The sequence below is a fragment of the Rufibacter sp. LB8 genome, assembly GCF_014876185.1.
Lineage (GTDB): Bacteria > Bacteroidota > Bacteroidia > Cytophagales > Hymenobacteraceae > Nibribacter.
Genome location: NZ_JADALJ010000001.1, coordinates 230686 through 346028, shown reverse-complemented (window position 1 = coordinate 346028; position 115343 = coordinate 230686). Strand labels below are relative to the sequence as shown.

The window sequence follows — 115343 nt, the reverse complement described above, 5'->3', positions numbered from 1 at the left end:
GGTGAACGGCGAGGTCATGGGCGCGCAGACCATCTCCAAAGACATCACGCAGGTGGTGGAGTCTTACCAGACCATTGAGCAGCAGGCGCAGAAACTCAACACCATCTTTGAGAGTATGACAGACGCGTTCATGACCCTGGACCGCAACTGGCTCATTACCTATGTCAACTCAGAGGCCGAACGGATGGTAGGGCTGGACAAAGCGACGCACCTGGGCAAAAGCATCTGGGAGATTTTCCCGGAAGAGAAAAGCGGCGAGTTTTTCCAGCACTACACCCAAGCCATAACTACGGGTGCGCCAGTCCATTTCACCCCTTTTTTCAAAGAAATGGGTATGTGGTTAAGTGTAAAAGCGTACCCTTCGGCAGATGGGCTATCTGTTTACTTTGAGGATATAACAGAGCAGGTGACCTCCCGGCAAGAACTGGAAAAGCTTTCGCTGGTAGCCAGCCGCACCAACAACAGCGTGGTGCTGGCAGACAAGAACTGGCACATTGAATGGGTGAACGAAGGATTTGAGCGCTTGTACGGGTACACGTTGGAAGAAGCCAGGGGCCAACGCCCGTCAGAGTTCCTGCACAGCGCCAAAACCGACAAATCTGCCTATGAAAAAGTATGGCCCAAATTGCTGGGCGGCGAATTGATTACGTTTGAAATCCTGAACGTGAAGAAAAACGGCGAAGAAGTGTGGCTCTCCGTGGACATCACCCCCATTCTGAACGACGAGGGCGAGATTACCCAATTCATTGCGGTGCAGACAGATGTCACCAACCTGAAAAACTCAGAATTGGAGCTCTCCCAACTGGCCAAAGACCTATACCGCCAAAAAAGAGACCTGCAGGAATTCACCTACATCATCTCGCATAACCTAAGGGGGCCGGTGGCCAATTTGCTGGGCCTCACCAACCTGCTGAAGAGCACCAACAGAAACTCAGACGCTTTTGCAAAAGGCATGGACTACCTGAGCCAGAGCGTGTCTAAACTAGATGAAGTGCTGCTGGACCTGAACACCCTGCTGGGCATACGCGACAGCGACGGCTACCTTGAACTGGAACCTGTTTGCATAGAAGAAGCCCTGGAACGGGTATTGCCCACCTTTCAGGGGCCGTTGGCACAAATAGGCGGCCTGGTGCAACAGGAAATACCAGAGGGATTGCTGGTCAAAGCCAACAAAGCCTATCTGCACAGCATTTTTTACAACCTTCTGTCTAACGCCATAAAATACAAGGCAGAAGAACGGCCGCTGCACATTTCCATTTCTTGTTCCCTGAACCTGCTCAAAAATGAAATTGAGCTAACCTTTACCGACAACGGCTCTGGCTTTGATGTGGAGCGGGCCCGGGGCAACTTATTTAAGCTGTACAAAAGGTTCCATGTTGGGTTAGAGGGCCGGGGCATTGGCTTGTTCCTTGTTAAAAGTCACCTAGACGCCATGGGCGGCCACGTGCACGTCACCAGCCAGGTAGGCCAGGGCACCACCTTCATGCTTACCTTGCCCACCTGGCCCTAACCCTTTAGTAAAAGCCCAGAAAGTGACACAAATCTGCGGACGACTTACCTTTTACGTGTGGAAATAGCAGGCTACTTGGCTGCTTTGCTGATTGGCCTTTCATTGGGCTTGATTGGCGGGGGCGGGTCTGTTCTATCCGTGCCGGTGCTGGTGTATCATTTGAAAATTTTTACAAAAACGTACTTTTGCAGGGAAGTCCATCTTTACGAACACTTATGGTAGTAGAACAGATCTATACCGGTTGCCTGGCGCAGGGTGCCTATTACATTGAAAGCAATGGCGAGGCCGCCATTATTGATCCTTTGCGGGAAGTACAACCTTACTTGGACAGGGCCACGAAAAACGGTGCCCAAATCAAATACGTGCTGGAAACCCATTTTCACGCCGACTTTGTGAGCGGACATGTGGACCTGGCCAAGGAAAGCGGCGCTACCATTGTATTCGGGCCTAACGCCCAAACCACCTATGCCGCGCACATTGCCCAAGACGGGGAAGAACTCAAGGTTGGATCTTTAACCCTGCAAGTGCTGCACACGCCGGGCCATACCCTTGAATCTACCTGTTACCTGCTGAAAGATGAAACCGGCAAGCCCTGCGCCCTTTTCTCCGGGGACACGCTGTTCATTGGAGATGTGGGTCGGCCAGATTTGGCCGCTAAATCTGACCTCACGCAGGAGCAACTGGCAGGGCTTCTATTTGACTCAATCCGGTCCAAAATTATGCCCTTGTCTGATGACGTGCTGGTGTACCCCGCGCACGGGGCCGGTTCTGCCTGCGGGAAACACATGAGCAAAGAAACCGTTGACACGCTGGGCAATCAGAAAAAGACCAACTACGCCCTTCGGACAGACATGACGAAGGATGAATTTGTGCGCGAGGTGCTGCACGGCCTGGCCCCGCCGCCCAGCTATTTCCCGCTTAATGTGCAGCTAAACAAATTAGGCTACGCTCCCATCAACCAGGTCATGGCGCAGGGCTTACAACCTCTTGCCCCAGCAGCTTTTGAGGCGGCTGCCAATGAAACCGGTGCCTTGGTGCTGGATACCAGAAAACCCGAGGTCTTCGCCAAAGGCTTCATTCCCAACGCCATTAACATTGGCATAGACGGCGGCTTTGCGCCTTGGGTGGGCACCCTTATTCCAGATATACAGCAACCTATTTTACTGGTCACAGAACCAGGCCGCGAGGAAGAAGTCATCACCCGCCTGGCCCGCGTGGGCTATGACCACACCATAGGTTATTTGCAAGGCGGTTTTGCCAGTTGGCATGCAGCCGGAAAAGAAACAGATACCATCAAGTCTATTTCGCCCGATGCATTTGCGCAGCGCTTTTCCCAAACCAATGACCTGTCTCTTTTTGACGTGCGTAAGCCTTCAGAATTCAATGCAGAACACGTGGCCACCGCGGTAAACACACCCCTGGATTTCATCAACCAACACCTGTCAGAATTCCCGAAAAACCAGGAAGTGTACCTGTACTGTGCGGGCGGTTACCGGTCTATGATTGCGGCCTCTATCTTGAAAGCGCGCGGGTTTGACCAGCTCATCAATGTGCAGGAAGGCTTTAAAGGCATCGCCGCCGCCGGGGTGGCCGTGGTGAAAGAGCCAGTCCTTTCAACTCACTTGTAAAGAATTATAGGCAGCTAGGTAGAATTCCCGTTTTCGGGCTCATTTCTGGAAATGAGCCCGAAAACGGGAATTTTTTATGTACCAATGAATTACAGGAAACCCTTTAATTTCTTGTAGAAAGCCTCGCTGTACGTGTCACTGATGGGAATGATTTGGTCAGCGATTTGGATGCGGTTTTTCTCAATGTGGTCTATTTTGTCAATGGCCACCAGGTAAGAACGGTGCACACGCGCGAAATCCTGGGCGGGCAAGAGCCCCTCCAATTTCGCGAAGCTCAGCAGCGTCATGATTTTTTCCTTTAACAGGTGCAGCCGCAGGTAATCTTTCATGCCTTCCACAAAAAGAATGTCACGTATGGCAATTTTCTGGATGCGGTGGCCCACTTTCAGGAAAAGATACGCTTGCTCAGGTTTTGGCATCGTTTTCACTTCCTCTTTAATCGATAGCGACCTGGGGCTTTGTTCCTGATACAGCCTTAAAACACCTTTGTAAAACCGCTCAAACGGGAAAGGTTTCACCAGGTAATCCTTCACTTCCAGGTCAAACGCTTTGAGGGCGTATTGGTCATAGGCGGTGGTGAGGATAATCAGGGGCCTGGGGTTGAGCATGGGAATAAAGCTGAGCCCGTCCAGGTCTGGCATGTTGATGTCCAGGAAAAGCAGGTCGGGTTTGTCTTTCTCCAGGTGCGGGGCAGCCTCCAGCGGACTAAAAAAAGTACCTTTCAGTTCCAGGAACGGGACTTTGCCGATGTACGCTTCCAGAATTTCCTGGGCCAGGTGCTCGTCATCAATGATATAGCAGGTGAGCTTTTCCTTCATGAACCTGTGCGTGAAGACCGTGAATTTGCAACGTGATGGTGAAGACTTCGCCCGCGCTGGAAACCTCCAGGCGGTGTTGGTCTGGGTACAGCAAAGCTAACCTTTTCCTGACATTCGGAAGCCCTATGCCACCCGGTTCTTCCAGCCTGTTGCCGGGGTTTTTAGTAATCGGGTTCTGGATGGTGAAACGGAGCGAGTCTACTTCCCGCACAATGCTGACCTTGATGGCTCCCGGCTCCAGCCGCGCGGGGCTGTGCTTGTAGGCGTTTTCCAGCAAATGAATGAACAGCAGCGGGGCAATCTGGCAAGATTCCAGGTCGCCTAGGGTTTGTAAATCCACCACCGGGCTGTTTTTGTACCGAAGCTGCTGCAACCCAATATAATCCTGCAGATACGTCATTTCCCTAGAGAGCGGCACCACCGTGGAGTTGGATTCATAAATCATGTAGCGCATCAAAGACGCCAGACGCATCACCGCCTCCGGCGCGGCCGGTGCCTGCTTGTACACCAGCGTGTGAATGTTGTTGAGCGTGTTGAACAGAAAATGTGGGTTGATCTGTGACTTGAGATAATGCAGTTCTGCCTCTACGGCCTGTTTTTCCAATTGCTCCTTTTTGATGGTGTTGATGACCAGATTCTCGGTGACCCGGGCCAGCCAACTGAGAAAGAGAAACGCGGGTACGCTGGTGAAAAAGGTGATGCTATAATGCTCAATGAAAGGGTCCCAGGTGTCTAGTTTCCGGTAATGAAAAATTAAGAAAGGGATAGGCCCGGTGACCATGATGACGGCCAACTTTCCGAAATAGGCTTTCTTTTGGTTCTTGCCCAGGTAGCGGGTGAGCAGAATGAAATGGCTGTAAAAAACATACAGGCAGGTTAAGAGAAACCCAAGGGTCATGGTGCGCCAATGCCCGTTCTCCTGGCTGAGCTGCAAGGCCAACAACAGGCCGAACAGCGTCCAGAGCCCCAGGTGAATCAGCGTGAATACCCTTTTAATGCGGTTCATACAACAAAGGTATAATTTCTGCCTACTCGCGCACCACTTGCTCGACGAGCCCTCTCTCCCAATCTACCAAAGCCCAGCCAAAGCCTGCCAACGCATTCACGGGTGCAAAACCGCCTTTGGCAGATTACTTTCCCGCGGTAGCATATTGGTTTTGGTGCGCGGCCTGGCAGCAGGTTCTTTTACAGAACGGTGGAGGGAATTCCTGTTTTCGGCTTCATTTCCAGAAACGAGCCCGAAAACGCACTTGTCCACCGCGCGCAACACCCAAGCCTGAACCCATGGAAAACAAACCACTGACCTTAAAGATTAACAACGTCTCCAAGACCTACGCCAACGGCGTGCAGGCCTTAAGCAATATCAACTTAGAAATTCCGGTGGGCATGTACGGGTTGTTGGGCCCTAACGGCGCCGGAAAATCAACGCTTATGCGCACGTTGGCCACCCTGCAGGAACCCGATGAAGGACAGATTTTTTTAGGCGAACTAGATGTGCTGCGCCAGAAAGAAGAGGTTCGCCAAACATTGGGGTATCTGCCGCAGGAATTTGGGGTGTACCCTAAAGCAACCGCACAGGAAATGCTGGACTACTTTGCTGTGCTCAAGGGCATTACGCAACGCGCTGCCCGCCATGAAGTCACCAAAGGCTTGCTCCAACATACCAACCTCTGGGACAAGCGCAAACAGAAACTGGGCGGCTTCTCAGGGGGCATGAAACAGCGGTTTGGGGTGGCGGTGGCGCTGCTGGGCAATCCTAAACTCTTAATTGTAGACGAACCCACCGCTGGCCTGGACCCCGCGGAGCGTGTGCGTTTCCTGAATTTGTTAAGCGAAGTGGGTGAGAACAGCGTGGTTCTCCTTTCAACTCATATTGTGGAAGATGTGTCTGAGCTCTGCACCAATATGGCCATCATCAACAAAGGGCAGATTCTCCTACAAGCCAACACCCAACAAGCGGTAGCCAATCTGAACGGCAAAATCTGGCGCAAACTAACCGACAAAAATGCACTGTCAGCATTGGAGCAGGAACATCAAGTCATCTCGGCCAAACTCTTGAGCGGGCGCACCATGGTGCATGTCTACAGTGAGGGAAACCCCGGCGATGGCTTTGAGCAAGCAGAACCAGATTTGGAGGACGTGTACTTCGCCACCATGACGGGCAATTATGGACAGCCGCAGCCAGTGAAGGAGGTGGTGCAGCTATGAAGTTCTGGAAGATTTTTGGCTTAGAATTCAGCTATGGCCTACGAAGTGTCACTACCTGGCTTTATTTTCTGGTACAGTTGGTGCTGGCTTTTCTCTGGATCATAGGCAATTACATTCATGATGCGCGCGATGGGTATTTCATGGTCAATTCACCCATCGTGCTTGGCGCGGTGACCGTTTTGTGCATGGTGGTGTGGCTGTTGGTAGGCGCGTCTGTGGCAGGTGATGCGGCGGCCCGTGATGTGGAGACGCGCATGTTCTCCCTCACCTACACCGCCCCCACCCCAAAAGTAGAGTATTTGGGCGGCAGGTTGCTGGCCGCTTTTCTGCTGAATGCCATTGTTCTGCTGGGCATTCCATTGGGATTATTAATTGCTATTTACGGCACGGGCGTGGAACCTGAGATTTTGGGACCGTTCCGGTTATCGGCTTACCTGACCACTATTTTCTACCTTATTCTGCCCAACACTTTTATTGTAACGGCCCTTCAGTTCTCGCTGGCGGCGCTTACCAAACGATCCATGGCCAGCTATCTGGTGGGGGCTATATTATTTGTAGCGGCGTTCATTCTGGGCCAGGTGTTGCAAAACAAAGGAATCTGGGGCGATTTAATTGACCCCGTCGGGTTTACGCCCATTCAAAGTCAGTTGTCCAATGAATGGAGCCCGCTGGAAAAAAACACGCGTCTGCTGGTTTTGGAAGGCCCCTTGCTTTTAAACCGAATACTTTGGCTGGTCATAGCGGTGGGTATGCTTCTATTTACGTATGTCCAGTTTAGCTTCCATTTGCCAAACAGAGCCCAAAAACGGAAACAAGTCCTGCAGCCGGAAACCTCCCATACAAGTCTGACCTGGGGAAGCGCCGGTCTGGAGAAAACATTGCCGCAAATCATGGGAATTTTCGGGTGGCCCACACATCTGCGCCAGCTGCGCCTCCTCACCTGGAAAGGCTTTTTACAAATTGGCAGAAGTTTCACCGGGCTTCCGCTGCTGGCGGCGCTGGCGTTGTGTGCGGCCCTGGCTTTGGAAGGAAACCTCAAAGCCAAAGGCGTTCCGCTGCTCCCCAGAACCGATTATCTGCTACACATCTTGACGGCTTCTCTCACGGAGATTGACTTCTTATACATTGTCATCGCGCTACTCACCATTTTCTACGCCGGGGAGTTGGTGTGGCGGGAGCGGGAAACGGGCCTGAGCGAAATTTCGCATGCCGCGCCTGTGCCCGAATGGGTGCTGTTTCTGAGTAAGTTTTTGGCGCTTGGTTTCATGATGGTGTGCTGGCTGGCCTTTTTAATGACCGCCGCCGTATTGGCGCAATTAGCCAGAGGCGGAAGTCCGGATATAGTGCTTTACCTGCAAGGCTTTTTCGGGTTACAGTTAGTGGACTGTCTTTTGTTTGTGGTGCTGGCGCTTTTGGTGCACGTGTTGGTTAACCAGAAATTTGTGGCGCATTTGGTGGCATTGCTGGTTTATGGGTTCCTTTTGCTGGCGCCTAACCTGGGCCTTGAGCACAAACTCCTGGTCTACAGCGCCAGCCCTAATTGGTCTTACACCAACATGGTGGGCTTTGGTGTTTCTTTGGCGCCGTGGGTGTGGTTTAAAGTGTATTGGGTAGCCTGGGCGGCCCTGCTGGCCGTGGCCGCTAAACTGTTCTGGGTCCGTAGCCGCCAAGGCAGCTTCTCCTTAAGAATACAACTGGCGCGGCAGCGGTTCACCCGTTCCACGGCATTGGTGACTATGGTGGCGGCAGGGCTTGTCCTCAGCTTGGGAAGTTTCATTTTCTATAACACCCACGTGCTGAATGACTACATATCTTCCCAAGAAAGCATGCAGGAACGCGCTGATTATGAAAAGCATTACCGGCGCTACAAAGACAGCCCGCAACCTGTCCTGACCAAGGCCAAATTGCACGTAGAGATTTATCCTGAACAACAAGAAGTTGACATTCAGGCCACGTATTTCCTGGTAAACCGCACCAACGTAGCCATTGACTCTATCCATCTGAACACCACGCCGGGCGTTCAAACCACGAACATTGCCTTTGACCAGCCAGCAAAAATTCTTTTAACCCATGAAAAATTAAGACACCGCATCTACGCCCTGCAAACCCCGCTCCAACCCGGCGACTCCTTGCAACTCAGCTTTGCCGTGCATTCCAAAGCTACAGGTTTTACAAATACCGGTGTAGATGCCTCCGTCATGGCCCACAGCACCAACTTCCGGAATTACGAATATTTGCCCTCCATTGGCTATCAAGAGTATCGGGAAGTAGATGCTGCCGGTGCCAGAAAAGAGTTTGGCCTTGCCCCACGGCCTGTTACCGCTTCCCTCTATGATGAAAAGGCGCGCCTTACCTCCCCGTTTGCGGAGCGTGTGTTGGTAGATGCGGTGGTGGGTACCCAGGCCGGCCAAACCGTGGTGGGACCAGGGGCCTTGCGCCGCACCTGGACCAAAGGCCGCCGCAACTACTTCCACTACGTGACAGATACGCCCATCCGGAACGAATACAACTTTTTCTCGGCGAACTACGCGGTGCATGAAAAACAGTGGAGAGATGTGGTGATCCAGATTTACTATGACCCCAGCCAAACCTTAAATGTAGACCGCATGGCGCAGAGCGCGCAGGCTTCTTTGGAGTATTACACGCAGCGGTTCGGCCCGTACCCGCACCGGCAGTTACGGTTTGTGTCCTTTCCCGGGCATGGCTTTGGGAACCACGCAGCGCCCATCAATATTACCGCGCAGGAAGGCTTTTTCCTCTTGAACACCCAGCAGGACGAACGCGAATTTGACCTGGTCACCGCCGTTGTGGCCCATGAAATAGCGCACCAATGGTGGGGCAATCAGGTAGACCCGGCCTTGGTGGAAGGCGCAGGCATCCTTTCTGAAGGTCTGGCCTGGTACTCCGCTTTGGGCATGCTGGAGGAAAAGTACAGTCCCGCCCATCTAGAGAAACTGCTGCGCTTTTTGCGGGAGGAATACGAGGTCCCGAAAACCAAAGCATCGGTCCCACTGCTCCAAGCCACCGATTTTTACCACAACTACCGTAAAGGCCCCATGGTCTTGTATGCTTTGAGCCGCTACATGGGCAAGGACCGCGTAGATGGTGCCCTTCGGAGTTTGCTGAAAAAGCACGCTTCAGGAAAGCCTCCCTACCCTACCTCCTTAGACCTGTTCCACGAATTGCAGGTGGCCACGCCAGATAGCCTGAAACCCCTGCTGCATGATTTTTTCGAGAAGAACACGTTCTGGGATCTTAAAACAGACCAAGCCACCGCAAAGCCAACCAACAAGGGTACCTGGCAAGTGACGCTCACCGTGCAAGCGAGAAAATTTGCCGTGGACAGCATAGGCGTGGAAACCAAATTGCCCATGGCAGACTGGGTGGAAATTGGGGTGTACGGTGATGACAACAAAAAAGGAGAAACGCAGAAACCACTTTACCTACAAAAGCACCGTATAAAAACAGGGGTACAAACCATAACGGTACAAGTACCAATACAACCTGCCAAAGCAGGCATTGACCCGAACAACTTGTTAATTGACTGGGAAATGAAAGACAATATGAAGGCCGTGCAGGTAACCACGAAGGCCCGCACTAAAAAATAACGTACCTTCTCCATACCTCAAAACAAAAAAGCCCTTCAGCAGAAACTGAAGGGCTTTTTTTAGTAGTCCGTAGGGGAATCGAACCCCTGTTACCAGAATGAAAATCTGGTGTCCTAACCCCTAGACGAACGGACCGTTTTGGTGTTGGTGGTGCAAATATAGAAGGCTCTTTTTTATTTGCCAAACATCCAGAGAAAATATTTCAGTTATTCTTGTGCTGCCTGCTGCCCGTCGGTCCGTTTTCGGGCTCATTTCCAGAAATGAGCCCGAAAACGGAAATCAGTTCACGGTAAATCCCTGCAAGGTGTACATCACGCCCAGGCCAAGAGATTGGCTGTACTGCACATCGCCGTCTTGGTCCCGGTCATAGAGGGCATTGCCCATAAGGCTCACGTTGATGTACTTATTCACTTTGGCCGTGAGCGACAGGTTAAGCCGATGGTCCACATTCTTAAACGCAAAACGTTTGTAGTTGAGGAAAGCCATGTAGTTGAGTTTAAGGCGCATGTTGGTGGCTATCTCTTTGTCATAGTCAGCTTGTACCATGGCGGCCAGCAGTTCGGTGCGCACCACATCACCTTCGGGCACCCCGTACCGCTCGTTCTGGGCCACCTTGTCATCAATCAGAAAGGTTAGGCGCGGCGCCAAGGGGCTTAACCGCAAGGAGAAATTGGGCGTGGGTTTGTATTCGGCCCCTACTGCCAAGGTCAGGAAACCCGGTGAGAGAAAACTGGAGATCAGACGGTCGCCGCCGTTTTCTTTGGCATCGTACTCAAACCCCTGCGCCAGCTGAGACAAGAAATTTAGGGACGCGAAGATGTTCCAGTCAGTAGAGAAACTTCGGCCATATTTGGAGTCAAAGTACAGGCGGTCCTGACTTTTGCGCATGCCTTCGCCTTTGTTTTTGAGCAGGCCGTACTGCAGCTGAAAATCATTGTCCCAGGAATGAGGCCCTTTTTTGTACTGCGCCCGCGCGTTCAGAAACGTGTTCAGGGCAATAGAACTCACCCCGCCGGCTTTCCAATTATCACTGAAAGCGGCTTGGTTCACATTGAGCCCCGACGAGAACGAACGGCGCCAGGTAGTGTCTGCGGGCACGGCTGCTTCCTGGGCCAGAACAACAGGCGAAACCAACAATAGAAAAGCAAAAAGCAGTAAGAAGTGTTTCATGGCCGAGGGAGGAATGGTTAGACAATAATACAATACTTTCCCAAAAAGTCCCGTCTGCGCCGCCGTTTTCCTGCGCCCACGCACCGCTGCATTTGCAAAAGAATCCCGACCTTTGCCCTACCATGACAAACCCTGCCGCCCTCCCCTTTCCTTTGCCAGATTTACCGGTCACGGAGGCTATTCCTGACTTGCTCGCCGCGCTGGAAACCAATTCCCGGGCCGTGTTGGAAGCGCCTCCCGGGGCCGGAAAAACCACGCTGGTGCCCTTGGCGCTGCTGCAGGCCAGCTGGCGCGGGACCGGAAAAATCCTGATGCTGGAGCCCCGCCGTTTGGCCGCCCGCGCCGCTGCCCAGCGCATGTCAGATCTGTTGCAGGAAGAAGTGGGCCAGACCGTGGGCTACTGGATCAGAATGGAGCACGTGGCGTCCCACAAAACCCAGATTGAAGTAGTCACCGAAGGCATTCTCACGCGCCTGCTGCAGTCTGACCCCGCCTTAGAAAACATAGCCGCCATCATCTTTGACGAATTCCATGAACGCAGCCTGCAAGCCGACATGGGACTTGCCCTGGCCCTGGATGCCCAGGCGGTGCTGCGGCCCGACTTACGGCTGTTGGTCATGAGTGCCACTTTAGACGCCGCCGCCGTAGGACAATGGCTGGAGGCTCCTGTTATTAGAAGTCTGGGCCGGCAGTACCCCGTAGAAACGAAGTATTTGTCTGCAGCAGACATGGCCGGTGCCGGCAACAGGCCCGCAGAGCGATTGACCAATCTGGTGCCCAAAGCCATCAGAAAAGCTTTGCAGGAAGAACCAGCCGGCGATGCTTTGGTGTTTTTACCGGGCATGGGTGAGATGCGCCGCGTGGCCCAGAAACTAGAAGACATGCTCCCCGCGCACCTAGACTTGCACCTGCTCCACGGCGACCTCAACCTGTCACAGCAATTGGCGGCCATTAAACCCGCCCCAGCCGGCCGCAGGAAAGTAGTGTTGGCCACCAGTATTGCCGAAACCAGTTTAACCATTGAGGGCGTGAAGATTGTGATTGACGGCGGGTTTGCGCGGGTTCCTAAATTCGTGCCGCGCACCGGGCTCACCACCCTGGAAACCATTCCGGTCTCAGTGGCCGCCGCTGACCAACGCCGGGGCCGGGCCGGGCGCCTGGGGCCGGGTGTCTGTTACCGTTTGTGGTCACAGGCAGATCATTTGCAACTGCCTGACCGGCAAACCGCTGAAATCTGCGAGGCGGATTTAACCGGCTTGGCCCTTGAGCTGGCTATTTGGGGCGTGAAAGACATTGCATCGCTCAAGTGGTTAGACGTGCCGCCCGCCCCTGCCGTTGCCCTGGCCCGTGATCTGCTTTTAAAACTGGAAGCGCTTGACGCCAACCTGAACCCCACCGCCCACGGAAAAACCCTGGCGCAATTGGGGTTATCGCCCAGGCTGGGGCATTTGGTCATGCGCGGGCAAGAACTGGGCGCCTCTGCTACCGCCTGCGCTTTGGCCGCCATTTTGTCTGACCGCGATGTCTTGAAACCCATCCAGATTTCCTGGGCCGATCCCTTGCCTGATTTAGCACTTCGGTTGGAATTGTTGGCAAGCAAACGTCCGCCCACGCCCGGGTTCACGGTAGATGAAAACACCTTGCGCCGGGTGAAAGAACAGGCCCAGAATCTCAGGCAACGGGTTCGCGGCAGCGGTCAGGTGTCTGCCGAGGTGGTGGGCGTTTTGACGGCTTTAGCCTACCCAGACCGGTTGGCGCAGCGCGAGGCATCAGGCCGGGTGCGGCTGGTTTCGGGCCAACGGGCCAAACTCCCCACGGAGTTGTTCAGTGAAGCCGAGTTCTACGCCGTGGCGCACATTGAGATTGGGCACCAGCCGCGCGTGTTGCTGGCCGCTGAAATCTCCAAAGAAGAAATCCTCACCCATTTTAAACACCAGCTGGAAAATCTACAGGAAGTACGCTGGGATGCTGCCGCAGAACGAATTGTGGCCCGGCAGATCACGCGCTTGGGCGCCCTTACGTTAGAGGAAAATTCCTTGGCTTCACCAGACCCGGAACAGATGGCGCGGGTGCTGTTGGATGTCTTGCAGGAACGCGGCGTGGAGCGGTTGCCTTGGTCTGCCGAAGCCCTTAGAACCCGCCAGCGGCTGGCTTTTCTGCACCTCCATGCACCCGACCAATGGCCCGATGTCTCCGAAGAACACTTGACAGAAACCTTGGAAGATTGGCTCTTGCCGCATTTGCTGGGCTTGCGCACCCTGGACCAAGTGGCCCGCCTGGATTTCAATGAGATTCTGTTGGCGAATTTGAGTTGGGAGCAGCGGCAGGAAATGGACCGGTTGGCACCTTCGCATCTGGAAGTCCCCAGCGGTTCCCGCATTGCCCTGGATTACGCAGACCCCACCACGCCAATATTGGCGGTTAGGCTGCAGGAAGTGTTCGGGTTGTTAGACACGCCGCGCGTGTACAAAGGCCAGGTGCCGCTGCTGGTACATTTGTTGTCGCCGGCCTCCCGGCCAGTGCAGGTCACGCGGGACTTGCGCAGCTTCTGGACCACCGGGTATTTTGACGTAAGAAAAGATCTACGCGGGCGCTATCCCAAGCACCACTGGCCCGAAGACCCGCTTTCGGCGCAGCCCATTAGGGGCACCAAGAAACGGCCGCAGGGGTGGTGAGGATTTCCGTTTTCGGGCTCATTTCTGAAAACGGGCCCGAAAACGGAAATCTCAGCTTACTTAAAATAAGATACGGCTTCAGTGTTGCCTTGCTGGTGGGCTAAATCCAGGGCAGAAAGTCCGCGCTGGTCTCTGATGCTGGGGTCTGCGCCGCTTTCAATTAAGAGTTTCACCAGGTTGTTTCGGCCAAACAACGTCGCGAACATGAGGGCCGTGCCGCCGTTTCCGTTCTGCAGGTTCAGGTCGGCGCCGTTGTCAATGAGCAATTTGGCTACCGCTTCATGGCCTTTGAAGGAGACGCCCATGAGCGCCGTGTTTCCGCCGAAATCTGCCAGGTTGACGTCTGCCTTCGCGGTTATCAAGGTTTGGGCGGCTTCAAAATGATCATCGTAACAAGCCAGAATAAGAGCCGTGGAGCCGCGGGCATCTTGCTGATTCAGGTCAATGCCTTCGGCGATTAATTGGGAAAGATACGCTGAGTCGCCTTTGCGGGCGGCGTCAAACAACAAGGCGTCTTTAGAGGTTGAGGTAAAATCCATAGAATCAGAGTTAAGTGAAGCGCTGGCGTTGGTACAACCTTGGCCTGCACGTTCAATGCGGGGCAATCTTACGCATTAACTGAACCTGAAAGAAATTGTTTTTCTCTATCACGGCATAGAGATTGGGGGAACATTCGCTTCTTGTTGCAAATTTTTCCGTTTTCGGCCCCGTTTCTGGAAATGAGCCCGAAAACGGAAAATCCAGCTTCGTCCTTCAGAAAAATTCAGTTTTCCAACTCTTACTTTTTAGCGCATAAAACCTCTGATTGCCTTATCTTTGCAGGGTGAGGGAGCTGTTGATTGCGTCGTTGAATTCGGGAAGTAACGGGAACTGCTATTACGTGGGGAGCCCGCAGGAAGCCATTCTGGTAGATGCCGGTCTGTCTTGCCATGAAACCGAGGCCCGTATGGCGCGGCTGGGCCTGTCCATGCGCCACGTGAAGGCAATTTTCATTTCGCATGAGCATTCTGACCACATCAAAGGGTTGGAGGTGTTGGCCAAGAAATACCAGTTGCCGGTTTATATCACGCTGCCTACGCTCCGCAACTCCCGCCTGCAGCTAGACGCAGAATTGGTGTTCCCGTTTCAGGCCGATGTGCCCGTGCAGATTGGCGATCTGGAAATCACGGGTTTCCCCAAGTACCATGACGCCGCAGATGCGCACAGCTTTGTGATTGCACGGAACGGCACCACCGTGGGCGTCTTCACCGACATTGGCGTGCCCTGCCAGCGGCTCATCCATTACTTTAAGCAATGCCACGCGGCGTTTCTGGAGGCGAACTATGACCTGGAGATGCTGGACAATGGCTATTATCCTTTCCATTTAAAACGAAGAATCAAAGGCGGCCGCGGCCACTTGTCTAATGCCCAGGCACTGGAGTTGTTTCTGGAGCACAGGCCGGCGTTCATGACGCATTTACTGCTGGCGCATTTGTCCAAACAGAACAATTGCCCGCAGCTGGTGCATGAATTGTTTTCGGCGCAGGCCCAGGAAACGCACGTGGAAGTGGCCTCTAGGTACCAGGAATCGCCGCTGTTCTCGGTTATTGCCAACACCCCGGCCCAGAAAGTACCACCGCCGGTTTTCCCGGCGAAAGCGGTCAAAAAAAAGACCGCCAAACGCGCGGTGGCACCCCCCAAATACATCCAGACCGAACTGCTTTTCTAGGAAGTATTTACTTTTTATTTGGTGCGAAACGGAAAATCCCGTTTTCGGGCTCATTTCTGAAAATGAGCCCGAAAACGGGATTTGCTGAAGTTAGCCTTTATGAAAGAACCAGTTCTACTTCTGAAGGAATGGATTTTTCTGAGACCGGAGGACCCTCCACCAACGGCAGGCTGATAGTAAACGTGCTTCCCTTTCCTTCGTGGCTGGCCACCGAAATACTGCCTGCCATGCTTTCCATCAATTCTTTGCAGAGCATGAGGCCCAGGCCCGTGCCGGCTTCCTGAGCGGTGCCCAAGGTGGTGAACCGGGCTCCCGAAAAAATCTTGGCAAGGTGTTTCTCAGAAATTCCCTTGCCTTGGTCCTGTACGCTTAGCAGCACCTGCCCCATTTCTTTTTTGGCGAAGACTTGAATCTGGCCTCCTTCAAACGAGAACTTGAGCGCGTTCATCAACAGGTTGCGCAGCACAAAAGACAAACGTTCTTTATCGGCCTGCACCAGCAAAGATGTTTCTATGGTGGAGGTCAAAGACACGCCTTTTTTAGCGGCCAGAATAGCCATTAAATCCAGGGTAGCATCTGTGGCGGTGCTGAGTTCCAAGGTCTGGACTTGCAGCGTGGTGCCTTCCATCTGAGACCGGGACCAAATCAAGAGGTTGTCCATCATGGCCATTACCACTTCCACGTCTTTGCTCAATACTCCAAAAATTCGCTTAATGTCCTGGTCTGAGAGCGGGTGCCCCTGGGCCAGATCCAGCGCGCCTTTAATGGTAGTGAACGGAGACCTGAGGTCATGTGCCACAATAGAGAAAATCTTGTTTTTGGCGTTGTTGTGGCGTTCCAGCTGCAGGTTCTGAGTTTTAAGAATAGCTGACTGCTTTGAAATCTCCTCTTTCTGGGTAGAAATTTCCAGGTTTTGCGCCTGCATCTGCTGGTGGGCTTCGCGCAACTGCAAATAAGCGCGGCGCAGCTGCCGGCGGCTCAGGAAAGACACGCCCAGCAACACAAACATGAGCAGAATAAGGCCGCCCTCCAGCCACATGGTATCTTTCTGCAACTGCAGCGCAATGGCCTGGCGTTCCTGTTCGGCTTTCAGTTTTTGGTTTTCAAGTTCGTGTTTTTCGGCTTCAAAACGAGCCACAATTTTAGAGGAAGCCACGCTCTGGTTTTCCAGGTCCAGCCGGTCTTCATGGTCTTTCACAATGCCCTGGTACACGTACGCCTGCTGATAGTTTTTTTGCACTTCGTGTAACTCCTGGAGCACCTTGGCCGCGGCAATGATCTTCTTGCTGGACTTGGTTTCATGCGCCACGGCATACCCTTGTTCAGCGTAAACAAGCGCCTTAGGAAGGTTCTGGAGGGCGCGGTAGGCTTTGGCCAGGTGCACCAGCGTGACGGTCTGGTTCATCTTGTTGCCAATGGCTTGGTCCACTTCCAGGGCTTTGTACAGAAAAGGCAGGCCTTTCTGGGGCTGCTGCATGAGCGTGTACACGTTGCCAAGATTGAGCAGACTGATGGCCCATGATTTTTTGTCTGGCGTGGCCCGTTGTATTGCCTCAGACTTTTTGAAATATGCCAGCGCCTTTTGGTAATTACCCTTGGTTTCAAAGATGTTGCCCAGGTTGTTGTACACTTTGCTTTGGTTGAGCCGGTTGTTGCTTTTAAGGGCCAGGTCAAAGGCCGATTGGTAGTGCAGCAAAGCCCGAGTTTCATCTTTGGTTTTATAGGACAGCACACCCAGGCCGTTGTAGGTGGCAAACAAGGTCAGCGTGTCTTTGGTCTGTTGCCCAATTTTTAACGCCTGGTAGTACTTGGCCAACGCCTGGTCAAATTCGCCGCGTACCAGAAGGTTGTTGGCAAACAAGTTGAGCGCGCGGGCCTGACCACTGAGGAATTTATTTTTTATAGACAGTTTTTCGGCGGCGGCGGCATGCTGGTCAGACGCCTGCAGGTCAGTCTGGACCAGGTGGCGGCCCAACTCACAGTGCAGCCTGATGCGGGCCGTGTCTGTGGTAGCGTTGGCAAGCGCCAGCTGCAGACTGTCGGCTATGGGGTTTTGGGCCAGCCCCAGCCCAGGAAGAAAGAAAAGAATGAGGAAACGTATTCTCATGTATTTCAACGTCAGGTAGATAACCAGGCAATAAACGCGCCTTGGCTCACAAATCCATTTTCAAATAGACAACGGCTTCGCACAAAACATTCCTTGGAACGCATAATATTTATAATCTGATAATTATATATATTTTTTGTGGACCACTATAGTGTGGATGGGGGATTTCCACGGTGGGGGCAAGCCTATGGTTATATGTCGATGCCTGGGTTAGAAATCTTACAGACACCTTGGCAGAATGTTGTTTCCGTCAGCCGCCGTTTTCGGGCTTATTTCCGGAAATGAGCCCGAAAAGGGAAACCGTCTGGCCATGGTTTCTCTGCCGGTACTTGCTCCTATTCCAAAGATAATCTTATAAGCAACATAACCAGAAAAAGAAATCTGTACTGGGCTTATGGAATATGCCTGACCCAGGCATCTTGTACTATATTGCCCAAAACACCCATTTAAATGCCGTAAGCTGCCAATTTATCTGTTTCTTTATAGACGCTTTTTCTGACCCGCGCCATGTTCCTCAAACTGTTTTCCCGCTCCCCACAGCCGCCCACAGACCAGGAACTGGTGCTGGCATACCAACAGGCCGGCGACTTAGCGGTGGTGGGCCAACTGTTTGAGCGGCACACAGAGATGGTGTACTTGGTTTGTCTCAAGTATTTAAAAGACGAAGACGAAAGCAAAGACGCCACCATGCAGGTGTTTGAGAACCTCATTGGCTTGCTCAAGAAACACGAAGTAGCCAATTTCAAAAGCTGGCTGCACTCCATTGCCAAAAACCACTGCCTCATGCTCCTGCGCAGCCGCAGCCGGGCCGCCACCAACAGCCTGGAAGAAACGCCGCCCACGCTCCTGCACCACGCCACCGAACCAGATTTCTCTGAACCCAACGGGCAGGAACTGGAGTTGCAGGCCCTGCAAAACGGACTTTCACAATTGGGCCCAGAACAGCGCCTTTGCGTGGAATTATTTTACTTGCAGCAGAAAAGCTACAAAGACATTGCCGCGCTCACCGGGTTTGACATCAACAAAGTGAAAAGCCACATCCAGAACGGCAAGCGCAACCTCACCATTTATATGAAAAAGAACCATGAGCAGGAATAACCATCTCCTTGACTGGGATACAGAGGGGCACCCTCGGTTGGAACTGCTGCGGGCCTACCAAACCAACACGCTCCCGCCCAAAACCCGCCAACGCGTGCAAGCGCACCTCTTGACCTGTGAACTCTGCGCCGATGTGGCCGAAGGCATGTCCCTCTCCCACCCCGCCCACGTGCGCGCCGCCGTGCGTGAAACCCGCGGTCACCTCAAACAACTGCTCAGCCAGAAGAAACGCAAACGCCGAAACTTCCAATTACCCATCTGGCAGACGGTGGCTGTTATTTTTGTCTTGCTTTTCGCGCTGGCCTTTGTTCTATTTCAACAGTTTTCCATCCCTAAAAAAAAGAAACCTCAGCCTAAGCCGCCTGTCACTGCGCCCGCTCTGGAGAAGGCGGTTGATTTGGGAGAAAATACGGTGGCGGTTTGGAAGTGGAAAGGCTAGGTGATGTTATGAAAAGGACCCAGAAGAGGAAAAATCTTATTTATTTACCTGGCTTCCTAAGCTTGCTATTCTTCCTTCCTGTAGGGTTTTTCATCTTGGATTCAATCGGGGCCTTTAAACAATATGGTGTGATTGAAGTCAATGCTATGCCTTTAAGAATTGCTAAAAAAGTATTGACTGATCCATCAAGCTTTGATTTTGGCTTAGCCCAGCACAAGAACTTAGGAAGAGTTTACAAAACTTATGTTTTAACTGGAGAAGAAAAAAGAGACATTCAAACACTAAAGGTGGCTCAAACCGAAATCAGGAAATTGAAAGGCCAGAACAACGGCACATCAGAAAACACCCAATTTGGAATCCATTTCCATTTTTCAGAAAAATCAGAATATTGGGCTTTTGTAGCTGCTTTGGAAATTCTATATAAAGAAGAAGTTCACTATTTTACACCTATAGGGAATGAAATATGGGTATTTGATATTCCTCAGGTTTCCTTTGAGGATTTAATGGCAAAATCTCCAAAGTACATCAATTGTGGAAATTCATATTCAAGACTGATCTCCAATGAAGAAAATACATCTAAAGGAGGAGCCGATTTTAAATTAATATTAGAATACTGGCTACCATTATCTCTATTAATCCTGATAATGTTTCTGAATTTTAGTAGAAGCAATAAGTTGAACTTGAACAACTAAGCACTAACCACATTCCCTAAAAAAGCCATTGCAATACATCACTTATTATCAACCTCCTATTTGTCATCCTGAAAGGATCATTAGTGGCAATCGGCAATAATGTTTAGTAAAGGCTTCCCTAGCTTGCCCACAAGATCTTTCCAAGATGACAGAAGTAAAATGAAATCGGCGAAGGTGAATTGGCTCGACAGACTTTCAAACCATCTCTCTGTTTTCGGGCTCATTTCCAGAAATGAAGCCGAAAACGCCTTTCTTCCCCCAATTAATTTCAAATCAAATTCCCACAACGTCCCCCTTCTGCCGTACTTTTAAGCCAGTGTAAACAGACGTCCATGAATTCTAAACCGATGCAAAAAGTACGCTGGGGCATTATTGGCTGCGGTGATGTGACCGAGGTGAAAAGCGGCCCCGCCTTCAAGAAAATTGCCAACTCAGAACTGGTGGCCGTCATGCGCCGGGATGCCGCCAAAGCTCAGGATTACGCGCAGCGGCACGGCGTAAAGAAGTGGTATGCCTCAGCGCAGGACTTAATCAATGACCCCGAGGTTGATGCCGTGTACATTGCCACACCGCCAGATTCGCACGCAGACTACACGGTGCAAGCAGCGGCGGCCGGCAAGCCCGTGTACGTGGAGAAACCCATGGCTCTGAACTATACCCAATGCCAGGAAATGATTGCCGCCTGTGACAAACACCAAGTACCGCTCTTTGTGGCCTATTACAGAAGGTGCCTGCCCTCGTTTTTAAAAGTGAAAGAACTGGTGGACTCTGGGGCCATTGGCGAGGTCCGGCTGGTTAACCTCAGACTATACCACGCACCGCAGAAAGACATGAACCCAGACCAATTGCCTTGGCGCGTGCAACCCGAAATAGCCGGTGGCGGCCTTTTTTTTGATTTAGCGCCACACCAACTGGATTACCTTGACTTCCTCTTCGGCCCCATTGCTGCTGTCACCGGGCAAACTACCAACCAGGCGGGCTTGTACCCCGCAGAGGATTTGGTGACGGCGCAATTCACCTTCCAAAACGGTGTGCTGGGCACCGGTACCTGGTGCTTCACGGTGGCGCCGGAGCAAATCACTGATGTCATGGAGATAGTAGGCAGCCAGGGGCGCATCACGTTCCCCTGCTTCGGGCAGGCGCCGGTGCGGCTGGAGAACGCAGCCGGTGCGCAGGAATTCCATTTGCCGCCACCCGCCCATGTGCAGCAACCCTTCATTCAGACCATTGTAGACGAACTCACCGGCAAAGGCACCTGCCCCAGCACCGGGACCTCGGCGGCGCGCACCGCCTGGGTCATGGACCAGATTGTGAGCAGATAATATGGTCCCCTTTTAACTTAGAAAACTTCCGTTTTCGGGCTCATTTCTGGAAACGGGCCCGAAAACGTATTTGCACAGCGTATTTTCCATAATTAGGTTGAAAAGCCAATTTCCGCTGTCACAAAGCAACAGCCCAGTCCTTCTTTCTTTTGCAAAATGGAAAAGCTTGGCTGCCAGCCACCTGGCGCTTTCCTAATCTCACATTTTTTTCAAGATTTGTTTTCTTTTTTTTCAATCTTTCTTTAATCTTCCTATATTGCGCAATCGATTGCACATTCTAGCTGTTTTATAGAAGATGTTACACAGACTATTAAAGATTCATCCGAACGACAACGTGCTGGTGGCACTCACGGATTTGAAAAGAGGCGAGGCCGTTACCTATGACGGCTACCAGATTGTTTTGGTAGACGACGTGCAGGCCAAGCATAAATTCGCGCAGCAACCTATTGCCGCCGGACAGGAGATTTTGATGTACGGCTCCCTGGTGGGCAAGGCGGTCTATGACATTCCGCAGGGCGGCGTCTTGACCACGTCTAACGTGAAACACCAAGTTAACGGCTTTACGGGCAAAACGAAAACCATTGGCTGGCAGGCCCCAGACGTGTCTAAGTGGGTGAACCGCACCTTCATGGGCTACCACCGTGCCGATGGCCAAGTGGGCACTGGCAATTACTGGTTGGTGATTCCGTTGGTGTTCTGCGAAAACCGCAACGTTGACATTATCAAGCAGGCGTTCTTAGATGAACTGGGCTTCGGGCAGCGGGACGTGTACAAGAGTTACGTGCAGCAGATGGTAGATTTGTACCAAGCAGGTAACACCGAAGCCATCGCCACGCTGGCTTTGCAAAAAACGTCTGCGCCCGCGCAGCGCCGCGTGTTTGAAAACATTGACGGTATTAAATTCTTAACCCATGAAGGCGGTTGCGGCGGCACCAGACAAGATTCTGACATGCTTTGCGCCCTGCTGGCTGATTATATACATCACCCGAACGTGGCCGGTGCCACCGTGTTGAGCCTGGGTTGCCAGAACGCGCAGGTGAGCATTCTGGAAGACAGAATTAAAGCCCTTGACCCTAATTTCTCTAAGCCGCTTATTGTATTAGAGCAGCAGAAAGAAGGCACGGAGGAAGAAATGATGTCCAAAGCCATCAAACAGACCTTCCTGGCCCTGATTGAAGCCGACAAGCAAACCCGCCAACCGGCGCCTTTGAGCAAATTGTCTATTGGTCTGGAGTGCGGCGGTTCAGATGGTTTTTCCGGAATTTCGGCGAACCCTGCCATTGGCCATACGTCTGATATTCTGGTGGCCCTGGGCGGCATGACTGTTCTTTCTGAGTTCCCGGAACTCTGCGGGGTGGAGCAGGAATTGATTAACCGCTGTGAAACCGAGGAAGCAGCCGAACGCTTCGCGACCTTGATGCGCGCCTATGCGGCTTCTGCCGAGGCGGTGGGCTCCGGTTTTGACATGAACCCCAGCCCGGGCAACATCAGAGACGGTTTGATTACCGATGCCATTAAATCTGCGGGCGCGGCCAAGAAAGGCGGCACTTCCCCTATTGTAGATGTGCTGGATTACCCAGAATACGTGCGCAAGCCTGGTTTGAACCTATTGTGTACACCTGGCAATGATGTGGAATGCACCACTGCCCTGGTAGGAGCTGGTACCAACATTGTGCTGTTCACCACAGGTTTGGGCACGCCAACAGGCAACCCCATCGCGCCGGTGATTAAGATTTCGTCTAATACCAAGTTGGCGCAGCGCATGCCAGACATCATTGACATTGACACCGGCCCGGTCATCTCTGGCGAGAAAACCATTGAGGAAATGGGCGAAGACGTGCTGAACTTCATTATTGAAGTGGCCAGCGGCACCATTCAGACCAAGGAGAAAATCTTGCAGCAGGATGATTTCATTCCCTGGAAACGCGGCGTGTCTCTGTAATTAACACTTGCATTTCGCCTGAAAATATACTTTAAACTGAAGGGCCCTGTTTCTGCCGGCTCTGCGCTTACCCAGCCAGATGACCCAAGAAACAGGGCCTTTTCATTTCATTTTACTAAAAAACGGTACCTTTCGCCCATGAATGACGCTTTAGCTTTGCCGGTTGGCACCACCTTAGATAGATTTATAAAACGAAAGCAGGACGAATTCTCCTTCGCGACGGGTGAACTGTCCCAGTTGCTACGGGACATTGCACTGGCGGCCAAAATTGTGAGCCAGGAACTGACCCGCGTAGATTTACAGGGCTCGGGCGGCACTGCCAATATTCAAGGCGAAGAGCAGCAGAACTTAGACGTGATTGCCAACATTAGGTTCATACGCGCGTTGCGCAACGGTGGCGAGGTCTGTTCCATTGTGTCTGAGGAAGAAGACGAAATCATTCATACCGGCAACCAGAACGCCAAATACATTGTGGCCATGGACCCCCTGGACGGCTCCTCCAACATTGACGTGAACATTCCGGTGGGCACCATCTTCGCTATTTACCGGCGCTTGTCTGAGGCAGGTTCTGATGGCACCCTGGAAGACTGTCTGCAGCAAGGTACCAAGCAGGTGGCGGCGGGCTATATTCTGTACGGCGCGGCCACCATGTTGGTCTACACCACCGGCCACGGCGTGAATGGCTTTACGTATGAACCCACGCTGGGCGAATTCTTCCTCTCCCACCCCAACCTCAAAATCCCGAATGGCGGCAAACTGTATTCCTGTAATGAGGCTAACGTGAGCAATTTCCCGCTGGGCATGCAGAATTACCTGGCCTTCTGCAAAGAGCAGAAATACTCGTCTCGCTACATTGGGTCTCTGGTAGCCGATTTCCACCGGAGTTTACTGAAAGGCGGCGTCTATTTCTACCCGGGCTCTTCTAAAAATCCCGCTGGCAAACTGCGCCTGCTCTACGAATGCAATCCCCTCGCCTTCATTGCCGAACAAGCCGGCGGGCAGGCCACCGACGGCGTGGAGCGCGTGCTGGACAAAGTCCCCACTGCTCTGCATGAACGTTGCGCCTTGGTGATTGGATCTTCAGAAATGGTAGACAAAGTACGAAAGTACATGTTGGTGTAAGGCAAAGTATAGGAGTTACAAAGCGCCTGTCATTTCTTGATTAAAAGAAACGACAGGCGCTTTTCCGTTTTCGGGCTCATTTCCAGAATTGAGCCCGAAAACGGAAGTTGGAAATGGAATTATACAAGGCACACATTCCTGTTAGTAGGGACAGGGCTTGACCTGTCCAAAACGGTGGCCAACCCAATAAGTTCACCATGCAACAAATAGGAGAACCTCCTCGGGAATGCATGAATCGGGAATACGTGTGGACAGGTCGCGACCTGTCCGTACTTAATCTCCAATAATTAGTTTTTGCTATTCCACCTTCTTCCTAAACGTGACGCGCCGGATAGCCCCGTTAAACCAGGAGCGCTTGTCCATGCGGGTGCCCAGGGAGACGCTGGCGGTGGCGGGAATGGGCAGGTAGTCCATTTCGGCTTGGGTTTCTAAAATGCCGTTCACGTAACCTTTGAGTTGGCGGTCTTTGTAGGTGAGTTTCATGGTGGCCCATTCGCCCACGGGATGCGTTTTGGTGGAGTCTATCAAGACCTTGGAGCCGTTTTCGTGACGAAGGAAAAAATCAGCATACCATTGGTTTCGGTTGTTCAACCTGAGTTCCAGCAACACGCGGCGTTTGCCTTCGGTTAAATCTTCAATGTGCAGAAACCGCTGTTCTTTGTTGGCGGGCCAGGCCGCGGTGGGCTTGAACTCCACCTCAATGCTAAACTCCTGCGCCCCCGCAATGGGATTGCCCTGCACCAGCAAGCCATCGTCCGCGCCGTCAAATTGTACGGCAGGTTTTCCATTTTCAGTTTGAATAATGGTAGGCGAACCAATCACGTCGGTAACATAGCCGCCCAAACCCGACAAGGCATTGACCGGCCAGGTCACCGCCTTCATGGTGGAACAGCCCAGCGCCAACGTGCCCAGGGTCAGGAATAAAAAAAGCTGGTTTCTGGTTTTCAATCTGTACAGGTTAGAATTTCCGTTTTGGGGCTTATTTTCAGAAATGAGCCCCAAAACGGAAAAGTGATAGAGGTTATTTCGCTTCGCGTTTGATGATGCGTTGGGCCAGTTCCAGGTTTAAGGCTTTGATTTCGGCCAAAACCAGTTGGGCTACCAGGCGGGCGCCGAGTTCATTGAAATGGGTGCCGTCTTCTTTGCCGTCTGGGTAATTGGGATGTTGGCCGGGCTTGAGTTGAAGGAACAGCAGCTTTGAGTTTTCTGGACCAAATTCCTGGTACAGCGCGCGGCTCTTGGTGTCCAGGTCAATGAGTGGCACGTTCAGTTCCTGCGCCACAGCCTTCACCTCTTTGGAGTACAGCGCGTGCGTTTCCTGGGCCTGGCCTTCTTTGTTGAACTTACGCCGTGACACGGGGGTGACCAGAACAGGAAGCGCTTTTTTGGCTCTGGTTTCGGTCACGAACTTGATCAGGTTTTGGCGATAATCTGCCGGCGACGTGTAGCGCTCCGGCTTCTCCACTGAGGCGTCATTGTGCCCGAACTGGATGAACACGTAATCGCCGGACTGCAGGCTGTCTTGAATGGGTTTCCAACGGTTTTCCTCCAGGAAAGTGCGGGTGCTTCGGCCGTTGCGGGCGTGGTTGGCGATGGTCACGGTCTCGTCAAAAAACGCCGTGAAGGGCATGCCCCAGCCAGTTTCCGGGTACGCTTTTTTCTCTTTGATGGAAATGGTGGAATCCCCGATGAGGTAAACGGTGATTTTCTTCTGTTGCTGACGGGGCACAAACGCCATGCCCACGGCCAGGACAAAAAGAACGGAACAAGCAATTAGAATTCGATTCATGAGCTTTTGAGTAAGGAAAATGACGCTACTTTTTGGGCGCGGGCACCACAATTCGGCGGGCTAAATCCAATTTAAGATTTCTGATTTCGGCCAGGACTAATTGCGCCATCTCACGCGCGCCTAGTTCATTGAAATGCGTGTCATCTACCTTGCCTGCCGGGTAGTTGGGGTGTTCATTGGGCTGCAGGTGCACAAAAAGAAGCTTAGACGTTTCTGGTCCCCAGGCTTGCAGGAGTTCCTGGCTTTTGCGGTCAAGGTCAATGAGGCAGACTTTCTCTTTTTTGGCGAGTTTCCGGACCAGTTCTGAGTAAATAGCGTGGGTGTCTTCCAGTTTGCCGGCGGCGTCAAACTTACGCCGGGCCACGGGCGTGATAAGAATGGGGTTGGCTTTTTTCTTGCGGGTTTCCTTCACAAAACGGGTGAGGTTCTGCACGTATTCCTCCTCGGTGGCGTAGCTCTGCTTGGTCTTCACTTCGTCATTATGTCCGAATTGAATGAATACGTAATCGCCTTTCTTGAGATTTTGCGCCACGGGCTGCCAACGGTTTTCGCTCAGGAAAGTCTTGGTGCTTCGGCCGTTCATGGCGCGGTTGTCTATGGTCACGGTCTCGTCAAAAAACGCCGTAAACGGCATTCCCCAGCCCGTTTCTGGGTAGGCCTTGGGTTCTTTCACAGACATGGTGGAATCACCGATTAAAAATACCGTGATGGGCTCTTTAGTATCAGCTGTAAATGATACCAAGGCCAAGGCAAGCAGCAGCAGAGAAGAAAACTGAAAAGTCAATTTCATAGGAATTCACGTGGTCAAATTGGAGACAGCAGGTTCCGTTTTCGGCTTCATTTCTGGAAATGAGCCCGAAAACGGGAATTTTACTTTTTGGTCAACATGGGTGTGCCGCGCTTGCACAATTGCAGGGCCAGTCCCCAGGGATCACGCAGCATAATCAAATGCGATCCGTCTTCCAGGTGCTGGTCGCTCACCAGGCTGGCACCGGCGGCGCACAACCGTTCCTGGTCTACAGTGGGATTTTCTGACACAAAAGCCAGGTGCACCAGCAGTGGGTTCATGGTGCGGTAAGGCGGCACTTCATGCGCGGGGTTCAGGTAAATCTCTACCATAATCTGTCCGCTGTCATCGGCTAGAAACGTAGTAAAAGGCGCTTCTTTCATCTGGCGGACGGCCTCCATTCCCAAGTGTTTTATGTACCAGGCCGCCATGGCCACCGGGTCTTCTACGTTGAGGGCAAAATGTTCTAATTTCATAGTTCTTTCTGGATTAAGCGCTGGCCGCATTTCTGGGCCAGGTCTGGCAAGTCATAATACTGCAGAATTCCCTGTACCACGTGAGTGTACATGTCTTTCTGCAGCGGGTTGGTCAAAAACGGTTCGTACGAAGTCAGGTGCTTGGAGATGGTAGCCTGCGCGATGCGGTTGTCTAAAAAGGTGGCATGCGTGACCACGGGGCCGTACATACCGCTGGCTTCCACATGTACCGGCACGGCCGCCCAGGTTGTTTGGCTTTTGAGGTAATCTAAAAGGGTGACCACATCTTGTACGCGCTGGCCCAGCAAAGGCCTTCTCAAGTGCAGGCTCAACACGGCGTTGCGGTATTCATGGCTCCAGTATTTGGCGTCGTTGAGTTTGGGGTCGTCCTGGGTTTCGCCCATGCCGCGCAGGTCTGCCAGCACTAAAACTCCACCTGCGGCGATCGTTCTTTGAATCAGGCTGTCGGTTTTGGCTTGCGTCTCTTTGCCCTTTTCCTGGTCAAACAACATTACCTGAATCTTGGCGGGCGTTGCTTTGCCTACCGGCGAATAAAGTTTCACCGGAATCGGCAGTTCGCCTTTTCGCATCAGGACGCGTTTTTCCATTCGGTAAGTTTTGGTCTGGCTTTCACCGGTCACTTCGGTAAATACTGGATGCTGATTCAATTGTAACCCGATGACCTCTTTTACCTTTTCCTGCAGCACTGCCTCCGGCTGATTCAGGAAAGCCTTCCGCTGCGGTGCGAAATCCAGGAACCGTTGATGGTTCATGGCCTGCACCGTCACTTCACTGGCAAAAGCAGTGTTGGCCTGACCGGTAGCTGTGACCATTAACTCTTTTTCAGATAAAACGCCAATAGCTCCTTCTTTCACAGGCCTTTTATCTTGGTAAAACCATTGCCTAAACCAGGTGACGGCGGCTTCGCGCTTGGGCTGGGAAATGCCGTGGCCGTCTGGCCAGACAAACAGTTTCACTTTCTCGGGTTGGCCTAAGGTGGAGTAAACTTTCTTTAATTCGTCAAAGCCCAGCAAGGTGCCGCGATGGTCCACAAAATCGTTTTCAGCAGCTAGAATTAAGGTAGGTTTGGGCGCACTGGCAATGATAAAGTCCGCCATTTCCAGACTTCCTTCGCCGGGCATGTACTGGCAACCATCTTGTGAACCGGCCATTTCAATGTAACGCGCACGTTGTGTGAAATAACTGCAGGGCGCGGCCACTTTCACGCGGTCATCAAACGCCGAGAGGTAAATAGTCTGGGTTCCTCCGCCGGAATTGCCGATGGCGCCCATTTTGGTTTTGTCCACCTCGGGCCTGGTTTCCAGGTAATCCAGGGCGCGCACGTTGTCCCAGAGCATGTAGGCGGCCACGCTGGTGCCCACCAGGTTGGCCCCGGCGTTGAGCAACGTGTGCTCAGTGGTAGAACCGCGGGTTAAGGTTTTGCCGGTTTTGTCTGTGAGCTGTACGCGTTCGCCCTGTGAGAAAGGATCTAACGATAACACTACAAATCCATTCAAGGCGAACAAGCGGGCCGTTTTTTGGTAAGATTCTGTGGCTTTGGCAGTCATTTCATGGCCGTTCATCAGGAGCACCGCCGGGAACGGACCTTTGCCTTGGGGCACGTACAAGTTGCCGGTGACGTGGTGGTTGGGTCTGCTTTCATAGACCAGGTTCTCTACTCTAAAACCGTTTTGCTGGATCTGTTTGGTGATTTTTGCGTTTATCGGCTCCTTTTTGGAAATGGGGCCTAAAACGCGCAGGAATTCTTTTTTGACCTGGGCCTGGTACGCTTTCATAGACGCAGGAGAAGCCAACGCCTTGCTCAGTTTTTCCTGGCGAAGGTCATATGTGGTGTGCAGTTCCCGTACTAAATAGGCGTTGAATACCGTCTGCGCTTTGAAAGGCAACACCTGGTTCGCACTTTGGCCCAGGGCATTAAACCCCACCGTCGCCAACAACGCCCACAGCAACGCCATGCCTTTCATCTTTCGCCAAAAAACGTGTGATTTCATATACTCCTGTAACGCAGAAAACCAGCCGGTACTATAAAGGAAAAAGACAAAAGCCAAGGGCAATTGTCTTTTTATCCTTTTACATGAAAGTACTTAATCTCCTTTATTTAATCATTAATTTTTCTCCAGTACTACCAGTCTAAAACTGCCCTTGAACTTGGCACAGGCCTGTTTGCTTTCCTAGAAAAAAGAAAGGGAACCCAGGACGTTCGCCTGGGCTCCTCTTCTCTTGCAGGCACGGAATATTCAAGCCTTAGTTTTGTAATTGTTTAGTTTTTGATGATTCTGGAGGTTACTCTTTCTGTGCCGTCTGAGTAAACCACGGTGTAAATGCCGTTGGGTAATGAAGAAGCGTCAAAGTCAGATTGATTATTTCCTTTCTCGGCGGCAAAAGAAACCACTTTCACGCCAGACACAGAATACACCTCCACTGATGCGTTGGCCCGTGACGAAGGGTGCGTAATGGAGAATCTGCCTTTTGATGGATTTGGATACACAGACAAACCGTTTTTCTTCACTACTTCGCCTTTAGAAGAAAGTACCAATAAGCTGGTAGGCAATGCTTTTTGTGAAGGAGAAAATGCGCCAGATGGATCCCAAACTATATAATCTAATTCCATGGCCACGGTCACGTTGCTGGAACCATCACCAATTCTGTAATAATTACTGGTAGAAGTTGAGGCTGATACACCAGTGGCGAAAGGAGTATTGCTTTCGTCAATGTACATTTTCACCGTATTGCCTTCTTTTGTAAAACGATACACGTGCCAATCTAAAGGATTTATGTTTAAAGGGGCATTGTTCAACGTTGAACCTTGCTCAGGAGCAGCGGCAGTGTTGTTGCGGGCAACATTAAAGGTAAAGGTACCCGTGGTGTTCGGTTGCCCTGTTGTGGCGTTGGTGGTTGGGTTAATAATATAGACGGTCTCCCGGAAACCGGCAAAATCTAAATCTAATTCAAATGCTCTGTCAGCGCCAGGCAATCCTTTGGCTCTTACTACCACAGTAGCAGCTGTTGGCTTAGTAGTGGCATTGAAATCCTGACGGAACAAATAGGCTTGATTAGCGGAAGTTGGCGTGGTGGCAGAAGGCACAGGGCTAATAGAGCTGCTTACCCCTAAAACTTGAAAACGCATTAAATTATTACCGGCTTTTGCCGGATCTGCAATAATTTCAAATTGTGGGCTTACCACTGGCTGCGTGGAGGCAGCTGTATAGGTGGCAGCATTATCACTTGCCACTTTAAAAGGACTTTCAGTGAAAGCGAGAGGCAAAACATTGGCTTCATACACCACCCACTGGGCCGATGCTGAAAAGTTAACGCCCAACCCTACCACCGCGGTGGCGGCCATGGTCTTGGCAAAACGGCTGAATCTTGAATTTGTGTGGAGTAAAGTTTTTTTCATAAAAATGTAGTTTGGGTAAGAGGTAATGAAAAGTTTAGTCAAGTACGCTCCTGCTCACTGCGTAGGATAGACTGCCTCAATAGGACAGTACAATCGATTGCACAAAGCCTGAAGAAAAAAAGCATCGCAAAAATGGTCCTTGGCATTTCTACAGGTGCTTTCCTTGTTTAGTAAAAGTGATTACAAAATCTGTAATATGCAAGCGTATCGCCTGTCTTTTTTTGTAATTCTTCTAAAGATTTTCTCGTTTACAGAATATTCTTCCATAACCATTTCCCTTAAATTCAGAAAGGATTGAACTAGGCTATTGTTTTCCTATCGCTTTCATGCCTTCAAACACTAAACGGGCCACCGCTTCTGCCCCGGCTGGCTGAAAATGAGTATTGTCTTTTTGGCCCTCGGGGTAATTTTTGAATTTTCCGGCGGGCAGGTTCATAAAGTAGTTTTCCGTGACAAACTGCTGCCCCTTAGCTGAAAAATCATCTATGGACCGCTGCTGTAAATCTATCATAAGCACGTTTAATTCTTTGGCCACGTCTTTCACTGCCTGCGGATAGTCACCGTGCACATTCCTAAGGCGGCCGTCTTTCCAGGGATAATTGCGCGCTACCGGGGTTAGCAAGATGGGAACGGCACCTTTCTCGCGGGTTTGGTTCACGTACAGCCGCAGGAATTCTTTATAGCCCTGCACGGTCACGTACCGCTCAGTTTTCTCCACAGACGCGTCATTGTGCCCGAACTGGATCATAACCACATCGTTTTTCTGCAATGCCTTATGTACTTGCGCCCAGCGCCCTTCCTCAAAGAACGTGCGCGTGCTTCTTCCGCCGCGGGCTTTGTCTAAGAGAAGAACGCTATCGGCTTTTATTACATGCTTGACTTGCTTGAGGCTGTCACGCACCAGAAACGGTTTAAAGACCTGGCCCCAGCCCATAACGGGGTAGCGCTTGTTCATGTAGTCTTCGCCGTCGTAGTCTGAATAATCTGCCACGGTGGAGTCGCCAATGAGATACACGCGCACTACTTTCTTTTTAAAAGGAAGAAAGGCCATAACCGTAGTGCAAAGTGCCAGAAGCAAAAGGGCGGAACGTACTTTTTTCATGAGGAAGCTTTTGAGAGTTTCGCTAACCTGTTTTAGGCAAACAGTTGCGCTTGAATTTTCTGTTTTCGGGCTCATTTCTGGAAATGAGCCCGAAAACAGAAAGCCTTACTAATTAATGTAGACCGGTTTAGTAAAAGATGTCCCTGGACCTGCGCCATTTACTAATCAGGTGCAATAGATTGCTTGTAACTAAGCTACCCACCCTGACACTCTAAACAGGTTCAATGGCATAAGTACATGAAAGGAAATAATAGCGGGAAAAACTTTCGCTCTTCCCGCTTCTTAAATTACTGAATGGTTACTGCGCTGCTGCCCAGGTCTTTGCTCTTAGACACTTGGTTGGCCGCGTTCTGGAAGTCTTTGCCCGCCAGTTTCACGTTCTGCGTTTTAGCCCCCACTACGCGTACGGCAGGTCCAGAAGGTGTTTTGAAGGTCAACCCTTCCACGTTTACGTTTTTGCTGTTGAAGATGGTCAAGGCCGGGCCTTTCTCGGTGATTACGTGCACGTTCTTGAGGTTTATACCTGTTGCGTCAACCGCCGAGATTCCTTTGGTGGCCTTTAAATAGGCGTTCTCAATGTTCACGTTCTGCAGGTTCATTTCGGGCAAGCCTTGCAAAGCCACCGCCTCATCTGCGCCAGAAACGGTGATGTTGCGCATCCAGATGTTCTTGAACGACGGCGTTTTCTCGTCTACGGGAACCAGTTTCTCCTCCTTCGCCGCACCTCCGTCTTTCTCGTCCTGGTCCATGGTGGGCGAATTGCCGCCGTAGAACAGGTTAAAGCTGATGGCCTGGGTGGGAATGTTGATCATGTCAATGTTAGAGATCCAGATGTTCTCCACCAGACCTCCCCTGCCGCGGGTACTCTTGAATCTTAGCCCAATATCAGTGCCCATGAACGTGCAGTTTGACACGTGGATGTTGCGCACGCCGCCGCTCATTTCAGAGCCTACCACAAACCCGCCGTGGCCGTGGTACACCACGTTGTTTTTTACAATCACGTTCTCGGTAGGCATGCCGCGGTCACGGCCGTCTTTGTCTTTGCCAGATTTAAAGCAGATAGCGTCATCGCCTACGTCAAAAGTATTATTATAGACCAGCGCGTTTTTGCAGCTTTCCAGGTCCAGACCATCGCCGTTCTGCGAGTACCAGGGATTGCGCACGTTCAGGTTTTTGATGATGATGTCTTCGCACATGAGCGGGTGAATGTTCCAGGCCGGGGAATTCTGGAACGTGGGGCCGTCCAGCAACACGCGCTTGCAGCTCACAAAGCTCAACAGCACCGGGCGCAGGTAATCTTTCACCGCCTCAAATTCTTCCTTGGTCTTAAAATTGGGCACGTTGAAGTTGTCTTTGCTGTCGCCTTTTTTGCTGTTGGCGGTGGGGTACCAGGTTTTTCCGTCATCACTCAACACGCCGGTTTTGGTCAGGTTTTTCCACTGGCCCTCAGTCATTTTGCTTTTCTTCACGGGGCGCCAGGCGTCTCCGTTTCCGTCAAAGGTGCCCTCGCCGGTAATGGCAATGTTCTCCAGGTTATTTCCCGAGATGGGCGATTGGTTACGATACGTATTCAGCCCTTCAAAACTGGTTTTAATCAACGGATAATCATCAAAATCACGGCTGAAGATGACCATGGAACCCGCCTCAGCGTGCAGGTTGATGTTGCTTTTCATCACAATGGGTCCCGTAAGCCATAAACCGCGCGGAATCACCACGCGTCCGCCACCCTTAGCCGCTACATCGGCAATGGCGCGCTCAAAAGCCTGCGTATTTTTGGTGATGCCGTCGGGCACCGCTCCGTATTTGGTGATGGGCACGCTGTAGTTGGGGAATTTGGTTTCCTTCACCTTGGGCATGTCAAACTCAATGCCGTCATAGATGGTCTTCTCCACCTCGGCGCGGGACATGTTGCGGCCTGCGTTGCCTGTAGACACAGAATTGGTGCTGGAAGTAGTGGCGACTGCGTTCCCGGAGGGCTGCCGCTGGCAGGCTACCTGAAACAGGCTGGCCATACCCAAGGCCAGCGCCCATCTGCTTTTCTTTAGATTCTTCATATGGTTTCTCTTGGCTGATGTTCCTGGTTAGTTACTGGTTGTTAGTTTTCCGTTTTCGGGCTCATTTCTGAAAACGAGGCCGAAAACGCATTTCTTCTATTTGGTGATTCTGAACCAGTCATAGTCAGCATAGCCGGCGTCATTGGTTTTGCCGTCACGCGTGGCGAACAAGCCCACCTTCGCGCCAATCCAGCGGCCGGGCACGGCGGTGAACACCTCGCCCACGTTGGTGAACGTCTGCCCGTCTTGGCTATAGCTGAACTGGCATTTGGCGTCTTTGCCCACCTTCACCCGGAACTGAATTTCATTGCCGGTTAGCTTCGTAAGAATCTGCTCTTTCTCCGGATTTCCCTTATCGGCTTTCAGCGCCGAGGCATAGGCCAGGTACAAACCGTCTTTTTTGCTCACCACTGAAAGGTGTGCGTAATCGGCGCCCATGACCAACAGGCCGGTGCGTTCGTTTTCCAATTTGGGGTTGGGCGTGAATTTGAGTTTGGTGGTGAGGGTGAAGGTTTCTGCCGGGAATTTCTGGAGCAGCAGGTTGGGTACATCCCAGAGGTTTTTGCCGCCGTCTGGTATCTGGTCTGTGAACAGGCGCAGGCTGCCTTTGTTAGAGGCGAACGCCCAGGTTCCTTTGGGGTTGGCGTGCCACTGCCATTGAAGCCCCAACTGCTGGCTGTTGAATTCGTCTGACTCAGCGGGCGTGGCAATGGGGTAAGTTTTTCCTACGTTCGGTTTCTTGTAGGTCAAGACAGGCTGGCCTTTGCCGTCGCCGTCCGGGTCCTCGCCTATCACAGGCCAGTCATTCAACCACTTCATGGGTTGCAGGTGCACCACGCGGCCATAGGCTTCTTTGTCCTGGAAATGCAGAAACCAGTCTTCGCCGGTTTTAGTGTCTACCCACGCGCCCTGGTGCGGACCGTTGATAGGTGTTTTGCCCTGGTCCAGCACAATTTTCTCTTCATAAGGCCCGTACACATTTTTAGACCGAAGAATCAATTGCCAGCCCGTGGCCACGCCGCCCGCCGGCGCGAAAATGTAATAGTAACCGTTGCGCTTGTAGAATTTAGGCCCTTCCACGGTGGGGTGCGCCTCATGGCCGTCAAAGACCAGCACGCCTTCATCTAACACCTTGGTACCCTCGGGGTTCATGCGGTTGATGGTCAACACGCTCTTGATACCGGCGCGGCTCCCGGCCCACCCATGCACCAGATACGCCTTCCCGTCTTCGTCCCAGAACGGGCAGGAATCAATGAGCCCTTTGCCTTCTTTCACCAGCACCGGGGCTTCCCAACGGCCCGCCGGGTCCTTGGTTTTCACCATGTAAATCCCGAAGTCCGGGTCGCCCCAATAGATATAGAATTCGCCTTTGTGGTACCTGATGGAAGGCGCCCATACGCCGTTGCCGTGCTGCGGTTTGGCGAAATGCGCGAATGGCGGCAGCCGGTCAATGGCATAACCCACCAGTTTCCAGTTCACCAAATCTTTGGAATGCAAAATCTGCAAGCCCGGAATGGAGCTGAAACTAGACGAAGTCATGTAGTAATCATCACCTACGCGCACGGCATCTGGGTCAGAATAATCAGCATCTAAAACTGGGTTTTTATACATGCCGTTGCCCAAATCAGACACCCAAACATTTGAAACCGGACCAGCCGGAGCGGGTAATGTGGCGGAGGAACCGGTAGTGCTTTTCTCTGCCTGGCACGCCATGAGCAAGAGCAAGCCCGCTGTGTAATACCTGTTTTTCATGCGTTGTAGTTTGTTTGTCTAGTAGATCTCAGGAAGTAGAAGCGCCGCCTGCGACAAGGAAGATGGAAGGTTTTTAGTATTTCCGTTTTCGGGCTCATTTTCAGAAATGAGCCCGAAAACAGAAATACTGGATTTTTATTCGCGCAGCAAGGCTACTCTTTTCACTACCTGGTCTTGGCCTACCTGCAATCTGTAAAAATACAGACCGGCGGGCAAGGTAGCGCCCTGGTCGTTGGTACCGTTCCAGAGAACCTGGTGGCTGCCGGGAGTTGTTATTTCGTTTTTAAGGACGGCAATCTCTTTTCCGGTTACATCTGAGATGGTGAGTTTTACCAGGCTTTTATGGTTTACGGTGAACGCAATGGTGGTGCTGCCCGCAAATGGGTTAGGATACACCGTATTCAAAATGGCTTCCTGCTCTTCTTTGGCGCTGGTAAGCGTACCGGCCACCAGGCTGTTGAGGTACAGTTCTAAGTTGGTATAGCCGTCTGGACTGGTGTTCAGGTTTCGGTCTGTGGCCAAGTTGGGATTCAAACCTTGCTGGTTTTCCCAGGCATCTGGCATGCCGTCTTTGTCAGTGTCTGTGGGCGCGGGCAGCGAATTGAGCGTAGGCCAGCCGCCCACCGAAGTTTGCGTGTCAATAATTCCTCTGTTCGCACCAAATGCCCCGCCATACGTAGCAGTGCCCGTTCTCACTTCATTGATTATTCTGGTGTCTACGGCATCCCGTTTCAGGCTGGCGCCGCCCTGGGCCAATACGGCTTCATAGGCTTGCACCGCGGTGTGGTCAGTGGCCATGTGGTACTCAATAGGTGCCTGCAACCGTACGTTAGGGCGTTGCGCAGAGGGCAGGCTGGAATCATACTGCACGCCACCGGCCCAATTGTCTGCCGTGACAGCCGCGTTGTTGTGTACATAGTTGCCCGCCACATAAAATTTCCCGTAGCCCGGCCCCCAGGTTTGCAAAGATTCATAAGACACCTGCACAATGCGTGACCGTACGCCAGAAGACGTAGCCGGGCCGAACTTGTAGTAGTTGTTGACCATGTTGTAGTTGCCGTTCTCGCCGCCATAAGCGCTGTTGCCACCCCAGTTGTAAATCACGTTGTTCCGGAAATCCACGTGCTCATTGGGGTACGTGCCGCCGTTGATGCCCGACCGACCACCGCCGTTGAAGCGCGGGTTGCGGCTGGTGTGGTGCGCCAGCAGATTGTGGTGGAATGATGCTTTGTCGCCGCCCCAGATACCGCCGTACCCGTGATCGCCTTTGTCATGCACGCTCCGGAACAGGCTTTCGCTGAGAATACACCATTGCATGGTGAAGTTGCGGTTCAGGTAAAAACTGGCAATCTCATCTACAGACCAACTCATAGAACAGTGGTCTAAGATGATATTTTGCCTATTACGGCCCCAGATAGCGTCATTGTCTACCTGTGCTTCATCGCCTAATCTGAACCGCATGTACCGGATGATCACGTTGTCAGCGTCAACGGTCACGGTTTGGTTGCTGATGCAGATGCCATCACCGGGAGCGGTTTGGCCGGCAATGGTCAGGTTGCCGTTTCTAATGCTCAGCGCCGACAGTAATTTAATGGTGCCACTCACCCGAAACACAATGGTTCTGGCGCCCGTGGCCAGGACTGCCGCCCTGAAACTGCCCGTACCGGAGTCATTGAGGTTGGTGACTTCTATGACCGCTCCGCCCCTGCCGCCGGTGGTAAACCTGCCAAAGCCCTCTGCGCCGGGGAACGCTAGTGTTTGTGCCTGACTGAAATTCAGACCTACCAGCAAGAAACCGGCTATCAAAAAAATCAACTGCTGTCCTATTCTTTTCATACTCTTACTGCTTACGCACGCTTTACTTTTCCCCAGGCAGAATTTCTGCCGGGGTTTCCGTTTTCGGGCTCATTTCTGAAAATGAAGCCGAAAACGGAAATGCTATGGTTACTTGCCGGCGGCGGGCGCTGGCTTTACCGCCAACGGTTCCCAATCCCCGAAGATGCTTTTCAAGGTATAGGCTTTCGCTTCCTGTTCGGTGAGTTGCTTTGCCCAGGATACCCTTTTTTTGTTGTTAGCGCCCTGCCCGGTGGAGTTATATTCGGCGTACAGCACTTGCTTTTCGGCCTCTCGTTTGTTCCAGTTGTGCCAGCCTTCGGGTTTGATGTGCTTGCCCATCTGGGTGTTGAGGAAAACGGTTTTGGCGAAAGGCCGCCATGGTCTTCCTAAGTAGACAGAGTTCTCCGGCGCATCACCGGTGAGTTTGCAATTCAAAAAGACAAAACCATGCGGCTGGCCTTCAATGGTAGAAGCCGCCGTAATGAAATTGCCGCCTTTCTTGGAGAAGATTTCGCAGTTCTCAAACACCGCGGTTGACCACCCGAAGATGAAGTCAGTAGTGCCCTCAATGTAACAGTTCTTATAGTATTGTCGGCTTTTCTCGCCATGCGGATAAAGCGTGTCCTGGAAACCCAGAAACCGACAATTCAGAAACGTGACTTTATCGCCGTCAATGCGCACGGCCACGGCCTGCCCCACCGGGCCAGACGAATTCTCAAACGTGATGTTTTCCGCCGTAAAATCATCCCCAAACACAAAGAAGCTGGTAGAACCGGTAGTGCCCATTTCCTCTCCAAAGCGATTTTTCTTGGCTGCGTAATCATCAAAGGTGAGAATGGTTTTCTGCACGTTCTCGCCTACCAGGCGCACCATAGTTTTAGACGCAGGCAAGGTCAGTTTCTCTTTGTAGACGCCGTTTCTGATGAAGATAGTAGTCACGTTTTTCCGGAAATCCGGCACGGCGTTGATGGCTTCCTGCACGGTTTTGAAAGTACCGCTGCCGTCTTTCGCCACCGTGAAATCATAGGTTTGTGCCAACGATGGCAAAACCCAAATAAACAGTAACAACCCCAATAAAAAACCTTTTACACGCATGGTTCCTCCTTATTTTTTGGCGGCTGCCTTGTCTAATTCCTCTATCTCCAATGACGCCATGATGAACGGCGACACCGCTTTTGGGTCATTGTCGCGCTTCTCCTCGTTGATATAATATTCGTAAGAACCGTCACGGTACGGCGTTCCGCCCAAGCCGGCCACAGCGCACACGCTGGTAATGCTGATGGTACCGTCTGGGTTTTCCTTGATTAGGTTTTGCAATAAACCATTGTAGCCTTTGCGCGCGTTGGTCCTATATTTCTGGTCAATGTAGCCTTTCTTGGTGGCCTTAAGCAGGAAATACGTGAACATGCTGGAGGCCGAACCTTCCAGGTAATTGCCTTCTCTATTGCCTTGGTCCACCACTTGGTACCAAAGTCCGGTTTTGGGTTCCTGGTACTGGGCTATGGCCTGGGCCATTTTATTAGTAATGCGCAACATCTCTCCGCGCTGCGGATGGTTCTGCGGAATGTAATCCAGCGCATCTACCAAAGCCATCGATAACCAGCCCATGGCCCGTCCCCAAACATTGGGCGACAAACCAGTTTTGGGATCAGCCCACTTCTGTTCACGTTTTTCGTCCCAGCCGTGGTAAAACAGGCCTTTCTTGGCATCCCAGGTGTATTTGTCCACCAAAACGAATTGCTTGATGACATCATCATGAATGGAGGGCTCGTTATACGTCACGCCATACTGCGCCAGAAACGGCGCGGCCATGTACAGACCGTCCAGCCACATTTGGTGCGGATAGATTTTCTTGTGCCAGAAACCGCCCTCAGACGTTCTGGGGTGCGTGCGCATCTGGTCACGCAGTTCATCCAAAGCAATTTTATACTTTTGCTGACCGGTTTTCTGGTGCAACTCAATCAGGAATTTACCAGGGTTCACGCGGTCAATGTTGTAGTCTGACTTCTTGTAAGTTTTAATCACGCCCTGCTCAGTAATCATGGTATCTGCGAAGGCCTTGATGTAGGTCAGGTACTTTGGGTCATTAGTCTTCTTATACACCCTATCCAGCGCACTCGCGAACAAACCTTGCGTGTAATCCCATTTGGGCACCGGCCGGAAATCAATCATCCAGCCTTGCGGGCTACGCTTCATCTCAGAATCAGCCATCCAGACGGAGTACGGTTTACCGGTTGGTGAAGCAGACGTTGTAGCGCGGGTAGTGCTTTGGCTGGTGCGGCAGGCCCCAGCAATCATTAGTATAAAGGCGAGGGCGATTAGGTTCAGGTTTTTCATGTTGCTCTTTTAAAATCTGCGCTGGGCAGGATTACTCAACTTCCGTTTTCGGCTCCATTTCCAGAATTGAGCCCGAAAACGGAATGTCACTTATTTCTCTGGTTTCCAATTGTCCTGGCCGGCCAGCACTTTCTCTGGTTTGTAGCGTTTGGCTTCTTTTTTACTGAGTTGTTTGGACCAGGCCACGCGTTCGTCTTTTGCGGCGCCGGGGCCTTTTGATTTGTATTCGGCGTAAAAAGCGGTTTTCTCTGCGTCTGGTTTGTTCCAGTTGTGCCAGCCTTCCGGCCGAATAAACACACCTAATTCTGTGTTCAAAAAAACCGTCTGCGCGAAGGGTCGCCACGGTCTGCCCAGATAGACTTTGGTGGCCGCCTCAGACGCAGTAATCTTGCAGTTCAGAAACACAAACCCAAAGGGCTGGTTCTGCGGCGTGGAGGCGGCCGTGATGTAAGAGTTCTTCTTGCAATGGATGGTGCAGTTCTCAAACACCGCCGTGGCCGGCCCGAAGATAAAATCTGTGGTGCCCTCAATGTAGCAGTTCAGATAATACTGGCGGCTGTTGTCTGCCCCGGCGTAAATGGTGTCCTGGTCGCCAATGATGCGGCAGTTTTTGAAGACGCAGCGGTCGGCTTCCACGTGCAGGGCCACCGCCTGGCCCACCGGACCGGCATCGTTCTGGAAAGTGAGATTCTCGGCCCTGAACTCGTTGCCCTGCACCAGCACCGTGTATGACGTGAACGTGTTGATGTTCCCTTTCCCGGAATAATCATTGAACACGATGATGGTTTTCTCCCGGTCTTCGCCAATGAAAGAAAGCTTGGTTTTCCAGGAAGGAATGACCAGTTTCTCACGGTAGGTGCCGTTCTTGATATGGATTTCCACGCGCTCCGTGGGGAACGCTGGAATGGCCTCAATGGCTGCCGCTATGGTTTTATGGTCGCCGGAGCCGTCCTGTGCCACCACCAGCTTTCGCTGCTGGGCGTGGCCCAGGAAACTCAGGAATACCAGACTTAAACCAAGGAGAAACTTCATGCGGGTTGCTTTTCTATTTTACTAAACTGTTCAAATACACTTCTATGTTGGTGTAATGTTTGTGCAGGGTTTTGGCGGCGGCGTCAGAGGCATCGGCTGGGTTCAGTTTCTGAGCTTTCTCCCAGGCATCGGCCATGCCGTCCTGGTCTTTGTCCTCCGGTGCCGGCGCCGACTTCAGCTCGGGCCAGCCGCCCACATCTTGCTGCGAATCAATAATGCCGTTGGCTTTTTTGCCGTTGGTAGATTTTCCGGCTCTCACTTCGGCCACCACGCGTGCGTCTGCGGCGTCTCTTTTCAGGCTGGCTCCGGCGTGTTGTAATACGGCCTCAAACGCGGCTTGCGGCTCCTGCACGTTGATGGAAGTCACGGCAAACGGCTTGGCCATTTTCAAGGTGTTCAACGAATCTTTGTTGTCTGGCTGCACGCCGCCTGCCCAGTTATCTTTGGAGATTTCAGGGTAACCGTCAACATAATTGCCCGCCAAAAAAAACTTCCCGAAGGGTGCCGAGGGATTCACGATGCGGTTTTTCTTGGAAGACGTGGTGGCCGCGCCCGCCTTGTAGTAATTGTTCACCAGGTTGTAACGGCCTTTCTCACCGCCGTACACGTTGTTCTGGCCCCAGTTGTAAATCACGTTGTTGGTGAAATCTACCAGTTCATCTGGCGGGTTGGGCGTAGTGGAAGAACCGCTGAAACGCGGCGTTCTACTGTTGTGGTTAGCGATTAAATTGTGGTGGAAAGACGCGCCGCGACCGCCCCAGATACCGCCGTAACCGTGTTCGCCTTTGGCGTGTACAGACGAGTTCAAACTCTCAGAGATGATGCTCCACTGCAGCGTAAAGTTCTGGTTGCGATAAAACGAAGCGTTTTCATCGGTGGCCCACCCCATGGAGCAATGGTCAATAATGATATTGCTCACGCCTTTGTTTCCGCTAACGGCATCGGCTTGTTGATTGGCCTTGTCCCCTAGCCTGAAGCGCATGTAGCGTACAATCACGTTGTCGGCCTTAATGCTCACGGGGTAGTTCTGAATGCAGATGCCATCACCGGGCGCAGATTGACCGGCAATGGTGACATCACCATTATTAATATCCAGCGGCGCTTCCAGGGCAATGTTCCCAGACACCGAAAACACTATAATTCTAGGGCCCTTCTTTCGGATGGCTTCACGCAAACTGCCCGGGCCGTTGTCGTTCAGGTTGGAGACAATCAGCACCTGTCCGCCCCTGCCGCCGGTGGTGTTCTTCCCGAAACCTTCGGCCCCCGGGAATGCCACATTTTCCTCCACTACCACCGTGGCAGTGCTGGATGTTTGGCTAGCCTTCTGGGCACAGCTGCTGAGACTGGTAACCTGTAGGGCGAGGCCCAAAAATATCAACTTATGATTGGTGGCCATGGTTTGTATTTTGTCTTTTCCGTTTTTGGCTTCATTTCCAGAAACGGAGCCAAAAACGGAAATGGAAAGTTTTGGAGGTCTGCGTTCTGTTCCATTTGAAACTCAGCGCCCAATTAAAAATTATCTAGTCACGTTCACCTGCACCGGGTTGGCAAGTTCCTCTGCGGTTCTGGCAAGGTAGTCTTTGAACTCCTGCTCGGTCTTGATGCCAATGCCCTCTTTTTCCCAAGCTGCCAGGAAGTAATAGTGGGCGCGCCCGTTCTTCGGCTTTAATTGCACCACGTGGCTCAAGGGATCCTGGTCAGAGAAAGCAATGAAATCTGCCGGGTCAAATAAAACGGCTATGCCGATGTTGTCAGGCGGTGTGTTCAGGCTCTGTGCGCCGTACGTAGCCAGGTAGCCGAAGCGTTTGCCTGCTTCGCCTTTATCTGACACCATGTTGGCGTTTTTATCTTTGGTGAGGCCGGTGGCAATGTTCTGCGGCGTACCGTCCGTGATTCTCAGTTGGTGGTGGGTCAGGCGCGTGCCGGCATGAATGCTCAACTGCGACTGCACATTCAGTTTCAAACCAGCTAATTGCCAGCCGTAATAATCTGTTTGGATAGAAGAATACACCGGTCCGTTCTGCGGAATTTTGCTGTAGGTACTGTCCGTTTTCTCTACCCGTACGGCTTTGCCCTGGTCAAAGATGGCCAAACTGCCCACGCCCAATGCCTTTCCTACTTTGAGCACATCCATGCCCCAGTCTTGTTGTTTATGGTAAGAGTCATAGCCGTCCAGCCCAACTTTCTGCAGCACCATTTCCGGCGTCGTCTTACCGAAGGCATCTACTGCATTGCGCCAGTCCAGGTAAAAGCGATAGCCCACTTTGTCAGATTCCCAGCCCGGCCCTTCATAGCGCAGGTAATACGAATGGTCTGTCAACTCAGAAGGAACGCGCAAGGAATCAATGTTCTGGAAATCGCCGCCAATGTATTTGCGGTTTTCCCAGCGGCCGCCTACTTTTTTAGACAGTTCCGCTTGCGTACGTTTGGGGTAGTTGTTGGCAATAGCACCCGATGAATTGTACCGGATGGTCAGGGTTTTGGTCTCCCCGGCCGCCATCTGGTCCAGCACCAGCGCTATGCCTGTGTTCTCGGCATCTTTGCCGTTGTACTGGCTCGGGATTTCAGTAGCGCCGTCAAACACCGCGAAGGCTTGGGCATTGAAGGCGTTTTGGTTTCTACGCAGTTCACTTTCCGGCACCAACACAAACACGGCTTCGCGCGCTCTGTTCAAGGGGTTTTTCACCTGTACCTGAAACGCCTTCTCAAAAGAGCCGGTCATTTCTTTAGATGGCGCGCAGGCAACTATGAAAAGCATTAGCAGCAAAAAGGCACAAAGTGAATTGCAAGTATATTTTTTCATCTTTTAATCTTCTTCAACTAAGTTCTTAGCGGCTTAAAACCACTACGTTCTTTCAGGTTCGTTTTTGGCTTCATTTCCAGAAATGAAGCCAAAAACAGACTTTCAACTAAAAAACATCAATCGCCCACCTTATTTCTGACCTTGGGTAATGTGTTTCACCAGACTGTTGATGTACACTTCCACGTTGTCATAGCCAGTGCTCAGGTGCTTGCCGTTGGGCTGGGCCACTTTGGGGTCAAGCTTTTGAGCGACTTCCCATTCATCTGGCATGCCGTCATTGTCGGTGTCTACCGGTGCCGGTAAAGAGGCTAATTCTGGCCACCCGCCCACGTCTTGCTGCGAGTCAATAATGCCGTTTGTGCTACCTTTTGAACCTGGCGCCGTGAACGATTTCTGTTGCACGTTTCCAATTACCCTGGTATCAACGGCATCACGTTTCAAAGAAGCACCTGCCCACGCCAGCACCTGGGTATAAGCGTCTTGCGCCGAATGTGTGGTAACAAAGTTGTTAGGATCTCCCTTGGTATGGGGGCTGGCTAATCTCATATTGGCTTTGTCTGCTGCAGACACCGTGCCATAGCTGCCATGGAACTGGTTTAAAACGCCATACGTCCAATTGTCAGAAGTGGGATTTGTGCGTCCATCTACAATGTTGCCTGCAATGTAAAACTTGCCCCACATGTCATACACTTCCGTGCCAACGTTCTTGTTTTTGTCTGGAGAGAAAATCCGGTCAGGTTTAATGGAGGCAGGCCCTGGCTTGTAATAATTGTTGATGATGTTGATGTTCATGGCTTCGCCGCCATAGGTGCTGTTGTTGCCCCAGTTGTAGATAACGTTGTTGCGCATGTCTACCAAATCTGTCAAGGCATAGGCTTTGCCGGCCTCTTCTCCGAAGCGTGGGTTTCGGCTGTCATGGTGCGCCATCAGGTTATGATGGAAAGACGCGAATTTCCCACCCCAGATGCCGCCATAGCCATGGGCTTCTTTGGCATGCACAGAATTCCGAAGGCTTTCAGAAATGATGCTCCACTGCAAAGTGAAATTCTCATTGGCGTAAAAAGACACGCATTCATCTGTGGACCAACTCATGGAGCAATGGTCCACAATGATGTTTTTTCGGAATCTCCCGCCCAGGGCATCTCCTTCCTGCGCCGCTCCGTCTCCCATCCTGAATCTAAGAAACCGAATGATAACGTTATCTGCGTTTACTGACACAGGGTAATTCTTGAGGGTGATGCCGTCACCGGGAGCCGTTTGCCCCGCAATGGTTACATTCCCATTATTGATTTTAAGCTCAGAATTCAAACCGATGGTACCTGACACTTTAAATAAGATAATGCGCGCACCGGTTCTGTTAATGGCTTCGCGCAGGCTTCCGGCCCCGCTGTCATTCAGGTTAGTCACGTAGACTACGGCTCCTCCCCTTCCTCCGGTAGCATCCTTTCCAAACCCTTCCGCCCCCGGAAAAGCCACGGCCGTTTCTGACACTGCCGTGGGCGTTTCTGGTTTCTGCTCAGGGTTAGGTTCGTCACTTGATCCTTTGCATTTGGTAAATAAAGACAAAGACACCAATGCAGTGAGAAAGGAAATAGAACGGAATTTTTTCATGCGGGGGATGATTACTTTAAAAAGAACAGGTACCGCCATGGCTGGCGGCACCTTTCTTATACATCAACTACTTATCTCCATCTAGGGTCTCCAGCCGTGGCCTTGCCCGGGAAGCTGGCGTCTTTAAACCGGAAGTTTCCGTTTTTAGGATCTTGCCATAATTCCAAGGAGGTTTTGGGGTATGCAATTAAGCCTGGTATGGCAAAACCGCTGGTGGGAGTCAATACATAATCTGACGTACTGTAGCTGTTTACCGCTTCCACCAAAGTAGAGGTATTAGCCCTAACTCCTTTTATAGCCAGACTGCCACCCTTTCCAATTCCCAGAATGGTATTTCTGATCTTGATACCATTCGTCACATTGTTGGTGCCCGCGGTAGAGTAGTCTACTAGGTACTGGGTTGCTATGGGAGACTCATTCACAGTCACATTTTCAATTAAGACAGAAGTAGAGTTATTGCGGCTAGATATCACCTTCTCTGCCTTGTAAATGGTAGTGTTTGAGATGACAATATTTTCTACTTTACTGGTCACTACATCTACGTTAATCACGCCGTAGCTACCCAAACTGTCCAGAATACTGTTGGTTATAGTAAAATCTGTGATGGTGGTAGGCTGTGACTGCAATCTTACAATGCCTCTGAACATGCTTGCCCGTACGTTGTCAAACGTCATGGTGTTGATAGTAGAAGCCGCGTTGATGTTAAAGACATACCTTCCGGTAGCATCATTGCTATACATGTTCACATCTTTAAAAACAAGATAGTCAATATTTGAACCAGCCACTGTGTTGAAGTTACTGGTAAAGTAAATAGTTGCCAGACTCTGCTCTGTTAGATCAGAACCACTTATAATGGTCACAGACTTATCTAAGAGAATAGTTGATGAGACATTGTAAGTAAGTCCGCGTTTCAACACCACTGTACTTCCGTTGGGAATATCTGGCAACGTGTCTTTTAAGATTTCTGGGTTATTGGTAATTCCCCGCAAATCAATGATGATACCCAACAGCGGTTCTTTGGTTCTAAAGGAAGTATTGCCGCGCCCTCTGGTGCCTGCAAAAATCTCTGCCTGGTAGTTTAAGCCAGAAACCAAGTTATCTACCAATACAAAGCCCGCTGCTTTGTCTGCGTCTGTCAGGAGAACTTCAATGGCCGCACCGCTGGTAGGCGTCAAAACAACTTTGGTTAACTCTGCTCTGCCTATAAACCGCAACCGAACGCCTCTGTCTGTGATGTCTTCCACTTTTACCGGATTGTCAATAAATAATTGCGCCCCTCTTATGCTGAACCGGTTGCTGGTTAACCATTTTGACTCGCCGCCAGAAGCGTCTGAGCCATTGGTTTTTATTCGCGCAAAATAGGTTTCCTTCACTGTGATCTGATCATCAGTGATCACAATAGAAGTGGTGTCTGTGGTACCGGTGAAAACCACCGGTGTTTGAAAGAGTGTGTCTTTGGCCACTTCCACAGTATAAGTCACATTACCGGCAACTGTGTTGGCCGGTGTCTTCCAGCTAAGGCGTACAGAAGACTCCCCACTGGAAGCTGAGATGGCTCCTCCTGGCTGGAACATGCGCATGGGCGCTAAATCTTCTTCATCTTCCTTACAAGAAGATGCCAGACCAAACACCATCAAGACAAGTGCCGGATAGAATACCTTGAAAAACTTAGATTGTATTGTTTTCATGTCTTTATCTGATTAATAGCGTCAACCCCAGTCTTAATGTCCGTAGTCTTGTTTAAGTCTGAAATTTGAGTTCAACGCCGCCGTAGGAATTGGGAAAACCTCTGATTTATTTGGCACATACTGGCTGGCGAACGCTCTTAGAGCACCATTGACCGCCGAAGGATCATAATGTGCCTCTGTAATGACCTGTGCCCAGTTCACTCTGGTGAAACCTGTGACATCTGCGGTAGTGGGTGAAGGCTCATACATGACTTTGTTCACATTCCCAATGATGGGTTCACCAGTACCAGAAATTTCATCTAGCAAGGCAAAGTCCAGGGCCTCCTGCTGGGCAGTTGCACCGCGCCCTAACAAGACGTTCGGTCTGAAATACACATACTGTGGCACATTCGCATACCGACCAGTGCGCCCCATCATATCCTTCATTTTAGCTCTGGTTTCAGTAATCATGGATCCAATTTTATTCCACCGGTACAAATCATACTTTCTAATCCCTTCACCCCCAAACTCTAACAAACGTTCTTTTACAATAGCGTTAAAGAAGCCTAGTTTATCGGTTGGCGTCACTGGTATTCTGCTTTCATGCTGATCATAGAACGCTCTCTTTTTCACAGCTTCCAAAGCTGAGATGGCATCTGCTGATGCGCCTGACAATTCATTTTCAGCTTCAGCAAACATTAATAGAATATCTGCATACCTAAGAAGCGGCCAGTTAATACCCAAAGTCTGGTTAGTACCTGCAATGGTGGTCCAGTACTTTCTGAACTTTCCTTCGCGCATAACCATGGCTGTGGTCAGTGTTTTGTTGTTATTTGTTTCAACAGACAGATATGCTAGCGTAACATCTCTCCTAGAATCCCCAATTGAGTCAAATTCATAGAAGTAGGTGGGTACTGCCTCAATCAATCCATTGGCTTGCCCATAGGTTTGGTTGGCTTGGGTAATTCTTGGGCCGTTGGCATAGCCTAATTTAGTATCTGTGCGGGCAGTACCACCAAAAGCACCTACTTCCCAAATTAATTCATTGGTTGGATCTTGTCTAGAGACACCATGTAAACTGCGGAATACATTCTCGTAGCTGGGGTTCAATCCGTTTTCAGCCCTTTGAATAATGTCTCTTGTCTCTTTGCGGGCAATTTCATAATAGGTTAAGTAATCGGCGGTGCGTTTCATCTGTCCCATTACTTGGCCTGGTTCTCTGCGCAAAGCATAACCGCCTCTTGCCAAAGCAATGCGGGCCCGAAGACCTTTCACCGCTGCTTTGGTCACACGCGTAGTAGGATCACCTGACTCTGTTCTCCAAGGAACCAGTTCAGAAGCGATGGCTAAATCTGCCAACAGGCGGTCATAGATTTCATCTTGATTTGTTTTAGAAATAAACAAATCTGGGATATCTGAGGAAGGTTGGAACTGAGCAGGAACATCTCCCCAGTTACGCACAAGTTCATAATAGAATTGGGCTCTCAAGGTTAGGGCTTCACCTAAATACTTCCTCATAGTGGCTTGGTCAGCCGCAGAACCGCTGGTGTATACCGCTGATAACGGAATGTTCTTTATAGCAATATTGGCTCTTTCAATACCTCTGTATAATTGGTTGAAAGGCTCTACCAATTCTTGGTTGCCCGGTGCTACTCCATAGTGGGCAATGCCTTGGCGGCCTGTGGCACTGTGGTCACCGCTAATTCTGAAGTCATCAGCGGCATTGGGATACAGCGTAGAAATACGGCTTCCATAACCGTTGTCACCCGGAAGTTGGTTATAGACCCCCGTTAAGGCAGAGTTAGTATAAGACAAACTAGAAAACACCGCATCTTGCGATAGCACGGAGTCGTTTTCTACAGTTAGGAAATCTTCACAAGCTGTGAAGGTCATGACCCCTGCCAAAGCAGTTGTCATCACAATAAACTTTTTATATTTAGTATTCATCGCTAAATAAATTTCAGATTAGAAAGTAACATTTACACCACCCAATACATACCGGCTTCTAGGATAGGCTGCATAATCAACCCCAGGTGTGAGGGCATTGCGTCTGGTGCTTGCCTCTGGGTCATACCCAGTGTAACCAGTAATGGTGGCCAAATTGTTAACAGTAGCATACACTCTAAATTTAGAAATCACGCGGGTCTTCTTCAAGAATGCCTCTGGCAAGGAATAACCAATGGTCAGGTTAGAGATGCGCAGGAAAGAACCATCTTCAATGGCGAAGGAATGCAAGAAAGACTGCCCTCTTGGAGGTGTCCAGTACTTGGTGTTCTGGTTCATGGCCGCCAATTGGGTAGGGTCTGTCACTAACAAACCGTTATCATCATACCATTTCCAGCGGTCATTCATTAAGGTGAGCATGTTGTTGTCTTTTTGCTCATACAGGGTGGTGAACTCAATCTTATTGGCATTGTACACTTTTGCCCCGTAAGAGAAGTTCAGGAACAAGCTCATGTCAAAGCCCTTATAAGTAAACTGCTGGTTGAACCCACCAAAGAATTTAGGTTGATTATTGCCCAGCACTGTCCGGTCTTCTAAGCCAATCACATTTGACCCGTTGTCTGGGGTGAGGTCTTTCAATTTCAAGTCACCTGGTTGCGGCGCTCTGTTACCCAAGGCAATGGCTTGGCTGTTGGCAATTCCTTCTTTCAATACGTAGGTCCAGGCGTTGGTAGTAGCGTTGAAGGTGGCATTGAAATCCTCCAACCTATAATACCCATCAGTGACATAGCCATAATACTGACCTACCGGAGAGCCTACTTCTACCAAGAAATCTTGGTAAGTACCAGTGATCCAACCTGAAGAAACAGTATAAGATTTCAACGGCTGGTTCTGGGTGTCAAAGCCAAGGCTAACAATCTTGTTCTGCTGGGTGGTAATGTTAAAGTTGGCATTCCAAGTGAAGTCGCCTTTGTCCATTATCACTCCATCCAATTGCAATTCAACCCCTCTGTTTCTGGTTTCCCCAATGTTTTGCAACTGGGTAGTATACCCGCTGGTCTGCGGGATTTGGGCATTTAATAGCAAGTCGCTGGTGTTGTTCTCGTAAAAGTCAATGCTACCATTCAAACGGCTGTTCAAAATGGTGAAGTCAAGGGCTAGGTTTTTAGAAATCGTGGTTTCCCATTTTAGTCTTCTGTTAGCCAAGGCAAGCGGATAAAAGCCGGGGGTCACCGCTTCTGTATAAGCATATCCTTCTTCTGATCTTGCTCCAAACACAGATCTCCATTGGTCAGCTTCAATGCGGTTATTCCCTACTGCTCCAAATCCGAAGCGCACCTTCAAGTCATTCAGCCAATCTTTGGTTCCTTCCATGAAAGGCTCATCTGCAATGTGCCACGCCAAGGACATGGTTGGAAAGTAACCTACCCGCTCTTCAGGGGCAAACAACGAAGAAGCATCACGTCTAATGGCAAAATTGGCGCGGTATTTCTCTTTGTAGTTATAGCCAACGGTACCAAACAAGGAAAACAAGGTTTCACCGTATTCACTGGTGGTGGCGGGGCTCTGAATCAAACCTGCTGGCGGGGTGGCCTTTTGAATACCAGCGAACGCTTGATCTGGTGTAATGTCAGCTGGCAACCAACGCACTTGCATTCCTTCGGTTTGGTTATCGCGCATCCAGATTTCCTGACCTATCAAGGCGTTGACGCTGTGATCTTCCCCAAATTTAGTTTTGTAGCTGAGCGTATTTGAATTGGTAATGGTGTATTGCTGACCGCTGTTCAACGTTACCACTGGCTGGGCATTGTTCTGGCGGGCAATACTGGTTACCACCCCTGCAAATTCCTGCCGGTTACGGTCTGTCGCATTGATACCAAAAACTGTTTTAAAGCTAAGGTTCTTGATAGGATCAATGCTTGCATAACCGTTAAAAATGATATCATTCCGTCTGTCAAACCGCACTTCCTGGTTAGCTAGTAAAACGGGACTGGTCAGGTTGGTCAATTCAAAATAAGCAGGGTCAAATTCATCTACTTGGTCTTCAAAACCAGGCGCCACAAAAGGGCGGAACCTAACGGAGTTGCGTAGACGGTTATTCCCGCTGGTACCAGTATTGGAAGTACCAACCCCTTCAATAACCTGGCGGCTGTACCGTGAAGTGAAACCCACTTTTAACACATCATTTACTTTATGGTCAAATTTGAGGGAAGCCAAGGTGCGCACATTCCCTGAATTGATCATAATGCCTTCTTCATCGGCGTGGTTCAAGGTAAAGTTGAAGGAAGTAGCTTTCGTTCCGCCTGTTACCGCCACCACGTGTGTCTGGCTGAACGCTGCCCGCCCAAACACCTCGTCTTGCCAGTTAGTGGTAGGCATGTTCCTATAAATATCAAGGTCTTCATAACGACCGTAACGGTCTCTAAAGCTGTTCCGAACCTCTTCATTCTGGTTGTAGTTATACACTTGGTACTGGTATTGCACAAAGTCATACGGGTTCATCACATCCAGCTTATTTACAATCTGGCGCACACCGGCAAAACCATTGTAGGTTACCTGCGTGGGCATCTCTTTCCCACCTTTGGTAGTAATTACAATCACCCCGTTAGAACCTCTGGCACCATAAATTGCAGTAGAGGCTGCGTCTTTCAACACATCTATGGTTTGTATCTCCTGGGGCGAAAGAAACGACAAGGCATTCTCCACCTGAATTCCGTCTACTATATAAAGCGGCTCGTTGCTTTGGGTAATGGAGTTACCACCCCGTACTCTAATAGTAATCTCCGCACCCGGCTGGCCTTCTGAGGTATTTACCTGCACCCCGGCCAGTCTACCGGCCAGCGCTTCTGCGGCCGTACTCACCGGAATATCCTGCAGTTGCTTGGCGTTCACAGAGGAAACAGAGCTGGTCAATTCTTTTCTGGTCACCGTCTGGTAACCAACCACCACTACTTCATCTATCAGCTTGGCATCACTGGCCAAGGTGACGTTGATGGTGGTTCTACCGTTTACAGGAACATCCTGCGACACAAAGCCAATGTAAGAGAACACCAAAGTACCGGTGCCGTTGGGAAGGGTAAGAGAATAATTGCCATCCACGTCGGTGGCGTTGGCCGTGGTGGTGCCTTTTAACAGGACGGTCACCCCTGGCAATCCTTCTTTTTTCCCGTCGGTCACCTTACCGGTTACCGTCACAGCCTGGGCGTAGGCCCCCAGCACCGAAGCGAAGAAAAAAGCAAGCACCAGCAAACATCGGCTCTTATTAAGTATTACTTGTCGCATAAGTAAAATTTTGTTTTTGATAATTTGGTGAGTCGTAGGGCAAGAACAGCGATTGCGGTATAATCTGCGCAACCGATTGCATATTTACTACTATTTGGTTTCTTTCGCAAAATAAATCGGCAGATTTTTAACGATTTTCTAAATAACGCGCCTCAAATAGGTTTCTATTAACAAATTTTAATTAAGTTAGCAGTATCAAACCAAAGCGCTAAGTGGGGTTAGTCTATTTTTTTATACCTCTTAGTACGCGAATGGATTGATAAATTTGTAATTTGCGCAAACGATTACACCCAAAACATTACCTTTATGCCTGTTCATTCTACCACGCGGCACGCCGTTCACCCCTTAGATTTTAAAGGGTATGACACCGCCAAACTGCGGGAGCATTTTCTGATAGAGAATCTGTTTGTGCCCGGCACGGTACAAGCAACCTATACCTTATATGACCGCCTGATTGTAGGTGGTGTTAACCCGGTAGGTGGCCCGGTTCAACTGGAGACTTTCCCAACCCTGCGGTCTGAGAACTTTTTGGACCGCCGCGAACTGGGCATCATCAACGTAGGGCATGAGGCTAGCGTAACCGTAGAAGGCGAGACATTTACTCTGGCAACCAAAGAAGCTCTTTATGTGGGCAAAGGCGTGAAAGAGGTAATTTTTCACCCGGCCAAAAACGGCGAAGCCAAATTCTATTTCAATTCGGCCCCGGCCCACCACGCCTACCCTACCAAAAAAGTCACACTGGCTGAAGCCGAAACCGTGGAACTGGGCTCCCTGGAAAACTCCAACCACCGCACCATCCGGAAAGTACTCATCAACTCCGTGGTGGAGACGTGCCAGCTGCAGATGGGCGTGACCGAACTGAAAGCCGGCAGCGTCTGGAATACCATGCCCGCCCACGTGCATGACCGCCGCATGGAGGCGTATTTCTACTTTGAATTACCCGAAGACCAGGTAGTGAGCCATTTCTTAGGCGAACCGCAGGAGACACGCCACATCTGGGTGAAGAACAATGAAGCGGTCCTGTCGCCACCCTGGTCAATCCATTCAGGTGCGGGCACGTCTAGCTACACCTTTATCTGGGGCATGGCCGGCGAAAACCTGGACTACAATGACATGGACAAATTCCCCATCACGGACCTTAAGTAAGAACGCATGCTGAACTTATTTGACTTATCAGGGAAAGTAGCCTTAGTCACCGGTGCCACGCACGGTCTGGGCATGGCCATGGCCACGGCGTTGGGCAAAGCAGGCGCCACGGTGGTGGTGAATGGCAATACGCCCGCCAAAATGGAAAAAGCCCTGGCCCAGTATGCGGTTGAAGGCCTGAAGGTGAAGGGCTATCTGTTTGACGTGACCGACGAGGAAGCAGCCATAGAAAACGTGCAGCGCATTGAAAACGAAGTGGGCCCCATTGCCATCTTAATCAACAACGCCGGCATGATACAACGCACGCCCGCGCTGGAAATGGCCGTGGCCGATTTCAGGAAAGTCCTGGACGTGGATTTGACCGGACCTTTCATCATGGCCAAAACCGTGGGCAAATTCATGGTGGCGCGCAAAGCGGGCAAAATCATCAATATCTGCTCCATGATGTCTGAACTGGGCCGCGACACGGTTTCTGCCTACGCCGCCGCCAAAGGAGGTCTCAAAATGCTGACCAAGAACCTGGCCACTGAATGGGCGAAGCACAACGTGCAGGTCAACGGCATTGGCCCTGGCTATTTCGCCACGGACCAGACGGCTCCCATCAGGGTAGACGGTCATCCGTTCAATGAGTTCATCATCAGCCGTACGCCGGCCGGGCGCTGGGGAAACCCCGAAGATCTGGGCGGCACCACGGTATTTTTAGCAAGTAAGGCCAGCGACTTCGTGAATGGCCAGATTATATATGTAGACGGTGGAATTTTGGCTACTATTGGGAAACCTAGTAACGAATAATACTCCCAATTAAAAGAAAAACACCTTGACTCTGCTCCTATGGCAACCAAACCGAAGGTAACTATTCATGATATAGCTGAAAAGCTCAACATTACCGCTTCCACGGTTTCCCGGGCGTTAAATGACAACCCCAGAATCAGTGAAGTAACCAAAAAACTGGTCTTGAAAGCGGCCAAGCAGCTGAACTACCAGCCCAACAACATTGCCGCAGCCCTCCGGAACGGAAAAAGCTATATCATAGGGATCATTGTGCCTACCGCCGACCGGGCGTTTTTCGCGTCGGTGGTGCGGGGTATTGAGGAAATCGCCAACAAACTCAACTATAAAGTGATCATCTGCCAGTCGTATGACAACTATGAAAAAGAGGTGCAGACGGTAGACGCCCTGTTGAGCGCCCGCGTGGACGGCATCATCGCCTCCATTGGCAAGAACACCGAGAACTTTGACCACTTCAAGCGTCCGCAAGAGAAAGGCATTCCGTTGGTGTTGTTTGACAGAACCACTGATGCGTTGGAAGTGAGCCAGGTCATGATTGACGATTATTTGGGTGCTTACAAAGTGGTGGAGCATCTCATTGGGCAAGGTTGCCGCCGCATTGCGCATTTCACCAGCCCCAAAAAAGTAAGCGTTTTCAAGGAACGTCTGCGGGGGTACATGGATGCCCTGCGCGACTATGAAATCCCTTTTGACGAAGCCCTGGTTATCAAAAGTAACCTGCAGCTGGAAGACGGCCGCAGCAGCATGGAACAATTGTTGGAGCTGAAAAATATCCCAGATGCCGTGTTCTCAGCCAGTGATTACGGCGCCATGGGAGCCTTGCAGGTGCTCAAAGAACGCCACATCAAAGTACCGCAGGAGATTGCCCTGGCCGGCTTCGGGAATGAACCGTTCACCTCGTTTTCTGACCCCGCCCTCACCACCGTGGACCAATTCAGTTTGACCATGGGCCGGATTACCGCCGAACTTTTCTTCGAGAATTTCAAAAGCGGGCCCGACAAGAAACTGGTTCCCCAGAAAACGGTCCTCAAACCGGAGCTTATTATCAGAGGCTCCTCGCTCAAAGCAGGTAAAGCCCTTGTCAAAGAACCAGCGCAACATTCACAGATAGATTTCTAATTCCTGTTTTCGGGCTCATTTTCAGAAATGAGCCCGAAAACAGGAATACAGCCCATTAACATCACCTCAGAAAAAACACCCACTCGCATATGCAGCCATTGAATAGAACCACCGCCGGAATCACCACAGAGCGCCCCATCAAAGTACTTCAGTTTGGGGAAGGCAACTTTCTGCGGGGCTTTGTAGACTGGATCATTGACATCCTGAACGAGAAAACCGATTTCAACGGCAACGTGGAGATTGTGCAGCCCCTTGACAAAGGCATTTACCATTTGGTGAACCAGCAAGACGGCCTGTACCATGTGCAACTGGAAGGCATTCAGGGCGGGCAGGCTACTCAGGAAACACGCCTGATCACCTGCGTGGCGCATGCCCATTCGCCTTACGCTGACTATGAATTTTACCTGCGCCAGGGCGAAAACCCAGACCTGGAATTCATCATCTCCAACACCACCGAGGCTGGCATCTGCTTTGAACCCGCTGACGCTAGCTTAGATACCACGCCCGGTAGCTTTCCGGGTAAACTAACCGCCTTGCTGTACCGCCGGTTCCAGACGTTCAACGGCGCCAAAGACAAAGCCCTGACCATTATTCCGTGTGAACTGATTGAGAAAAACGGCGAAAACCTAAGAACCACAGTATTGCAATTCGCAAAACACTGGAACCTGCCGCAGGAATTCACCACCTGGATTGAACAGGACACCATTTTCTGCAACACGCTGGTAGACCGCATTGTGCCGGGCTTCCCCAAAGACACCATCGCTGAGATTCAGGGGAAAATTGGTTTTGAAGATAACCTGGTGGTTAAGGCAGAGCCGTTCCATTTATGGGTGATTGAAGCGCCTGCCTCAGTGGCCGCCGCGTTCCCCACAGACCAGGCAGATCTGCAGGTGAAATTTGTGGATGATTTAACGCCGTACCGCACCCGCAAAGTAAGAATCCTGAACGGCGCGCACACCGCGTTGGTACCGGTGGCCTACTTGCAGGGCCTGCGCACCGTGCGTGACGCCGTGGAAGATGAAATTGCCGGCACGTTCATCAAGGAAGCCATTTTTGAGGAAATCATTCCCACCCTTGATTTATCTGCGGAAGAACTAAACCAGTTCGCGAATGATGTGATAGAGCGTTTCCAGAACCCGTTCATTAAGCATGAATTGATTTCCATTGCCTTGAACTCGGTGTCTAAATACAAAGTGCGCGTGCTGCCGTCTGTGCTGGAATACCAGAAAAGAAAAGACCAGTTGCCGCAGCGCTTGCTTACCTCTCTGGCCGCAATGATTCTGTTCTACAAAGGCGAAACCAACGGCGAGCAGATTGCCCTCAATGACACCCCCGAAGTGTTGGAGTTCTTCAAAAACGCCTGGCAGAAAAACTCAGCCGCCGATACCGTGAAGGCCGTGTTGACCAACCAGGACTTCTGGGACATGGACTTAACCCAGGTGCCCGGCCTGGAACAAACCGTGGCTGCAGAACTGGAGAAATTACAGCAGCAGGAACTAGCCCGCATTGCTTAAGCACGAACTAAAAACCCGTTTTCGGGCTCATTTCCAGAAATGAGCCCGAAAACGGAAAATTGACTGGCAGCCCTTCCAAAGCCGCTTTCTATAAAACACACGCACATGTCCTTTTTAGACGAGAACTTTCTTTTAGAGACCAGAACAGCCAAAACGCTGTACCATGAGCATGCCAAGCACATGCCCATCATAGACTACCATTGCCACCTCAACGCGCAGGACATAGCCAATGACCGCAAGTTTGAGAACCTAACCCAAATCTGGCTGGAGGGTGACCATTATAAGTGGCGGGCCATGCGCACAAACGGCATACCAGAACGCTTCTGCACCGGTGATGCACCAGATTTTGAGAAGTTTGAGAAGTGGGCCCAGACCGTGCCCTACACCATGCGCAACCCGCTTTACCACTGGACGCACATGGAACTCAAACGTCCCTTCGGGATTGAGACCATTTTGAAACCTGAGACCGCGACCGAGATTTATGACACGGCCACGTCCATGCTTCAGACAGATGCCTTCAGTGTGCGCGGTATTCTGAAACAAATGAACGTGGAAGTCATCTGCACCACAGATGATCCCATTGACACGCTGGAACACCACCAGAAAATAGCCGAAGATAACTTTGGACTGAAGGTGTTGCCTACGTTCCGGGCAGACAAAGCCATGGCCATTGAAGATGCCAACTTCCTGACGTATCTGGAGAAATTAGGAGCCACTTCTGGTATCACCATCGCTTCTTTCCAGGATTTGCAGGATGCCCTCAAGCAGCGCCACGACTTCTTCCATGAAAACGGTTGCCGTCTGTCTGACCATGGCCTTGAAACCATTTATGCCGAAGACTTTACCGGGGAGGAGATCAACGGAATCTTCCGGAAAGCGCTGCACGGCCAAGAGTTGACCAAGGCAGATGTGCTGAAATTCAAATCGGCTATGTTGGTGTTTCTAGCCCTGCTGGACCACAGCAAAGACTGGACGCAGCAGTTCCACCTGGGTGCTTTGCGCAACAACAACACCCGCATGATGCGTGAGTTGGGCGCAGATACGGGTTTTGACTCCATCGGTGATTTTGACGTGGCCCGTCCGCTGTCACGGTTCATGGACAAGCTGGACAACTCAGACCAACTGGCCAAGACCATTCTCTACAACCTCAACCCCAGCCAGAACGAACTCTACGCCACCATGATTGGCAACTTCAATGATGGCAGTACTCCGGGCAAGATCCAGTATGGCTCCGCTTGGTGGTTCCTGGACCAGAAGGAAGGCATGGAACGCCAGATGAACGCCTTGTCAAACATGGGCCTGTTGAGCCGTTTTGTGGGCATGCTCACTGACAGCCGCAGCTTCTTGTCCTACCCACGCCATGAGTACTTCAGAAGAATTCTTTGCAACATGCTGGGCAATGACGTGGAAGGCGGCCAGTTACCGGCTTCTGAGATGAAATGGCTGGGCCAAATGGTGGAGAACATCTGCTACCACAACGCAAAATCCTTCTTCAACTTCTAAGCAGGCACTATGGGCAAAGTTTTGTCTTTTGGCGAGTTGTTGCTTCGCATCAGTCCAGATGGGCAGGGCCAGTGGCTGCAGGAAAACAAGCTGGCCTTCTATGTGGGGGGCGCGGAATTGAACGTGGCGACCGCCTTGGCTTTGTGGGGCGTCCCATCGGCGTATTTGACTGCCTTGCCAGAGAATTTTTTATCAGAGGAACTCCTCTCCTATCTGAATGCCAAAGGCATTGATACCAAACCGGTGGTCATGCAAGGCGACCGCGTGGGCATTTACTACCTGCCCAAAGGCAAAGACGTGAAGAACGCCGGCGTGATTTATGACCGGGCTGGTTCTGCCTTCGCTGATTTAAAAGTGGGCAATATTGACTGGGAGGCCGTTTTTGCAGGTGTGAGCTGGTTTCATTTCAGTGCCATTTGCCCGGCCATTAACCAAAACGTAGCCGATGTCTGCGCCGAAGCCCTAGCAATGGCTAAAGCCAAAGGCATACAAATATCATTGGATTTGAACTACCGCGCCAAACTCTGGAAATACGGAAAAGAACCGGTAGATATCATGCCTGCCCTGGCCGCTTCCTGTGACCTGATCATGGGCAACGTGTGGGCCGCCAACAAAATGCTGGGCATGCCGCTGCAAGAAGAATTGGTGCAAGACATTGCCAAAGACAAACTGGTGCAGCACGCACAGTTGACCTCAAAAGCCATTATAAACCAATTCCCGAAGTGCCACACGGTCGCCAACACCTTCCGGTTTGACCATGGCCAGGGAATCAGGTATTTCACCACGCTGTACACCCGGAATCAGCTGCATATCTCCCAAGAGTATGTGTCTGAGCAGATTCTGGACAAAGTGGGCAGCGGCGACTGCTTCATGGCGGGCCTTATTTATGGGTTCCAGCACCAGCATTCGCCGGAGAAAACCCTGGAATTTGCCACTGCTGCCGCCTTCAATAAATTGTTCAGCCTCAGTGACGCCACCACCAGCACCGTGGCTGACATTGAAGAAACCATGAAAACGTATGCAAACTAAAGAGAAAGCCTTGCAAGGCATTCTGGACCAAGGGCTGTTGCCGCTGTTCTTTTATGAAGACCCGCAGGTGAGCCTGGAGATAGTAAAAACGCTCTACAAAGCGGGCATCAGAACCCTGGAATACACCAACCGCGGCCCGGCAGCGCTAGAGAACTTCCGGTTTCTGAAGCAGGAACTGAAAGAGCACCAGGACCTGCATTTGGGTATTGGCACCATCAAAACGGTAGCGGAGGCCGAGGCTTTTTTAGAGGCAGGCGCTGATTACATCGTGGCGCCCATTGTGTCTCCGGAAGTTGGCCAACGGGTGAAAGAAGCGGGCATGCTCTGGATTCCGGGTTGCTTTACCCCTACTGAGATTCACACTGCGCAGCAGAACGGGGCAGCTTTGATCAAGGTATTTCCGGCCAATATTGTAGGCCCGGCGTTTATTTCATCCATCAAAGAGTTGTTCCCAGGCCAGTTGTTCATGCCCACCGGCGGCGTGGAAATGGAGGAAAGTAATTTGAAAGGCTGGTTTAAGGCCGGCGTCTGTGCCGTGGGCATGGGCAGCAAGCTCATCAGCAAAGATGTGCTGGCTAACCGCCAGTATGACCACCTCCTGCAACAGACCCAGCAAGCCATACAACTGGTGCAAGCCGCCAGAACCTAACCCGAAACCTACCACCAAACCAACAAACAAACGCATGTCAACACTTAGACAACCGGCTTCCACGGTTACCCTAAAGGAGAAAATAGGCGGCTACAGATGGACCATCTGCGGGCTCCTGTTCTTCGCCACCACCATCAATTACCTGGACCGCCAGGTGCTCAGCCTCCTGCAGCCTTTGCTAGCCGATGAATTTGGTTGGTCTAACACAGACTACGCCAACATTGCGGCGGTGTTCCAGTTCACCTATGCCATTTCCATGCTGTTTGCCGGCCGTATCATTGACCGGTTGGGCACTAAATGGGGCTTTGCCTGGGCATTGATCATCTGGTCTTTGGCCGCCATTTTGCACGCGTTTGCTGAACCGATGGGCCGGGCCGTGAGTCCGATGCTCACCGCCATGGGATTTGCGGCGGTGCCGGTGTCTGTGTTCGGGTTTATGATTGCCCGCGCGGCGCTGGGTTTTGGCGAGTCTGGTAACTTCCCGGCGGCCATCAAGGCCACTGCGGAGTATTTCCCTAAGAAAGAGCGGTCGTTGGCCACGGGTATTTTCAATTCGGGCTCTAACGTGGGTGCCATTCTGGCGCCGCTCACCGTTCCCTGGATTGCCTCGCACCTGGGCTGGGAATACACCTTCTTCATCATTGGTGCCATTGGGTTTATCTGGCTGATTTTCTGGTTCTACTACTATGAAATCCCGAGCAAGCAAACCAAACTGACAGCCCCAGAGCTTGCCTATATCAGCAGTGATTCTGAGCCGGTGCTGGAAAATGACTCTACGGCCGCGGCCGAAAAAATTTCATGGGTGCAGTTGCTGGGCTTTAAGCAAACCTGGGCTTTCGCGTTTGGCAAGTTCATGACCGACGGCGTGTGGTGGTTCTTCTTGTTCTGGCTACCAGCGTATTTGAAAGCGCAATACGGTCTGACCGGAACCCAGGTGATGCTACCATTGAGCGTGCTCTACAGCATGACCATGTTTGGTAGTATTGGCGGCGGCGCGTTCCCTATGTATTTCATCAACAGAGGCTACAACCCCTATGAAGGCCGCATGCGCGCCATGCTGGTGATTGCCTTGTTCCCGCTGGTAGTGTTGGCGGCGCAACCGTTGGGCGATATCTCTTTCTGGTTCCCGGTAATCTTAATCGGTATTGGCGCTTCGGCGCACCAGGCCTGGTCAGCGAACATTTTCACCACCGTGTCTGACATGTTCCCGAAAAACTCCGTGGCTTCGGTGACCGGTATTGGCGGCATGGCGGGCGGTATTGGCGGTGTGGTGGTGACAAAAGTAGGCGGTTACTTATTTGACTACTATGACAAACTCGGCCACATTGAAACCGGCTACACCATCATGTTCACCTTCTGCGCCGTGGCGTATTTAATTGCGTGGTCAGTGATGAAAACCTTGGTACCGAAGATGAAACCGGTGGCCTTGTAAGCCCTTGAAAATTTAAGACAACAGCAAAGGCAGAAGTTCACGCTTCTGCCTTTGCTGTTTTTATAGAACTCAGGATTTTCCGTTTTTGGCTCCGTTTCCAGAATTGAGCCCCAAAACGGAAATCTGTCTTATGCTCCAGCTTTGGCCTGCGCTGGCGCGAGTCTCCAGACTTGTGACAAGAGATGAAGCGAATCTCCAATCTCGCCGGTAATCACATATAGAACTGCAAGGAATCCGTTTCCTGTTTCCTCGGTCTGTCCCCTTACAGACCGAGGAGGGAGAAAAATCCGAGGAAACTGGAAGCAACCAAGAAGGAGGAAACAACCAAGGAGCAGATGCGTTAGGAGACTCGGCCTAGCAAGACAAATAGTTGAGGAGGTAGTGCGTTTTCGGGCTCGTTTTCAGAAATGAGGGCAAAAACAGGAATTCGCCTGAAAAATTGGAATTCATTCAGTCAGCTTTTGAATGATTTTGGCAAACCAACTTAAATTTCTATATCGATTTTAAAACCATGTACACATTTAGTTACAAAACTCCTTCCTAATACATAGAAATTACAATATATTTAGCAATTACCCAACACATCGGCGCGAAATCGCTCGGCTTCGTAAGAAGAGGAGATTCCGCGAACACTATAAACAGCTTCTTTTGCCCCATGGACGGTTCTTCCAACAGCAGTGCCTTGCAGATTTTCAACAAACACGTAGGCCTTAAATTCCAACTATACAACAGCCTGTTCACCTCGCTCCCGTTTCATAGGGTGGAGAAAACGGGCGTGCTGCTGTCCATTTTCCTGATTCACTGCGAGGAAGGCTTCCAGAAAAACCAGAGCCCCAGCCAGATCATCTCTTCTTTTCTGGAGCAGTACACCACCTACCGCACTGAGCAGGAACAGACCGACCTTTTGTTCCGGTTTATCCAGTACGCAGAGCGGCAGGTGGTTTTATTTGACGCCCTGGAAGACGCGGCGTTCAAGGAAATCCATGACATGAGCGGCACCGGCACGCTGCGCCACCTGCAGGCCGAAGTGGTGCAAACCCAGACCCAACCCCAGTTAAAGGAAAAGCTGAAGGATTTTGCCGTGCGCCTGGTGCTCACCGCCCACCCCACGCAGTTTTACCCCAGCGAGGTCTTGGGCATCATCAATGATTTGTCGCAGGCGCTGCTGCAGGACAATACCAGCCAGGTGAACAGCTATTTGCAGCAACTGGGCAAGACGCCTTTTTTCAAAAACGAGAAACCCAGTCCGTTTGATGAGGCCGTGAGTTTGGTTTGGTACCTGGAAAATGTGTTTTACCAGGCGGCGGGGCAGATTCTGAGTTATCTGAAAAACCAGTTCCCTGAGGCGGTTTCTGAGGAGCAGCCCTTGATCAGGCTTGGCTTCTGGCCCGGAGGCGACCGCGACGGCAATCCGTTTGTCACGGCAGCCATTACGCTGCAGGTGGCCGAGGCGCTCCGCACCAGCATCATCAAATCATATTACCGTGACGTGCGCGAGCTCAAGCGCCGACTCACCTTTAAAGGCGTGCTCAATGAACTGGTGGCGCTGGAGGAAAAACTCTACAACAACCTGTTCCTGCCCGGTCACCAAGCCGATATCACCAAAGACGAAATTTTACAGACGCTGCAGCGTGTGAAGCAGACCCTGGTGCAGGAACACAACGGCCTTTTCCTGGACCTGGCGGAGAATCTGTTGCGCAAAGTGGAGTTGTTCGGGCTGTTTTTTACTTCCCTGGACATCAGGCAAGACAGTTCGGCGCATACGGAACTGCTTGAATTTCTGGCCGAAAACACGGAGGCGCTGCCCCAAAATTACACGCAATTACCAGACCAGGAGAAAATCTCGGTGCTATTGAACATCACAAAATCCATTGACGCTAATGTAGTTACAGATGACCTGCTCCGCGACACGCTGGAATCCATGGCGGCCATCAAAACCATTCAGCAGATCAACGGCCCCGAAGGCTGCCACCGCTACATCATCAGCCACAGCACCAGCGCCCTGGACATTATGCAAGTCTATGGTTTGTTTCTGCTTTCCGGCTGGCGCCCCGAAGAATTGACCGTTGACATTGTGCCCTTGTTTGAGACCATTGATGACCTGAACAACGCGGGCCAGGTGATGGAACAACTGTACCAGACGGCAACGTACCGCCAGCATTTGCAGCGCCGAGGCAACATACAGACCATTATGCTGGGCTTCTCAGACGGCACCAAAGACGGCGGTTATCTAATGGCCAACTGGAGCATTTACAAAGCCAAGGAAACCCTGAGCCAACTGGCCCAACAGTATGACGTACAGGTGGTCTTCTTTGACGGCCGAGGCGGTCCACCGGCGCGCGGCGGCGGAAGAACGCACCAATTCTACGCGGCGCACGGCAGCAATATATCGCGCAAGGAAATCCAGCTTACCATTCAGGGCCAGACCATCAGTTCCAACTTCGGGACTATCAATTCAGCGCGCTATAACATGGAGCAGTTGCTGCACGCGGGCATCCGGAACGGCTTGTTCGGGACCAATGCGCCTACGTTGCTCCCGCAGGAAGAAGTAGTGCTGCAACGCCTGGCCCAGGAAAGTTACACCGCCTACAACGCGCTCAAAACCCACCCAGATTTTCTGGAATACCTGAATTATGCCAGCCCCTTACGCTATTATGCTGAAGCCAACATCGGCAGCCGCCCATCTAAACGCAAACCCGGCAAACTGAACCTGAATGATTTGCGCGCCGTGCCGTACGTGGGGTCCTGGAGCCAACTCAAGCAGAACCTGCCCGGCTATTACGGCGTGGGCACGGCCCTAGCCAAACTGGAAGCCGACGGTGCCTGGCCCGCCATTCAGGAATTATACAAACGCTCGCTGTTTTTCAAGACGCTCCTGGGGAACTGTGAGATGGCCATGACCAAGTGCTTTTTCCCGCTCACGGCGTTTCTGGCCCAGCACCCCAAATACGGCCCGGTCTGGCGCCTAATCCATGACGAATTCAAACTCACCCGAGATTTTGTGCTCCGGCTCACCGGTGCCGAGCATTTGATGGAGGCCAATCCGCAGAACCTGGTGTCTATTCAGATGCGCCAGCGCATTGAGTTGCCGCTGCTCACCATTCAGCAGTTCGCGCTCACGCACATCAGGGAAATGGAGGAACAGCAGACTGAGACGGCCATGAAGAAAACCTACGAGAAACTGGTCATGCGCTGCTCCTTCGGTATTATCAACGCCGAACGGAATTCAGCCTAAGGCTTTTCCGTTTTTGGCTCCGTTTCTGGAAATGAGCCCGAAAACGGCAACTGACATAAACTTAGGCATTATAAGAATTCTCAAATCCACAGAGTAGAGCCTTTACACTTACAGATTCTCCCCTTGAGGGGAGCGCAGAGGGGTGTTTACACAAGCTTATTCACGCTTAAATAACTTGCTTCTTTTATTTTATCTTTCGAGAAAGTATTTGAAACAAAACCTAGTATTAGTGCTCTCCAATGTAAACACCCCTCTACGCTCCCCTCAAGGGGAGAATCTGCGTTTATTAGGCAGTTATTTTTCAATTATTAAATGCTATCGCCAATTCCTAAGTAGCAATAGCATATAGCCTACAAAAAACCTTACCGCCAGTGCTGCACCATTTGGTAAATGAGGGAGGCGGCCAGGCGGGCGGTGCGGTTGTCTTGGTCCACGGTGGGGTTGAGTTCCACTACCTCCGCAGAGAAAAGCTTGCCAGAGGTAACAATGGTCTGCAACAGCGGTTGCGCCAGGTAAGGCGTTATTCCCATGGCATTGGGCGCGCTCACGCCCGGCGCGAAGGCCGCGGCAAACACATCTAAATCAATGGTCAGGAACACATGATCTACGGTGGCAAGAAAATCTTGTAGTTTGGTTTGGGCAGAAGAGGACGCGGGATCCATCATTTCCTGCGCCGTCACAAACGTCGTTCCTAGTTCATTGGCCGTCTGGAACAGCTTGCGCGTGTTGCCATATTCCTGAATGCCAAGGCACAGGTAATGGAACGACTGCTCTGTTTTCTGGAGCTCATGGGCTATCTGCAGAAATGGCGTGCCAGAACTAGACTGCTGGGCATAACTCCTTAGGTCAAAATGGGCATCGAAATTTATAATTCCCAGGGTTTTACCGGGTGGCAAACTCTTCTGGATTCCCAGAAAATGCCCATACGCGGTCTCGTGGCCTCCGCCCAGCACCACCGGTTTGTAGCCGCGGCTGAGCAATTGGTGGATTTTTCGGCCTAGTTGGGCCTGGGCTTCCTCTAGTTTTTGGTTGGGGCAGAAGACATCGCCGCAGCCGTAGAGTTCAGTGCCTTCGGGCAGATGGTCGGCAAAGGAGCCCATGATCTGCCTTAGGGCAGCGGGCGCGGCAGAAGCTCCTACTCTGCCCTGGTTTCGGCGCACACCCTCGTCACAGCAGAAGCCCAGAATTGCCACGCCGCCCTCGCCTTCCGGAATGTCACGCGACAGGTCCAGCAGATGAATGACTTGGTGCCAGCGCATCCCCATCTCACCGTCCTGCACATCAGTGCGTCCTTTCCAGGCGGCTTTCTCTGCAGGTTTGTACATAACGGTGGCTTTTTTGGTGGATGTATAAGTTTTGGAGCGCGCTATTTGACTTTTCTTAGAAAGCAGTCCATTTCTGGCTACCCTGGTAAAATACTCACAAAATCAGAAGGAACCTATTCTATACCGTTTAAAGGAGGCCGAAAAAGCTTGCCAACTAGCTAGCAAATGTTTTTATCCATGCACCAAGTTACCTTTTTTCCAGATTTTGGTGGGTTTGAGCTTGCCCTGCACATACAGAATCTCCTGGTAATGATCTGTGGGAAAGGCGATAAAATCGGCGAGTTGACCGGTTGCCAGTGTACCTCTGTCTTGCAAACCCAAGGCCAGCGCGGCCCGGTAGGTGATGCCCGCCAGCGTCTCTGCCATGGTCAATTTCTGACTGGCGCCCAAGAGCGCGGCCTGCAGCAATAAATCTCCCATGGGCGCGGAGCCGGGGTTCCAGTCAGTGGCGATGGCTACGCAGAGGCCCTGGTCCAGCATTTGGCGCGCAGGCGCGTAGTGCATGCCCAAGCCTAATGAGGCACCAGGCAGAACAGTAGCTACTACCTTGGCCTGTTTCATCATTTCCAATTCGTGCGTTCCGCTGGCTTCCAGATGATCGGCGCTGATGGCCTGTACCTGGGCGGCAACGTGGCTTCCGCCGGTGCTGAACTGATCTGCATGCACCGTTACCTCAAACCCTAGTTCCTTGGCTTTCTGCAAATATTCCAAGGCCAGCTCCTCTGAAAAAGCCGTGTCTTCAATGAAAATATCTACGCGTTTGGCCAGGTTTTTCGCCTTTACTATTGGCAGAAGTTCCCGGACCACCATCTCTAAATACTCCTTAGGGCTGGTGAATTCTGGCGGGCACATGTGCGCGGCTAAGCAGGTTGGTACCAACTCCAAGGCCTGCTGCTGATTAGCGGTTTGAATGGCTTCCAACATCTTGAGTTCGTCGGCCACCGTTAAACCGTAGCCGCTTTTCACCTCACAGGTGGTCACGCCCTCGGCCAGGTGACGGGCGCAGCGCTGGAGCAAGGTTTTCACCAATTCTTCCTGGCTGGCCGCCCTCGTTTTACGGACGGTATCTAAAATCCCGCCGCCGCTGCGGGCAATGTCAAGGTAGGTTTTTCCAGCCACTCGGAGGGCATAATCCTTGGCCCTGGAGCCGGCATAACATAGGTGTGTGTGCGCGTCAATAAAGCCTGGCAACAGCACCATGGGCTCGGTGATTTCCTGAAGCTCTGCACCTGTGTTTTTTATTTTTTCGCGAAGCGCGGAATAGGAGGCTATTTCAAGGATTTTCTCGCCCTGCATCAATACGCCTGCTTGTTCCAATACTTCCAACTGGTCATCAACTATGGGTCCGCCGTTTGGCAGATTAGCCATGGTCAAAACTTGAGCGAAGGGGCCTAATAGCGTTACGTTTTCAGTAGTGGAAGTCATTGTTTAGCGTGAGTAGAGAAAATGGGAATACATATAATCAACTTAAAAGAATCTAGTTAGCCAGCTGTAAAGCCTGATAATTACAAGCTTTTCTAGTTTGCCCACAAGATCCTTTCAGGATGACAAAGTAGTAGAAGGTTGCCTTTACTTGAATCGTGTTCTGACGCTTACACGATTATCAATTGCTCACCCTACCTTGTAGTGGTATGAGGACTTACAAATGTCTCTGCATATTTCTGTTTTCGGGCTCAATTCTGGAAATGAGCCCGAAAACGGAAACCAAGACTTATACTTCCAACCCGAATTCTTTGGCGGTTTGCTGGGCGGTGTCATAACCGGCATCTGCGTGGCGGAAAATGCCGAGGGCGGGGTCATTGTGGAGCACGCGGCGCAGGCAGCGTTCGGCGCGGTCTGTGCCGTCTGCCAGAATCACCATGCCGGCGTGCTGCGAATAGCCAATGCCCACGCCCCCGCCGTGGTGGAAGGAAATCCAGGTGGCGCCGCCGCTGGCGTTGGCCATAAGGTTGAGCAATGGCCAGTCTGAGACCGCGTCAGAACCGTCCAGCATGCCTTCGGTCTCACGGTAGGGCGAGGCCACGGAACCGCAGTCTAAGTGATCCCTGCCGATGACAATAGGTGCTTTCACTTTTCCGTCACGCACCAGTTGGTTAAACAGCAGGCCGGCTTTTTCGCGTTCGCCCATGCCCAGCCAGCAGATACGGCATGGCAAGCCCTGGAATGCGACTTTCTCGCGGGCCTGGTCTAGCCAGTTGATCATGTGCGTATTTTCGGGGAAGAGTTCTTTCAGGGCTTCATCGGTAACTCTGATATCCTCGGGGTCACCAGACAAAGCGGCCCACCGGAACGGGCCTTTGCCTTCGCAGAACAGCGGGCGCATGTACTCCGGCACGAAACCTTGAATATCAAACGCGTTCGGCTCGCCGCCCTGCTGCGCGAATTCTCTTATGTTGTTGCCATAGTCAAAGGTCTTGCTGCCGCGGCGCTGCAATTCCAGCATAAAGCCCACGTGCCGGGCCATGCTTTTGATGGACAGTTGCCGGTATTGCTCGGGGTTCGTTTCGCGGAGTTCGTTGGCCTGCGGGAGCGTTAAGGTGTTGGGCACGTAGCCGTTGATAGGGTCATGTGCCGAGGTCTGGTCGGTGAGAATGTCTGGCGTAATGTTGTCCTGGATCAGTTTTTCCAGCACATCGCCAATATCGCCCACCAGGCCTACGGAAAGGGCTTCACCTTTGGCTTGGGCGGCCAGCACCAGGCGCATGGCTTCCTGGTAGTCATAGGTCATTTTGTCCAGGTAGCGGGTTTCCAAGCGTTTTTTGATGCGTTCTGGGTCAATATCTACACCCAGAAAGGTGGCACCCGCCATGGTGGCTGCCAAGGGTTGCGCGCCACCCATGCCGCCCAGTCCGCCGGTGACCAACAATTTATGCCGAAGGTCGCCGTTGAAATGGATTCTTCCGCAGGCGGCAAAGGTTTCATACGTGCCTTGCAAGATACCCTGTGTGCCGATGTAAATCCAGGAACCGGCGGTCATCTGGCCGTACATCATGAGGCCGCGCTCACGCAGGTTGTTGAAATGTTCCCAAGTGGCCCAGTGCGGTACCAGATTGCTATTGGCGATCAACACGCGCGGCGCTTCTGGGTGAGAACGCACTTTTCCCACGGGTTTACCGGATTGCACCAGCAGACTTTCGTCCTCTTCCAGGGTCAATAATAGTTCTACAATTTTGCGGGCGTCTTGCGGCGTGCGCGCGGCCTGGCCAATACCACCGTACACCACCAGACGTTCCGGGTCCTCGGCCACTTCGGCAGACAAATTGTTCAGGAACATGCGCAAGGCGGCTTCAGAAGGCCAGTTTTTGGCGTTCAGTTGCGTGCCGGTGGGCGGAATGTACACCGGGTGATTGGCGTATTTCTGAATGAACTCTGCTACTGTAAGGCGGGCGGCCGTGGCCTGGGGTTGGAGGGTTTCCATAGAGAAGAAAGTCTTGGCGTATGGTTCTGGACTCTGAAAGTAAGGATTTCTGGCCGAATTGCTAACAACCATTCGCCAAAAATAGCCATCATGGGCACATCTCTCCCTTCTGGAACGTTCTTACTCTTGCCGTTTTTGGCTTCGTTTCTGGAAATGAGCCCGAAAACGGAATGCCCATTTTACCAGAGGCACCGGTGCCTTGTACCAATTGCGGCCTAAGCACGTAAAACTCAAGGCAAAACCGTACCTTTGCCCATTCATTTATGGAAGAACAGAAGAACAACCCGCTGCACGGCCAAACCCTGGAAAAAATTCTGGAGTTTTTAGTGGACCGTTACGGTTGGGAGGAACTGGGTGAACGCATCAAGATCAACAGTTTCACCCATGACCCCAGCATCAAGTCAAGCCTCACGTTTCTGCGAAAGACGCCGTGGGCCCGCCAAAAGGTGGAAGACCTGTACGTGCGCACCGTAACCCGCGCCAACGCCAAAAAATAACCTTTCTTGCTGGCTTTCCGCCGCCATTTTACGCACAACCATATGTCAACAGATACCACCACGCGCCTCAATAAATTCATCAGCGACTCGGGCTTCTGCTCGCGCCGTGAGGCGGACCAATACATTGAGGAAAACCGCGTCACCATTAACGGCAAAGACGCCAAAAAAGGCGCTACCGTGAAGGCCGGCGACAAAGTTGCCGTAGATGGCGAACCCATCAAAACCAAGAAACCGTCTGACCGGGGTGTTTACATCGCGTTTAACAAACCTACCGGCATTACCACCACCACAGACAGCAAAGACAAGAAAAACATCATTGACTTCATTGGGTTCCCCAAGCGGATTTTCCCCATCGGGCGTCTGGACAATGCTTCTGAGGGCCTGATTTTTTTGACCAACGATGGCGACATTGTGAACAAGATTCTGCGCGCCGACAACAACCACGAAAAAGAGTACGTGGTGATGGTGGACAAGCCCATTACCGACGATTTTGTGAAGCAGATGAGCAACGGTGTACGCTTATTTGAAGGCATCACCAAGCCCTGCGAGGTTAAACAGCAAGGCCACAAAGTCTTTAAAATTGTGCTTACCCAAGGCCTCAACCGCCAAATCAGGCGCATGTGCGAAGCCCTCAACTACAAAGTGACGGCTCTTAAACGCGTGCGCATCATGACTGTCACGCTCGGCGATTTACCCGTGGGGCACTGGCGTCACCTCACCCTGGAGGAGATGAAATCTATCAACCAACTGGTGGCATCTTCTTCTAAAACCCAGGAAGCCTCTACCAAGGTGAAGAAAACCGTAAAAGAACCCAAACCCAGCGCCGAGGAAGAATACGAAGCCTTGCTGTCTGAGGAAGAATTTGGCGTAAAGGTGCACCAGGTGAAAAAACCAAAGCCCGAACCCGTTTTCGCGGGGCCGAGGTCTGGCAAAGCGCCGTTTAACCCCAAAGCCAAAACAGCTCGCAAACCTGCCGCCGCCGCTGCTTCAGAAACGTCTGCCACCAGCACGCCTGAGCGCAAGCGCAAACCGGCCGGTGTCAAAAACATGACCAGTAAAAAAGAGCACGTGTCGGGCAAAACCGAGCGGTCGCCCAAAGGGTCATTGGCCGCCAGAAACCCCAAGGCCAAAGCCGCCCGCAAACCGAAACCAGCCACAGCCCCCGCCAAAAGAGGAACGCGTGGCGGTGGCCGGAAGTAATCTTTTTTCAATGATGCAAACACCTCCCTGTTTTGGGGCTCATTTTCAGAAATGAGCCCCAAAATAGGGAGGTTTCTGTTTAAAAGTGTTTGTGGTTAGAAGCAATTCTACAAGTACTTTAAGGTACACAGACATCCTTTGGCTGGCTTACTTCTTTTTATATAGAATTTTCAGTATTCTTATGATACTATTCTGGCGCTGGAACAGACCCCTTATGCCAGAGAAATCTGGGATTAGAACCTGCTAGTAAGGAGATTGCAACCAATTACTGAATTACCCAGAAATTTATTCCACAACATTCTCATTTACAGTTTATCAATAACATTTTGGCTGCTGCACAATAACATCTGCCGGTAGTCCATAGTAACAACCGCTTCTAACATACACGTTTTTCTACCTGGTGGCTTGATGGAAATTCTATCAAGGCAAAAGAACCCTACCCTTGTGCGCTTTTCCCTCATGAAATTTACTCCATCACCTACGCCCTGTTTATTCAATAAGATCTTTTCCTGCTTGTTACTCCTGGGGTTTTTCATGACCCAGGAAAGTAGCTTGGCGCAAGGGACCTCGGAATGGAGAACGGTGGGGTTGCCCGGTTTTTCAGAGGGTCAGGCCCATTTAACCCAGATAAAAGTGAGTGCGCAGGGCATTCCATATGTAGCCTACAAAGACGCCAGCAAGTCTGACAAAATCACAGTCTCCCGCTTAGTGGAAGCAAACTGGGAAGCCGTAGGCTCCGCCGGATTTTCTGATGCCCCCGTGGTGGACGTTTCCTTAGAAATCAGCAAGGAAGGTGTACCCATGGTGGCTTACTTGGAGTTTGGGACAAGCGAACCTAAGGTGAAAAAATTCAATGGAACCGGTTGGGAAGCTGTAGGAGATGTTTCCCCAACCAACGCCGGGGCCACAGAATTAACCTTGGCCCTGTCACCGAACGGCACTCCTTACCTGGCCTATGCAGACGGTGCCAACCTGTACTTAGGAACGGTTAAGCGTTTCAACGGCAGCGCCTGGGAAACCGTGGGCCAGAGCACCATTTCCACTGCCTGGGGCTATAACTACTCCCTTGCGTTTGATTCCTGGGGCACACCCTACCTTGCCTTCAAAGACATGGCGTTTGACTTTAAAGCGGTTGTCAAAAAATTCAACGGCACCAGTTGGGAGCCCTTGGGCATGCAAGGGTTTACCACCGGGCGGGCAGATGAAATTTCCCTGGCCATTAATTCAACCGGCATCCCGTTTATGGCTTTTCAAGACGGAGCCAAAGAAGGGAAAGCCAGCGTTATGTTTTACAATGGCGGTGTCTGGTCTTATATGGGAAGTTCTGGTTTTTCTACAAGCCAGGCCGTGAACATTACCCTGGCCATTGGGGCCACCAATAAACTATATGTAGCCTTCAAAGATGCGGGGGCTGGCTACAAAGCCACGGTCATGACCCTAAATGTTGCTAAATGGGAGTCGCTAGGCATGGCAGGGTTTTCAGCGGGGGTAGTTAATGAAATATCAATGACCTTAGATGCGGCAGGGAATCCGCACGTAGCATACAGAGATGACAGCCGGGGCCACAAAGCCACTGTCATGCAATTCTCTTCCAGGCAACCGCCCCTCCTGGTATCGCAGCCGGTAAGTCAAACCATTGAAGCTACAGGAACGGCCCGTTTTACAGTCACTGCCACCGCCGCCAATGACCTTTCTTACCAATGGCAGGTGAGCACAGACAATGGTTCTACCTATAAGAATCTTGAGAATGGCGTCGTGTACACTGGGGTATCTTCCAATACCTTAACAATAGCCAACGCACCCATCTCCCTTTCCAAAAACCGCTACCGTGTTTTACTCAGCAACCAACTGATCACCTTTTCTGAACCAGCCGTGCTAACCGTCAATCTGCCGGTGTTTGCAACCGGTAATCAATGGAATCAGGCAGGACCTCCGGGTTTTTCTTCCGGGGCCGCTGAACATGTTTCTATGGTTATGGGGGCAGATGGAAAACCCATAGTGGCTTATAGTGACCTTGCAAGAGAAGGAAAAGTAACGGTCATGCGCTTTACTGGGGTTTCCTGGGCAGGGGTAGGTTCTGCGGGTTTTTCTGCGGCCGGAGCCGGATTTATCTCCCTGGCGCTTGATGCTTCAGGTACTACCTATGTGGCCTATCAAGACAAATCCATCAATGGAAAAGCCACCGTCCTGAAATTCAATGGCTCTGCATGGGTAGCGGTAGGAACAGCCGGGTTTTCCAGAGGAAACGCCACCAATCTATCCTTACAGATCAATCCTAAGACCCAACTCCCCAGTGTTGCTTTTGTAGACAGGTTCAACAATGGCATTGCCGCAACGGCCATGGGATTTAACGGAACCCAATGGACCATATTAGGGTCTTCTGGCTTCTCAGAGTCTAGCCAAAACGGATTGGCGAACATTCCATCGCTAGCTTTTGACCTTTATGGGAACCTGTTTGCAGCATACACAGATGACCAGGAACAGGTCTCCGTTAAAAAACTAATGAAAGACTCCTGGCAGCTGGTAGGTAGGGAGGCTTTCTCTGATGGAAGGGCCCAACAAGTTTCCATTAAAGCAGACGCGGCTGGCACTCTCTATGTGGTTTATTCTGAAAAGAATTTTGAGAACCGGGCCACCGTTAGGCGGTTCAATGGCACCAGCTGGAATTATGTAGGGTCAAACGCCTTCACTGATCCAGGGGCCACCCAACCGTCATTAGCCCTGGACAAAGCCGGGGTTCCCTATGTGGCCTATGCCAATGATTACTTTGAGGCACGCGCCTCCGTGGTTCGGTTTAATGGAGTTGACTGGCAAGAGGTAGGGTTGGCTGGGTTTTCGGCAGGGCCAATTGCCTATATTAATTTGGCGGTCAACCAGGAAGGCGTTCCTTTTATATCTTTTTCAGATGGCGGATACAACCAGAAGGTGACCACCATGCAGTTTTCTCCCCCACCACCCCATTCCATCACCACCCAGCCCCTACCCGTCAGCACCTTTAGCGGGGAAAATGCCACCTTCTCTGTTAGCCCTACTGGTACGCAAACCTTGCAGTACCAGTGGCAGGTGAGCCAGGACAAAGGCCAAACCTACTCCAACATCTTTAACAACCTCCAGTATTCCGGGGCTAATAGTCCCGCGTTGCTAATCAAGAATGTATCCTTACCCATGAACGGGTTTCTGTACAAAGTGCAGGTACAGAGCATAGGCGTTTCCAGCACGGCCGCCGCCTTGCTAACCGTGCGTCCTCCCTTCTTTGACCATGACCGTGTGTGGCACCCGCTGGGCGAAATTACCGGGCGTAGTTCTCCGGTTACCGCGGTAGACAAACAGGGTATTCCATACATTGTGTATGCGGAAGAGAACAATGCCAACGAGGTTCAAGGAAAGATAAGCGTCAAGAAGTTCAATGGCACTACCTGGGAAAATGTGGGGCAGCCAGGCTTCTCCTCTCATTTTGCCAGAAAATATAAAATGGCCTTTGACGCGAGCAATACGCCCTATGTAGTATTTGTGAACGGCGATGATAAACGGCATGTCATCATCATGAAGTTCACCGGAGGCCAATGGATGGAAGTAGGCAGAAGGAACATGAACCTTAAACCCGGATACGCCTCCACAGAAGCGCACCATGTCACGTTTACAGTGAGTGCGGAGGGCATTCCTTATATTGGCTACCAGGAGTATGAAAATGGCAACCTTACCGTCTGGCGCTTGCAAGGAACTACCTGGGAGAATTTAGGCAATAAAATTTTCTACCCCGAAAACAACGCCCACCTTGCCCTTGACAAAAACAGCATTCCGTATATAGCCTACCAAGACAGAAGTCAATTTTATGGACCTCTGTACCATAAACCACTAGTTCAAAAATTCAACGGTCTCACGTGGGACGTGGTTGGCGGGGTTCCTCTCTCTGACAAAGTAGGTTATGTAGAAAGTTTAGAGGTGGACCCAAGTGGCGTGCCCTATGTGTTGTTTGAGGAAAGACATTTAATCAACGACAACTACACGTATACATCTGTTATTAAGCGGTTTAACGGCGCTAAGTGGGAAGAATTCAATCCGGAGATTCCGGTGAATGAGACGTTCCTGGCGCATGACCTGGCACTTGATGCCAAGGGAACCCCATTTGTCCTTTATAAAAACGGGGGCTCAGACAATAAGCCGTCTGTTGTAAGGTATAATGGCTTGGTTTGGGAACAGGTGGGAACCAAAGACTTCTCAGATTTTGCGAATGGCTACCTGCAGCTAGACGTTTCGCCTGCAGGCATTCCGTTTGTGACCATTAGTAGCGAGCGCTATGCGGTTCTGAGATTTGGGAAAAAGCCTTCGTTTCTTTCTCACCCGGTGGCGGCGTCCATCATGGCTGGTGCCCCTGTTAGTTTTACCGCGCACGCCGCGTCAGACTGGGTTACGGTTAGGTATGCCTGGCACGCAAGCGCAGACAATGGCGCCACGTACCAGCCCCTCGCTTCGTATGACATTTATGAAGGAATTGATTCGCCAACGTTAACCTTCAAAAAAACACCCATCTCCTTGAATGGCCTTCTCTACCGATTGCAAGCTTCCAATGGGTATGGTTTTGCATCTGAAAGTGCCCAACTCACGGTGCATACTCCTCCGCCGCTCAGCTATACCAAATGGGAACAAATGGGCAAGACCAACGCCACCACACTCAGAACCCGACCCGTATCCTTTGCCATCAGCCCCACTGGCACGCCTTATGTAGCTTTCCAGGATGGTTTTGGGGGCAAAGCGTCTGCCATTACCTACACCGGGACTGAATGGAAACCCTTGGGCCAGCCCGGCCTCTCAGAAGGAAAAATTACCAACAATTATTTGGCTGTCACCTCTGAAGGAACTCCCTATTTCTTTTACAATGATCCTGCCCTCATGAATACCACAAACCCCAACCGGTTTGCCAGATTTACCCCCGAAGGCGCATGGGAGTTTCAGGAAAATGGCATGTTGAATACCACCATGGCCCGGTCTTCCTCCTTAAGAATGGATAAGAATGATATCTTTTATATCACCCTGCAGGAGAGCGGCGGCTTAACCACGTACCATTTTCTTAATGACCTCTGGTACCCGTTTGGCTCTACCAGTACTTTCAAGCCTGCCTTCAACCAGTATGCCCTGGGAGTCTCTGACGAAGGTGGGGTGTCTATCTTTCTCTCAGATGCTGCCCAGGGCAACAAGGCCACGGTGATTAGAATGAATTTCCATACCTATGAATGGGAAACGTATGGTCCGGCCGGTTTTACAGACGGGGCAGTCACTGCGGTGAATATGGCTGTTGACGTCCGCCACGTGCCCTACATTGCGTTTGTGGAAGGCGAAGATGTGAAAGTGATGTACTTCACCGGCTCTTACTGGAAACAGGTAGGCAATACCATCTCCAACAGCGGCCCTTCTCACCTTTCCTTACTACTTGATGAATTGGGGGTTCCCATTGTGACTTATATTGACAAAAACGATGGCGAAAAAGTGAAGGTGAAAAAATTCAACGGCACTGACTGGACTACCATGGGCACATCAGAAGTGCCAGGCAACTCCCAGAACAACGCGGTGTTGCTGTTTGACCCCATGACCGGTGCGCCTCTGGTGGCCTATGCCGCAAAATCTGTGTTTGAAAGCGAATTAGTGGTCATGAAACTCACCAATGCCGTTACGAGCAGCGCAGAAGAAAAACACAACCTCCTCCAGATTTACCCCAACCCCACCAACCATACCTTCACTGTCAAAACGAAGGAACCCATCATTCATCTTGAGCTTTTCAATAATCTTGGCGTGAAAATTTTAAATAAACCTGGTGCCGGGAATGAGAGTCAGCTAAATGTTGATGTGTCTGCCCTTTCCTCTGGGCTTTATTTTATAAACGTGCACACCAAAGGTAAAAAATACACCAGCCGGGTAGTGGTGGCTAAATAAGGAATAGCGCCTACACCGCTACTTAAAAATTTCCGTTTTTGGCCCCGTTTCTGGAAATGAGGCCAAAAACGGAGAATGGAAAGCAGTTAGTTTTTCGTCTAAGTTGCCACCTTGAACCTATGGTTTATAGACCGAACGAAAAGCGTGAATTACCTCACCGTTATTTTACTTGTCACATTATTTTTCCGCTAGATCTGCCCATGTCTCACACCCCGTATGAAGAAACCGTTTTGCAGGAACTGCGGGTCTGGCAACAGGAGATGCAGCGTTCCCCTTCGTTTCTGAACAACTTAAGCCGAAGGGCACAGACCAAGCTCAACAGTTACATTCCGGAGAAAGTACACCAGGCCATTACGGCCACCATCAAGCAAATGATCAAAGCCGTGCTCTTCGGGGCGAAACACACCACGGCCAAACCCTTGGACCATGCCACACTGGAACTGAAAGAAGCGGTGGTGCTGGAGCGCATTGACTTCTACAAGAAAACGGCCGCCGCCGAAGGAGGACTTACCGGCGCCGGTGGCTTTCTGCTGGGCCTGGCAGATTTCCCGCTGCTGTTGGGCATCAAACTCAAAATGCTGTTTGACCTGGCCGCCCTGTACGGTCATTCTGTGGACGACTACCGTGAGCGCGTGTTTCTGCTGCACATTTTCCAGCTGGCGTTTAGTGGGCAGGAGCGCCGGCAAGACGTGTACCAGCAAATGGTGAACTGGGACCAGAAAAAAGAAGAACTGCCCCTGGACATCAATGCGTTTGACTGGCGCACCTTTCAGCAGGAATACCGTGATTACATTGACCTGGCCAAGCTGGCGCAACTCATTCCCATTATTGGCGCGCCCGTGGGGTTGGTGGTGAATTACCGGCTCCTGCAAAAGCTGGGAATCACAGCCATGAACGCCTACCGCCAGCGGTGGCAGGAACAGCAGTCTGGCCAAACCCCGCTCCTTCCCTCCTAGCTAAATTTACGTTTTCGGGCTCATTTCTGGAAATGAGCCCGAAAACGGAAACGTTGCCCTGGGCCTTCCATCTGCTAGGGGTCAACGGTTGGGTGCAACCAATAAAATGCATCTTCGTTGCAGTAAACATAATCTTTCTGGAATATTCTTTTCTGAAAGAAATTGCGGTTTTCACCTAACCTGAGCTACTATGAAAAAATATATGCCGTACGGGCTGGCCACTGCCGCCTTGTTTTTATTCAATTCCTGCGCCACCAACCCGGTTACGGGCAAACGCGAGGTAGCCATTATTTCAGAGGAACAGGAAATAGCCATGGGCCAGGAGGCCGACCCCAGCATTGTAGCCCAGTTTGGGCTGTACCAAAACCCCACTTTGCAGAAATTCATCCAGGACAAAGGCCAGCAAATGGCCGCCGTCTCGCACAGAAGCAACCTCAAATACGAATTCAAGATAGTAGACTCACCAGTGCTCAATGCTTTTGCCGTGCCGGGCGGCTACGTGTATTTCACCCGCGGCATTATGGCGCACTTTAACTCTGAGGCGCAGTTTGCCGGGGTGCTGGGGCATGAGATTGGTCACATTACGGCGCGCCACACGGTACAGCAGCAAAGCAAACAGATGATTACCCAAGGTATATTGCTAGGCGGCATGATCGCCATTCCGGAACTGGGGAATTTTGGCAATGAGCTGATGCAGGGTGCCGGTTTACTGTTCCTCAAGTTTGGCCGCGATGCGGAACGTCAGTCAGATGAACTGGGCGTGGAATATTCCACTAAGATTGGGTATGACGCCAAGCACATGGCCGATTTCTTCAGAACCTTGGAGCGACAAAGCAGCCAGGCCGCCGGCGGCGAAGAAATTCCGGAGTTTCTTTCTACGCACCCATCGCCAGGAAACCGTTACACCACGGTGCACCAACTGGCTGACCAATGGAAAACCAAAACCAGCGCCACTAACCTCAAAGAAGGCCGTGATTCTTACCTGAGAATGATTGACGGCCTCATTTACGGCGAAGACCCCAAACAGGGCTTTGTGGAGAACAACATTTTCTACCACCCAGAACTCAAGTTTCAGTTCCCAATCCCCACCGGCTGGAAACACCAGAACTCCCCGCAACAGGTACAAATGGCTCCCGCCGATGGCCAAGCTCTCATGTTCCTGACCCTGGCCCCGGGCAAAACCCTAGAGGAGGCCGGCCAACAGATGCTGCAACAATACGGCCTGCAAGCCCTGGACTCAAGACAAGTAACGGTGAACGGTCTGCCCGCCATCATGATTATGTCACAACCGGCCCCGCAGCAACAAACCCAGCAAGGCCAACAGCAAGAGCAGCCGCAAGACATAAGAGCACTTTCCTATCTCATTCAGTACGGCGGCAACATCTACAACATCACGGGGGTGAGCCCAACGGCCACGTTCAACAACCTGACGCCAGCGTTCACCAGCACCATGCAAAACTTCCGGCAGCTCACTGACCAGGAGAAAATCAACCGGAAGCCCGAGTTGGTGCGCATTAAAACCGTGAAACAGGCAGCCACGCTCTCACAAGTATTGCAGTCTTTCCAGATGCCAGCCAAAAAACTGGAGGAACTGGCTATTTTGAACGGCATGGCCCTCACAGACCGGGTAGCTGCCGGCACCTTGATCAAGGTGGTGGAACGCTAATTGCAAACTTTTATAAAACAGAAAGGCCGGGCAAAAATGCCCGACCTTTCTGTTTTATAAAAGTTCGAGTGCTTAGAACATGTCGTCGGCTACAATCTTGGCGCCTTTTAGGGTGGCGGCATGGGAAAGAGCTTTCACAATTTTCTGCAGGTCATCATAGGTGGCTTTGCACAGGTAGAGGTCAATGCCGGTCATCTCCGTGGTAAGGCCTTTCTTCAAGTCTTTCTTGGTGCTGGGCCCAATGATTTTCACTTTGTTTTCCGCCTTAATGATCATGATGTTCTTCACATCTGCCCACTTGATGGATTCCTGGTACAGGTCTGTGGCGTCAATGGTGATGCCCTCTTCGGTGAGTTCTTTTTTAGCTCCTTTGGTTTTGCTGTCTTTGCAATGGAAGGCTACAAATTTCACATCTAACCACTCTTTAGAGTCGTTGAAGGAGGGCTTGGCAGCGCCTTTGCTTTGGGCCTGCACGGTCACGCAGCCCAGGAAGAAAATGATACAGATGAATAAAACGTTTTTCATATAAAATAATAAAGGGTAAACGTAGGAACGGGTTTTTAACGCAACTAAATCTATTAGAAAGAACCTCCGGGGGAAAGGCATTGCTTTTTCTAACAGCACTGGCAAGGTGCTCTTAAGCTACTCTAAGCCAAGCACCTGCTGACAAATATAATCTAACTTCGGCACGAAAAAAAGACCTGGGACCCACAAAATAAATTTTACCCGGTGGTGCCAAGCCCTTGGCCAGCAAAAAGCCAGATGAATGGAATTGCAAGAAGCGTACAGATTCAAGTGAACCAGAATCTAGGATATAGGCTCAGTTCCTGAAGTTTTGAGTGATCATGAGCCGGTGCGGGCCGCCGCCCAAGATACCGATGCCCACCCGCCCAAACTGCCTGCGCAGAATATTAGCCCGGTGGCCCGGCGAATTCATTAATCCTTCATGGGCAATGGTGAGCGTGGGCGCTAGCGCCAGGTTCTCGCCGGCAATCCTGAACGGCACTCGCCCTTGCCTGATGCGGTCAAAAGGACTTTGCCCCTGTAGGTTGTAATGCGAGAAATACCCCTGGGCAAACATGTCCTGTGAATGGAGGCGTGCCACGCGGCGCAAAGCGGTATCTGGTTGCAGGGGCTGTAGTCCTTCGGCGGTGCGTTCCTGATTGATGAGGGCCAGCATCTCGGTCTCCAGGTCGGGCCGGGGAGTGGCAGTGGTGACTTTGTAGGGCAACTCCACCATTTCAGAAGAGCCGGGTTGCACGGTGAGTTTGTTCAGGGTGGGGCGCATGGCATCTCCAAACACATCGGCTAAGGCCATCTCTGCTTTCTCGCCGTAGCGGGCAAACCGTTTAGCAATCTTACTTTCCTGAACCTGCGTTTTTAAAGCACCAGTCAACGGGAAAGCCATCAACAGAATGGCTACCAGTCCCGCCGAGACCACGCCGCTTACTAACCCCGGCAACAAGCCCAGCGCGTGGTTGCTTTTATGCGCCAAAACGTTCTGAGGAATTTTAGCCAACACCCAATTCCCCAGACTCTGAATTACGATGCTGGCCAAAACCGCCACAATGAAAAAGCTGATAGGCAACAGGTACAAGGGGCTCCAGTCAAAACCGCGACCCAAAAGAGAAGCCACCATAGGGTAAGACCAAAACGCAATCAGCAGACTTCCCAACCACCGGGTGAGGTCTAGCAGGCCGTTCAACAGCCCGCGCTGCCAGCCGGTGTACAAGCTCAGGAGTACAATGATGGCCAGAAGTAAATCAATATAGTTCATGGGCAAACGGGCTTCTGAGTAAAACTGTGCAGGAACTGCGGTTCTTTTTTCAGCCGAATTTAAAGAACCTGCTCTTTCTTTGGTAGATGCAGAACATGGCAAAAATGCACACTATAGTTCAATCTGTTTCTGTGCTTTTTTGTTTCCGTTTTCGGGCTCATTTCTGGAAATGAGCCCGAAAACGGAATTTTTTCTTCCCAGCCAAAACATAAATATAGCCCCTGGTGAAAGAACAGGCGCTTGTTCTTGGTGGCATCCTTAGTACCTTCGGGTTTTAGCGCAAGTTATCTTTCAATGGAAACCATTACCATTATTGGAACCGGGCTTATTGGCGGTTCTGCCGCCCTTGACCTCAGAAAAGCCGGCGTACCCAAGACCCTCATTGGCGTTGACCAAAATACGGTGAATGCGGAGCGCGCGTTAGCCTTACAGTTGGTGGACCAGGTGCTGCCGCTGGCAGAGGCCGTGGCGGTTTCTGACCTGGTGTTGGTGGCTATACCAGTCACCGCCATTGCACAGCTGCTGCCTACGTTATTGGACTTGGCTGGCCCCCATACGGTGGTGGTAGATTTTGGCTCCACCAAAGGGCAACTCTGCGAAGCGGTTAAAGACCACCCCAGACGCGCCCAGTTTGTAGCCGCCCACCCCATTGCCGGTACTGAGAACTCTGGCCCCGCGGCGGCGCTGCATGGGTTGTACCAGGGCAAGATGAACATCATCTGCGAAAAGGAAAAATCTTCTGAGGCGGCGCTGGCCACGGCGCTGGAGTTGTTTACGGTGCTGGGCATGAACACTATTTTCATGGACCCCAAAGAGCACGACAAGCACGTGGCTTATATCTCGCATTTGTCGCACGTGAGTTCCTTTCTGCTGGGCTTGACGGTGCTGGACGTGGAGAAAGACGAAAAAAACATCTTTGCGCTGGCGGGCTCCGGGTTTGCCTCTACCGTGCGTCTGGCCAAAAGTTCGCCAGACATGTGGGCGCCTATCTTTGAGCAGAATTCGCATTTCCTGGGCCACGCCCTGGGCCAGTACATCAAGCATTTGCAACGGTTCCAGGAGTGCCTGCAGAACAAAGACACCGCCGGGCTTTACCAAATGATGCAACAGGCCAACCAAATCAGGCCGGTGTTGGAAGGCATTATTCCGCCGGTGAAATAAATTTCAAGCATTTATCTTTCCCGCTGCTCAACTTAGCCCTTTGGCTGCCGTATTTTTTCTGGACGAAACCTAACGAAAAAAGCATGGGCCTGACCGATATTATTGCGAAACTAAAGAAAGAATGGGCCGCCCTCAAAGGCGAGGAAACCAAAGACAAACTTTTCCAGAACGAGAATACCTTTCCAGATGAAGCGGCCGCGCAGCAAGCGTTTGAACAGGCCAAAGCCAAGTTGTTTGACGTGAACAAATGGTCTAACCTGGAAGGCATCAACTCCACGTTTCAGCTGTTTGGCGCAGCCGGAGAGCCATCAGATAAAACAAAGCCACAGGTAGGCGATTTCATGCAGATCATTCTGCCGGCCACCAACATTGAGAACTGGGTGGCCGTGACCGAGGTGACCGAGGAAGAGACCGCCGCGCAGTTTGTGGTGAAGCCCAGTCCGCCGCCCGCCCCCAAAACCGACCAACCCGAGGTAGTGAAGCATTTTTTCACCCATGAAGCCAGCAGCACGTTTCTGGTATATCTGGACGGCCTCACCCTGCACGGCCTGGAGATTGGCAAAGACGAAGCCATCAACAACCAAGGCCAGGAAGCCGGCGACCGTGCCGTGCTCAACACCATGATTTCTGAAGGTGGCTGGGCCGGGTTCCAAAGCCTGCAATGGAATAAGATCACCCGCTACTTTGTGCACCTGGAAGAAGTCAAAAAATAATTTCTGTTTTCGGGCTCATTTCTGAAAATGAGCCCGAAAACAGAAATTATTTAACTAAAGTTGAGAAGTGAATAGTGAGACGAATTCTATTTAAAAGGCAACCCACCCCAACCCCTCCTGGGAGGGGTTGGGGTGGGTTTACATATTTGATTTTTAAAACCACTCCCTCTTTTTACAACCTACCCTACTTCCGCCAGCAGTCTGTCAATTTCTGAGAACAACACCTGGTTACCGTTTTGGTGATAGCCGCTGAGGTTCTTTTGAAAGCTGGGCACATCATACAGAAAAGCTTTGAGGGCGTCTGGGGTGAACGCCGAAAAATTTCTACCGTAGCCCAGTTTCTCCACATAGGCGGCGTTGAGGTACTGCTCAAACTGCTTGGGAATGGGCACGGCGCAAATGGGTTTCTGCAAATACACGGCTTCGCTGAGCAAAGAGAATCCGCTGTTGGCCAGCACCGCTTTGGATGATGCCAAGTCCTGAATGAACCCTTCTTCGCTGAACGCTTTCAGTTTTACGTTGCCGTGGTCTTCGTCTTTGTTAAAGCCATAGACATAAAAAGTTTCCTGCGGCAAGGCCTGTAACACCTGCACCAGATTTTTCTGATTGGTATTGGACTGGTACACCAATAAATGATCGCCCTGGCTTGGCTTCGCCTTCAAGATTTCCTCCCGGATGATGGGCGGCACCACCGTAGTATTTTCTTTACAGGCCGTGGCTTCAAAAAAAGACGCCACCAGATAATGCGCCGACCGCGGAACTTTGGCTTTCACCACATTCTTGGCCACCTGGTAACTGCCTTTCACGTCGTCGGGAATAGCAATATCCAGGGTACAGCGGTTAATGACCTGCATGTTGTCAATGCTGATGATGGGCAGCCGATGATGTTTCCCAAACAAATAGGTGAACGATTCAAAATCTGAGATCACCACCTCGGGCTCAAAAGAAGCCATCAATTCGCGGTACCGGTTGAAATTCATCTTCAGGTTGGCTGGGGCAGTCTTGAGTGTGAGCAGCGCCGTGTTTACCGTTGACACCGCCGCGTTGCGGTAAGCAATGTGAAACCCTTTGATTTCATGCACCCGCCCCGGAAACGCCTTGTTTAGGAATTGAAATGCCCGCGCACTAGAAACCACCTGCACGTCATGACCCTGCGCCAAAAGATACTTGATGATAACTTTGCTGCGGGTGGCGTGGCCCATGCCTTCGCCGGGGACGCCGTATAAAATTTTCATAAGCGTAAGTCTTTCTAAAAGGTGACTGGCTTCGGTATAACCTTGGTTCACAATTACCCAATCCTGCCAAGCCTAGTCCCAAAAATACTCCTAATGTAGAAAGTTGCAAGTCTGTCATCCAAAATACCAGAGGCCGTTTTCGGGCTCATTTCTGGAATTGAGCCCGAAAACGGAAAATTTCCTTAGCAGATACTTTTTGATAACAACTTCCTGCCGTGGAAGAAACCAAGAACAAAAGTTTTAAACGAAATACCCCGCCTCTTTTCACTGAAGCAGGGCATTTCACCAACAACAAACGCTAAACAAACTACAAAAAACGCAACTAAAAATTTACACAAACAAATTCAAAAATTCCTGCTTCCCATTCAGGTATTCATAGGCGAAGCCCTCTTCCAGCATTCTTCTCTTAATGGCTTCCACGTCTTGCGGGTGTTTCACTTCCACGCCGATGAACACGGGGCCTTTTTCTTTGTTGTTTTTCTTGATGTACTGGAAATGGATGATGTCGTCCTGGGGGTGCAGCACGCGGTTTACAAAAGTTCTGAGCGCGCCGGGCTGCTGGTTGAACGTGACCATGAAATAATGCTTGAGGCCCTGGTGCTGCAGCGCACGCTCCTTGATATCTTCCATACGGGTGATATCATTGTTGCTGCCGCTAATCACGCAGACTACATGCTTGCCCTCAATCTCGTCTTTAAAGGATTTCAACGCCGAGATAGTTAGCGTACCGGCCGGTTCCAACACCACGCCTTCCTCGTTGTACATTTTGAGAATGTCTTCGCAGATTTGGCCTTCGGGCACTAGAATGACCTCGTCCAGCAACTCGCGGCAGATGTCAAACGTCAATTTGCCGGGGCATTTCACGGCGGCGCCATCCACGAAGGAGTCAATTTTGTCCAGGGTCTGGCGCTTGCCTTCTTTGATGGATTGGTACATAGACGGCGCACCGGCCGGCTGCACGCCAATCAGTTTTGTGCCGGGGCTGAGTTGCTTGAACACACTGGAAACACCGCTGGCCAAGCCGCCCCCGCCTATGGGCATGAATAGGTAGTCAATGGAAAAATCAGCGTCCTTGAAAATCTCCAGCCCCACGGTGGCCTGGCCTTCAATAATGGCTAAATCATCAAAGGGCGGAATGAAGGTGCTGCCGCGGTCATCACAGAAGTCTTTGGCAGCTTTGAAGGTATCGTCGTAGGTAGCGCCGGTGAGCACCACTTCCACCCACTCCTTCCCGAAGAGGCGCACTTTGTTCACCTTCTGGGCGGGCGTTTGGGCGGGCATGAAAATATACCCCTTCACCCCCAACAGCTGACATGCATAAGCCACGCCCTGCGCATGGTTGCCGGCGCTGGAGCAGACAATCTCGCGCTCGCGTTCCTCTTGCCGCAGCGTGGACATTTTGTTGTACGCCCCGCGTATTTTGTAGGAACGCACAATTTGCAAGTCTTCGCGCTTCAGGTAAATGTCCGCGCCGTAGGTTTCAGAAAGCCAAAGGTTTTTCATCAAAGGCGTCTTGTAAATCACGCCCTTCAGGTTTTTGGCCGCCTTCTCCACGTTGCCCAAGGCCACCACGGTCTCTACTAAAGCTGTGTCTTCTTGCATGTTGGTTTGGTGAAAAAGCTGTTTTCGGCCTGATTTTTAAAAATCAGGCCGAAAACAGGAATTGGATTTTTGATTCTCCCCTTGAGAATGATTTGCTGTTTGTTACGGACAGGGCTTGACCTGTCCTTCACGGTGGCCAACGCTAGAACTTTCCTACGGAGGAGGCAAACGGCACCTGCAAAATGCGCAGACCAGCAATGCGTGGGGACAGGTCTAGCCCTGTCCCTACATTGTAAACATCCCCCGTCGCCCCCTTCAAAGGGGGAGTATCAAATAATGTTATACTTCTTCAGTTACTTCAACCTTTTTGCTGCGGAGTTGTCTTACCACGGCGCCGGTTTGCCATAATTCAGATTCGCGTACTTCTTTCAGTTCGGCTTCCAGTTCTGCGCGGTAGCCAGGCGTGGAACCGCGTTGGATGGTACGCTCGGCTTCTTTGCCAGAGGCCACGCTGTCATACAAATCGTTCAGAACGGGAAGGGTTGCTTCGCGGAATTTTCCTTTCCAATCGAGGGCGCCGCGCTGGGCGGTTACGGAGCAGTTGCTGAACATCCAGTCCATGCCGTTCTCACCTACCAAAGGCACCAAGCTCTGGGTCAGTTCTTCCACGGTTTCGTTGAAGGCCTCAGACGGAGAGTGTCCGCGCTCGCGCAACACCTGGTACTGGGCCTCAATGATGCCCGCCAAAGCGCCCATCAATACGCCGCGCTCACCGGTCAAATCAGAATAAACTTCTTTTTTAAAATCGGTCTCAAATAAATAGCCAGAACCTACGCCGATGCCCATGGCGATGGCCTTTTCGTACGCGTTGCCCGTAGCGTCCTGGAACACCGCAAACGATGAGTTCAACCCGCCACCGGCCTGAAACAGACGGCGCAAGCTGGTACCGCTGCCTTTGGGGGCCACCAAAATTACGTCTACATCGGCCGGAGGCACAATGCTGGTTTGCTCTTTGAACGTAATACCGAACCCGTGTGAGAAATACAGAGTCTTGCCAGGCTTCAGTCTTTCTTTCAACGTAGGCCAAACCGCAATCTGCCCGGCGTCTGACAACAGGTTGCAGATGATGGTTCCGCGCTCGGCGGCTTCTTCAATAGAGAACAAACTCACGCCTTCCTCAAAGCCGTCTTTCTTGGCACGCTCCCAAGACGGAGAATCCTGGCGCTGGCCCACAATCACGTTGAAGCCATTGTCGCGCATGTTCAATGCCTGGCCGGGGCCCTGCACGCCGTAGCCAATCACGGCAATGGTTTCGTCTTTCAGGAAATCCAAGGCTTTCTCTAACGGATATTCTTCGCGGGTGACAACGGTTTCTTCTACACCGCCGAAATTGATTTTTGCCATTTTACTGTGGGTTAATAAGTGTTATTAGTTGGTTTACAGGTTACTTTTTTGATTTGCGTTTTCGGCCTCGTTTTTGAAAATCAGGCCGAAAACAGCTTTTCCTTTTTTATGTTTTCTGGCGCGAGTCTCCAGACTCGTGCCGATGGATGCGTGGAGTCTCCAGACTCCATTTTCCCGCATGTTCTTTTCGCAGTTCCCAGCGAGTCTGGAGACTCGCTTCAACCTTTGTCACGAGACTTTAGTCTCGCGCCAGTTTGGATGGTGAGTTTTCTGTTTTCGGCCTTATTTTCAAAAACGAGGCCGAAAACAGGAATATGTTACATCGTAAATACCTTCTCTCTACTATCCAGGAATTCGTTTTCTACTACTTCGTGGCCGGGTTCGGCGCGCTCAAATTCGCGGAGTTTTCTGTTGAAGCCGTCGCTGTCTTTGATGATGGCCACGCGGGCGCTGCGCACGAATTCAATAAGGCCGTAGGGCTGCAAGACTCTAATCAGGGCATCAGTTTCCTCCCGGTGGCCGGTGGTCTCGAAGACGGTGTAATCCGTCCGGATGGCCACCACGCGGGCGCCGTTTTCGCGGAGCAGGCGTTCTACTTTGGCTTTCTCGGCAATCACTTCGGTGGGCACTTTGTAGAGAGCCATTTCCTGCCAAATCACGTCGTCGTTGGTGTTGAAATACACCTTGAGAACCTCAATCTGCTTCTCAATCTGCTTGGCAATTTTGCTCACCACTTCCTCGGTCACGTGAATGACAATGTTGAACCGGTGGATGCCTTCAATCTCGGAGGGCGAGGTATTCAGGCTCTCAATGTTGATTTTGCGGCGCGAGAAAATCATAGCGATGCGGTTGAGCAAGCCAATCTGGTTCTCGGTATACACCGTGATGTTGAATTCCTGCTTTTCGGGGTGCGTTTGGTCGGTCATACTAGTCTAGTTAAGCACCTATTTCAATCTAATTTCGCTCACGCTGCAGCCCTGCGGCACCATGGGGAACACATTGTTTTCTTTGGTCACCATCACCTCCAGCAGGAAAGAACCGGGGTTGCTGAGCATTTCCTTCAGGGCATTTGTTAAATCCTCGCGCTGGTTGATGCTGCGGCCGGCAATGCCGTAACCTTTGGCCACCTGCACGTAATCAGGGCTGGTGATGTCCACAAACGAGTAGCGGCGTTCATGGAAAAGCTCCTGCCATTGGCGCACCATGCCCAGAAACTGGTTGTTCAGAATCAGGATTTTCACGTCGATGCCGCTCTGCATAATAGTGCCCAACTCCTGGATGGTCATCTGCACGCCGCCGTCGCCAATCACGGCGACCACGGTGCGGTCTGGCGCGCCAAACTTAGCCCCGATGGCCGCCGGCAACGCGAAGCCCATGGTGCCCAAACCGCCGCTGGTGATGTTGCTGCGGGTGTGGTTGAGCTTGGCGTAACGGCAGGCCACCATCTGGTGCTGGCCCACGTCGGTGACAATGATGGCTTCGCCTTTGGTGAGTTCATTCAATTGCTGTATCACCTCGCCCATGGTCATTTCACCGCTGGCGGGGAACAGTTCTTCCCGTATCACAGCGTCAATCTCCTTCTGCTCAAATTCCCGGAATTGGGCCAGCCAGTCGGTGTGTTTTTTGGTTTCCACCAGTTGCGTGAGCAGCGGCAAGGTTTCTTTGCAGTCGCCCCAAACGGGCACGGTGGTCTTCACGTTCTTGTCAATCTCGGCGGGGTCAATGTCCAGGTGGATGACCTTGGCCTGCTTGGCGTATTTGTCCAGGCGGCCGGTCACGCGGTCATCGAAGCGCATGCCAATGGCAATCAGCACGTCGCATTCGTTCGTCATCACGTTGGGGCCGTAGTTGCCGTGCATGCCCAGCATGCCCACGTTCTGCGGATGGTCGGTGGGCAAAGCGCCCGCGCCCATAATGGTCCAGGCGGCCGGAATGCCGGTTTTCTCCAGGAACGCCTTGAATTCTGCTTCGGCGGAGCCGAGCATGACGCCCTGCCCCCAAAGCACAAACGGTTTTTTGGCTTTATTTATCAACTCAGCCGCAGCGCGGATGTATTCTTTCCGGACAATCGGCTTGGGCCGATAGCTTCTAATATGGTCGCACGGCGTGTAACCCTGGAAATCAAACTTTTGGAGCTGCGCGTTTTTGGTGATGTCAATCAAGACTGGGCCGGGCCGGCCGCTGCGCGCGATGTGGAACGCCTTGGCCAACACTTCCGGAATCTCGGTGGCATCCGTAATCTGGTAGTTCCATTTGGTCACGGGCGTGGTAATGCCAATCACATCGGCCTCCTGAAAGGCATCGGTGCCCAGCAAATGCGCGAATACCTGGCCGGTGATGCACACCAAGGGCGTGGAATCAATCTGCGCATCGGCGAGGCCGGTGACTAAATTGGTAGCGCCGGGGCCACTGGTCGCGAACACCACGCCTACTTTCCCAGAGCTTCGGGCGTAGCCCTGACCGGCATGGATGCCGCCTTGCTCATGGCGCACCAATATGTGTTTCAGGTCGCCCTCAAAGTCATAGAGCGCGTCATAGATGGGCATGATGGCGCCGCCCGGATAACCGAAAATGGTATCTGTGCCTTCCACCACCAAAGCGTGCAGCAGAGCTTGGCTACCGCTTAGCTGGGTGCCGGTTTCAGGCGAGGCTGGGGCTTGTTTCTCTTGCGTTAACATAGGCTTCTTCTGCTAAATCGGTTACGCAGCCGTGGCTGGCATCACTTACGGTTCTCAAATATTTCAGCAACACTCCTTGCGAGGCGTTGGGTTTTGGTCTTTGCCATTGCAAACGGCGCAGGGCTAACTCGCCTTCTTCCACATTTACCTGAATCACGTTTTTAGCCGCATCCAGCACTATCCAATCACCGTCTTCCACCAAGGCGATGGTACCGCCGTCATATGCTTCCGGGGTCACGTGCCCAATCACAAAGCCGTGGGTGCCGCCGGAGAAACGGCCATCGGTAATCAAGGCCACGCTGGAGCCTAGCCCTGCGCCAATAATGGCGGAAGTAGGCTTGAGCATCTCCGGCATGCCCGGACCGCCTTTGGGGCCCACGTACCGGATGACGACGACGTGGCCCGGTTTCACTTTGCCCAGGGAGATGCCTTCGTTCAGTTCATCTTCTGAGTCAAACACCACGGCCGGGCCTTCAAACCGAAGCCCTTCTTTGCCCGTGATTTTGGCCACCGCGCCTTTAGACGCCAGATTGCCGTACAGCACCTGAATGTGGCCATCGCCTTTCATGGGGTTGTCAAACGGTCTTAATAAGTCCTGCTCTGGTCCCAGGGGTTGCACATTTTCTAAATTCTCCGCGATGGTTTTGCCGGTCACGGTGAGTAAATCTCCGTTCAGGTAACCAGCGTTCAAGAGCGTTTTCATGACGGCCGGAACGCCTCCTATGGCAGCCAAATCTTCCATCAAATACTTGCCACTGGGTTTCAAATCGGCCAGGAACGGCACGCGGTTGCTCACCGCCTGGAAATCTTCGATGGTCAGTTTCACACCTGCCGCATGCGCGATGGCGATTAAGTGGATGACCGCGTTGGTAGAGCCGCCCAGCACGGTAATCAGTACCATGGCGTTCTCAAAAGCTGCGCGGGTCAGGATGTCTTTGGGTTTGATGTCTTTCTCCAGCAGGTTGCGCAGGTACTCACCGGTGCTCAGGCATTCATCCTGCTTTTCTTGGCTTACTGCCACCGAGGAAGACGAATACGGCACTGACATGCCCAGCGCCTCGGCCGCCGAGGCCATGGTGTTGGCCGTGTACATGCCGCCGCACGCGCCCGGGCCCGGACACGCGTTGTTGATGATACCGCGGTAATCTTCTTCTGAGATATTGCCGTTCAGTTTCTGGCCGTACGCCTCAAAGCAAGACACAATGTTCAGTTTCTGGCCCTTGAAGTTTCCGCCTTTGATGGTGCCGCCGTACACCATTAAGCTGGGGCGGTTTAATCTTGCCATCGCCATCAAAGCACCCGGCATGTTCTTGTCGCAGCCTACCACGCAGGCCAGGGCATCATAGTAGTGCGCGCCGACCATGGCTTCAATGGAATCAGCAATAATCTCGCGGCTCACCAACGAATAGCGCATGCCCGCGTTGCCGTTGGTGATGCCGTCGCTCACGCCAATGGTGTTAAACCGAAGGCCTACCAACCCTTGCTCCTGCACACCTTGCTTCACCACATCAGCGAGGTCATTCAAGTGCATGTTGCAGGTGTTACCGTCAAAACCTGTAGAGGCGATGCCCACGAACGGCTTGCGCAAATCGGCTTCGGACAAGCCGGAGCCTATGAGCATGGCCTGCGAGGCGGGCAAGCTGTCGTCTTTGGTGTAAATGCTGCTGTATTTGTTTAAACACATGGTGTTAAAATTGGCCCCACCCCAACCCCTCCCCAACGGAGAGGGGCTTTGAGATAAAGCGTTGTATTAATTGTATTGCGTTTTTGGCCTTGTTTTTGAAAATAAGAGCCAAAACAGGTTTTCTTCTTCTCCTTAGTCTGTCCCCTGACAGACCGAGGAGTCAGTTTTAGATTATTGATGCTTCTGTTTTCGGCCTCATTTCTGAAAATAAGGCCGAAAACGCTTCGGCGGAAAGCCCCTCTCCGCTGGGGAGGGGTTGGGGTGGGGCTAAATAATAGTGGTCAAGCCAAACTGTACCTCTTTCAGATGCCGGAAACATTCGCCGCCTTCCTGCACGTAATCGGCAATGAAGGTGCCGACTTGCTCGGTGGTGAAAGGGCGCTCGCTGTTGAGTTCGGGGGTGAGCACGTTTTTCTCCAGGGCGTAATCCACGGCTTCTTTCACAAGGGCAGCTTCCTCAAACAGTCCAAAATGCTCCAGCATCAACCCCACGGAAAGAATAGTGGCGATGGGATTGGCAATTCCCAAACCTTTGCCCTGCGGGAACGATCCGTGGATGGGCTCAAACAACGCGGCGGTCTCCCCTACCGAGGCCGAGGGCAGCAAGCCCAACGAACCCGCAATTACCGAAGCTTCGTCTGAAATGATATCACCGAACATGTTCTCGGTGAGAATCACGTCAAACTGCCGCGGGTTCAAAATCATCTGCATGGCGGCGTTGTCCACGAACAAATAATCAACGGCCACGCTGGGGTATTCCGGGGTAATCTGCTGTACCACTTCGCGCCAAAGCCGGGAGGTTTCCAGCACGTTGGCTTTGTCTACCAGGGTCAGTTTGTTGCGGCGGGTAGTAGCCGCTTTAAAGGCCAGGTGCGCAATGCGCTCAATTTCCTCTTTGGAATAAAAGCAGTTGTCAAACGCGCCGTGTTCGGTGCGGCCTTTCTCGCCGAAGTAAATGCCGCCGGTCAACTCGCGGTAAATCACCATGTCCACACCCGAGATTCTATCAGCTTTCAGCGGCGAATAGCCCAGGAGCACGTCATAGGCGGTCACCGGACGAATATTGGCGAACAAACCCAGGGACTTTCTCAGGCGCAACAGACCTTGCTCCGGACGCACTTTGGCGGCGGGGTTGTTGTCGTATTTCGGGTCCCCGATGGCTCCGAGCAAAATGGCATCGGCTTCAAAACAGGCTTGCAGGGTAGACTCGGGCAGCGGGTCGCCGGTGGCGTCAATGGCGCAGGCGCCCATCAGCTGCACGTCCAGCTCAAACTGATGTCCGAACCGCTCCGACACCGCCTGCAACACTTTCAAGGCCTCGGAACAGACTTCCGGCCCGATGCCGTCGCCGGGTAACACGGCTATTCTTTTGGTTAATATGCCCATGGTCTGGTGCTTTCGTATTGTTCAATGGCCTGCTTCTGGTTGACTAAAAAGTCAATGTCGTCATAGCCGTTAATCATGCATTCTTTCTTGTAAGCGTCCAACTGGAACGGGATTTTCTCTTCCCACACCGGCACCTCCAACTCCTGGTTCACTAAGTTCACCACCAATTTGGTCTGCGGGTCGGCTTCTAGCTGGGCAAACAATCTGACCAAAACTTTATCGCTCACCTGCAGCGGCAACAAGCCGTTATTGAGGGCGTTGCCTTTGAAAATATCGGCGAAGAAGCTGGAGATAACCACCTTGAACCCGGCATCATGAATGGCCCAGGCGGCGTGTTCCCGGCTGCTGCCGCACCCGAAGTTCTTGCCCGCCACCAATATTCTGCCGCTGTACCGACTGTTGTTCAGCACAAAATCCGCCTTTGGCTGGCCGGCATTGTCAAAGCGCCAGTCGCGGAACAGATTCTCCCCGAAGCCCTCACGCGAGGTGGCCTTTAAAAAGCGTGCCGGGATAATCTGGTCAGTATCTATGTTCTCAATCGGCAGCGGAACCGCCGTGGATTGAAGTATCTCAAACTTTTCCATTTAACTGTCTTATGTGCAACAAAGCACTTTACAATTCTTTATTTGGTCGTCCCCCTTTGAAGGGGGTTGGGGGATGATTACTCGTGCTAAAAATCGCCTTCACGAGAACCATTTTAAAACTCTTTATGGCTTTTGCTTTTGCTTCTTTCTGCTCATCCGGATTTATCAATCCGGATGTCTTCTGTCGGGGATTTATCAATCCCCGTTTTTAATCTCTTGCCACGGGGATTGGTAAATCCCCGACAGAGTGGTTCGGGATTGGTAAATCCCGAACAGCGGTCTGCAGTTAGCGCCTAATTCAGGTATTGGGTGATGTCCACAATCTTTCCTTCCACGGCCGTGATGGCAGCCACCAGTGGACTTGCCAATAAAGTGCGGGAACCGGGTCCCTGACGGCCCTCAAAATTGCGATTAGAGGTAGAGACGCAGTAGGCCCCGGCCGGAATTTTGTCTTCGTTCATGGCCAGGCAGGCGCTGCAACCGGGCTCACGTAGTTCAAAACCGGCGGCGGCCAGCACTTTGTCTATTCCTTCTTCAATGGCCTGTTTTTCTACCTGCTTGGAACCCGGCACAATGATGGCCTCTACGTGCGCGGCTTTCTGCTTGCCCTGCACGTATTTGGCCACCTGGCGCAAATCTTCAATGCGGGAGTTGGTGCAGGACCCGATGAACACATACTGAATTTCCTTGCCCAGCAACGACTCGCCAGGGGCGAAGCCCATGTACTGCAATGATTTCCGGTAGCTGGCTTGCTCGCTGGCAGCCACGTTCATGGGAATAAAAGCGTTCAGCGCCATGCCCATACCCGGGTTGGTCCCGAACGTAATCATGGGCGCGATGTCTGCCGCCTGAAAAGTGAATTCCTGGTCAAAAGCGGCGCTTTCATCGGTAAACAAAGTAGACCAGTATGCTACGGCCTGCTCCCAGCGCTCGCCTTTGGGCGCGAACTCACGGCCTTTTAAATACTCAAAGGTGGTTTGGTCTGGCGCAATCAGCCCGCCGCGGGCGCCCATTTCAATGGACATGTTGCAGACGGTCATGCGGCCTTCCATGCTCAGGTTGCGGAACGCGCTGCCGGCGTACTCCACAAAATAGCCCGTGGCGCCGCCGGTGCCCAACTTTGAAATCACATACAGAATAATGTCTTTGGCACTCACGCCGGGTTTCACGTCTCCGTTCACCGTAATACGCATGCTTTTGGGCTTGCTCACCAACAGACACTGCGAGGCGAATACTTGCGCCACCTGGCTGGTTCCAATACCGAAGGCAATGGCCCCGAAGGCACCGTGCGTAGAAGTGTGGCTATCGCCGCAAACGATGGTCATGCCCGGTTGGGTGATGCCCAATTCTGGCCCAATCACGTGCACGATTCCTTGTTTCTGGTGGCCCAGGCCATACAGTTCAATGTTGTGCTTGGCGCAGTTCTCCGTCAATTTATCTACCTGAAACCGGGACATGGGTTCCTGAATGGGCAGATGCTGGTTTTTGGTAGGTACGTTGTGGTCAGCGGTGGCGACAATCTGCTCCTTGCGGTACAAGGGCAAGCCGCGCGCTTCTATCTCGTCAAAAGCCTGGGGGCTGGTTACTTCATGAATCAGGTGGCGGTCAATGTAAAACACATCCAAACCAGCATTCGGAATGGATTTGACTACGTGCGCGTCCCAAATCTTATCTACTAATGTTTTTGCCATTGTTGGTTGTGCTTCTTAATGCTGTGGGCGGGTTTTGTGTTTCTAAATTCCGGTATTACCGTTCGCCCACAAGTTCCTTTCAGGATGACAGAGAGTGGTTAGGTAGCCGAAACTAAATTGTCCTGCTCCACCATCACGTGGAGGTCTTCGTCTACTACTTCTTTCTTTTTGTCGGCCACGGCTAAAAAAGCGGCGTAGGCTTTGTCCAGGGCTTCTTTCTCCAGGGCATAACCTAACTTCTGCATACGGTAGGCCAACGCGGCGCGGCCAGAGCGGGCGGTTAAAACAATGGAAGAATCCTCAGCTCCTACTTCTTTAGGGTCGATGATTTCGTAGGTTTCCCGGTGCTTGATGACACCGTCCTGGTGAATGCCGCTGCTGTGCGCGAAGGCGTTGGCGCCCACAATGGCCTTGTTGGGTTGCACGTTCATGCGCATCATGTGACTCACCAAATGCGAGGTTTCGGTCAAAAGCTTGGTATTTACGCTGGTGTCTAACTTTAAATAAGGGTGCTGCCGGAGAATCATAACCACTTCCTCCAACGCCGTATTTCCGGCGCGCTCGCCTACCCCGTTAATAGTACACTCAATCTGGCGGGCTCCGTTCACCACGCCGGCGATGGAGTTGGCGGTGGCCAAACCCAGGTCATTGTGGCAATGCGTGGAAAGGGTCACGTTCTGCACGCCGCGCACGTTCTCGTAGAGGTATTTTATCTTCGCACCGTATTCTTCGGGCAGGCAGTAGCCGGTGGTGTCTGGAATGTTCAAGACGGTAGCGCCCGCTTTGATAACGGCTTCGCAGACCATGGCCAGGAACTCGTTGTCGGTGCGGCCAGCGTCTTCGGCGTAGAACTCCACGTCTTCCACAAAACTTTTGGCGTACTTTACGGCCCAGACGGCGCGCTCAATCACATCTGCCTGGGTGGTGCGCAGCTTGTATTTCACGTGCGAATCTGAGGTGCCTATGCCCGTATGAATTCTGGGATAGCGGGCGCTTTTCAAGGCCTCGGCGGCCACTTTAATATCATTTTCCACCGCGCGGGACAAGCCGCAGACCGTGGCTTCCTTGGTTTGGGCCGCAATGGCCTGGATGGCGGCAAAGTCGCCGGGGCTGGAAACCGCGAAGCCTGCTTCTATTACATTCACGCCCAGAAGTTCCAGTTGCCGCGCGATGATTAACTTTTCATCCATGTTTAATTTGCAGCCGGGTACTTGCTCCCCATCGCGCAGCGTTGTATCAAATATTTGTATCTTCTGGACCGACATTGTTTCTTTGGCTTCTTGTTCTTTACAAAGAAGCAGGTAGTTCTGCCATCCCGAAAAACTTTTTTAGGCCAGTTTACTATTTCCAAGAGGTCTATTTACAAAACCATCAACTTGAAAATCAATATTTTACGTCCTTTTCAGTTACAATGCCCAGCCAAAATATTGACCCCATTTTTCAATTGATAAAATCACTGACGCCCTCTGAGAAACGCCATTTCAGGTTGTTCACCAACAAGAGCGGCTCCAGCGAGGACCTCAAGTTCCTGCAGCTCTTTGACGCCTTGGAGCAGCAGGAAAGCCTGAACGAGGAAAAGGTGCTGAAGCAGGTGCCCAGCATTAAGAAAGCCCAGTTGGCTAACCTCAAAAACAACCTATACAAACACCTGCTCTCCAGCCTCAGAACCTACCATGCCGCCCAGAACCTGGACATTCAACTGCACGAGCAACTAGACTACGCGCGCGTACTCTATAATAAAGGCTTCTACCAGCAGAGCCTGAAAATGCTGGACAAGGTGAAAGTGACGGCGCTGGAATATGAATTGCCCCACATCGCCCTCACCGCCATCGACTTTGAGAAACTAATTGAGAGTCAGTACATTACCAGAAGTTTAAGCGGCCGCGCCGATAGCCTGACCCAGGAAGCCACCGCCGTTTCCACGCACATCGCGCAGATGCACCGGCTCTCCAACGTGGCGCTGCGGCTGTACGGCCTGTACCTGAAAGTCGGCCTGGCCCGCAATCAGGAAGATTATGATTCCATCACTACTTTTTTCCAGGAGAACCTGCCCGAAATAGACAACCAGCGGGCGGGCTTCTACGAGAAACTATACTTCCACCAGGCGCACGTGTGGTATTACCTGATGATTCAGGACTTCAGGAACTGCTACCGCGCCGCGCAGAAGTGGGTAGATTTGTTTGACGAGTACCCGCACATGAAGGAGCGCCGGCCGGTGCTCTACATCAAGGGCATGCACAACCTGCTCAACGCCCTCTACAACTTGCTGTACCATTCCAAATTCACGGCGGTGCTGCAGCAGCTGGAGGAATTTGCCGCCGACCCCAAGCGGAAATCAAACGCCAACATTGACACGCTGCTCTTCCTGTACCTCACCACCAATAAAATAAACGCCTACTTTCTGGAGGGCAACTTCACCGAAGGCCTGCAGGTGATTCCAGGCGTTCTGCAGAACCTGGAAGGTTTTCAGGCGCAGCTGGACCCGCACCGCATGCTGGTGTTTTACTACAAAATCGCCAGTTTATATTTTGGGAGCGGTAATTTCAAGAAGGCGATTGAATATCTGAACAAAGTCATCCACCACCGCAACACCAGCTTGCGCGAGGACCTGCAATGCTTCGCCCGTATCTTAAACCTGATTGCCCACTACGAAGCCGGCTACGACGATGACACCCTGGATTACCAGATACGAACCGTCTACCATTTCCTGGGCAAGATGGACAACCAACAGCAGATGCAGGTGGAGATTTTCAAGTTTCTACGCAACGTGGGCGGCATTGCCCCGCACCAGGTACGCGATGCGTTTGCAGAGCTGAAAGAACGATTGATTGCCATCTCAGAGAATCCGTTTGAGCGCCGCCCATTCCTGTATCTGGACATTATTTCCTGGTTGGAAAGCAAGATTGAAAACGTGCCGGTGCAGGAGATTATGCGCCGGAAGGCTGGAAGGTTAAAGTAAGCCGTTTTTGGCCTTGTTTCTGGAAATGAGGCCGAAAACGGAAACGGAGCGGGTTTTGCCGCTGCCCCGTTGGCTCAACTTAAAAAATAGTGGTACCTTAACAAGACCAAATCAAGCGTACAACCCATGACCCCATCTGAAGAGGCCGCGCTGCCCGCCTTGCTGGAAGCCTTATCGTTTTCACCCGACAATGTGCCGCTACGCAAACACGTGGCTGCTATTTATACCAAGCTTAACAAGCTGGAAGAAGCCGAAGCTCACTTACTCCTGGCCTTGCCCCACGCCCCGCAAGATAATTCCCTGAAATTGCAGCTGGCTCAAACCTTTTTCAAACGCGGCAAATACTCAGCGGCGTTTGTGGTGGTAGAAGAGTTGCACACCTCAGATTATAGCCCCGCCGAAGTGGATTTGCTGCACGCCCGCCTCCTGCTGGCCACGCAAGAACCGGAACAAGCCCTGGAGAAATACCGCCAGGCCACCAGCCAAAACCCCGGTTTGCAAGATGCGGCATTGGAGGCAGAAATTATGGCGCAGGCGCACCCCGGCGTATCGGCCCAAGACTTGAAAGTGCCTTCAGAAGCGCAGGCCATTGAAACCAGCAGCCAGGTTGAAAGACCCACCATCAAATTCAAAGATGTGGGCGGCATGGAAAAGGTGAAAGAGGAGATTGAGATGAAAATCATCCATCCGCTAAAGCACCCAGATTTGTACAAGGCCTACGGCAAGAAAATTGGCGGCGGAATCCTGATGTACGGTCCGCCGGGCTGCGGGAAAACCTTGTTGGCCCGCGCCACAGCCGGTGAGGTGAACGCGTCGTTTATCTCGGTGGGCATCAATGACATACTGGACATGTGGATTGGCAACTCAGAGAAAAACCTGCACCAGGTCTTTGAACTGGCCCGCGCCCAGGCACCCTGCGTGTTGTTTTTTGACGAAGTAGACGCCCTGGGCGCCAGCCGTAACGATATGCGCAAAAGCGGCGGCCGGCACCTCATCAACCAATTCTTGTCTGAGCTAGACGGCGTAGAATATTCTAATGAAGGCGTTCTGATTCTGGCTGCCACCAACACGCCCTGGAACATGGACTCGGCGTTCCGGCGGCCGGGGCGTTTTGACCGCATTGTGTTTGTGACGCCACCCGACCAACCGGCCCGCCAAACTATTCTGGACGTGATGCTGGAAGGCAAACCCACCCACAAACTCAACACCGAGGCCCTCGCCAAAAAAGCCAAAGATTTCTCCGGGGCAGATTTGAAAGCCGTGGTAGACGTGGCCGTGGAGCAAAAGCTGCGCGAATCCATGAAAAAAGGCGTGGCGCTGCCGCTGGAGCAGAATGATTTGAGCAAAGCGGTGGACCAGGTGCGGCCTTCTACCAAAGAATGGTTCGGGACGGCCCGCAACTACGCGTTGTACTCCAATGAAAACGGCCTGTATGACGAAATCCTGGACTACCTGGGCCTAAAGAAATAACTTTTATGGAAGCAATGTACCAAAGCCGGGCCCTGTTGCTTATTCAGCAGGGCAAGTTTGACCTGGCCGAAAAAGAACTGCGCAGCGCCCTCACCCAGGATATTCACAACGCCCTCAACCACGCGTACCTGGCGCTTTGCCTGGCCAACCTCAAGAAATTCAAAGAGGCCCAGCAAGAAGCACAACTCGCCATTGCCGAGGAACCAGATTTAGCCTTCGCCCATTATATTTTGAGCGTCATCCACTTTGATGAAGATCGCCTGAAAGAAAGCGAGGCTGCCATTAAAGAAGCCCTGGAATTAGACCCTGAGGAAGCGGCTTTTTACCACATACTAGGCAACATCCATTTCAGGCGGCGCGCCTGGCAAAAGGCCTTAGATGCTGCTAATCTAGGCTTAGCCCTGGACCCCGAAGACGTAGATTGCCTGAACCTGCAGGCCCGCGCCTTAAACCGCCTGGGCGAGAAAAACCTGGCCAATCAATCGTTTACTAATGCGTTTCAGCATGCGCCAGAGAACCATGAAACCCATGCCAACCAAGGCTGGGTGTACCTGGAGCAGAACGAACACAAACTGGCCTTGCAGCATTTTCAGGAAGCGCTGCGCCTAGACCCTACCTCAGAGTTCGCCCGCGAAGGGTTGTTAGAAGCCCTGAAAGCGAAATATTGGGTGTACCGGGCCTTTTTGCAGTTCAGCTTTAAGATCTCCTCCATCAGTGGCGCGGCCAGGTGGGCCTTGTTTATTGGCGTCTATGTTTTGGTGCGGGTCATGCCCTTGCTCTTGCCGTTTTATTTGATGCTGGTCTTTTTCTCCTGGTTCTCAGACCTCATTTTCAACACCTTACTTCGGTTTAACCGCTACGGAAGAATGGTTTTGAACCAGGAAGAAATCAAGGGCTCCAACTTGTTTTTAGCCTTGTTCCTGGGCGGAATCTCCGCTTTGGCGGTGAACAAGATTTTTAGGATCGAAGAGGCCATTCCCATAGGCGTGGTGTTGTTGGGCATGTTGTTCCCGGTGGCGGGCACGCTGCAATTGTCTAATAAAAAATCAAGGAAAAAATCTTTCTATGTGGCTTCAGCCATTGGGGTTTTGGGTGCGGTTGCCATTTTAGCCGCGTTTGTAAACCCTGAACTTGGCTCTACCCTGCTGTCCGGGTTCTATATTTCGGCGCTGTTGTATACCTGGTTCCGGATGTCGCTTTCGTAAAATGCCTTCCGTTTTAAACCAGAGCCAACACTTCATTCTTTCCATCAGAAACCATTAGAAATGCCTTTCCTAGAAGTCAGAAATATAAGTAGCAACCAAGGGAAGGGCGATATTCTACAGGACATCAGTTTCACCCAAAACCAGTTCCAGAAGGTGGCCATTGCCGGCGAAACCGGTTCCGGGAAAAGCACGCTGCTCAAAATCATTGCCGGTTTGGTGCAGCCCAGCAGCGGTCAGGTGTATTTTGAGGAGGAACGCGTGTTTGGCCCCCAGGAACAGTTGGTCGCCGGCCACCCGGGCATTGCCTACCTGTCGCAGCACTTTGAGTTGCCCGAGTTTCTGCGTGTGGAGCAGGCTTTGCGCTACGCCAATTCTTTAGATGAACAAGAAGCCCAGGAAATCTACCACATTTGCCAGATAGAACATTTGCTCCAGCGCCGTACAGATGAACTGTCTGGCGGTGAGAAACAGCGCATTGCCTTGGCCCGGTTGCTCACTACGTCGCCGGCACTGCTGCTCCTAGACGAACCCTTTTCTAACCTGGACACCGTTCATAAAAATGCGCTCAAACAGGTCATCAAAGACATAGGCGACCAACTGGACATTACCTGCCTCTTGATTTCACATGACCCGCAGGACACGCTTTCCTGGGCAGATGAGATTCTGGTCTTACAACAGGGCCAACTGGTACAAAAAGCCAGCCCACAAAACCTTTACTACCAACCAGCCAATGAATACGTGGCAGGTTTGTTCGGGAAATACAACTTGGTTTCAGCCGAATTAGCAGCCAAACTTGGTGTAAAAAGCGAGGCAAAAAACGCGCAGAAACGCCTCTTTCTCCGGCCTGAAAATATCCAGATTTCACCCACAACTAATCTTCCCGCCGCTACCGGTGAAGTGCTGGCCCTGACGTTTTTCGGAAGTTTTTGGGAAGCCGAAATCCATGTGACAGACACAATCTTAGTAGCCAGAATGCTGCACCCAACCGTGCAAAAAGGCGGCCTGGTTTCTGTCAGTTTTTCCGCGAAGGAGCCTTGGTTTCTGTAAGGTAAAAGCCTGCCGAAATTGAAAATCCTGAACCTTGAAAACGTATCTTTAATCTGGTGCTTTTATAACTTTCCGTTTTCGGGCTCATTTCTGAAAATGAGCCCGAAAACGGAAACTGCAAAACTTCAAATTTCCTCAAACATTGCCGCCAATGCCTACTTTTTTGCCCATGACAACTACGCGTCTGAAATTGTTGCTTTTGCTGTTAATGGTTTGCTTCATACCAGAAACATCTCTTGGTCAAACGCCGGCCACATTTCAGGTAAAAGCCATTCCGTTTGTGTGCCAGGTGCTAGACAAGCCCAGTGAAGTGAAAGTGCTATCAGAGAATTCTGTTTTGCTTACAGCCGAAGGCAACACTGATTTGCACAACCCGGCCAGCGCGGCGTTCCAGAAAAGCAATGCACCCAAGTTTTTATTCACGCCAGACCAGAACTTCGACTTTTCTGCGAAAGTAGCGCCCAGCCATGACAACCTCTATGACGGCGGCGCGCTCCTCATCTGGACAGATACCGGCAACTGGGCGAAGGTCTTGCTGCAAAACACCGGTTCCGGTTCTGTGTTGGGACTTTCAGTGGTAGAGAATTCCCGCACAGATGACAGCTATTTTTCTGTTGGCGCAGCCCGTGAAATCTATTTACGGATTCTGAAAAAAGGCAACGTGGGCACGTTTTACATGTCCACAGACGGCACCTCTTGGACCGTGCTTCGGCAGTTTGTGTACCACCGGCCAGACCAGATGCACGTGGGGTTTTATGTACAATCGCCTAAAGGGCCAAGCTGCCAAACGCTGTTTTCAGAAATTAGGTACAACAAAATTCAGCCGTAGCGTTTTTGGCCTCATTTCTGAAAATGAGCCCGAAAACGGAAGCGCTTTTTCCCGGAAAACACTAATTTCAACTTTTCGACAAAGGGTAGCGGCTGTGAACCGCTGCTAGGTTTTGCTGAGAGTTGCTTATTTACACACCGCTGCATGATCAATTACAACCCCAAAGAGTGGGTGACATTTATCTTTAGATTCTCAAAGTCAGACACGTTCCGGCGGCTGTTGCCCTTGCTTATTCTGGTGGGTTTTTACGCGGGCATTATTGCGTACCTGGAACTTACCTACCTCAACCTGGCGGAGTCTAACAACCTCAAGAATGTGGGCCAGATGCACAGCGTGCTCGGGTTTGTGATCTCGCTGCTGCTGGTGTTCAGGACCAATACCGCCTATGACCGCTGGTGGGAAGGCCGGAAAATCTGGGGCACGCTCACCAACAGTTCGCGCAATTTGGCCATGAAACTCCAGGCCTGCGTGGCAGACCCCACTGACCGCCAATATTTCAAGCGCCTGATTCCCAGGTTTGCGCGGGCCCTCAAATGTCACCTGCGGGAAAACGAGGAATATGTGGAGGAAGATGACCTGACCGCCAAGGCCGCCGGCCAGCACGTGCCCAACCGCATTGCCGCCGCTTTGTACGCCAGACTCCATCACATGCACTCATCGGGTTCGCTCAGCACGGCGCAGCTGCTGTTGCTTAATGAGGAATTGCGCACGTTCACTGAGGTTACCGGCGCCTGTGAGCGCATCAAGAACACACCCATTCCATTCACTTACAGCGTGTTCATCAAGAAATTCATATTTTTCTACGTCATGACCTTGCCCTTTGGCTGGGTGTTCAGCATGGGGTATTACGTGGTGCCGGTGGTGGTTTTGATTCTCTACGCGTTCGCCAGTCTGGAATTGATTGCCGAGGAAATTGAGAATCCCTTCGGCACTGATGACAATGACCTGCCCCTGGACACCATCTGCGAGAACATACAACTGCACGTCACTGAACTGCTGCCATAAAACAGGCCAAACGTTCTTTTCCGTTTTCGGCTTCATTTTCAGAAATGAGCCCGAAAACGGAAAGTGCGAAGACAAAAAAACGGCGGCTTCCTTCACAGGAAACCGCCGTTTTCAGTTTATATTCAGGTTTGTCAGGCCTGCTTCACCAATTGGATTTCGGCGTTTAGCCTGATGTCATCACTCACCACCACGCTGCCCGCCTCTGTGACGGCGTTCCAGGTGAGGCCAAATTCTTTCCGGCTGATTTTTCCGGTCACGGTGAAACCGGCTTTGGTTTGGCCGTAGGGGTCTACCACAATGCCGCCAAATTCCACGTCTACCGTTACGGGTTTTGAGACACCTCTAATGGTCAAGTCGCCGTGCAGTTTGGCGCTGCCTTCGCCGGTTTTCTCATAGCGGCTGCCTTTAAAAAGCACCTGTGCGTGGGAAGCTGAGTCAAAGAAATCGGCTGATTTCAAGTGCGTGTCGCGCTGCTCGTTATTGGTGTTGATGGAGTCCACGTCAGCGGAGAATTCCACGCGTGAGGCCGTCTCAAACGCATCACCGTCGGTTTCTACCTCCACGTTGAACGTCTGGAAATAACCGGTCACGGTGGTGATCATGAGGTGTTTTACCTTGAATTGAACTTCTGAGTGCGTGGGGTCTAAAACCCATTTAGTTTGTGCCATAGTATAGTGTTGGTTAGGTTAAAAAGCGTTGCGGTCAAGAAGGTATACGCGGCCTAGTTTGCTGTGTTGGTAGCGGCCTTTATTTCATGTAGCTACATAGGTATGATAATTCCCGCGCACTTCCAACTATTCCACTTGATTTTTAACTGGCCTTGGGCGCTGCCATGCTTTCTGTTAACCGCTGAATATCAGCGCAGACCTTCCTGATGAATTCCAATTGGTCGGTGAGCAACTGTTCTTCCTCAGAGGTTGGCGCGGCGGCCGGTTTTGGATTTGCCACCGTCACAGATTCCAGGTCCAGGTCATTGGCGGGGGCTTCCAGTTTTTTAAGCGCTTCCACCAAAGACCCTTGCGCGCGGCGGCATGTTTTCAGGAAATTCTCTGAGATAAGCAGGTTCGCCTGTTCCATTCGCTCAGACACCAGCGTGGCAATATACGACGACATAACATGGTTGAGCACCACCAGCTCGTGCACCAGGCCGCTGTTCTGCTGCTTGCTTTTGGGTTCGCCGGTCATGCGCTGAAACGCCGCAGACAGGTTGGCCGCGTGCACATACACATGCTTGCGCGATAGTTTATATTCCAGGGGTGTAACGGTATTCCCAGCCAGGCTCTTGGCTAACACCTGCAGGTATTTCAGGTTGGCCAGCAAGGCCTTCTGCAAGAATTGGTTGATCTGCTTAGATTCCCAGTTGGGGAAAAGAAAGTACGTGGCCGAAAATGCAATGGCGCAGCCAATGACCGTGTCTACCATGCGTTCCTGCACAATTATCAAGCCGCCGCCACCCAGAAAACTGAACAGAATGAGCATGAAGGGCGTCATTAAAATCACGCTGAGCATGTAATTGATGCGCTGCACCATGTAAAAACCGGTCATGAACAACACCAGAAACACAAACTGCAGCGTGTGGTTTTCTACCAGAAACAATACCAGCAACCCAAGCGCCGCGCCAATCACGGTGCCCAACAGGCGTTCCACATTTCGTTTTTTGGTTAGGCTGTAGGCTGGTTTCAAGAGCACAATCACCGTCAGAAGCACCCAATAACTGTGCTGCCCGTACGGGAATACTTGCATGAGCACAAAGGCAAACGTAGCCACCAACGCTACCCGTACTGAAAACCTGAACGCCGAAGACGTGAACGTGAGGTTGTCTAAAAACAGCCGCGGCGACAGGTTTTGGCGGTTCACAAACAAATTGACATCCAGCAGTCGCTCTTTCAGCACCTGCGGGCTGGTTTGCTCCGTAAAATACGTGCGCATGATGTTCAACCGCTGCCCGATGGCCCTTAAATTGACCACCACTTTTTTGAGCACCAGCGTGCTTCTGTCCGGTTGGATTTGCCCCAGCGCATCAATGGCGAGCTTTAATTCTTCCAGCTGTTTTACCTGGTCTTGCGCCGTTTTAGGAAGGGCATTGGCCTGGGCCGCCAGCCCAATGGTCTCCAGCTCCTGGGCCTGGGCTTTTACCTGATCGGCAATTTTCTCCAGAATTCCGGTTTGGCCAAAAGTGTCATGCATGGTGGCATAATCATATTGAATGGCAGTGATCTGTTCGTACAAATCCACTAAATCAATAAACGTGAGCACCAGCGCGCGGCCTTTAGGTGTGGACTCCTGCATGATCTGGCGGGTTTTGAACAGGAGTTCGCGCATGGCATCCATTTTCTCGCTCACCAGAATCTGCTGGTTCACCAATTGGCGGTACTGCATTTCCCAGTTTGGGCTCTGTTTGTAAAACGAAGCCTTAAAACGCAAAAACTTGGCTACCTCTAACACGCATTCGCCCAGGGCTTGCTGCGCCGCTCGGTACGGAAACACTTGGTAACTCACCAAACTCAACAGCAGATACCACCCCCCTCCCAATAGCACGTATCCGCTGTACACCAGAATCTGCAACGGTTCCAGCTCGCGGTCCATGGTCAAGATCAAGACCAGCAAAGCAGCCAAACCAATGAGCGACGCGCGCAAACCGTACACCACCAGCATGGAACTCAAGAAACTGAGCACCAGAATCTCCAGCCCCAGCGTGACCACGTGCAGACGGGCAAAACCGGTGAGCAGGGCCGCGGCGCCGCACACCACAATGGCCACCATCATTCCGTTTCGTTTGTGCACCACCGGCCCCGGCGTATCTGCCAGGCTGACCCCAATGGCGCCCAAAGCCACGGTTACGCCGGTCATCAATTGGCCCATGGCCGAAAACAGCAGGGCGGGCAACAACACGCCAATGGTGACCCTAAGGCCGTCTGAGAAATGCTGGCTATGGTAAAAGGATTTCAGGTCCTTGGTTAGGTTCTGCATGCTGGTACTTCAAACTTGTAATGCCTTACGGGAAAAACTGGGCGCAAGATAACCGGTGAACCACGCTTTTAAACCTGCGTATGCCTAAGAATTGCCGTCAACCCGTACCTTCGGGACTGCTATTACTCACGCTTTGGCTCCCATGCAGACTTCCCCCGAATTTGATATTGTCATTATTGGCGCTGGCCCCATTGGACTTTCCTGCGGCATTGAGGCCCAGAAAGCAGGCCTGTCTTACGTCATTCTGGACAAAGGCGCACTGGTGAACTCCCTCTACAACTACCCCGTGACCATGACCTTTTTCTCCACCTCTGAGAAACTGGAGATTGGCGGCGTGCCCTTCATGTCTGACAACCCCAAACCCAAAAGAAACGAAGCCCTGGAATATTACCGCCGGGTCACGCTGGCCTACCGCCTGAACGTGCATCTGTTTGAGGAAGTACTGGGCGTGGAGAAATCTGAGGGCCTGTTCACGGTCACCACCAGCAAGAAAACGTACCGCGCAGCCAACGTGATTGTCTCCACCGGTTTCTATGATTTGCCCGCGCTCATGCATATTCCCGGCGAAGACCTGCCCCACGTGACCCATTATTACAAAGACCCGCACTTTTACGCCCTGCAGAAAGTAGTGGTGGTGGGCGCCAGCAATTCCAGCGTAGACGCCGCCCTGGAAACCTACCGCAAAGGCGCGCAGGTGACCATGGTGGTCCGTGCACCCGAGATTGGCCGCCGCGTAAAATACTGGGTGAAACCAGACATTGAGAACCGCATCAAAGAAGGCAGCATCGCGGCCCATTTCAATTCTTCCCTCCTCGCCATCCGGCCGGGCGAAGTAGATATTCAGACCCCAGACGGCCTCCTTACCCTGGAGAACGATTTTGTGCTGGTCCTCACCGGCTACCAACCCAATTTTGACTTACTCCGTAAATTTGGCGTGGACCTCTCCGCAGATGATAAATTGTACCCCGCGCACAACCCAGACACCATGGAAACCAACCAAGCCGGTCTGTACCTGGCAGGCGTGGTCTGCGGCGGCATGGACACCCACCTCTGGTTTATTGAAAACTCCCGTGACCACGCCCAGAAAATTATGCAACATCTGCTGGCGCGAAGACACGCATTGTAACAATTCCTGTTTTCGGGCTCATTTCCAGAAATGAAGCCAAAAACGGAAATGGAGGCAGATTATACCTGGCTTCCCTCTTTCCTTTTCTGCTTGCGGTTTCCTGAAAGTAACCTGTTCTTCCTTTTTCGGGAAAGTTTGGGGCCGTTACTTTGCGCCCCGAATGAATGTTCAATAGAGAAAAAAAAAAGGAATGCGGGTATGATTGCGGAGAAGAAAAAGGCCATTCTGGAGAGCACGCTACATTTGGTGAGGGAAAACGGGTTCCATGGCACGCCCATGAGCCTGGTGGCCAAGAAAGCGGGCGTGGCTGCCGGCACCATCTACCATTATTTTGACAGCAAAGACGCCCTCATCATGGAGCTGTTCGCCTATACCCAGCAAATGGCGCTGACGGCGCTGCAGAAAGAACTGCGGGCAGACATGGCCTTTAAAGAAGGCTTTTTCCTGCGCTGGATCAACCGCTGTCAGTTTTACATTGAGCACCCCAACATGCTCTTTTTCATTGAGCAGTTCGTGAACTCGCCGTACTACCCCCGCTGCCCCCGCGAGGACAGTGAAAACCTGCAGAATGAAATCTTCCATTTCATCCAGCGCGGCCAGCAGGAAGGCATTCTCCGGGACCTGAACCCACACCTCATGTCCATCATGATCCACAGCAGCATCATGACGGCGGCCAAAGTGCACCTCACCCAGAAAGTCACGCTTACTGACAAAGAATTTGAGCAGTTGGCCCAAATGGTTTGGGACAGTATCCGTAAGCTTTAAACATCTTTTCCTTAGCTCTTTACCCTAGCAAAAATTACCATTACCTATGAAAAGAATGAAACATCTGCTGCCTTTGCTGCTGGTATGCCTGTGGGCCCCGGCAGCAACCCAGGCGCAGGTCTCCCCCAATGACAGTACCGCCGGCCGCCTTAACCTGGAGCAATGCGTGGCCTACGCCCTGGAAAACCAGGCCCAGGTACGCCAGGCCCGCTTAGATGAGGAAATTGGCGAGCGCCAGATCCGGGCGGAGCTTTCCGGCTGGTTGCCGCAGCTTTCCGCCAACTACGCCTTGTCCCATAACATCAAGCGCCAGCAGAGCGTGTTCGGGGACCAGGTCATCACCATCGGGCAGAAATACAACTCCAACATCAACTTCCAGGCGAATCAGACCTTGTACAGCAATGACCTGCTGCTGGCCTCGCGGGCATCAAGGTTTACCCGCCTGTCCCTGGACCAGAACACCAAGGCCACCAGAATTAACACGGTGGTAGAGGTAAGCAAGGCGTTTTACAACATTCTGCTGAGCCAGGAGCAGCTGCGCATTCTGGAGGAAAACATCAACCGCCAGGAAAAACAGTACAAAGACGCCTATGCCCAATATGAGCAGGGCCTGGTAGACAAAACCGATTACCAGCGCGCCAGCATTACCCTGGCCAGTACCCGCTCAGACCGCAAGCGTACCCAGGAAACCATCAAAGCCCGCACCGCTTTCCTGGCCGAGCTGATGGGCCTGCCCGTGAACACCACGCTTACGTTGGCCTATGATTACGCCCAGATGCAGCAGAACATTCTCCTGGACACCACCCAAAACGTGACCTACGCCAGCCGGGTGGAGTTTCAGGCTTTGCAGACGCAACAGCAGTTACAAGGGTTGAGCACGCGCTACTACCGCTGGGGTTGGTTGCCCACGGCCTCGGCGTTTGCCAATTACAATCCCACGTTTTTCAGCGCCAATTTATCTGACATCTACAGCCAATCCTATCCTACTTCGGCGGTAGGGCTGCAGGTGGGCATTCCTATCTTTCAAGGAGGGCGCAGAATCCAGAACCTCCGGATCTCTCAGTTGCAGGAACAGAGCTTAGACGTGGAGCTGGAGAACCTGCAGCGCCGCATCAACACAGAATACCAAACCGCCCTCGCTGATTATAAAGGCGACTTCTCTGATTGGCAAACGCTGCAAAACAACGTTCAACTGGCCCAGGAAGTGTACAACGTGATCAAGCTCCAGTACGATGAAGGCATTAAAACCTACCTTGACCTGATTGTAGCCGAAACTGATCTGCGCACCGCTCAACTCAATTATTACAACGCCTTGTACAACGTACTCTCCAGCAAGCTGGATGTGCAACGTGCCCTGGGCAACATAGACGTAAATTAATCCGCCAGCCTAATCCTTCTGTAACACCATGAAAATATCTTTTCCCCTTCTATCGGCGCTTTCTATGACCGGCGCCCTGCTGGTTTCCTGCGGCAAGAATGAAGCCCCGCAGCAAAACCCCATGGCTGCCGCCGTGCCTGTAAATACCTACACCGTTACCCAGGAGCGCGTGGTGGGCACAGATACCTACCCCGGCACCGTAGTGCCGCTCAATGAAGTGGAGCTTCGCCCGCAGGTGAGCGGCTACATCAGCCAGATCTTTGTCAAAGACGGGCAGCGCGTGACCAAAGGCCAGAAACTCTATGAGATTGACCGCACCAAGTACCAGGCCGCCTACAACCAGGCCCAGGCCAACGTGCGCAGTGCCCAGGCCAACTTAAACCGGGTGCAGAAAGACCTGGAGCGGTATGAGAACCTGGCCAAGCAAGACGCCATCGCGCGGCAGCGCGTAGACTACGCCCGCGCCGATGTGGCCAACGCCCAGGCCCAGGTGGCCGTGGCCCGTGCCCAGGTGGCCAGCGCCTCCACAGATCTAGGGTATTCCATCATCAATGCGCCGTTCAGCGGTACCATTGGCATCTCGCAGGTACGGGTGGGTTCTCAGGTGAGTCCGGGCCAGACATTGCTAAACACTATTTCCTCAGATGGCCCTACTGGCGTTGACATAGTGATCAATGAGCAGGAGTTGCCAAGGTTCAACCGCCTGCAACAAGGCAACCAGCCAGATTCACTTTTTACGCTTACCCTATCTAATGGCAGCACCTACGCGCATACCGGCAAACTAACCGCCATTGACCGCGCCGTGGGTTTGCAGAGCGGTACCATTACCGTACGCGTGAGTTTCCCCAACCCAGACCGGCAATTGGTTTCTGGCATGACGGTGAACGTGAACGTGCTGAATCAGGATATTGGCGAGCAGGTGACTTTCCCTTACAAGGCCGTGACAGAGCAGTTGGGCGAGTACTTTGTCTACGTGGTGCAGGGCGATTCTGCGGTGCAGCAGAATGTGAAGCTGGGCACCCGTTTCCAGGAGAAGATTGTGGCCCGCGAAGGGTTGAAAGCCGGGCAGGTGATTGTGGTGGAAGGAATCCAGAAGCTGCGCCAGGGCGCCAAGGTACAGGTGGGCGCTCCTCAGGCGGGCGCGGGCGCGGCTCCGGCCGCCGGCGGAAGATAATCTAAAATTTTACAGAGCTTTTTCAGAAACAGTATGATATCTGATGTATTTATAAGACGGCCCGTCACCTCCATCGTGATCTCCATTGTGATTGTGTTGGTAGGAACGCTGGCCATGCTCAACCTGCCCGTTACCCAGTACCCGGACATTTCCCCGCCCACGGTATCGGTTTCGGCTAACTACACCGGCGCCGATGCGCAGACCGTGGAGCAGACCGTAGCCACGCCCATTGAGACGCAGATCAACGGTACGCCCGGCATGGCCTACCTCACCTCTATCAATACAAGTACCGGCCAAATGAACATGACCGTGACCTTTGAGGTGGGCACGGACATCAACATTGCTACCCTGGACGTGCAGAACCGCGCCAGCGTGGCGGAACCCAGCCTACCCGAAGAGGTTAGGCGTTTGGGCGTGACCGTTCGGAAGCGGAACCCGAGCATCTTGATGGTGGTAGGCATTTACTCGCCCAAGAAAACCCATGACATCCAGTACCTGGACAACTACACCAACATCTATGTGAAAGACGCCTTGCTGCGCGTGAAAGGTGTAGGTGACGTAACGGCCATTGGCCAGGATTTCAGCATGCGCCTGTGGCTGCAACCCGACAAGATGGCCCAGTACAACCTGAGCGCCAACCAGGTGGTGGCCGCTATTCAGGAGCAGAACATGCAGGTGGCCGCCGGTACCGTGGGTGCCCGGCCCCAGTACAACACCCAGTCTTTTCAGTACCCTATTACAGTCAGCGGGCGGCTTTCTTCTAAGGAGCAGTTTGAGAACGTGATCATTCGGACTAACCCGGAGGACGGCGCCTTAGTGTATCTGAAGGATATGGCCCGGGTAGAGTTTGGTCAGTTTGACTACGGCCGGCAGTCTACCATCAACGGGAACCCCGCCGCCATGATGCTGATTTACCAGGCCCCGGGCTCTAATGCCGTGGAAACCGCCGATGGTATCTATGCCGCCCTGGCCAACCTGAAAGCCGCTTTCCCCGCTGATGTGGATTACATTGTCTCTTTTGAGTCGGTGACCGTGGTGGAGGTGTCAATTCAGGAAGTAATCAACACCTTGCTGGAGGCTCTGGTACTCGTAATCATTGTGGTGTTCCTGTTCCTGCAGAGCTGGCGCGCGACGCTTATCCCTATTCTGGCTATTCCGGTGTCCATCATAGGTACGTTCATCTTCTTTATTCCACTGGACTTTACCATTAACACGCTCACGCTGTTCGGGTTTGTGCTGGCCATTGGTATTGTGGTGGATGATGCCATTGTGGTGGTAGAGGCCGTGCAACATTACATAGACCATGAACGGCTCTCCGCCAGAGAAGCCACGCGTAAAGCCATGAAGGATATTACGGCTCCGGTAATCGCCATCGCGTTGATTCTGGCGGCGGTGTTTATTCCGGTGGGCTTTATTCCGGGGATTGTGGGCCGGCTGTACCAGCAGTTTGCCATTACCATCGCTATCTCCGTGTTGATCTCGGCGTTTGTGGCCCTGACCCTGACCCCAGCGTTGTGTTCTCTGATGCTGCGGCCCATGAATGTGAACCGCAATTCCAGCGGACTGAACAAGTTCTTCTACAAGTTCAACAACTGGTTTAATCGCACCACAGAGTCTTACTCCAAAGGCGTCCGGAAAAGCATTAAGCGGGCTCCGCTGGCCCTGGTTCTGCTTGTCTGCATTTACGTGGGCACATGGGGCCTCTTCGCCAACAAACCCACCGGCTTTATCCCGACGGAGGACGAAGGGCGTCTATTTATCTCCGTGGAGCTGCCTGAAGGTTCCTCGGCCAACAGAACTCAAGCTATTTTGGAGCAGATGGCCGGCATTATTGGCGAAGTGAAAGCCATCAAAAACGCCACTTCCATTTCTGGTCTGAATGCCATCAACTTCTCCTTCAAGTCTAACAGCGGTACTTTCTTTATTCAGATGCATCCCTGGGAAGACCGGCAGGAAGAAGCACTGCGGCTACAAGGCGTGATGGCGGAACTAAATCAACGCTTTGCCACCATCAAAGAGGCCAATATCATTGTGGTGGCGCCGCCGGCCATTCCGGGTCTGGGGCAGTCTGGAGGGTTTAGCTTTGTGCTGCAGCAACGCACCGCCGGCGACATAAAGGAAATGGAGCAGGTGATGGGGCAGTTTCTGGCGGCGGCTAACCAGCGCCCAGAGATTGCCATGGCTTACAGCTTCTTCAACACCCGCACCCCCGGCTACCACGTAGACGTGGACCGCGAAAAAGTGAAGAAATTGGGCCTGAACCTGACGGATGTGTTCTCCACCATGTCTTCTTACATGGGGAGCCGCTACATCAATGACTTCACCCGCTACGGCCGCAATTACCGCGTGGTGGCTCAGGCCGATACCGCTTACCGCATGGACATCAAGGACCTGAACCAGTTCTACGTGCTCAACCGCCAGGGAGAATCTGTGCCGCTGAGTGCGCTGGTGACCACACGGGTGGTGGAAAACCCGGCGGTGATCTCGCACTACAACTTATTCCGGTCCATTGACATCTCCGGCAGCGCGGCCCCAGGCTACAGCAGTGGCCAGGCCCTGCAGGCGCTGGAGGAAGTAGCGGCCCAGACTCTGCCCGCCGGCTACGGATTTGATTTCTCCGGCCTGAGCCGCGAGGAACTGGCCGCCGGTGACAGCACCATTTACATCTTTGCCTTGTCTATTGTGTTGGTGCTGTTATTGCTGGCTGCCTTGTATGAAAGCTGGAGCGTGCCATTCTCCATTATGTTTGCCATTCCGTTGGGGATGTTTGGGGCTATTCTGGCCTTAACATTCCTGCCCAAGCTGGACAACAACGTGTACGCCCAGATCGGGATGATCACCCTTATCGGCCTGGCCGCCAAGAACGCCATCTTGATTGTGGAGTTTGCGAAGGAACGCGTGGACCGCGGCATGGAGCTGATTGAAGCCACCATTGAAGCCGTGAAACTACGCCTGCGGCCTATTATCATGACCTCACTGGCCTTTATTCTGGGGGTAACGCCGCTGGTGCTGGCCTCTGGCGCCGGGGCTGTTTCCAGACAGACCATTGGCTGGGTGGTGATTGGCGGTATGCTGGCGGCCACGTTTTTGGCCATCTTCTTCGTGCCGGTGCTTTACGTGGTGATCACGCGTTTGGCGTATGGTAAGAAGGGACTTGCTGAGCTCCGCGATAAATACAAGGGCGTGGACTATGACCATGACTAATTTCTGTTTTCGGCCTGTTTTTTGAAAATCAAGCCCAAAACAGCTTAACTTCAGGAAAGCCCTAGCCCTGGTGGCCGGGGCTTTCTTGTAACAAGGCCTTCGGCGAAGGCGAAAAGAAAACCTGTTTTGGGCCTCATTTTGGAAAACCAGGCCGAAAACCGGAAATACAGAAAGTAAACATTTTATTCAAGTAGATCCTTTCTGGCGCAAACTTCCGCATGTATCCACCTGGTTGGTTGACAATGCGTTTAGACACAAGCGGACGCTTTCGCCAGAAATTCATCAACTTACATCCTACATATGAAAGCATCCAACAGCTACTTTTCCACTAAAAACATACTTAACGGCATTGCCTTTTACCAGATGACCGGTGGCCTGCTGGGGCTTGGGCTGTTTACCAAATTGCCCCCGCAACTGCATAATCCGTCCGGCTCCACCTGGCTGGGCATAGGACTGGCGGCGGCGCTTTACCTTTTCTCCGTGGTGTGCGGCTTTCAACTGCTGCGGCGCAAACCGCAGGCGGTGAACTGGTCCATGGTCAACCAGGGGCTGCAGGTGCTCAGCCTGGGCGTGGCGGGTTTTGCCTACAATTATGTGGCTGGGTTGAAACTGGGCGTGGGGCTGGATTTCCTGGCTAGCTGGGTGTTCAAGGTCCGGATCTCAGTTTCTTCCTTCCAGTTCATGCTCCAGGCAGACGGCGCCCCTTCCTTTGTGGGTATCAACCTGTTGGCGCTGCTATTGCTTTACTTTTTAGAGAAATCTAAAGATTCCATCTGATTTTTTGCCGAATCTTCTCCCAAATGTGGACAATGACCAGAATTCTTACAAAATGAGTATCAGGCACATACATTTTTTTGATTGATGGATTTTTGATAACCTTAAAAAAAACGAAACTGTTTTCGGCTTGATTTTTAAAAAACAGGCAGAAAACAGAAATTTTACTACTAATTCATCAACCTAACAAACGTTTTGTTATTATATTTTATCATTTCACAGTTGATAATTACAAAATT

At 51.8% G+C, this 115343-nt stretch carries 81 protein-coding genes and 1 tRNA gene (1 of these 82 running past the window's edge); 40 read left to right on the top strand and 42 right to left on the bottom strand.

What is annotated here, in order from left to right:
- Both IMY23_RS01395 and IMY23_RS01390 read left to right on the top strand, forming a co-directional pair.
- Nucleotides 1–1510, top strand: partial view of a PAS domain S-box protein gene (locus IMY23_RS01395; RefSeq protein WP_192820379.1) — the 3' portion only. 692 nt of this gene lie to the left of the window's left edge; 1510 of the gene's 2202 nt are visible here — the last part of the coding sequence; the start codon falls outside the window, past its left edge; its stop codon occupies nt 1508–1510.
- Between the two features lie 215 nt (nt 1511–1725).
- A complete protein-coding gene (locus IMY23_RS01390; RefSeq protein ID WP_192820377.1) occupies nt 1726–3138 on the top strand; it encodes a rhodanese-like domain-containing protein in 1413 nt (470 codons plus the stop codon).
- 89 nt (nt 3139–3227) lie between these two features.
- Here IMY23_RS01390 and IMY23_RS01385 read toward each other — a convergent pair whose 3' ends face one another.
- Nucleotides 3228–3956: a LytTR family DNA-binding domain-containing protein gene (locus IMY23_RS01385; protein ID WP_192820375.1), complete on the bottom strand. Its 729-nt coding sequence runs from the start codon at nt 3954–3956 to the stop codon at nt 3228–3230.
- The gene (locus IMY23_RS01380) at nt 3925–4962 is read right to left on the bottom strand and encodes a sensor histidine kinase (RefSeq protein ID WP_192820373.1); all 1038 of its coding nucleotides are present in this window, start codon (nt 4960–4962) and stop codon (nt 3925–3927) included. The genes IMY23_RS01385 and IMY23_RS01380 overlap by 32 nt, the downstream gene beginning before the upstream one ends.
- 278 nt (nt 4963–5240) lie before the next feature.
- Between IMY23_RS01380 and IMY23_RS01375 the strand changes: the two genes are divergently transcribed.
- Both IMY23_RS01375 and IMY23_RS01370 read left to right on the top strand, forming a co-directional pair.
- Nucleotides 5241–6164: an ABC transporter ATP-binding protein gene (locus tag IMY23_RS01375; RefSeq protein WP_225986372.1), complete on the top strand. Its 924-nt coding sequence runs from the start codon at nt 5241–5243 to the stop codon at nt 6162–6164.
- Nucleotides 6161–9772, top strand: a complete 3612-nt coding sequence (locus IMY23_RS01370; RefSeq protein WP_192820371.1) for a M1 family aminopeptidase — start codon at nt 6161–6163, stop codon at nt 9770–9772. Before IMY23_RS01375 ends, IMY23_RS01370 begins: the two co-directional genes overlap by 4 nt.
- 63 nt (nt 9773–9835) lie before the next feature.
- Here IMY23_RS01370 and IMY23_RS01365 read toward each other — a convergent pair.
- Nucleotides 9836–9907: transfer RNA gene (locus IMY23_RS01365), tRNA-Glu, on the bottom strand.
- Nucleotides 9908–10051: 144 nt separating this feature from the next.
- Complete coding sequence (locus tag IMY23_RS01360) at nt 10052–10942, bottom strand: DUF3078 domain-containing protein (RefSeq protein WP_192820370.1); 891 nt, start codon at nt 10940–10942, stop codon at nt 10052–10054.
- A 122-nt stretch (nt 10943–11064) separates the two neighbouring features.
- Here IMY23_RS01360 and hrpB point away from each other — a divergent pair, with 122 nt between their 5' ends.
- Complete coding sequence (gene hrpB / locus IMY23_RS01355) at nt 11065–13617, top strand: ATP-dependent helicase HrpB (protein ID WP_192820368.1); 2553 nt, start codon at nt 11065–11067, stop codon at nt 13615–13617.
- Between the two features lie 56 nt (nt 13618–13673).
- On the opposite strand, the gene IMY23_RS01350 is transcribed toward hrpB, so the two are convergent.
- Nucleotides 13674–14156 (bottom strand): ankyrin repeat domain-containing protein, encoded by a 483-nt coding sequence (locus IMY23_RS01350; protein ID WP_192820366.1) that lies wholly within the window; start codon nt 14154–14156, stop codon nt 13674–13676.
- Nucleotides 14157–14422: 266 nt separating this feature from the next.
- Between IMY23_RS01350 and IMY23_RS01345 the strand changes: the two genes are divergently transcribed.
- The gene (locus IMY23_RS01345; RefSeq protein WP_225986371.1) at nt 14423–15325 is read left to right on the top strand and encodes an MBL fold metallo-hydrolase; all 903 of its coding nucleotides are present in this window, start codon (nt 14423–14425) and stop codon (nt 15323–15325) included.
- Nucleotides 15326–15422: 97 nt separating this feature from the next.
- On the opposite strand, the gene IMY23_RS01340 is transcribed toward IMY23_RS01345, so the two are convergent.
- Nucleotides 15423–17432 (bottom strand): tetratricopeptide repeat-containing sensor histidine kinase, encoded by a 2010-nt coding sequence (locus IMY23_RS01340; RefSeq protein ID WP_192820364.1) that lies wholly within the window; start codon nt 17430–17432, stop codon nt 15423–15425.
- A 507-nt stretch (nt 17433–17939) separates the two neighbouring features.
- Here IMY23_RS01340 and IMY23_RS01335 point away from each other — a divergent pair.
- From IMY23_RS01335 to fbp, 6 genes are all read left to right on the top strand, one after another.
- Entirely contained in the window at nt 17940–18530 is a 591-nt protein-coding gene (locus tag IMY23_RS01335) for an RNA polymerase sigma factor (protein WP_192820362.1), read from the top strand.
- A complete protein-coding gene (locus IMY23_RS01330) occupies nt 18517–18969 on the top strand; it encodes a zf-HC2 domain-containing protein (protein ID WP_192820360.1) in 453 nt (150 codons plus the stop codon). Before IMY23_RS01335 ends, IMY23_RS01330 begins: the two co-directional genes overlap by 14 nt.
- Nucleotides 18970–18977: 8 nt before the next feature.
- A complete protein-coding gene (locus tag IMY23_RS01325) occupies nt 18978–19661 on the top strand; it encodes a hypothetical protein (protein WP_192820359.1) in 684 nt (227 codons plus the stop codon).
- A gap of 332 nt (nt 19662–19993) precedes the next feature.
- A complete protein-coding gene (locus IMY23_RS01320; RefSeq protein WP_225986370.1) occupies nt 19994–20983 on the top strand; it encodes a Gfo/Idh/MocA family protein in 990 nt (329 codons plus the stop codon).
- 295 nt (nt 20984–21278) lie between these two features.
- A complete protein-coding gene (locus IMY23_RS01315; protein ID WP_192820357.1) occupies nt 21279–22925 on the top strand; it encodes a UxaA family hydrolase in 1647 nt (548 codons plus the stop codon).
- 138 nt (nt 22926–23063) lie between these two features.
- Nucleotides 23064–24047: a class 1 fructose-bisphosphatase gene (gene fbp, locus IMY23_RS01310; protein ID WP_192820355.1), complete on the top strand. Its 984-nt coding sequence runs from the start codon at nt 23064–23066 to the stop codon at nt 24045–24047.
- Nucleotides 24048–24344: 297 nt separating this feature from the next.
- Here the strand turns inward: fbp and IMY23_RS01305 are convergent, their stop codons facing one another.
- From IMY23_RS01305 to IMY23_RS01215, 19 genes are all read right to left on the bottom strand, one after another.
- Complete coding sequence (locus IMY23_RS01305) at nt 24345–24995, bottom strand: LamG-like jellyroll fold domain-containing protein (RefSeq protein ID WP_192820353.1); 651 nt, start codon at nt 24993–24995, stop codon at nt 24345–24347.
- Nucleotides 24996–25068: 73 nt separating this feature from the next.
- Complete coding sequence (locus tag IMY23_RS01300) at nt 25069–25836, bottom strand: rhamnogalacturonan acetylesterase (RefSeq protein WP_192820350.1); 768 nt, start codon at nt 25834–25836, stop codon at nt 25069–25071.
- 25 nt (nt 25837–25861) lie between these two features.
- The gene (locus IMY23_RS01295) at nt 25862–26626 is read right to left on the bottom strand and encodes a rhamnogalacturonan acetylesterase (RefSeq protein WP_192820348.1); all 765 of its coding nucleotides are present in this window, start codon (nt 26624–26626) and stop codon (nt 25862–25864) included.
- 80 nt (nt 26627–26706) lie between these two features.
- Complete coding sequence (locus IMY23_RS01290) at nt 26707–27099, bottom strand: VOC family protein (RefSeq protein WP_192820347.1); 393 nt, start codon at nt 27097–27099, stop codon at nt 26707–26709.
- Nucleotides 27096–29111, bottom strand: a complete 2016-nt coding sequence (locus tag IMY23_RS01285; protein ID WP_192820345.1) for a S9 family peptidase — start codon at nt 29109–29111, stop codon at nt 27096–27098. The genes IMY23_RS01290 and IMY23_RS01285 overlap by 4 nt, the downstream gene beginning before the upstream one ends.
- Before the next feature lie 269 nt (nt 29112–29380).
- Entirely contained in the window at nt 29381–30517 is a 1137-nt protein-coding gene (locus IMY23_RS01280; protein ID WP_192820344.1) for a T9SS type A sorting domain-containing protein, read from the bottom strand.
- 304 nt (nt 30518–30821) lie between these two features.
- On the bottom strand, nt 30822–31568 hold the full coding sequence (locus IMY23_RS01275) for a rhamnogalacturonan acetylesterase (RefSeq protein WP_225986369.1): 747 nt from the start codon (nt 31566–31568) through the stop codon (nt 30822–30824).
- Between the two features lie 338 nt (nt 31569–31906).
- Complete coding sequence (locus IMY23_RS01270; protein WP_192820340.1) at nt 31907–33673, bottom strand: glycoside hydrolase family 28 protein; 1767 nt, start codon at nt 33671–33673, stop codon at nt 31907–31909.
- Between the two features lie 96 nt (nt 33674–33769).
- On the bottom strand, nt 33770–35425 hold the full coding sequence (locus tag IMY23_RS01265; protein WP_370589775.1) for a glycoside hydrolase 43 family protein: 1656 nt from the start codon (nt 35423–35425) through the stop codon (nt 33770–33772).
- Between the two features lie 135 nt (nt 35426–35560).
- Nucleotides 35561–37261, bottom strand: a complete 1701-nt coding sequence (locus IMY23_RS01260; RefSeq protein WP_192820338.1) for a T9SS type A sorting domain-containing protein — start codon at nt 37259–37261, stop codon at nt 35561–35563.
- A gap of 108 nt (nt 37262–37369) precedes the next feature.
- On the bottom strand, nt 37370–38356 hold the full coding sequence (locus tag IMY23_RS01255; protein ID WP_192820336.1) for a pectinesterase family protein: 987 nt from the start codon (nt 38354–38356) through the stop codon (nt 37370–37372).
- A 9-nt stretch (nt 38357–38365) separates the two neighbouring features.
- Complete coding sequence (locus IMY23_RS01250) at nt 38366–39598, bottom strand: glycoside hydrolase family 105 protein (protein ID WP_192820334.1); 1233 nt, start codon at nt 39596–39598, stop codon at nt 38366–38368.
- Between the two features lie 90 nt (nt 39599–39688).
- Nucleotides 39689–40630 (bottom strand): pectinesterase family protein, encoded by a 942-nt coding sequence (locus tag IMY23_RS01245; RefSeq protein WP_192820332.1) that lies wholly within the window; start codon nt 40628–40630, stop codon nt 39689–39691.
- A 13-nt stretch (nt 40631–40643) separates the two neighbouring features.
- A complete protein-coding gene (locus IMY23_RS01240; protein WP_192820331.1) occupies nt 40644–42026 on the bottom strand; it encodes a polysaccharide lyase family 1 protein in 1383 nt (460 codons plus the stop codon).
- A 120-nt stretch (nt 42027–42146) separates the two neighbouring features.
- Nucleotides 42147–43388 (bottom strand): DUF4861 domain-containing protein, encoded by a 1242-nt coding sequence (locus IMY23_RS01235; protein WP_225986368.1) that lies wholly within the window; start codon nt 43386–43388, stop codon nt 42147–42149.
- Between the two features lie 174 nt (nt 43389–43562).
- Nucleotides 43563–45044, bottom strand: a complete 1482-nt coding sequence (locus IMY23_RS01230; RefSeq protein WP_192820327.1) for a pectate lyase — start codon at nt 45042–45044, stop codon at nt 43563–43565.
- Nucleotides 45045–45115: 71 nt separating this feature from the next.
- Nucleotides 45116–46732: a DUF5123 domain-containing protein gene (locus tag IMY23_RS01225; RefSeq protein ID WP_192820325.1), complete on the bottom strand. Its 1617-nt coding sequence runs from the start codon at nt 46730–46732 to the stop codon at nt 45116–45118.
- Nucleotides 46733–46765: 33 nt separating this feature from the next.
- Entirely contained in the window at nt 46766–48658 is a 1893-nt protein-coding gene (locus IMY23_RS01220; RefSeq protein ID WP_192820324.1) for a RagB/SusD family nutrient uptake outer membrane protein, read from the bottom strand.
- A gap of 18 nt (nt 48659–48676) precedes the next feature.
- Nucleotides 48677–51937, bottom strand: a complete 3261-nt coding sequence (locus tag IMY23_RS01215) for a TonB-dependent receptor (protein ID WP_192820322.1) — start codon at nt 51935–51937, stop codon at nt 48677–48679.
- Between the two features lie 306 nt (nt 51938–52243).
- Between IMY23_RS01215 and kduI the strand changes: the two genes are divergently transcribed.
- The 9 genes from kduI (at nt 52244) to IMY23_RS01170 (ending at nt 64353) form a co-directional block, all read left to right on the top strand.
- Complete coding sequence (kduI, locus tag IMY23_RS01210; protein WP_192820320.1) at nt 52244–53083, top strand: 5-dehydro-4-deoxy-D-glucuronate isomerase; 840 nt, start codon at nt 52244–52246, stop codon at nt 53081–53083.
- A gap of 6 nt (nt 53084–53089) precedes the next feature.
- Entirely contained in the window at nt 53090–53875 is a 786-nt protein-coding gene (locus IMY23_RS01205; RefSeq protein WP_192820319.1) for a gluconate 5-dehydrogenase, read from the top strand.
- Between the two features lie 39 nt (nt 53876–53914).
- Nucleotides 53915–54991: a LacI family DNA-binding transcriptional regulator gene (locus IMY23_RS01200; protein WP_192820317.1), complete on the top strand. Its 1077-nt coding sequence runs from the start codon at nt 53915–53917 to the stop codon at nt 54989–54991.
- A gap of 89 nt (nt 54992–55080) precedes the next feature.
- On the top strand, nt 55081–56505 hold the full coding sequence (locus tag IMY23_RS01195) for a tagaturonate reductase (RefSeq protein ID WP_192820316.1): 1425 nt from the start codon (nt 55081–55083) through the stop codon (nt 56503–56505).
- A 105-nt stretch (nt 56506–56610) separates the two neighbouring features.
- Entirely contained in the window at nt 56611–58008 is a 1398-nt protein-coding gene (uxaC, locus tag IMY23_RS01190) for a glucuronate isomerase (protein ID WP_192820314.1), read from the top strand.
- Nucleotides 58009–58017: 9 nt separating this feature from the next.
- Entirely contained in the window at nt 58018–59037 is a 1020-nt protein-coding gene (locus IMY23_RS01185) for a sugar kinase (RefSeq protein WP_192820312.1), read from the top strand.
- Nucleotides 59027–59686, top strand: coding sequence for a bifunctional 4-hydroxy-2-oxoglutarate aldolase/2-dehydro-3-deoxy-phosphogluconate aldolase (locus tag IMY23_RS01180; protein ID WP_192820310.1), 660 nt, complete (start codon nt 59027–59029; stop codon nt 59684–59686). Before IMY23_RS01185 ends, IMY23_RS01180 begins: the two co-directional genes overlap by 11 nt.
- Nucleotides 59687–59720: 34 nt before the next feature.
- Nucleotides 59721–61118: an MFS transporter gene (locus IMY23_RS01175; protein WP_192820308.1), complete on the top strand. Its 1398-nt coding sequence runs from the start codon at nt 59721–59723 to the stop codon at nt 61116–61118.
- A gap of 655 nt (nt 61119–61773) precedes the next feature.
- Nucleotides 61774–64353 (top strand): phosphoenolpyruvate carboxylase, encoded by a 2580-nt coding sequence (locus IMY23_RS01170; protein WP_192820307.1) that lies wholly within the window; start codon nt 61774–61776, stop codon nt 64351–64353.
- Between the two features lie 362 nt (nt 64354–64715).
- Here IMY23_RS01170 and hutG read toward each other — a convergent pair whose 3' ends face one another.
- The 3 genes from hutG to hutU all read right to left on the bottom strand — a co-directional run bounded on the left by hutG (nt 64716) and on the right by hutU (nt 69096).
- Nucleotides 64716–65678, bottom strand: a complete 963-nt coding sequence (gene hutG / locus IMY23_RS01165) for a formimidoylglutamase (RefSeq protein ID WP_192820305.1) — start codon at nt 65676–65678, stop codon at nt 64716–64718.
- Nucleotides 65679–65849: 171 nt separating this feature from the next.
- Nucleotides 65850–67046 (bottom strand): imidazolonepropionase, encoded by a 1197-nt coding sequence (hutI, locus tag IMY23_RS01160; RefSeq protein WP_225986367.1) that lies wholly within the window; start codon nt 67044–67046, stop codon nt 65850–65852.
- Nucleotides 67047–67389: 343 nt separating this feature from the next.
- Nucleotides 67390–69096 carry a urocanate hydratase gene (gene hutU / locus IMY23_RS01155; RefSeq protein WP_192820301.1) on the bottom strand — a complete coding sequence of 569 codons (1707 nt, stop codon included), beginning with the start codon at nt 69094–69096 and terminating at the stop codon, nt 67390–67392.
- Between the two features lie 263 nt (nt 69097–69359).
- On the opposite strand from hutU, the gene IMY23_RS01150 reads away from it, so the two are divergent.
- The 5 genes from IMY23_RS01150 to IMY23_RS01130 all read left to right on the top strand — a co-directional run bounded on the left by IMY23_RS01150 (nt 69360) and on the right by IMY23_RS01130 (nt 79343).
- On the top strand, nt 69360–69593 hold the full coding sequence (locus IMY23_RS01150) for a VF530 family DNA-binding protein (RefSeq protein ID WP_192820299.1): 234 nt from the start codon (nt 69360–69362) through the stop codon (nt 69591–69593).
- Between the two features lie 42 nt (nt 69594–69635).
- Nucleotides 69636–70793, top strand: a complete 1158-nt coding sequence (gene rluF, locus IMY23_RS01145) for a 23S rRNA pseudouridine(2604) synthase RluF (protein WP_192820297.1) — start codon at nt 69636–69638, stop codon at nt 70791–70793.
- Nucleotides 70794–71327: 534 nt separating this feature from the next.
- Nucleotides 71328–76721, top strand: a complete 5394-nt coding sequence (locus IMY23_RS01140; protein WP_192820296.1) for a T9SS type A sorting domain-containing protein — start codon at nt 71328–71330, stop codon at nt 76719–76721.
- Nucleotides 76722–76921: 200 nt separating this feature from the next.
- Nucleotides 76922–77677, top strand: a complete 756-nt coding sequence (locus IMY23_RS01135; protein ID WP_192820294.1) for an EcsC family protein — start codon at nt 76922–76924, stop codon at nt 77675–77677.
- 190 nt (nt 77678–77867) lie between these two features.
- Complete coding sequence (locus tag IMY23_RS01130; RefSeq protein WP_192820292.1) at nt 77868–79343, top strand: M48 family metalloprotease; 1476 nt, start codon at nt 77868–77870, stop codon at nt 79341–79343.
- Nucleotides 79344–79415: 72 nt separating this feature from the next.
- Here the strand turns inward: IMY23_RS01130 and IMY23_RS01125 are convergent, their stop codons facing one another.
- Together IMY23_RS01125 and IMY23_RS01120 are read right to left on the bottom strand one after the other, a co-directional pair.
- On the bottom strand, nt 79416–79868 hold the full coding sequence (locus IMY23_RS01125) for a hypothetical protein (protein ID WP_192820290.1): 453 nt from the start codon (nt 79866–79868) through the stop codon (nt 79416–79418).
- Between the two features lie 295 nt (nt 79869–80163).
- Nucleotides 80164–81120, bottom strand: a complete 957-nt coding sequence (locus IMY23_RS01120; protein WP_192820288.1) for a CvpA family protein — start codon at nt 81118–81120, stop codon at nt 80164–80166.
- 294 nt (nt 81121–81414) lie between these two features.
- On the opposite strand from IMY23_RS01120, the gene IMY23_RS01115 reads away from it, so the two are divergent.
- Together IMY23_RS01115 and IMY23_RS01110 are read left to right on the top strand one after the other, a co-directional pair.
- A complete protein-coding gene (locus IMY23_RS01115; RefSeq protein WP_192820287.1) occupies nt 81415–82281 on the top strand; it encodes a prephenate dehydrogenase in 867 nt (288 codons plus the stop codon).
- 83 nt (nt 82282–82364) lie between these two features.
- The gene (locus tag IMY23_RS01110; protein WP_192820285.1) at nt 82365–82994 is read left to right on the top strand and encodes a hypothetical protein; all 630 of its coding nucleotides are present in this window, start codon (nt 82365–82367) and stop codon (nt 82992–82994) included.
- A 179-nt stretch (nt 82995–83173) separates the two neighbouring features.
- Here the strand turns inward: IMY23_RS01110 and IMY23_RS01105 are convergent, their stop codons facing one another.
- The 10 genes from IMY23_RS01105 to IMY23_RS01060 all read right to left on the bottom strand — a co-directional run bounded on the left by IMY23_RS01105 (nt 83174) and on the right by IMY23_RS01060 (nt 96463).
- Nucleotides 83174–84229, bottom strand: coding sequence for an MJ1255/VC2487 family glycosyltransferase (locus tag IMY23_RS01105; protein ID WP_192820284.1), 1056 nt, complete (start codon nt 84227–84229; stop codon nt 83174–83176).
- A 330-nt stretch (nt 84230–84559) separates the two neighbouring features.
- Complete coding sequence (ilvA, locus tag IMY23_RS01100; RefSeq protein WP_192820283.1) at nt 84560–85831, bottom strand: threonine ammonia-lyase IlvA; 1272 nt, start codon at nt 85829–85831, stop codon at nt 84560–84562.
- Nucleotides 85832–86110: 279 nt separating this feature from the next.
- A complete protein-coding gene (gene ilvC / locus IMY23_RS01095) occupies nt 86111–87175 on the bottom strand; it encodes a ketol-acid reductoisomerase (protein ID WP_192820282.1) in 1065 nt (354 codons plus the stop codon).
- Between the two features lie 317 nt (nt 87176–87492).
- Nucleotides 87493–88101: an acetolactate synthase small subunit gene (gene ilvN / locus IMY23_RS01090; RefSeq protein ID WP_192820281.1), complete on the bottom strand. Its 609-nt coding sequence runs from the start codon at nt 88099–88101 to the stop codon at nt 87493–87495.
- 18 nt (nt 88102–88119) lie between these two features.
- A complete protein-coding gene (gene ilvB / locus IMY23_RS01085; protein ID WP_192820280.1) occupies nt 88120–89853 on the bottom strand; it encodes a biosynthetic-type acetolactate synthase large subunit in 1734 nt (577 codons plus the stop codon).
- Nucleotides 89816–91537, bottom strand: coding sequence for a dihydroxy-acid dehydratase (gene ilvD / locus IMY23_RS01080; protein WP_192820279.1), 1722 nt, complete (start codon nt 91535–91537; stop codon nt 89816–89818). The genes ilvB and ilvD overlap by 38 nt, the downstream gene beginning before the upstream one ends.
- Nucleotides 91538–91804: 267 nt before the next feature.
- Entirely contained in the window at nt 91805–92923 is a 1119-nt protein-coding gene (leuB, locus tag IMY23_RS01075) for a 3-isopropylmalate dehydrogenase (protein ID WP_192820278.1), read from the bottom strand.
- A complete protein-coding gene (gene leuD / locus IMY23_RS01070; RefSeq protein WP_192820277.1) occupies nt 92911–93507 on the bottom strand; it encodes a 3-isopropylmalate dehydratase small subunit in 597 nt (198 codons plus the stop codon). The genes leuB and leuD overlap by 13 nt, the downstream gene beginning before the upstream one ends.
- A gap of 293 nt (nt 93508–93800) precedes the next feature.
- Complete coding sequence (gene leuC / locus IMY23_RS01065; RefSeq protein WP_192820276.1) at nt 93801–95198, bottom strand: 3-isopropylmalate dehydratase large subunit; 1398 nt, start codon at nt 95196–95198, stop codon at nt 93801–93803.
- 98 nt (nt 95199–95296) lie between these two features.
- Complete coding sequence (locus tag IMY23_RS01060) at nt 95297–96463, bottom strand: 2-isopropylmalate synthase (protein ID WP_192820275.1); 1167 nt, start codon at nt 96461–96463, stop codon at nt 95297–95299.
- Nucleotides 96464–96642: 179 nt separating this feature from the next.
- Here IMY23_RS01060 and IMY23_RS01055 point away from each other — a divergent pair, with 179 nt between their 5' ends.
- From IMY23_RS01055 to IMY23_RS01030, 6 genes are all read left to right on the top strand, one after another.
- Nucleotides 96643–98157: a hypothetical protein gene (locus IMY23_RS01055; RefSeq protein ID WP_225986366.1), complete on the top strand. Its 1515-nt coding sequence runs from the start codon at nt 96643–96645 to the stop codon at nt 98155–98157.
- A 126-nt stretch (nt 98158–98283) separates the two neighbouring features.
- Nucleotides 98284–99627, top strand: coding sequence for an ATP-binding protein (locus IMY23_RS01050; RefSeq protein ID WP_192820273.1), 1344 nt, complete (start codon nt 98284–98286; stop codon nt 99625–99627).
- Between the two features lie 5 nt (nt 99628–99632).
- On the top strand, nt 99633–100832 hold the full coding sequence (locus IMY23_RS01045; protein WP_192820272.1) for a lipopolysaccharide assembly protein LapB: 1200 nt from the start codon (nt 99633–99635) through the stop codon (nt 100830–100832).
- A 60-nt stretch (nt 100833–100892) separates the two neighbouring features.
- Nucleotides 100893–101879 carry an ABC transporter ATP-binding protein gene (locus IMY23_RS01040; RefSeq protein ID WP_192820271.1) on the top strand — a complete coding sequence of 329 codons (987 nt, stop codon included), beginning with the start codon at nt 100893–100895 and terminating at the stop codon, nt 101877–101879.
- 169 nt (nt 101880–102048) lie between these two features.
- Entirely contained in the window at nt 102049–102708 is a 660-nt protein-coding gene (locus IMY23_RS01035; RefSeq protein ID WP_192820270.1) for a DUF1349 domain-containing protein, read from the top strand.
- 144 nt (nt 102709–102852) lie between these two features.
- Complete coding sequence (locus IMY23_RS01030; protein WP_192820269.1) at nt 102853–103713, top strand: bestrophin family protein; 861 nt, start codon at nt 102853–102855, stop codon at nt 103711–103713.
- A 131-nt stretch (nt 103714–103844) separates the two neighbouring features.
- Here the strand turns inward: IMY23_RS01030 and IMY23_RS01025 are convergent, their stop codons facing one another.
- Together IMY23_RS01025 and IMY23_RS01020 are read right to left on the bottom strand one after the other, a co-directional pair.
- The gene (locus IMY23_RS01025; RefSeq protein WP_192820268.1) at nt 103845–104381 is read right to left on the bottom strand and encodes a YceI family protein; all 537 of its coding nucleotides are present in this window, start codon (nt 104379–104381) and stop codon (nt 103845–103847) included.
- A 142-nt stretch (nt 104382–104523) separates the two neighbouring features.
- Nucleotides 104524–106683 carry an FUSC family membrane protein gene (locus IMY23_RS01020; protein WP_192820267.1) on the bottom strand — a complete coding sequence of 720 codons (2160 nt, stop codon included), beginning with the start codon at nt 106681–106683 and terminating at the stop codon, nt 104524–104526.
- 142 nt (nt 106684–106825) lie between these two features.
- On the opposite strand from IMY23_RS01020, the gene IMY23_RS01015 reads away from it, so the two are divergent.
- The 6 genes from IMY23_RS01015 (at nt 106826) to IMY23_RS00990 (ending at nt 115107) form a co-directional block, all read left to right on the top strand.
- Nucleotides 106826–107809 (top strand): YpdA family putative bacillithiol disulfide reductase, encoded by a 984-nt coding sequence (locus IMY23_RS01015; RefSeq protein WP_192820266.1) that lies wholly within the window; start codon nt 106826–106828, stop codon nt 107807–107809.
- Nucleotides 107810–108007: 198 nt separating this feature from the next.
- Nucleotides 108008–108574 carry a TetR/AcrR family transcriptional regulator gene (locus tag IMY23_RS01010; RefSeq protein WP_192820265.1) on the top strand — a complete coding sequence of 189 codons (567 nt, stop codon included), beginning with the start codon at nt 108008–108010 and terminating at the stop codon, nt 108572–108574.
- A gap of 46 nt (nt 108575–108620) precedes the next feature.
- A complete protein-coding gene (locus IMY23_RS01005; RefSeq protein WP_192820264.1) occupies nt 108621–109952 on the top strand; it encodes a TolC family protein in 1332 nt (443 codons plus the stop codon).
- Between the two features lie 28 nt (nt 109953–109980).
- Nucleotides 109981–111126: an efflux RND transporter periplasmic adaptor subunit gene (locus IMY23_RS01000; protein ID WP_192820263.1), complete on the top strand. Its 1146-nt coding sequence runs from the start codon at nt 109981–109983 to the stop codon at nt 111124–111126.
- A gap of 33 nt (nt 111127–111159) precedes the next feature.
- A complete protein-coding gene (locus tag IMY23_RS00995) occupies nt 111160–114330 on the top strand; it encodes an efflux RND transporter permease subunit (RefSeq protein ID WP_192820262.1) in 3171 nt (1056 codons plus the stop codon).
- 300 nt (nt 114331–114630) lie between these two features.
- The gene (locus tag IMY23_RS00990) at nt 114631–115107 is read left to right on the top strand and encodes a hypothetical protein (protein WP_192820261.1); all 477 of its coding nucleotides are present in this window, start codon (nt 114631–114633) and stop codon (nt 115105–115107) included.
- Nucleotides 115108–115343: the final 236 nt, after the last annotated feature.

Excerpts from the sequence above, each read along its gene's own strand:
- IMY23_RS01390 (WP_192820377.1), top strand. The coding sequence starts at position 1,726 with ATGGTAGTAGAACAGATCTATACCGGTTGCCTGGCGCAGGGTGCCTAT.
- IMY23_RS01385 (WP_192820375.1), bottom strand. The coding sequence starts at position 3,956 with ATGAAGGAAAAGCTCACCTGCTATATCATTGATGACGAGCACCTGGCC.
- IMY23_RS01380 (WP_192820373.1), bottom strand. The coding sequence starts at position 4,962 with ATGAACCGCATTAAAAGGGTATTCACGCTGATTCACCTGGGGCTCTGG.
- IMY23_RS01375 (WP_225986372.1), top strand. The coding sequence starts at position 5,241 with ATGGAAAACAAACCACTGACCTTAAAGATTAACAACGTCTCCAAGACC.
- IMY23_RS01370 (WP_192820371.1), top strand. The coding sequence starts at position 6,161 with ATGAAGTTCTGGAAGATTTTTGGCTTAGAATTCAGCTATGGCCTACGA.
- IMY23_RS01360 (WP_192820370.1), bottom strand. The coding sequence starts at position 10,942 with ATGAAACACTTCTTACTGCTTTTTGCTTTTCTATTGTTGGTTTCGCCT.
- hrpB (WP_192820368.1), top strand. The coding sequence starts at position 11,065 with ATGACAAACCCTGCCGCCCTCCCCTTTCCTTTGCCAGATTTACCGGTC.
- IMY23_RS01350 (WP_192820366.1), bottom strand. The coding sequence starts at position 14,156 with ATGGATTTTACCTCAACCTCTAAAGACGCCTTGTTGTTTGACGCCGCC.
- IMY23_RS01340 (WP_192820364.1), bottom strand. The coding sequence starts at position 17,432 with ATGAGAATACGTTTCCTCATTCTTTTCTTTCTTCCTGGGCTGGGGCTG.
- IMY23_RS01335 (WP_192820362.1), top strand. The coding sequence starts at position 17,940 with ATGTTCCTCAAACTGTTTTCCCGCTCCCCACAGCCGCCCACAGACCAG.
- IMY23_RS01330 (WP_192820360.1), top strand. The coding sequence starts at position 18,517 with ATGAGCAGGAATAACCATCTCCTTGACTGGGATACAGAGGGGCACCCT.
- IMY23_RS01325 (WP_192820359.1), top strand. The coding sequence starts at position 18,978 with ATGAAAAGGACCCAGAAGAGGAAAAATCTTATTTATTTACCTGGCTTC.
- IMY23_RS01320 (WP_225986370.1), top strand. The coding sequence starts at position 19,994 with ATGAATTCTAAACCGATGCAAAAAGTACGCTGGGGCATTATTGGCTGC.
- IMY23_RS01315 (WP_192820357.1), top strand. The coding sequence starts at position 21,279 with ATGTTACACAGACTATTAAAGATTCATCCGAACGACAACGTGCTGGTG.
- fbp (WP_192820355.1), top strand. The coding sequence starts at position 23,064 with ATGAATGACGCTTTAGCTTTGCCGGTTGGCACCACCTTAGATAGATTT.
- IMY23_RS01300 (WP_192820350.1), bottom strand. The coding sequence starts at position 25,836 with ATGAATCGAATTCTAATTGCTTGTTCCGTTCTTTTTGTCCTGGCCGTG.
- IMY23_RS01295 (WP_192820348.1), bottom strand. The coding sequence starts at position 26,626 with ATGAAATTGACTTTTCAGTTTTCTTCTCTGCTGCTGCTTGCCTTGGCC.
- IMY23_RS01290 (WP_192820347.1), bottom strand. The coding sequence starts at position 27,099 with ATGAAATTAGAACATTTTGCCCTCAACGTAGAAGACCCGGTGGCCATG.
- IMY23_RS01285 (WP_192820345.1), bottom strand. The coding sequence starts at position 29,111 with ATGAAATCACACGTTTTTTGGCGAAAGATGAAAGGCATGGCGTTGCTG.
- IMY23_RS01280 (WP_192820344.1), bottom strand. The coding sequence starts at position 30,517 with ATGAAAAAAACTTTACTCCACACAAATTCAAGATTCAGCCGTTTTGCC.
- IMY23_RS01275 (WP_225986369.1), bottom strand. The coding sequence starts at position 31,568 with ATGGCCTTTCTTCCTTTTAAAAAGAAAGTAGTGCGCGTGTATCTCATT.
- IMY23_RS01270 (WP_192820340.1), bottom strand. The coding sequence starts at position 33,673 with ATGAAGAATCTAAAGAAAAGCAGATGGGCGCTGGCCTTGGGTATGGCC.
- IMY23_RS01265 (WP_370589775.1), bottom strand. The coding sequence starts at position 35,425 with ATGAAAAACAGGTATTACACAGCGGGCTTGCTCTTGCTCATGGCGTGC.
- IMY23_RS01260 (WP_192820338.1), bottom strand. The coding sequence starts at position 37,261 with ATGAAAAGAATAGGACAGCAGTTGATTTTTTTGATAGCCGGTTTCTTG.
- IMY23_RS01255 (WP_192820336.1), bottom strand. The coding sequence starts at position 38,356 with ATGCGTGTAAAAGGTTTTTTATTGGGGTTGTTACTGTTTATTTGGGTT.
- IMY23_RS01250 (WP_192820334.1), bottom strand. The coding sequence starts at position 39,598 with ATGAAAAACCTGAACCTAATCGCCCTCGCCTTTATACTAATGATTGCT.
- IMY23_RS01245 (WP_192820332.1), bottom strand. The coding sequence starts at position 40,630 with ATGAAGTTTCTCCTTGGTTTAAGTCTGGTATTCCTGAGTTTCCTGGGC.
- IMY23_RS01240 (WP_192820331.1), bottom strand. The coding sequence starts at position 42,026 with ATGGCCACCAATCATAAGTTGATATTTTTGGGCCTCGCCCTACAGGTT.
- IMY23_RS01235 (WP_225986368.1), bottom strand. The coding sequence starts at position 43,388 with ATGCTTTTCATAGTTGCCTGCGCGCCATCTAAAGAAATGACCGGCTCT.
- IMY23_RS01230 (WP_192820327.1), bottom strand. The coding sequence starts at position 45,044 with ATGAAAAAATTCCGTTCTATTTCCTTTCTCACTGCATTGGTGTCTTTG.
- IMY23_RS01225 (WP_192820325.1), bottom strand. The coding sequence starts at position 46,732 with ATGAAAACAATACAATCTAAGTTTTTCAAGGTATTCTATCCGGCACTT.
- IMY23_RS01220 (WP_192820324.1), bottom strand. The coding sequence starts at position 48,658 with ATGAATACTAAATATAAAAAGTTTATTGTGATGACAACTGCTTTGGCA.
- IMY23_RS01215 (WP_192820322.1), bottom strand. The coding sequence starts at position 51,937 with ATGCGACAAGTAATACTTAATAAGAGCCGATGTTTGCTGGTGCTTGCT.
- kduI (WP_192820320.1), top strand. The coding sequence starts at position 52,244 with ATGCCTGTTCATTCTACCACGCGGCACGCCGTTCACCCCTTAGATTTT.
- IMY23_RS01205 (WP_192820319.1), top strand. The coding sequence starts at position 53,090 with ATGCTGAACTTATTTGACTTATCAGGGAAAGTAGCCTTAGTCACCGGT.
- IMY23_RS01200 (WP_192820317.1), top strand. The coding sequence starts at position 53,915 with ATGGCAACCAAACCGAAGGTAACTATTCATGATATAGCTGAAAAGCTC.
- IMY23_RS01195 (WP_192820316.1), top strand. The coding sequence starts at position 55,081 with ATGCAGCCATTGAATAGAACCACCGCCGGAATCACCACAGAGCGCCCC.
- uxaC (WP_192820314.1), top strand. The coding sequence starts at position 56,611 with ATGTCCTTTTTAGACGAGAACTTTCTTTTAGAGACCAGAACAGCCAAA.
- IMY23_RS01185 (WP_192820312.1), top strand. The coding sequence starts at position 58,018 with ATGGGCAAAGTTTTGTCTTTTGGCGAGTTGTTGCTTCGCATCAGTCCA.
- IMY23_RS01180 (WP_192820310.1), top strand. The coding sequence starts at position 59,027 with ATGCAAACTAAAGAGAAAGCCTTGCAAGGCATTCTGGACCAAGGGCTG.
- IMY23_RS01175 (WP_192820308.1), top strand. The coding sequence starts at position 59,721 with ATGTCAACACTTAGACAACCGGCTTCCACGGTTACCCTAAAGGAGAAA.
- IMY23_RS01170 (WP_192820307.1), top strand. The coding sequence starts at position 61,774 with ATGGACGGTTCTTCCAACAGCAGTGCCTTGCAGATTTTCAACAAACAC.
- hutG (WP_192820305.1), bottom strand. The coding sequence starts at position 65,678 with ATGTACAAACCTGCAGAGAAAGCCGCCTGGAAAGGACGCACTGATGTG.
- hutI (WP_225986367.1), bottom strand. The coding sequence starts at position 67,046 with ATGGCTAATCTGCCAAACGGCGGACCCATAGTTGATGACCAGTTGGAA.
- hutU (WP_192820301.1), bottom strand. The coding sequence starts at position 69,096 with ATGGAAACCCTCCAACCCCAGGCCACGGCCGCCCGCCTTACAGTAGCA.
- IMY23_RS01150 (WP_192820299.1), top strand. The coding sequence starts at position 69,360 with ATGGAAGAACAGAAGAACAACCCGCTGCACGGCCAAACCCTGGAAAAA.
- rluF (WP_192820297.1), top strand. The coding sequence starts at position 69,636 with ATGTCAACAGATACCACCACGCGCCTCAATAAATTCATCAGCGACTCG.
- IMY23_RS01140 (WP_192820296.1), top strand. The coding sequence starts at position 71,328 with ATGACCCAGGAAAGTAGCTTGGCGCAAGGGACCTCGGAATGGAGAACG.
- IMY23_RS01135 (WP_192820294.1), top strand. The coding sequence starts at position 76,922 with ATGTCTCACACCCCGTATGAAGAAACCGTTTTGCAGGAACTGCGGGTC.
- IMY23_RS01130 (WP_192820292.1), top strand. The coding sequence starts at position 77,868 with ATGAAAAAATATATGCCGTACGGGCTGGCCACTGCCGCCTTGTTTTTA.
- IMY23_RS01125 (WP_192820290.1), bottom strand. The coding sequence starts at position 79,868 with ATGAAAAACGTTTTATTCATCTGTATCATTTTCTTCCTGGGCTGCGTG.
- IMY23_RS01120 (WP_192820288.1), bottom strand. The coding sequence starts at position 81,120 with ATGAACTATATTGATTTACTTCTGGCCATCATTGTACTCCTGAGCTTG.
- IMY23_RS01115 (WP_192820287.1), top strand. The coding sequence starts at position 81,415 with ATGGAAACCATTACCATTATTGGAACCGGGCTTATTGGCGGTTCTGCC.
- IMY23_RS01110 (WP_192820285.1), top strand. The coding sequence starts at position 82,365 with ATGGGCCTGACCGATATTATTGCGAAACTAAAGAAAGAATGGGCCGCC.
- IMY23_RS01105 (WP_192820284.1), bottom strand. The coding sequence starts at position 84,229 with ATGAAAATTTTATACGGCGTCCCCGGCGAAGGCATGGGCCACGCCACC.
- ilvA (WP_192820283.1), bottom strand. The coding sequence starts at position 85,831 with ATGCAAGAAGACACAGCTTTAGTAGAGACCGTGGTGGCCTTGGGCAAC.
- ilvC (WP_192820282.1), bottom strand. The coding sequence starts at position 87,175 with ATGGCAAAAATCAATTTCGGCGGTGTAGAAGAAACCGTTGTCACCCGC.
- ilvN (WP_192820281.1), bottom strand. The coding sequence starts at position 88,101 with ATGACCGACCAAACGCACCCCGAAAAGCAGGAATTCAACATCACGGTG.
- ilvB (WP_192820280.1), bottom strand. The coding sequence starts at position 89,853 with ATGTTAACGCAAGAGAAACAAGCCCCAGCCTCGCCTGAAACCGGCACC.
- ilvD (WP_192820279.1), bottom strand. The coding sequence starts at position 91,537 with ATGTGTTTAAACAAATACAGCAGCATTTACACCAAAGACGACAGCTTG.
- leuB (WP_192820278.1), bottom strand. The coding sequence starts at position 92,923 with ATGGGCATATTAACCAAAAGAATAGCCGTGTTACCCGGCGACGGCATC.
- leuD (WP_192820277.1), bottom strand. The coding sequence starts at position 93,507 with ATGGAAAAGTTTGAGATACTTCAATCCACGGCGGTTCCGCTGCCGATT.
- leuC (WP_192820276.1), bottom strand. The coding sequence starts at position 95,198 with ATGGCAAAAACATTAGTAGATAAGATTTGGGACGCGCACGTAGTCAAA.
- IMY23_RS01060 (WP_192820275.1), bottom strand. The coding sequence starts at position 96,463 with ATGTCGGTCCAGAAGATACAAATATTTGATACAACGCTGCGCGATGGG.
- IMY23_RS01050 (WP_192820273.1), top strand. The coding sequence starts at position 98,284 with ATGACCCCATCTGAAGAGGCCGCGCTGCCCGCCTTGCTGGAAGCCTTA.
- IMY23_RS01045 (WP_192820272.1), top strand. The coding sequence starts at position 99,633 with ATGGAAGCAATGTACCAAAGCCGGGCCCTGTTGCTTATTCAGCAGGGC.
- IMY23_RS01040 (WP_192820271.1), top strand. The coding sequence starts at position 100,893 with ATGCCTTTCCTAGAAGTCAGAAATATAAGTAGCAACCAAGGGAAGGGC.
- IMY23_RS01035 (WP_192820270.1), top strand. The coding sequence starts at position 102,049 with ATGACAACTACGCGTCTGAAATTGTTGCTTTTGCTGTTAATGGTTTGC.
- IMY23_RS01030 (WP_192820269.1), top strand. The coding sequence starts at position 102,853 with ATGATCAATTACAACCCCAAAGAGTGGGTGACATTTATCTTTAGATTC.
- IMY23_RS01025 (WP_192820268.1), bottom strand. The coding sequence starts at position 104,381 with ATGGCACAAACTAAATGGGTTTTAGACCCCACGCACTCAGAAGTTCAA.
- IMY23_RS01020 (WP_192820267.1), bottom strand. The coding sequence starts at position 106,683 with ATGCAGAACCTAACCAAGGACCTGAAATCCTTTTACCATAGCCAGCAT.
- IMY23_RS01015 (WP_192820266.1), top strand. The coding sequence starts at position 106,826 with ATGCAGACTTCCCCCGAATTTGATATTGTCATTATTGGCGCTGGCCCC.
- IMY23_RS01010 (WP_192820265.1), top strand. The coding sequence starts at position 108,008 with ATGATTGCGGAGAAGAAAAAGGCCATTCTGGAGAGCACGCTACATTTG.
- IMY23_RS01005 (WP_192820264.1), top strand. The coding sequence starts at position 108,621 with ATGAAAAGAATGAAACATCTGCTGCCTTTGCTGCTGGTATGCCTGTGG.
- IMY23_RS01000 (WP_192820263.1), top strand. The coding sequence starts at position 109,981 with ATGAAAATATCTTTTCCCCTTCTATCGGCGCTTTCTATGACCGGCGCC.
- IMY23_RS00995 (WP_192820262.1), top strand. The coding sequence starts at position 111,160 with ATGATATCTGATGTATTTATAAGACGGCCCGTCACCTCCATCGTGATC.
- IMY23_RS00990 (WP_192820261.1), top strand. The coding sequence starts at position 114,631 with ATGAAAGCATCCAACAGCTACTTTTCCACTAAAAACATACTTAACGGC.